Origin of the sequence: Streptomyces sp. NPDC059875, from assembly GCF_042731085.1 — a bacterium.
Lineage (GTDB): Bacteria > Actinomycetota > Actinomycetes > Streptomycetales > Streptomycetaceae > Streptomyces.
Genome location: NZ_JBHWJZ010000014.1, coordinates 99,081 through 200,230 on the forward strand (window position 1 = coordinate 99,081; position 101,150 = coordinate 200,230).

The 101,150-nt window shown below is 70.9% G+C and carries 107 protein-coding genes and 2 tRNA genes; 63 read left to right on the forward strand and 46 right to left on the reverse strand.

The features are described 5' to 3' along the window. The first annotated feature begins 181 nt into the window (after positions 1-181). On the forward strand, positions 182-886 hold the full coding sequence (locus ACFV9D_RS18985; protein WP_385147001.1) for a DUF5701 family protein: 705 nt from the start codon (positions 182-184) through the stop codon (positions 884-886). Positions 887-896: 10 nt separating this feature from the next. Here ACFV9D_RS18985 and abc-f read toward each other — a convergent pair whose 3' ends face one another. Together abc-f and ACFV9D_RS18995 are read right to left on the reverse strand one after the other, a co-directional pair. Beyond that, a complete protein-coding gene (gene abc-f / locus ACFV9D_RS18990; protein WP_385147004.1) occupies positions 897-2,525 on the reverse strand; it encodes a ribosomal protection-like ABC-F family protein in 1,629 nt (542 codons plus the stop codon). A 110-nt stretch (positions 2,526-2,635) separates the two neighbouring features. After that, on the reverse strand, positions 2,636-2,983 hold the full coding sequence (locus tag ACFV9D_RS18995; RefSeq protein WP_385147007.1) for a DoxX family protein: 348 nt from the start codon (positions 2,981-2,983) through the stop codon (positions 2,636-2,638). A 92-nt stretch (positions 2,984-3,075) separates the two neighbouring features. Between ACFV9D_RS18995 and ACFV9D_RS19000 the strand changes: the two genes are divergently transcribed. Next, complete coding sequence (locus ACFV9D_RS19000) at positions 3,076-3,519, forward strand: MarR family winged helix-turn-helix transcriptional regulator (protein ID WP_385147010.1); 444 nt, start codon at positions 3,076-3,078, stop codon at positions 3,517-3,519. A gap of 89 nt (positions 3,520-3,608) precedes the next feature. Here the strand turns inward: ACFV9D_RS19000 and ACFV9D_RS19005 are convergent, their stop codons facing one another. Beyond that, on the reverse strand, positions 3,609-4,556 hold the full coding sequence (locus ACFV9D_RS19005; protein ID WP_385147012.1) for a nucleoside hydrolase: 948 nt from the start codon (positions 4,554-4,556) through the stop codon (positions 3,609-3,611). 139 nt (positions 4,557-4,695) lie between these two features. Here ACFV9D_RS19005 and ACFV9D_RS19010 point away from each other — a divergent pair, with 139 nt between their 5' ends. Continuing rightward, on the forward strand, positions 4,696-5,628 hold the full coding sequence (locus ACFV9D_RS19010; RefSeq protein WP_385147015.1) for a DUF1648 domain-containing protein: 933 nt from the start codon (positions 4,696-4,698) through the stop codon (positions 5,626-5,628). A gap of 2 nt (positions 5,629-5,630) precedes the next feature. Beyond that, positions 5,631-5,993, forward strand: coding sequence for a GntR family transcriptional regulator (locus ACFV9D_RS19015; RefSeq protein WP_385147018.1), 363 nt, complete (start codon positions 5,631-5,633; stop codon positions 5,991-5,993). A 25-nt stretch (positions 5,994-6,018) separates the two neighbouring features. Here ACFV9D_RS19015 and ACFV9D_RS19020 read toward each other — a convergent pair whose 3' ends face one another. Further along, positions 6,019-6,978, reverse strand: coding sequence for a D-2-hydroxyacid dehydrogenase family protein (locus ACFV9D_RS19020; protein WP_385147021.1), 960 nt, complete (start codon positions 6,976-6,978; stop codon positions 6,019-6,021). 201 nt (positions 6,979-7,179) lie between these two features. On the opposite strand from ACFV9D_RS19020, the gene ACFV9D_RS19025 reads away from it, so the two are divergent. From ACFV9D_RS19025 to ACFV9D_RS19035, 3 genes are read left to right on the forward strand one after another with little or no spacing between them, the layout of a single operon-like run. Then, positions 7,180-8,670 carry an APC family permease gene (locus ACFV9D_RS19025; RefSeq protein WP_385147024.1) on the forward strand — a complete coding sequence of 497 codons (1,491 nt, stop codon included), beginning with the start codon at positions 7,180-7,182 and terminating at the stop codon, positions 8,668-8,670. Beyond that, complete coding sequence (locus ACFV9D_RS19030) at positions 8,667-9,107, forward strand: hypothetical protein (RefSeq protein WP_385147027.1); 441 nt, start codon at positions 8,667-8,669, stop codon at positions 9,105-9,107. The genes ACFV9D_RS19025 and ACFV9D_RS19030 overlap by 4 nt, the downstream gene beginning before the upstream one ends. Next, entirely contained in the window at positions 9,104-10,402 is a 1,299-nt protein-coding gene (locus ACFV9D_RS19035; RefSeq protein WP_385147029.1) for a hypothetical protein, read from the forward strand. The genes ACFV9D_RS19030 and ACFV9D_RS19035 overlap by 4 nt, the downstream gene beginning before the upstream one ends. A 3-nt stretch (positions 10,403-10,405) precedes the next feature. Here the strand turns inward: ACFV9D_RS19035 and ACFV9D_RS19040 are convergent, their stop codons facing one another. Then, a complete protein-coding gene (locus tag ACFV9D_RS19040) occupies positions 10,406-11,203 on the reverse strand; it encodes a PP2C family protein-serine/threonine phosphatase (RefSeq protein WP_385147032.1) in 798 nt (265 codons plus the stop codon). Positions 11,204-11,285: 82 nt separating this feature from the next. Between ACFV9D_RS19040 and ACFV9D_RS19045 the strand changes: the two genes are divergently transcribed. Genes ACFV9D_RS19045 through ACFV9D_RS19055 form a run of 3 tightly spaced genes read left to right on the forward strand, consistent with a single transcriptional unit; the run spans position 11,286 to position 12,816 of the window. Beyond that, the gene (locus ACFV9D_RS19045; RefSeq protein ID WP_385147035.1) at positions 11,286-11,585 is read left to right on the forward strand and encodes a hypothetical protein; all 300 of its coding nucleotides are present in this window, start codon (positions 11,286-11,288) and stop codon (positions 11,583-11,585) included. Between the two features lie 34 nt (positions 11,586-11,619). Next, on the forward strand, positions 11,620-12,237 hold the full coding sequence (locus ACFV9D_RS19050) for a helix-turn-helix domain-containing protein (protein WP_385147038.1): 618 nt from the start codon (positions 11,620-11,622) through the stop codon (positions 12,235-12,237). 12 nt (positions 12,238-12,249) lie between these two features. Next, positions 12,250-12,816: a GNAT family N-acetyltransferase gene (locus tag ACFV9D_RS19055; RefSeq protein WP_385147041.1), complete on the forward strand. Its 567-nt coding sequence runs from the start codon at positions 12,250-12,252 to the stop codon at positions 12,814-12,816. Here the strand turns inward: ACFV9D_RS19055 and ACFV9D_RS19060 are convergent. Beyond that, entirely contained in the window at positions 12,800-13,480 is a 681-nt protein-coding gene (locus ACFV9D_RS19060; protein ID WP_385147044.1) for a histone deacetylase, read from the reverse strand. The two genes, ACFV9D_RS19055 and ACFV9D_RS19060, sit on opposite strands and share 17 nt — an antisense overlap. 135 nt (positions 13,481-13,615) lie before the next feature. Here ACFV9D_RS19060 and ACFV9D_RS19065 point away from each other — a divergent pair, with 135 nt between their 5' ends. Next, positions 13,616-14,092 (forward strand): iron chaperone, encoded by a 477-nt coding sequence (locus ACFV9D_RS19065; RefSeq protein ID WP_385147047.1) that lies wholly within the window; start codon positions 13,616-13,618, stop codon positions 14,090-14,092. Here ACFV9D_RS19065 and ACFV9D_RS19070 read toward each other — a convergent pair. Continuing rightward, on the reverse strand, positions 14,073-14,561 hold the full coding sequence (locus ACFV9D_RS19070; RefSeq protein WP_385147050.1) for a hypothetical protein: 489 nt from the start codon (positions 14,559-14,561) through the stop codon (positions 14,073-14,075). The two genes, ACFV9D_RS19065 and ACFV9D_RS19070, sit on opposite strands and share 20 nt — an antisense overlap. A 211-nt stretch (positions 14,562-14,772) precedes the next feature. On the opposite strand from ACFV9D_RS19070, the gene ACFV9D_RS19075 reads away from it, so the two are divergent. Both ACFV9D_RS19075 and ACFV9D_RS19080 read left to right on the forward strand, forming a co-directional pair. After that, positions 14,773-15,390, forward strand: a complete 618-nt coding sequence (locus ACFV9D_RS19075; RefSeq protein WP_385147053.1) for a TetR/AcrR family transcriptional regulator — start codon at positions 14,773-14,775, stop codon at positions 15,388-15,390. A gap of 82 nt (positions 15,391-15,472) precedes the next feature. After that, positions 15,473-16,144: a response regulator gene (locus ACFV9D_RS19080; RefSeq protein WP_385147056.1), complete on the forward strand. Its 672-nt coding sequence runs from the start codon at positions 15,473-15,475 to the stop codon at positions 16,142-16,144. A gap of 81 nt (positions 16,145-16,225) precedes the next feature. Here ACFV9D_RS19080 and ACFV9D_RS19085 read toward each other — a convergent pair whose 3' ends face one another. Genes ACFV9D_RS19085 through ACFV9D_RS19095 form a run of 3 tightly spaced genes read right to left on the reverse strand, consistent with a single transcriptional unit; the run spans position 16,226 to position 19,671 of the window. Continuing rightward, positions 16,226-17,548 (reverse strand): sensor histidine kinase, encoded by a 1,323-nt coding sequence (locus tag ACFV9D_RS19085; RefSeq protein WP_385147059.1) that lies wholly within the window; start codon positions 17,546-17,548, stop codon positions 16,226-16,228. Further along, positions 17,541-18,899, reverse strand: a complete 1,359-nt coding sequence (locus ACFV9D_RS19090) for an FtsX-like permease family protein (RefSeq protein WP_385147062.1) — start codon at positions 18,897-18,899, stop codon at positions 17,541-17,543. Before ACFV9D_RS19090 ends, ACFV9D_RS19085 begins: the two co-directional genes overlap by 8 nt. Positions 18,900-18,930: 31 nt before the next feature. Continuing rightward, positions 18,931-19,671, reverse strand: a complete 741-nt coding sequence (locus ACFV9D_RS19095) for an ABC transporter ATP-binding protein (protein WP_385147064.1) — start codon at positions 19,669-19,671, stop codon at positions 18,931-18,933. Between the two features lie 173 nt (positions 19,672-19,844). On the opposite strand from ACFV9D_RS19095, the gene ACFV9D_RS19100 reads away from it, so the two are divergent. Together ACFV9D_RS19100 and ACFV9D_RS19105 are read left to right on the forward strand one after the other, a co-directional pair. Then, complete coding sequence (locus ACFV9D_RS19100; protein WP_385147067.1) at positions 19,845-21,062, forward strand: Shedu anti-phage system protein SduA domain-containing protein; 1,218 nt, start codon at positions 19,845-19,847, stop codon at positions 21,060-21,062. Next, entirely contained in the window at positions 21,059-21,397 is a 339-nt protein-coding gene (locus ACFV9D_RS19105) for a hypothetical protein (protein ID WP_385147069.1), read from the forward strand. The genes ACFV9D_RS19100 and ACFV9D_RS19105 overlap by 4 nt, the downstream gene beginning before the upstream one ends. A 10-nt stretch (positions 21,398-21,407) precedes the next feature. Here the strand turns inward: ACFV9D_RS19105 and ACFV9D_RS19110 are convergent, their stop codons facing one another. Next, positions 21,408-21,761 carry a DUF1801 domain-containing protein gene (locus tag ACFV9D_RS19110; protein ID WP_385147072.1) on the reverse strand — a complete coding sequence of 118 codons (354 nt, stop codon included), beginning with the start codon at positions 21,759-21,761 and terminating at the stop codon, positions 21,408-21,410. Positions 21,762-21,839: 78 nt separating this feature from the next. Beyond that, positions 21,840-22,463, reverse strand: a complete 624-nt coding sequence (locus ACFV9D_RS19115; protein WP_385147075.1) for a TetR/AcrR family transcriptional regulator — start codon at positions 22,461-22,463, stop codon at positions 21,840-21,842. A 91-nt stretch (positions 22,464-22,554) separates the two neighbouring features. Here ACFV9D_RS19115 and ACFV9D_RS19120 point away from each other — a divergent pair, with 91 nt between their 5' ends. The 6 genes from ACFV9D_RS19120 to ACFV9D_RS19145 all read left to right on the forward strand — a co-directional run bounded on the left by ACFV9D_RS19120 (position 22,555) and on the right by ACFV9D_RS19145 (position 25,698). Then, positions 22,555-22,968, forward strand: coding sequence for a nuclear transport factor 2 family protein (locus ACFV9D_RS19120; RefSeq protein WP_385147078.1), 414 nt, complete (start codon positions 22,555-22,557; stop codon positions 22,966-22,968). Positions 22,969-22,973: 5 nt separating this feature from the next. Continuing rightward, positions 22,974-23,456 carry an anthrone oxygenase family protein gene (locus ACFV9D_RS19125; protein ID WP_385147293.1) on the forward strand — a complete coding sequence of 161 codons (483 nt, stop codon included), beginning with the start codon at positions 22,974-22,976 and terminating at the stop codon, positions 23,454-23,456. Between the two features lie 195 nt (positions 23,457-23,651). Then, positions 23,652-24,482, forward strand: a complete 831-nt coding sequence (locus ACFV9D_RS19130) for a hypothetical protein (protein WP_385147081.1) — start codon at positions 23,652-23,654, stop codon at positions 24,480-24,482. 167 nt (positions 24,483-24,649) lie between these two features. Then, the gene (locus tag ACFV9D_RS19135) at positions 24,650-25,144 is read left to right on the forward strand and encodes a DUF5994 family protein (protein ID WP_385147083.1); all 495 of its coding nucleotides are present in this window, start codon (positions 24,650-24,652) and stop codon (positions 25,142-25,144) included. After that, positions 25,141-25,497, forward strand: coding sequence for a PRC-barrel domain-containing protein (locus ACFV9D_RS19140; RefSeq protein ID WP_385147086.1), 357 nt, complete (start codon positions 25,141-25,143; stop codon positions 25,495-25,497). The genes ACFV9D_RS19135 and ACFV9D_RS19140 overlap by 4 nt, the downstream gene beginning before the upstream one ends. Before the next feature lie 30 nt (positions 25,498-25,527). Continuing rightward, on the forward strand, positions 25,528-25,698 hold the full coding sequence (locus ACFV9D_RS19145) for a hypothetical protein (protein ID WP_385147089.1): 171 nt from the start codon (positions 25,528-25,530) through the stop codon (positions 25,696-25,698). 113 nt (positions 25,699-25,811) lie between these two features. Here the strand turns inward: ACFV9D_RS19145 and sigJ are convergent, their stop codons facing one another. Next, positions 25,812-26,783: an RNA polymerase sigma factor SigJ gene (gene sigJ / locus ACFV9D_RS19150; protein ID WP_385147296.1), complete on the reverse strand. Its 972-nt coding sequence runs from the start codon at positions 26,781-26,783 to the stop codon at positions 25,812-25,814. Positions 26,784-26,952: 169 nt separating this feature from the next. Between sigJ and ACFV9D_RS19155 the strand changes: the two genes are divergently transcribed. Next, entirely contained in the window at positions 26,953-27,357 is a 405-nt protein-coding gene (locus ACFV9D_RS19155) for a hypothetical protein (RefSeq protein WP_385147092.1), read from the forward strand. A 72-nt stretch (positions 27,358-27,429) separates the two neighbouring features. Here the strand turns inward: ACFV9D_RS19155 and ACFV9D_RS19160 are convergent, their stop codons facing one another. Continuing rightward, positions 27,430-27,969: a hypothetical protein gene (locus ACFV9D_RS19160; protein ID WP_385147095.1), complete on the reverse strand. Its 540-nt coding sequence runs from the start codon at positions 27,967-27,969 to the stop codon at positions 27,430-27,432. Next, the gene (locus ACFV9D_RS19165) at positions 27,966-28,112 is read right to left on the reverse strand and encodes a hypothetical protein (RefSeq protein ID WP_385147098.1); all 147 of its coding nucleotides are present in this window, start codon (positions 28,110-28,112) and stop codon (positions 27,966-27,968) included. Before ACFV9D_RS19165 ends, ACFV9D_RS19160 begins: the two co-directional genes overlap by 4 nt. Before the next feature lie 118 nt (positions 28,113-28,230). Here ACFV9D_RS19165 and ACFV9D_RS19170 point away from each other — a divergent pair, with 118 nt between their 5' ends. The 3 genes from ACFV9D_RS19170 to ACFV9D_RS19180 all read left to right on the forward strand — a co-directional run bounded on the left by ACFV9D_RS19170 (position 28,231) and on the right by ACFV9D_RS19180 (position 30,149). Next, positions 28,231-28,800, forward strand: a complete 570-nt coding sequence (locus tag ACFV9D_RS19170; RefSeq protein WP_385147100.1) for a TetR/AcrR family transcriptional regulator — start codon at positions 28,231-28,233, stop codon at positions 28,798-28,800. A gap of 78 nt (positions 28,801-28,878) precedes the next feature. Beyond that, positions 28,879-29,313 carry a hypothetical protein gene (locus ACFV9D_RS19175; RefSeq protein WP_385147103.1) on the forward strand — a complete coding sequence of 145 codons (435 nt, stop codon included), beginning with the start codon at positions 28,879-28,881 and terminating at the stop codon, positions 29,311-29,313. Positions 29,314-29,423: 110 nt separating this feature from the next. Next, positions 29,424-30,149 carry a hypothetical protein gene (locus ACFV9D_RS19180; RefSeq protein ID WP_385147106.1) on the forward strand — a complete coding sequence of 242 codons (726 nt, stop codon included), beginning with the start codon at positions 29,424-29,426 and terminating at the stop codon, positions 30,147-30,149. A 32-nt stretch (positions 30,150-30,181) separates the two neighbouring features. Here ACFV9D_RS19180 and ACFV9D_RS19185 read toward each other — a convergent pair whose 3' ends face one another. Together ACFV9D_RS19185 and ACFV9D_RS19190 are read right to left on the reverse strand one after the other, a co-directional pair. Beyond that, positions 30,182-31,690 carry an FAD-binding oxidoreductase gene (locus tag ACFV9D_RS19185; RefSeq protein WP_385147108.1) on the reverse strand — a complete coding sequence of 503 codons (1,509 nt, stop codon included), beginning with the start codon at positions 31,688-31,690 and terminating at the stop codon, positions 30,182-30,184. A gap of 278 nt (positions 31,691-31,968) precedes the next feature. After that, positions 31,969-32,793: an alpha/beta fold hydrolase gene (locus tag ACFV9D_RS19190; protein WP_385147111.1), complete on the reverse strand. Its 825-nt coding sequence runs from the start codon at positions 32,791-32,793 to the stop codon at positions 31,969-31,971. Between the two features lie 334 nt (positions 32,794-33,127). On the opposite strand from ACFV9D_RS19190, the gene ACFV9D_RS19195 reads away from it, so the two are divergent. Both ACFV9D_RS19195 and ACFV9D_RS19200 read left to right on the forward strand, forming a co-directional pair. Next, positions 33,128-33,201: transfer RNA gene (locus ACFV9D_RS19195), tRNA-Met, on the forward strand. A gap of 339 nt (positions 33,202-33,540) precedes the next feature. Next, positions 33,541-33,867, forward strand: a complete 327-nt coding sequence (locus tag ACFV9D_RS19200; RefSeq protein ID WP_385147114.1) for a carboxymuconolactone decarboxylase family protein — start codon at positions 33,541-33,543, stop codon at positions 33,865-33,867. Between the two features lie 19 nt (positions 33,868-33,886). On the opposite strand, the gene ACFV9D_RS19205 is transcribed toward ACFV9D_RS19200, so the two are convergent. Beyond that, positions 33,887-34,081, reverse strand: a complete 195-nt coding sequence (locus tag ACFV9D_RS19205; RefSeq protein ID WP_385147117.1) for a potassium channel family protein — start codon at positions 34,079-34,081, stop codon at positions 33,887-33,889. A 47-nt stretch (positions 34,082-34,128) separates the two neighbouring features. On the opposite strand from ACFV9D_RS19205, the gene ACFV9D_RS19210 reads away from it, so the two are divergent. After that, a complete protein-coding gene (locus tag ACFV9D_RS19210; protein WP_385147120.1) occupies positions 34,129-34,545 on the forward strand; it encodes a hypothetical protein in 417 nt (138 codons plus the stop codon). A gap of 153 nt (positions 34,546-34,698) precedes the next feature. Here the strand turns inward: ACFV9D_RS19210 and ACFV9D_RS19215 are convergent, their stop codons facing one another. After that, on the reverse strand, positions 34,699-35,364 hold the full coding sequence (locus ACFV9D_RS19215; RefSeq protein ID WP_385147123.1) for a M15 family metallopeptidase: 666 nt from the start codon (positions 35,362-35,364) through the stop codon (positions 34,699-34,701). 11 nt (positions 35,365-35,375) lie between these two features. Then, a complete protein-coding gene (locus ACFV9D_RS19220) occupies positions 35,376-35,924 on the reverse strand; it encodes a GNAT family N-acetyltransferase (RefSeq protein ID WP_385147299.1) in 549 nt (182 codons plus the stop codon). Positions 35,925-36,126: 202 nt separating this feature from the next. Between ACFV9D_RS19220 and ACFV9D_RS19225 the strand changes: the two genes are divergently transcribed. From ACFV9D_RS19225 to ACFV9D_RS19240, 4 genes are all read left to right on the forward strand, one after another. Beyond that, positions 36,127-36,390, forward strand: a complete 264-nt coding sequence (locus ACFV9D_RS19225; protein ID WP_385147126.1) for a hypothetical protein — start codon at positions 36,127-36,129, stop codon at positions 36,388-36,390. Between the two features lie 35 nt (positions 36,391-36,425). Then, positions 36,426-37,109: a maleylpyruvate isomerase N-terminal domain-containing protein gene (locus tag ACFV9D_RS19230; RefSeq protein WP_385147129.1), complete on the forward strand. Its 684-nt coding sequence runs from the start codon at positions 36,426-36,428 to the stop codon at positions 37,107-37,109. Between the two features lie 38 nt (positions 37,110-37,147). Continuing rightward, complete coding sequence (locus tag ACFV9D_RS19235; protein ID WP_385147132.1) at positions 37,148-37,534, forward strand: type II toxin-antitoxin system PemK/MazF family toxin; 387 nt, start codon at positions 37,148-37,150, stop codon at positions 37,532-37,534. A 267-nt stretch (positions 37,535-37,801) separates the two neighbouring features. Beyond that, positions 37,802-38,464 (forward strand): GNAT family N-acetyltransferase, encoded by a 663-nt coding sequence (locus ACFV9D_RS19240; protein WP_385147135.1) that lies wholly within the window; start codon positions 37,802-37,804, stop codon positions 38,462-38,464. 400 nt (positions 38,465-38,864) lie between these two features. Here the strand turns inward: ACFV9D_RS19240 and ACFV9D_RS19245 are convergent, their stop codons facing one another. From ACFV9D_RS19245 to ACFV9D_RS19270, 6 genes are all read right to left on the reverse strand, one after another. After that, a complete protein-coding gene (locus ACFV9D_RS19245) occupies positions 38,865-39,860 on the reverse strand; it encodes a hypothetical protein (protein ID WP_385147138.1) in 996 nt (331 codons plus the stop codon). 224 nt (positions 39,861-40,084) lie between these two features. After that, positions 40,085-44,653 (reverse strand): AAA family ATPase, encoded by a 4,569-nt coding sequence (locus ACFV9D_RS19250; protein WP_385147141.1) that lies wholly within the window; start codon positions 44,651-44,653, stop codon positions 40,085-40,087. Beyond that, complete coding sequence (locus ACFV9D_RS19255; protein WP_385147302.1) at positions 44,650-45,045, reverse strand: hypothetical protein; 396 nt, start codon at positions 45,043-45,045, stop codon at positions 44,650-44,652. The genes ACFV9D_RS19250 and ACFV9D_RS19255 overlap by 4 nt, the downstream gene beginning before the upstream one ends. 848 nt (positions 45,046-45,893) lie before the next feature. Next, positions 45,894-46,550, reverse strand: a complete 657-nt coding sequence (locus ACFV9D_RS19260; protein ID WP_385147144.1) for an excalibur calcium-binding domain-containing protein — start codon at positions 46,548-46,550, stop codon at positions 45,894-45,896. Positions 46,551-46,739: 189 nt separating this feature from the next. After that, positions 46,740-47,411 carry a nucleotidyl transferase AbiEii/AbiGii toxin family protein gene (locus ACFV9D_RS19265; protein ID WP_385147147.1) on the reverse strand — a complete coding sequence of 224 codons (672 nt, stop codon included), beginning with the start codon at positions 47,409-47,411 and terminating at the stop codon, positions 46,740-46,742. Next, positions 47,408-47,755: a transcriptional regulator gene (locus ACFV9D_RS19270; RefSeq protein WP_385147150.1), complete on the reverse strand. Its 348-nt coding sequence runs from the start codon at positions 47,753-47,755 to the stop codon at positions 47,408-47,410. The genes ACFV9D_RS19265 and ACFV9D_RS19270 overlap by 4 nt, the downstream gene beginning before the upstream one ends. Positions 47,756-48,393: 638 nt before the next feature. On the opposite strand from ACFV9D_RS19270, the gene ACFV9D_RS19275 reads away from it, so the two are divergent. After that, positions 48,394-49,701, forward strand: coding sequence for a M48 family metalloprotease (locus ACFV9D_RS19275; RefSeq protein ID WP_385147153.1), 1,308 nt, complete (start codon positions 48,394-48,396; stop codon positions 49,699-49,701). Positions 49,702-49,861: 160 nt separating this feature from the next. Here ACFV9D_RS19275 and ACFV9D_RS19280 read toward each other — a convergent pair. Further along, positions 49,862-49,932: transfer RNA gene (locus ACFV9D_RS19280), tRNA-Gly, on the reverse strand. 394 nt (positions 49,933-50,326) lie between these two features. Between ACFV9D_RS19280 and dcd the strand changes: the two genes are divergently transcribed. Together dcd and ACFV9D_RS19290 are read left to right on the forward strand one after the other, a co-directional pair. Next, positions 50,327-50,902, forward strand: a complete 576-nt coding sequence (gene dcd, locus ACFV9D_RS19285) for a dCTP deaminase (protein WP_030690788.1) — start codon at positions 50,327-50,329, stop codon at positions 50,900-50,902. Between the two features lie 5 nt (positions 50,903-50,907). Then, positions 50,908-51,405: a phosphoribosyltransferase gene (locus ACFV9D_RS19290; protein WP_385147156.1), complete on the forward strand. Its 498-nt coding sequence runs from the start codon at positions 50,908-50,910 to the stop codon at positions 51,403-51,405. A gap of 1 nt (position 51,406) precedes the next feature. On the opposite strand, the gene ACFV9D_RS19295 is transcribed toward ACFV9D_RS19290, so the two are convergent. The 7 genes from ACFV9D_RS19295 to ACFV9D_RS19325 form a co-directional block, all read right to left on the reverse strand. Then, entirely contained in the window at positions 51,407-52,048 is a 642-nt protein-coding gene (locus tag ACFV9D_RS19295) for a contact-dependent growth inhibition system immunity protein (RefSeq protein WP_385147159.1), read from the reverse strand. 12 nt (positions 52,049-52,060) lie between these two features. After that, positions 52,061-52,366, reverse strand: a complete 306-nt coding sequence (locus ACFV9D_RS19300; RefSeq protein ID WP_385147162.1) for an RNase A-like domain-containing protein — start codon at positions 52,364-52,366, stop codon at positions 52,061-52,063. A gap of 10 nt (positions 52,367-52,376) precedes the next feature. Next, positions 52,377-53,045, reverse strand: coding sequence for a hypothetical protein (locus ACFV9D_RS19305; RefSeq protein WP_385147165.1), 669 nt, complete (start codon positions 53,043-53,045; stop codon positions 52,377-52,379). A gap of 10 nt (positions 53,046-53,055) precedes the next feature. Continuing rightward, positions 53,056-54,762, reverse strand: coding sequence for an RNase A-like domain-containing protein (locus tag ACFV9D_RS19310; RefSeq protein WP_385147168.1), 1,707 nt, complete (start codon positions 54,760-54,762; stop codon positions 53,056-53,058). 1 nt (position 54,763) lies between these two features. Further along, entirely contained in the window at positions 54,764-55,063 is a 300-nt protein-coding gene (locus tag ACFV9D_RS19315) for a WXG100 family type VII secretion target (protein ID WP_385147171.1), read from the reverse strand. A 29-nt stretch (positions 55,064-55,092) separates the two neighbouring features. Continuing rightward, the gene (locus ACFV9D_RS19320) at positions 55,093-55,500 is read right to left on the reverse strand and encodes a WXG100 family type VII secretion target (protein WP_385147174.1); all 408 of its coding nucleotides are present in this window, start codon (positions 55,498-55,500) and stop codon (positions 55,093-55,095) included. Between the two features lie 154 nt (positions 55,501-55,654). After that, positions 55,655-56,503 carry a Yip1 family protein gene (locus ACFV9D_RS19325; RefSeq protein ID WP_385147177.1) on the reverse strand — a complete coding sequence of 283 codons (849 nt, stop codon included), beginning with the start codon at positions 56,501-56,503 and terminating at the stop codon, positions 55,655-55,657. 229 nt (positions 56,504-56,732) lie between these two features. On the opposite strand from ACFV9D_RS19325, the gene ACFV9D_RS19330 reads away from it, so the two are divergent. Further along, entirely contained in the window at positions 56,733-57,746 is a 1,014-nt protein-coding gene (locus ACFV9D_RS19330) for a hypothetical protein (RefSeq protein WP_385147180.1), read from the forward strand. A gap of 68 nt (positions 57,747-57,814) precedes the next feature. On the opposite strand, the gene ACFV9D_RS19335 is transcribed toward ACFV9D_RS19330, so the two are convergent. Beyond that, the gene (locus tag ACFV9D_RS19335) at positions 57,815-60,064 is read right to left on the reverse strand and encodes a (Fe-S)-binding protein (RefSeq protein WP_385147183.1); all 2,250 of its coding nucleotides are present in this window, start codon (positions 60,062-60,064) and stop codon (positions 57,815-57,817) included. A 143-nt stretch (positions 60,065-60,207) separates the two neighbouring features. Continuing rightward, positions 60,208-60,717 (reverse strand): sugar transferase, encoded by a 510-nt coding sequence (locus ACFV9D_RS19340; RefSeq protein WP_385147186.1) that lies wholly within the window; start codon positions 60,715-60,717, stop codon positions 60,208-60,210. A 248-nt stretch (positions 60,718-60,965) separates the two neighbouring features. Here ACFV9D_RS19340 and dnaK point away from each other — a divergent pair, with 248 nt between their 5' ends. Genes dnaK through ACFV9D_RS19360 form a run of 4 tightly spaced genes read left to right on the forward strand, consistent with a single transcriptional unit; the run spans position 60,966 to position 65,147 of the window. Continuing rightward, positions 60,966-62,810, forward strand: coding sequence for a molecular chaperone DnaK (gene dnaK / locus ACFV9D_RS19345; RefSeq protein WP_385147188.1), 1,845 nt, complete (start codon positions 60,966-60,968; stop codon positions 62,808-62,810). After that, positions 62,810-63,475, forward strand: coding sequence for a nucleotide exchange factor GrpE (gene grpE, locus ACFV9D_RS19350; protein WP_385147191.1), 666 nt, complete (start codon positions 62,810-62,812; stop codon positions 63,473-63,475). The genes dnaK and grpE overlap by 1 nt, the downstream gene beginning before the upstream one ends. Positions 63,476-63,505: 30 nt before the next feature. Further along, on the forward strand, positions 63,506-64,690 hold the full coding sequence (gene dnaJ, locus ACFV9D_RS19355; protein WP_385147194.1) for a molecular chaperone DnaJ: 1,185 nt from the start codon (positions 63,506-63,508) through the stop codon (positions 64,688-64,690). Between the two features lie 4 nt (positions 64,691-64,694). Continuing rightward, entirely contained in the window at positions 64,695-65,147 is a 453-nt protein-coding gene (locus ACFV9D_RS19360; protein ID WP_385147197.1) for a heat shock protein transcriptional repressor HspR, read from the forward strand. A gap of 55 nt (positions 65,148-65,202) precedes the next feature. Here ACFV9D_RS19360 and ACFV9D_RS19365 read toward each other — a convergent pair whose 3' ends face one another. Both ACFV9D_RS19365 and ACFV9D_RS19370 read right to left on the reverse strand, forming a co-directional pair. Further along, on the reverse strand, positions 65,203-65,676 hold the full coding sequence (locus ACFV9D_RS19365; RefSeq protein ID WP_385147200.1) for a hypothetical protein: 474 nt from the start codon (positions 65,674-65,676) through the stop codon (positions 65,203-65,205). Between the two features lie 2 nt (positions 65,677-65,678). Beyond that, positions 65,679-66,662, reverse strand: a complete 984-nt coding sequence (locus ACFV9D_RS19370; protein WP_385147202.1) for a helix-turn-helix transcriptional regulator — start codon at positions 66,660-66,662, stop codon at positions 65,679-65,681. A 403-nt stretch (positions 66,663-67,065) separates the two neighbouring features. Between ACFV9D_RS19370 and ACFV9D_RS19375 the strand changes: the two genes are divergently transcribed. Then, positions 67,066-67,386, forward strand: a complete 321-nt coding sequence (locus tag ACFV9D_RS19375) for a (2Fe-2S)-binding protein (protein ID WP_215068125.1) — start codon at positions 67,066-67,068, stop codon at positions 67,384-67,386. 148 nt (positions 67,387-67,534) lie between these two features. Here the strand turns inward: ACFV9D_RS19375 and ACFV9D_RS19380 are convergent, their stop codons facing one another. Continuing rightward, positions 67,535-67,948: a pyridoxamine 5'-phosphate oxidase family protein gene (locus ACFV9D_RS19380; RefSeq protein WP_385147205.1), complete on the reverse strand. Its 414-nt coding sequence runs from the start codon at positions 67,946-67,948 to the stop codon at positions 67,535-67,537. Between the two features lie 129 nt (positions 67,949-68,077). On the opposite strand from ACFV9D_RS19380, the gene clpB reads away from it, so the two are divergent. After that, positions 68,078-70,696, forward strand: coding sequence for an ATP-dependent chaperone ClpB (clpB, locus tag ACFV9D_RS19385; RefSeq protein ID WP_385147208.1), 2,619 nt, complete (start codon positions 68,078-68,080; stop codon positions 70,694-70,696). Positions 70,697-70,715: 19 nt separating this feature from the next. Here the strand turns inward: clpB and ACFV9D_RS19390 are convergent, their stop codons facing one another. After that, positions 70,716-71,171: a hypothetical protein gene (locus ACFV9D_RS19390; RefSeq protein WP_385147211.1), complete on the reverse strand. Its 456-nt coding sequence runs from the start codon at positions 71,169-71,171 to the stop codon at positions 70,716-70,718. A 106-nt stretch (positions 71,172-71,277) separates the two neighbouring features. Between ACFV9D_RS19390 and ACFV9D_RS19395 the strand changes: the two genes are divergently transcribed. Further along, complete coding sequence (locus tag ACFV9D_RS19395; protein WP_385147214.1) at positions 71,278-71,808, forward strand: YbjN domain-containing protein; 531 nt, start codon at positions 71,278-71,280, stop codon at positions 71,806-71,808. 12 nt (positions 71,809-71,820) lie between these two features. On the opposite strand, the gene ACFV9D_RS19400 is transcribed toward ACFV9D_RS19395, so the two are convergent. The 3 genes from ACFV9D_RS19400 to ACFV9D_RS19410 form a co-directional block, all read right to left on the reverse strand. Beyond that, a complete protein-coding gene (locus tag ACFV9D_RS19400) occupies positions 71,821-72,900 on the reverse strand; it encodes a hypothetical protein (RefSeq protein ID WP_385147305.1) in 1,080 nt (359 codons plus the stop codon). Between the two features lie 240 nt (positions 72,901-73,140). Then, entirely contained in the window at positions 73,141-74,952 is a 1,812-nt protein-coding gene (locus ACFV9D_RS19405; protein ID WP_385147217.1) for a C40 family peptidase, read from the reverse strand. A 100-nt stretch (positions 74,953-75,052) separates the two neighbouring features. After that, a complete protein-coding gene (locus ACFV9D_RS19410; RefSeq protein WP_385147220.1) occupies positions 75,053-76,234 on the reverse strand; it encodes a pyridoxal phosphate-dependent aminotransferase in 1,182 nt (393 codons plus the stop codon). 94 nt (positions 76,235-76,328) lie between these two features. Between ACFV9D_RS19410 and ACFV9D_RS19415 the strand changes: the two genes are divergently transcribed. From ACFV9D_RS19415 to ACFV9D_RS19500, 18 genes are all read left to right on the forward strand, one after another. After that, positions 76,329-76,520: a hypothetical protein gene (locus ACFV9D_RS19415; RefSeq protein WP_385147222.1), complete on the forward strand. Its 192-nt coding sequence runs from the start codon at positions 76,329-76,331 to the stop codon at positions 76,518-76,520. 309 nt (positions 76,521-76,829) lie between these two features. Beyond that, entirely contained in the window at positions 76,830-77,348 is a 519-nt protein-coding gene (locus ACFV9D_RS19420; protein WP_385147225.1) for a DUF2617 family protein, read from the forward strand. Between the two features lie 75 nt (positions 77,349-77,423). Continuing rightward, positions 77,424-79,259, forward strand: a complete 1,836-nt coding sequence (locus ACFV9D_RS19425) for a spermidine synthase (RefSeq protein ID WP_385147228.1) — start codon at positions 77,424-77,426, stop codon at positions 79,257-79,259. Positions 79,260-79,328: 69 nt separating this feature from the next. Further along, positions 79,329-80,183 (forward strand): SRPBCC family protein, encoded by an 855-nt coding sequence (locus ACFV9D_RS19430; protein ID WP_385147230.1) that lies wholly within the window; start codon positions 79,329-79,331, stop codon positions 80,181-80,183. Positions 80,184-80,204: 21 nt separating this feature from the next. Then, positions 80,205-80,996: an aldose 1-epimerase gene (locus ACFV9D_RS19435; RefSeq protein ID WP_385147233.1), complete on the forward strand. Its 792-nt coding sequence runs from the start codon at positions 80,205-80,207 to the stop codon at positions 80,994-80,996. Positions 80,997-81,006: 10 nt separating this feature from the next. After that, on the forward strand, positions 81,007-81,555 hold the full coding sequence (gene pyrE, locus ACFV9D_RS19440; RefSeq protein WP_385147236.1) for an orotate phosphoribosyltransferase: 549 nt from the start codon (positions 81,007-81,009) through the stop codon (positions 81,553-81,555). A gap of 211 nt (positions 81,556-81,766) precedes the next feature. After that, positions 81,767-82,789, forward strand: coding sequence for a class II fructose-bisphosphate aldolase (gene fbaA, locus ACFV9D_RS19445; protein ID WP_385147239.1), 1,023 nt, complete (start codon positions 81,767-81,769; stop codon positions 82,787-82,789). Between the two features lie 72 nt (positions 82,790-82,861). Further along, positions 82,862-84,028 carry a MalY/PatB family protein gene (locus ACFV9D_RS19450; protein WP_385147242.1) on the forward strand — a complete coding sequence of 389 codons (1,167 nt, stop codon included), beginning with the start codon at positions 82,862-82,864 and terminating at the stop codon, positions 84,026-84,028. A 109-nt stretch (positions 84,029-84,137) separates the two neighbouring features. After that, on the forward strand, positions 84,138-86,129 hold the full coding sequence (locus ACFV9D_RS19455) for an Ig-like domain repeat protein (RefSeq protein ID WP_385147245.1): 1,992 nt from the start codon (positions 84,138-84,140) through the stop codon (positions 86,127-86,129). Positions 86,130-86,208: 79 nt separating this feature from the next. Next, positions 86,209-87,699 carry a DHA2 family efflux MFS transporter permease subunit gene (locus ACFV9D_RS19460; protein ID WP_385147248.1) on the forward strand — a complete coding sequence of 497 codons (1,491 nt, stop codon included), beginning with the start codon at positions 86,209-86,211 and terminating at the stop codon, positions 87,697-87,699. A 25-nt stretch (positions 87,700-87,724) separates the two neighbouring features. After that, positions 87,725-88,138, forward strand: coding sequence for a DUF3151 domain-containing protein (locus ACFV9D_RS19465; RefSeq protein WP_385147251.1), 414 nt, complete (start codon positions 87,725-87,727; stop codon positions 88,136-88,138). Positions 88,139-88,377: 239 nt separating this feature from the next. Further along, on the forward strand, positions 88,378-89,274 hold the full coding sequence (locus ACFV9D_RS19470) for a DUF3152 domain-containing protein (protein ID WP_385147254.1): 897 nt from the start codon (positions 88,378-88,380) through the stop codon (positions 89,272-89,274). Positions 89,275-89,386: 112 nt separating this feature from the next. After that, on the forward strand, positions 89,387-90,235 hold the full coding sequence (locus ACFV9D_RS19475; protein WP_329118833.1) for a tryptophan 2,3-dioxygenase family protein: 849 nt from the start codon (positions 89,387-89,389) through the stop codon (positions 90,233-90,235). Beyond that, positions 90,228-91,433, forward strand: coding sequence for a kynureninase (gene kynU, locus ACFV9D_RS19480; protein ID WP_385147257.1), 1,206 nt, complete (start codon positions 90,228-90,230; stop codon positions 91,431-91,433). The genes ACFV9D_RS19475 and kynU overlap by 8 nt, the downstream gene beginning before the upstream one ends. Before the next feature lie 95 nt (positions 91,434-91,528). Then, positions 91,529-92,398: an alpha/beta hydrolase gene (locus ACFV9D_RS19485; protein WP_385147260.1), complete on the forward strand. Its 870-nt coding sequence runs from the start codon at positions 91,529-91,531 to the stop codon at positions 92,396-92,398. A gap of 93 nt (positions 92,399-92,491) precedes the next feature. Further along, on the forward strand, positions 92,492-93,805 hold the full coding sequence (locus ACFV9D_RS19490; RefSeq protein WP_385147308.1) for a sensor histidine kinase: 1,314 nt from the start codon (positions 92,492-92,494) through the stop codon (positions 93,803-93,805). Further along, positions 93,802-94,461, forward strand: a complete 660-nt coding sequence (locus ACFV9D_RS19495) for a response regulator transcription factor (protein WP_355113355.1) — start codon at positions 93,802-93,804, stop codon at positions 94,459-94,461. Before ACFV9D_RS19490 ends, ACFV9D_RS19495 begins: the two co-directional genes overlap by 4 nt. A gap of 31 nt (positions 94,462-94,492) precedes the next feature. Further along, positions 94,493-95,695 (forward strand): cytochrome P450, encoded by a 1,203-nt coding sequence (locus tag ACFV9D_RS19500; RefSeq protein WP_385147265.1) that lies wholly within the window; start codon positions 94,493-94,495, stop codon positions 95,693-95,695. Positions 95,696-95,749: 54 nt separating this feature from the next. Here the strand turns inward: ACFV9D_RS19500 and ACFV9D_RS19505 are convergent, their stop codons facing one another. Both ACFV9D_RS19505 and ACFV9D_RS19510 read right to left on the reverse strand, forming a co-directional pair. Beyond that, on the reverse strand, positions 95,750-97,363 hold the full coding sequence (locus tag ACFV9D_RS19505; RefSeq protein WP_385147267.1) for an ABC transporter permease: 1,614 nt from the start codon (positions 97,361-97,363) through the stop codon (positions 95,750-95,752). Beyond that, on the reverse strand, positions 97,360-98,256 hold the full coding sequence (locus tag ACFV9D_RS19510; protein ID WP_385147270.1) for an ATP-binding cassette domain-containing protein: 897 nt from the start codon (positions 98,254-98,256) through the stop codon (positions 97,360-97,362). The genes ACFV9D_RS19505 and ACFV9D_RS19510 overlap by 4 nt, the downstream gene beginning before the upstream one ends. 62 nt (positions 98,257-98,318) lie before the next feature. On the opposite strand from ACFV9D_RS19510, the gene ACFV9D_RS19515 reads away from it, so the two are divergent. Continuing rightward, positions 98,319-98,843: a GbsR/MarR family transcriptional regulator gene (locus tag ACFV9D_RS19515; RefSeq protein ID WP_385147273.1), complete on the forward strand. Its 525-nt coding sequence runs from the start codon at positions 98,319-98,321 to the stop codon at positions 98,841-98,843. A 36-nt stretch (positions 98,844-98,879) separates the two neighbouring features. On the opposite strand, the gene ACFV9D_RS19520 is transcribed toward ACFV9D_RS19515, so the two are convergent. Further along, positions 98,880-99,677 (reverse strand): diacylglycerol kinase, encoded by a 798-nt coding sequence (locus ACFV9D_RS19520; protein WP_385147276.1) that lies wholly within the window; start codon positions 99,675-99,677, stop codon positions 98,880-98,882. Positions 99,678-99,820: 143 nt separating this feature from the next. On the opposite strand from ACFV9D_RS19520, the gene ACFV9D_RS19525 reads away from it, so the two are divergent. Beyond that, entirely contained in the window at positions 99,821-101,104 is a 1,284-nt protein-coding gene (locus ACFV9D_RS19525) for an adenylosuccinate synthase (RefSeq protein ID WP_385147279.1), read from the forward strand. Positions 101,105-101,150 lie beyond the last annotated feature (46 nt).

Below are 101,150 nucleotides of genomic sequence, written 5' to 3' on the forward strand. Positions count from 1 at the left end.
AGAGACAGGGGGGGGGGCGGGGGGCGGCGGCCGGGGGGGCCCCGCGGGGCGGGGCCGCGGGGGGGGGCCGGGGGGGGGGCCGATTTGCACGTGACCGGGTCGGGGGGGGGGGTTCAACTCCCCCGCCGGCCGCCCCGTTGACCTCAGGTCCGCAGCTCCACACCGGGAACCGAGGAGTACCTTGCCCGAGACGTCGTCCTCCGCCACCACCGTGCCGCCGCTCCCGTCGCTCGCCGACCAGGCGGAACGCCTGATCGCGCTGGGGGTGCACGAGTTGGCGGGGATGCCCGCCGAAGAGCTGCGCGCCTTCGCTGCCGCCGTCGGCAGCGGAGAGGGCGGCAGCGGAGGCACCGGCACCGAAGAGGGCGGCAGCGCGGACGGCGGCACCCTGCTCGCCGTCCATCCGGACCGTGTCCCGGCCTCCGCGCTCGCACCGCTGCTCCGCCGCGACGACAAGCCCGGCTTCGTCGTCGTCGACATGCCCGACGTCGACGACTTCGCCCCCTGCGCCGTCGAACTGCCCGACGGTCCCCTCTATCTGGTCACCGGTGTCGACCGCGGTGACCACATGGCCAACTGGAGCCCGGAGGAGGCACTGCCCGCCCTCACCAAGGAGGGCCGCACCCCGCTGCTGCTCACCGAGGGCATCCACTGGGTGCTCCAGCAGCCGGCGGCCCTCGAGCGCAACCGCTGCTTCATGACCATCGGCTCCCGGCTGCGCAAGGCGAACGGGGCCTTCGACGCGCGTACCCCGGCGATCTGGATCAGCAACGGCACGGGGCGGGACGGCCGCGAGCGACGCAACGCCCCGAAGGTCGGCTGGTGCTGGTGGGGCAACCGCCACACCTGGCTGGGCTTCGGCTCCACGACCGGCCGCAGCCACTAGCCACTACCCACTAGCCACGAGCGGGTTCGACGGCGGCCGGGGCCAGTTCGAGCCGGCGGCCGCGGAACCCCTGTCGGATGCGGCGGTCGTGGGTGACGATCACCAGCGTGCCCGCGAAGTGGGCGAGTGCGGCCTCCAGTTCCTCCACGAGGCCGGGGGCCAGGTGGTTGGTCGGTTCGTCGAGGAGGAGCAGGTCGGCGGGGCGGGTGACCAGGCGGGCCAGCTCCAGTTTGCGGCGCTGGCCCGTCGACAGCTCCCGTACGGGCGTCGACAGGTCGGCGGAGCCGAAGAGCCCGAGCCGTAGCAGTTCTTCCTCCCGGTCTTCCCCGAAGGCCGTGGCGACCGTACGGGGGTCGTCCGGCAGCTCGGAGTCCTGGCGGAGCATCCCGACCCGGGGCGGGGTCGTCACCGTCCCGCCGTCCGGGGCCAGTTCGCCGGCCAGAACCTTGAGCAGCGTGGTCTTCCCGGCGCCGTTCGGGCCGGTGACCAGGAGGCGTTCGCCGGGGGCCAGGTGCAGGGAGTCCAGCCGCAGCCGGCCCTCCACCCGTACGTCGGTCAGCGCGACCGCGCCCGCCCGGCCCTCGATGTCCGCTGTGAACCGCAAGGGCTCCGGCGGCGCCGCCACCGCGTTCTCGGTGAGCCGCTGGAGCTTCTCCCGGGCGGCCCGGATACGGCTCATCGCGCCGTGCGCCCGTGACCGGGCGCGGAAGGCGCCCGCCCCGCTGAAGGCCGACGGGGCCTTGCGCGGGATGGCGGAGAAGCGGTCGATGTTCGCGTCGGCGAGGGCCGAGTACCGGGCGAGCTCCGCCCGCCACTCCTCGTACTCCCGCTCCCACCGGGCCCGTTCGGCGGCGCGGCCGGTCAGATAGCCGGCGTAGCCGTTGCCGTATCTGCGGATCGTGCGCAGCTCGCCGTTCACCTCCAGGACCGCGGTCGTGACCCGGTCGAGGAAGACCCGGTCGTGGGTGACGGCGACGACCGTCCCCCGGTGTGTGCGCAGCCGCTCCTCCAGCCAGGCGACGGCCTCGTCGTCGAGGTCGTTGGTCGGCTCGTCGAGGAGCAGCAGTTCGGGGTCGGCGGCCAGGGTCGCGGCGAGCGCGAGCCGGGAGCGCTGCCCGCCGGAGAGCGTGGAGAGCGGGCGGTCGCGGTCGAGCGGCTCGCGCTCGCCGAGCTGCCGCAGGGTCGTCTCGACCCGGCGGTCGGCGTCCTGCCCGCCGCGTGCCTCGTACGCGGCGAGGAGGGCGGCGTACTTTCCCCCTAGGGCTTCGCCCTGGGGGGACCCCCATTCGGTCGCCGGTAGTGCGGAGAGCCCCGCCTCGGCCGCGCGGATGTCCCGCTCCAGCTCTCGTACGTCGGCGAGCGCGAGGTCGACCGCGTCGCCGACGCGTGCGGTGCCGGGGAGGTCCAGGGTCTGGGCGAGGTGGCCGAGACCGCCGGGGGAGTCGACGGCGACGGTGCCGTTGTCGGGCTGCTCCAGGCCGGCGAGGAGCCGGAGGAAGGTGGACTTCCCGGAGCCGTTGTCGCCGACGACGCCGACGCGTTCGCCGGGGCGGACGGTGAGGGAGACCCGGTCGAGGACGAGCCGGTCGTCGTAGCGCTTGGTGACGTCGGTGAGTTGGACACGGAACAAGGGCGGCATCCTTCGCTGGACTTCAGTGACGCGAGACGAGACGTCTCGTTCCATTGAAAGGTAAAGGGTCGCCCACCCTTTCGCAAGACGTTTCGTCTCGTCGGTGTCTGCGGGTCGGGTCAGGCGGAGGCGAGTCGCAGCACCAGGGCGGCGGCCGCCAGCAGCGTCAGGACGACCACCGGTGCCATCGCGTAGTCCTTCGCCCGTATGTGGGTGATCGCCGCCCCCGCGAAGTAGAGCGTCACGCCGATCGCCGCGGCCGCGCCCAGCGGGGCCACCGCAAGGCCCACCAGCAGGCCGATCGCCCCCGCCGCCTTGGCCGTCGCGAGCCACGGCAGCCAGGACTCGGGCACGCCGAGCTTGGTCATGCTCCCGGTGATCTGCGGGTTGCGCGTGAAGGTCAGGAAGGCGGAGGCCGAGAGCGCGAAGGCGAGGAGTGCGGCGACGACGGCATAGGCGATGAACATAGTGAGACTCCAACGATATGTGGGGACGAATCGTTGAACAGTATCAACGATTGATCTGGTTCCACAATGGAGTCGCTGTTACGGTGAGTGGTATGGCAGCCTCACCGACCGACAGCCTCGGCTTTCTCCTCTCCTTCCGCGGCGAGCTCACCGGTGCGCGGATCCGGGCCGCCCTCGGGGTCGCCGGACTGCATCCGCGACACGCGATGACGCTGATGCAGCTCGCCCCGGGAGCGATGAGTCAGCGCGAGCTGGCCGCCGTGATGGAGGTCGACCCGAGCCAACTCGTCGCCATCCTCAATGAGTTGGAGGGGGATGGGCTCGCGGAACGGCGTCGGGATCCGGCCGACCGCCGACGGCACATCGTGGAGATCACGGAAGCGGGCGCGACGGCGCTGCAGCGCGTCGAGGAGGCGGTGAGTGCGGCGGAGCGCGAGCTCTTCGCCGATCTGTCGAAGGCCGAACAGGCCGTGCTGCGCGGCCTGTTGGACCGGGTCAGCGTGGACGCGAGCGCCCACGACTGCGCGGGGGAATAGGTCCCGGCGGGGAAGAGGTCCTGGCGGTGAGTAGGACCGTGCGAGGAGCAGGCCCGGGCTGGGAGTAGGGCCGTGCGGCGAGCCGGAGGTCAGGCCCGCTCGCCGAGCACCCGTACCGCCTCGACGATCAGGTCCCAGAAGCCGGGGACGTCGACCTCCATGCCCACGTCCGCGTTGGCCGGCCGGCCCGTCACGCCGTCCAGGTCCACGAGCGTCGCGCCCCGTGTGTACGTACCCGTCAGCTCGATCGTCACCGGCGCCCGCACCAGGCTGATCAGCGACGGGTCGATCAGATGCGCCACGGTCAGCGGGTCGTGCAGCGGCGGTGCGTCGAAGCCGTAGACCTCGCGGTAGGTGGCGGCGAAGTAGGTCAGGAGCCCGATGCAGAGCCGGGCGAGCGGGGTGCCGAGCGCCGCGATGCGGGAGATGACGTCCGGGGTCGCCCGCACCTGATGGGTGGCGTTGAGTCCGAACATCGTGATCGGCAGCCCGCTGCTGAAGACGATGTCCGCCGCCTCCGGGTCGCACAGGATGTTGAACTCCGCTGCCGGGGTGGTGTTCCCGCGCCCGGTCGACCCGCCCATCAGCACGATGCGTTCGATCCGCTGGGTCAGTTCCGGATGGGCGAGCAGCAGCGTGGCGATGTTGGTCAGCGGTCCGGTCGGGACGAGTGTCACGGGCGCGGGCTGCGCGAGGAGGGTGTCCCGGATCAGGGTGAGGGCGTCGCGCGGGTCCTGCGGGACGTCCGGTTCCCCCTCCCCGATGCCGGGCCCGTCGAGCCCCGAGCCGCCGTGGATGTTCTCGCCGACCAGCGGCGTGCCGTGCAGCGGCCGGTCCCGGCCGGCCGCGATCGGCACCCCGCGGATCCCGGCGACGGAGCACACCCGGCGGGCGTTGAGGGTGGTCTTCTCGACCGTCTGATTGCCCGCCACGGTGGTGATGGCCAGGAGGTCGACGGCTGGATGGGCGGCGGCCAGCAGGATGTTGAAGGCGTCGTCGTGACCGGGATCGCAGTCGAGGATCACGGGTACGGGCATAGGTCCACCGTCCCACACGGCCGCCCCGCCGTCACTCGCCCCGGCGCCCTTGGCGGAGCTGTGAGCAGGGCGCGCATCTCCCACTCGTAGAACGCATTGTTCTAGTAGAGTGCGAACAAGTCTTCGTCTGGGGGTTTCCATGAACCGCATCCCGACCCGCCTGCGCGCCTTCGCCGCGCTGCCGTTCCTGCTCGCGCTCGCGCTCCAACTGACCCTGCTCGGAGTGGCGGGCGACCGGCTGCCCGACCCACTCGCCACCCACTTCTCGGCGAGCGGTCGCGCCGACGGCTGGACCGGCCTGACCGCGTTCGCGCTGGTCGGCTCCGGTCTGCTGCTCGCCCTGGGCGCGGGCTGGACCCTGCTCGTACGGCGCGGCGCGCTCTGGGGCGCGTGGCTGACCGCGGGCGCCCTGGGCACGCTGCTGGTCCTGCTCGTACGGGACAACCTCGACGCGACGCAGGCGGCCGATGTCGTCTCGCCGCTCGCCGACCTCACGGTCGCGGCGGGCGTGGGTGCGATCGCGGCGCTCGTGGGGTGGGCGCTGGCCCGGCTCGTACCGGAGGACGCGCCCGCGGCCCGGGAGGAGCCGGTGGAGACGCTTCCGCTCGGGCCGAGCGAGGTCGCCGGCTGGTCACGCGGTACGGGCTCGCGTCCGATGGCCGTTCTCGGCGCGGTGCTGGCGGCGGCGGGGCCGGTGCTGCTGCTCCTGGCGCCATGGCCGGTCGGGCTCGTCCTGGGCGTCTCCGGAGTGCTCGTCCTCGGCCTGGCGCAGGTGCGCGTCACGGTCGACCGGCGCGGGCTGACCCTGCGTCCGGCGCTCGCGCCCTGGCCCCGTGTCCGGGTCCCGCTCGACGAGGTCGCGAGCGCGAGCGCCCGGGAGATCGACGCCCTGGCGGAGTTCGGTGGCTGGGGCTACCGCGTCCGTGCGCACCGTACGGGCATGGTGCTGCGCTCGGGGGAGGGTCTGGTCGTACGCCGGGAGGGCGGCCGGGAGTTCGCGGTCACCGTGTCCGACGCGCGGACGGCGGCGGCCCTGTTGAACACGCTGGCCGAGCGGCGTGGGAGGCTCTGACCATGCTGTTCCGGGTCGATCCCGCCTCCGCCGTGCCGCTCGGCGACCAGATCGCCGCGTGCGTGCGCGGGGCCCTCGCCGACGGCTCCGTGACCCCGGGCGAACGGCTCCCGGCCGCCCGGGAGCTCGCCGACTCGCTGGGCGTCAACGTCCACACCGTCCTGCGCGGCTACCAGCGCCTGCGCGAGGAGGGCCTGATCGAACTCCGCCGCGGCCGCGGCGCGGTCGTCGTCCCGGACGCCCCGACCCCGGACCGCGCCCGGCTCCTCGAGCACGTCCACGCACTCGTGACGGAGGCCCGAACCCTGGGCCTGACGGACGCCGAACTCCTCGCCCTGGTGAGCGCGAGCCAGTCCACCCCGTAGCCCTCCGGGTGGCCCCGCCTCGGGGTCACCCCAGTGTTCGTACCGGCGACCCCGCGACGTACGCCTCGATGTTCTCGACCGCCTCCCCGAAGTACCGCCCGTAGTTGCCCTCCGTCACGTACCCCACGTGAGGCAGCGCCAGGACGTTCGGCAGGGAGCGCAGTGGGTCGTCCGCCGCCAGTGGTTCGGTGGCGAAGACGTCGAGGCCGGCCCCCGCGATCCAGCCCTCCCGCAGCGCCCGCAGCAGGGCCTCGCCGTCGACGAGGCCCGCGCGGGACGTGTTGACCAGGTACGCGGACCGGCGCATCGCGCGGAGTTCGGCCTCCCCGATCAGTCCCCGGGTGCGGTCCGACAGCACCATGTGCAGCGAGACGACATCGCTGCGCTCCAGCAGTTCCCGCTTGCCGGGCGCGAGCGCGACCCCGTGCTCGGCGGCCCGTTCCTCCGTCAGGTTCGGGCTCCAGGCGAGGACGTCCATGCCGAAGGCGAGACCGACGCGGGCGACCCGGCCGCCGATCTTCCCGAGGCCCACGAGCCCCAGCGTCCGCCCGGCCAGGTCCGTCCCGACCGTCGACTGCCACGGCCCGCCGTCGCGCAGCGCCTGCGCCTCGGTGCGTACGTGCCGGGCGAGGCCCAGGATCAGCGCCCAGGTCAGCTCGGCGGGCGGCTCGGAGCTGCTGGCCGTGCCGCAGACGGTGATCCCGAGGCCGGCCGCGGCGGCCAGGTCGATCGAGGCGTTGCGCATGCCGGACGTGACGATCAGCCGCAGTCGCGGCAGCCGCTTCAGCACCTCGGCGTCCAGCGGCGTCCGCTCCCGCATGACGACGACGATCTCGCAGTCCTCGATCGCGGCGACGAGCGCGTCCCGGTCGGTCAGGTGCTCGCGCAGCACGCGTACGTCGACGCGCCCGGCGAGCGGGCTCCAGTCGGCGGAGGAGAGCGCGACGCCCTGGTAGTCGTCGAGTACGGCGCAACGCGGCTTCATGCCCGAAGGTGTCAGGCCCCCATGAGTCATGCCTCCATGATCGCGCGGCCCGCGATCGTACGACAGGGGCCCGCCGCCCGCGTCCCGGTGCTGCGGCAGCCGGGTGATGCCGTCGGCTCGGAGCGACAAACGCATCGGCCGATCACAGAATTGGGCTGATTCGTCCTGTTTCAGAGGAACGTTCAGCAGAGCGGAGAGCGCATGACGTCCATGGACCTCCCCGCCGACGTGCCCCGGCAGGTGGCTCAGCCGCCTGCCGTCCGCAGACCGGCCGCCCCCACGATGACCTGGCTGACGCTCGCCCTGATGACCACCGCGTCCGTGGCCAGCCTGCGCGCCGCCCCCACCATGGCCGTCTACGGGCTGGCCTGCGTCTTCCTCTACCTCGTCCCGGCGATCGTGTTCCTGCTGCCGACCGCCCTGGTCTCCGCCGAGCTCGCCTCCGGCTGGAGCGGCGGCGTGTACCGCTGGGTCTCCGAAGGCCTCTCCAAGCCGCTGGGCTTCCTCGCGATCTGGTGCCAGTTCGCGATGACGATCTTCTACTACCCGAGCCTGCTGGCGTTCGTCGCCTCCACCATCGCGTACGTCATCGATCCGGCGCTCGCCGCCAACGGCCTCTACACCGCCATCGTCATCATGGTCCTGTACTGGACCGGCGTCTGGGTCTCCTCGCGCGGTACGAAAGCCCTCGCGGGGCTGTCGAGTTGGGGCCTGATCATCGGCACGCTCGTCCCCGGCACCGTCCTCGTCGTCCTCGGCATGGTCTTCCTCGCCCAGGGCAACCCCTCGGCCGCGCCCATGACCACCAGTCATCTGCTGCCGCAGTGGACGGGCCTGGCCAGCCTCGTCCTGATCGTCAACAACTTCCTGTCGTACTCGGGCATGGAGATGAACGCGGTCCACGTCTCCTCGCTGAAGAACCCGGGCAAGGAGTACCCGAAGGCGATGTTCCTGGCCGTCTGCATGGTCCTGCTGATCTTCATCCTTCCCGCGCTCGCGATCAGCTGGGTCGTCCCGGCGGACAAGCTCAGCCTCACGGCCGGTGTCATGCAGGCCTTCCAGGCGTTCTTCTCGTACTTCGGTGTCGGCTGGATGACCCCGATCGCCGCCGTCATGCTGATCGCGGCCGCCCTCGGCGGCATGCTGACCTGGCTGGCCGGTCCCTCGAAGGGCCTGCTGGAGATCTCCCGCAGCGAGGGCTATCTGCCGCCGTTCCTGCAGAAGCTCAACAAGTTCGGCATCCAGCAGAACATCCTCGTCGCCCAGGGCGTCGTCACCTCGGCCATCGCCCTGATGTACGCGCTCATCCCCAACGTGTCGAGCGTCTACTGGATCTTCTCGACGATCACCACCCAGGTGTATCTGATCGTCTACCTGCTGATGTTCGTCGCCGCCGTCCGGCTGCGGAAGACCCGGCCCGACCACCCGCGCGGGTACCGGGCCCCCGCGCTCGGCCTGATCTGCACCGTCGGCCTGCTGTCCTCGCTCGCGGCGCTGGCCATCGGCTTCGTCCCGCCCTCGCAGTTCGGCAGCGGCAGCATCTGGTCGTACGTCCTGCTCATCGGCGGCGGCCTGGTCGTCCTGGGCCTGCTGATCCCCTGGCTGTTCCTGAAGTTCCGCAAGCCCAGCTGGCGTACGGCTGCCGCGTCCGACCCCACCGGCACCGGCATCGCCGAGAGGGGCGCCTCATGAGCCCCACCCGTTTCGCCGACCAGCACAAGTGGATCTACCTCGGTGCGATCGCCGTCCTCGTCGGCATGGTGATCGTCGGCCTCGTCCAGTACAGCGCCGTGAGACGCGACAGCCAGACCTCCGCCAAGGCGAACGAGCTCGCCGAGGAGCTGACGAAAGGCGGTTATCCGGTGCCCGACCAAGAGACCACCGAGCGACTGCTCGGCACGGACGGCGGCGCCGTCTGCGAAGACCCCGGCAGCGCCCTGACGAAGGCCCTCCACCGGCTCCAGCAGCTCTCCAACGGCGCCACGGGCCCCGGCTCGCGGCCCGTCATCGCCGACGGCAAGGCGGTCGCCGTCGAGCGGATCGTGCTCCAGGTGTACTGCCCCGACGAGGTCGACGACTTCGACGAGAGCGTCGACGACCTCAAGACCGACGAGACGGTGCGCCGATGAGTACCCCCGGCGCCGGCGGCGAGCTGGAGGCTCTGCGGGCCAGGGTCGCCGCCCTGGAGGCGGAGGCCGCGCGGCCGCCCGTGCGCCGCCACCGGCTGCGCTCCTTCTTCGCCGCACTGCTGATCGTCCTCGGGTGCATCCTCGCCCCGCTGGGCATCGTCGCCGCCTGGACGGCCGACGAGGTGGGCGACACCGACCGGTACGTCGCCACGGTCGCCCCGCTCGCCTCCGACCCGGACGTCCAGGCCGCCGTCGCCAACCGGGTCACCGGCGCCGTCATGGAGCACATCGACCTCAAGGATCTCCTGGAGGGCGTGGCGCCCGAGCAGCGCCCGCTCCTGGAGAAGGCCCTGGGCCGGCTCGGGAACTCCCTGGAGGGTGCGGTCCAGAGCTTCGTCCACGACAAGGCGGAGGAGATCGTCGCCTCGGACGCCTTCGAGACGGTCTGGACCGACGCCAACCGCGCGATCCACACCTCGGTCGTCCGCGCCCTCACCGGCAGCGGCGAAGGCGCGGTGGAGATCAAGAACGACACGGTGACGCTCGACCTCGCCCCGGTCATCGAACGGGTCAAGCAGCGCCTCGTCGAGTCCGGCCTCACGGTCGCCGAGAAGATCCCCGAGGTGCACACCGACTTCACGGTCCTCAAGTCCGACGACATCGGGAAGGTGAAGACCGGCTTCCGGCTGCTGCAACTCATGGGCCTCTGGCTGCCGGTCATCGCCGTCCTGCTCGCGGCGGCCGGTGTCCTGCTCTCCGCGCACCGGCGGCGCTCCCTGATCGCCGGAGCCCTCGGCTTCGCCGCCGCGGCCCTGATCCTCGGCATCGGCCTGACCGTCTTCCGTACGGTCTATCTCAACGCCCTGCCCGACACGGTCTCGCAGGCCGCCGCCGGCTCCGTCTACGACGCCATGATCCGGCTCCTGCGGATGACGATCCGGATGGTCATCGTCCTCGGTGTGGTCCTCGCCCTCGCGGCCTGGCTCTCCGGCCCCGGCCGATACGCCACGGTGGTCCGCCAGTTGTGGCACTCGGGCATCGCTGCCACGCGGGCGACGGCCGACCACGTGGGCATGCGCACGGGCCCGGTCGGCCCGTTCGTCGCCCGCCACCGGACGTGGATCACCTGGATCCTGGTGGCCGCGGCGGTCCTGACGTACATCCTCTGGAGCTACCCGACGGGGTGGGTGGTGCTCGGTCTGGCGCTCTCGCTGCTGTTCGCGCTGGCGGTGGCGGAGTTCCTGGCGGAGCCCGAGTCCGAGCCTGAGCCCGAGCCCGAACGGAAGCCCGCGTAGGGCTCACTCCCCGATCCGGACGAGGGCGAGGGTGATGTTGTCGGGCCCGCCGGCCTCGATGGCGGCCTTCCACAGCTCGAAGGCCGCCTTGCCGTCGTCGTGCACCCGCAGCAGTCCCTCGATCTCCTCGTCGGGCACCGGGTCGGTCAGCCCGTCGCTGCACACCAGATAGCGGTCGCCCGTGGCCAGGGGGAAGGCGGCGACATGGGGCTCGACGGCGTTGTACGCGTGGCTGCCGCCGAGGGTCTGGGTGACGGCCGAGGTGGTGCGGTGCCCGGGCGCGGGCGGCGGGCTGTCGTCCACGCTGATCTGGCGCAGTCCGTTCCGTGCCGCGTGGAACACCTTGCTGTCGCCGACGTTGAACGACAGCAGCGACTCCTCCAGGACGAGCGTGCCCGCGATGGTGGTCCCCATGGTGGCCAGCTCGGGGCGGCCGTCGGCGGCCGCGTAGACGGCCCGGTTGCACAGGTCCAGGGCCTCGCCGATGGTCTCCGTACCGACCAGTTCGGGTCCGAGGGCGGCGAGCCGGCGGACGACCAGCGCACTGGCCACCTCGCCGGCCGGCTGTCCGCCGAGACCGTCGGCGACGGCGACGAGGAGCGGCCGGTCGAGGGGGAACAGCATCGTCTGGGGGCTCTCGGTCACGGTCGCGCACAGCGTCCACGGCCCCACGACGAGGCTGTCCTCGTTGTGGTCGCGCAGCAGCCCCGCATGGCTCAGGGCGGTCACGGCTATGTACGGCGCCACGGCCTCCGCCTCCTCAGGCCCTCCGCAGGCCTGTCTCGCCCCCCTCGCCCCCATTGTCCCGCGCGGCCGCCCCGGCATGCGGCCCGCGGTCCCACGTCGCACTCTGGTCCTGAAGCCGAGGAAAGGACTGCCGTCGATGTACGCGAGGCTGAGCACGTACCAGGGGTCACCGGTGCCGCCGGAGGGGGATCTGGCCGCCAAGTCGGAGGCGATCGTGCAGTTGGTGGAGAACCTTCCGGGTTTCCGGGGCGCGTACTACCTCGTCGACCGCGCCACGGGGAAGGCGAGGTCGCTGACCCTGTGGGAGGACGAGGCGGCGCTGGTGGCCAGTGAGGACCGGGCGGCCGAGGTACGGGACGAGTCGGCGCAACGGGAGGGCCAGCGGGTGGTGTCGGTGGAGCGCTTCGAGGTGGCGTTCAGCAGGTTGGCACCGTAGAAGAGGATCCCATATCTGAGATACATTCTCGGATATGGGATCCCGATCCGCCTCCGAGCCCACATCCGCCTCCGCCTCCGAGTCCGCATCCGAACCGAGCGAGCTCGACGCCCGCCTGGCGGGCCGCCTCGCCGAGCTGCGGACGGAGCGCGGCTGGTCGCTGGAGGAGCTGGCGGGCCGTACGGGCGTCAGCCGCTCGACGCTGTCCCGCCTGGAGCGGGTGGAACTGAGCCCGACGGCGGTCCTGCTCGGCAAGCTGTGCGCGGTGTACGGACGGACGATGTCCCAGCTCCTCGCGGAGGTGGAGACCGAGCCGCCGCTGGTCGTGCGCGCCGGACGCCAGGCGGTGTGGCGGGACGACTCCGCGGGGTTCACGCGCCGCTCGGTGTCGCCCCCGCACCCGGGGCTGCGGGGCGAGGTCGTCGAGGGGGTGCTGCGCCCCGGGGCGGACATCGCGTACGACGGGCCTCCGGTCCCGGGCATGGAGCAGCACATCTGGGTGCTGGAGGGCGCTCTCGAGGTGACCGAGGGCGGCCGTACGCACGAGCTGGCGGCGGGGGACTGTCTGCGGTTCCGCCTCTGGGGGCGCTCGCGCTTCCGCTGCCCGGGCGCGGATCCCGTCCGCTACGCGCTTCTGATCGTCCTGCCCTGAGGAACGTACGAGATGCCCACCATCACCCACCTCTCCCCCGAGGCGTTCGGCACCGCGGTCAAGGGCCTGGCCGACGTCCTGACCGACGCCGTCGCGGACGGCGCGTCGCTGGGCTTCGTCCAGCCCTTCGACCACGAGGCGGCGGCCGCCTGGTGGCACACCCGACAGCCGGCGGTCGACGCCGGCACGCTGCGGGTCTGGGCCGCCGAGACCCCCGACGGCATCGTCGGCACGGTGAGCCTGGCCCTCGAACCGAAGCCCAACGGCCGCCACCGCGCCGAGATCGTCAAACTGATGGTCCACCGCACGGCCCGCGGCCGCGGCCTGGCGCGCCGCCTGCTGTCGACGGCCGAAGAGGCAGCCCAAGAGGCGGGCGTCACACTCCTGTTGCTCGACACGGAGAAGGACAGTACGGCCGACCGTCTCTACGCCACGACCGGCTGGACCCGCTTCGGCACGGTCCCGTCCTACGCCACCGACCCCTCGGGCGCCCTTCAGGACTGCAGCTTCTTCTACAAGGTGCTGGGCGACGGCCGTTCATGGCCGCCGCAACCGGCGGGTGTCAGTCCGGCTCGATGAGCGCCAGCACGGTCTCGGCCGTCCAGTGGCCCGCCGCTCCCGGGCAGGTCGCCAAGTAGGCGGCGATCTCCGCGGGCCCCCACGCGCCGGACTCGCTCAACCCCGCCGCCACGTGCTGGACATAGGGAGCGGACGGCTCGCGCAGCGGTACGTCGGACATGCGCCACGGGGCGGTGAAGGTGAGGACGGGAATGCCGTCGAGGCTGCCGGCGCACACCAGGGTCTCGTACCGTCCCGGTCCGATCTCGGCGCGGCCGTGCGCGAGAACCTCGGACAGGTCCAGGTCCCGACCGGGCTCCTCGTACATCTCCTGTGCGGCGATGTCGGAGAACTGGCCGACGGTGATCAGGTGGGCACGGGCGAAGGCCTCGCCCGGTGCCGCCGGATCGTAGAAGCCGCGTCCACCCGTCCACACGCTCGACTCCGTGGCGAAGTACACCGTGCCGGGGAGGACGACGGGCAGGGACTGCACGGGGGCGGATGTGTCCCGGCAGCCGGGACAGGTCCGCGCAGCTCCTGGCGGGCGCCCGCCGGCGAGGTAGTAGTTCAGCCGCGCGGCATGCATGTTGGAGCCGTAGGAGGCGTACCAGACGTGCGAGGCCGCCGACGAGGCGGCAATCCGTGGGGCGGGACGGCGGGGCGAGGACGTGTGCTCGGCGTTCACCGGTCGTGCTCGGCGTTCACTGGTCCCTGCTCTCTCCGCGCCTCCCGATCCGATCAGTTTCGGAGAAGCGGCCGTCGGCGTGCGTGCCTAGCATGAAATGGCCCCGATGAAGCCTGGCACGAGAGGAACCCTGCAATGAAGGACACGCAGACGTCCGCCAAGAGCAGCAGCTCGGCCGAGAAGTCGTACGACGGTTTCACGGACGAGGAGCGGGGCGCGATGAAGGAGCGCGCCAAGGAGCTGAAGGCGTCCGCGCGCCGCGGCTCGCGCGCTGCCAAGGGGGACGCGGAGGGCGAGGTGCTCGCGAAGATCGCCGAGATGTCGGACGCGGACCGTGCCCTCGGCGAGCGCATCCACGCCATCGTCAAGGCCGCCGCCCCGACCCTCTCGCCGAAGCTCTGGTACGGGATGCCCGCGTACGCCAAGGACGGCAAGGTCCTCGTCTTCTTCCAGAGCGCGGAGAAGTTCAAGGCGCGGTACGCCACGCTCGGCTTCAACGACGTGGCCCGCCTCGACGACGGCACGATGTGGCCGACCGCCTACGCCCTGACGGAACTGACCGCCGCCGACGAGGAGCTGATCGCCGCCCTCATCAAGAAGGCGGTGAACTGACCCCGCGATCGGGGCGCGGAGAACGGCGGGAGCGGGCCAGGCGGATGAGGAGGGTGGCCGTGATGACCGCGGGCAGGATGTGGAGGATGCCGGTGGCCTCGAAGACGAGGTCGAACGGCTCGTCCGACGGGTAGCCCCGGCGCAGGACCGGGGTGATCACGTGCGTGGTGACACCCTCGACGGCACCGAAGACCACCGCGAAGCCCACCAGCGTGGTGGCCCAGAACGTCCACCAGGCGACGTCCTGACGGGTGCCGGTCGTGGCCCTGCCGAGGGCGTACGCGGTGGCCGGCACGGCGAGCAGGATCAGGGCGATGAGGATGGAGTGGTAGCGCCCGGGCGTATCGAAGACCAGGGCTCCGCGGACGTGGTGCACCGTGGTGATCACGACCTGCGCCGCGCAGGACGCGAAGACCCATTTTTCGGTGGCCGCGTTGGTGCGACGGTCGGGGAGGGCGTGAGCGGACATGGGAGAGCTCCTAGCCGGTCCTAGCCGGAAGATCGTGAATGCGTGTTCACAGTATGCATGAACGCGTGTTCACGGTGCTGGGTTTTCGCGAGGGGGCGGCGCTCGCGCGAAGCGGCACGGTCGGTGCCGTCCTCCCCGGGCGGGATACTGTTCGTGGCTTCCGACCGCCCGGGAGTCGAGAAGCCGAGACCGTCGATCGAGGGGGCTAGCCGTGGTCTCTCGCCGCACCCCTGAGGAGACGCGGGAACTCCGCGCCTCGCTGATCGAGCACGCCCAGCGGCTCGTCGAGCGTGAAGGGCCGCAGGCGCTGACCATGCGGGCGCTCGCCACCGAGGCGGGATGCGCGGTCGGCCTGCCGTACAAGATCTTCGCCAACCGCGAGGAGCTGATCGCGGAGCTGGTGTACCTCGAACTCGGCCGCCTGCGCGCGGCGTTCGACGCCTGGGCCGCGGATGCGGGCAGCAGGACCGTCGGCGAGAACCTCACCCGGTACGCGCGCATCCTGCTCGAGACCCACGCCCCGTCGCTGACGGTCACCCAAGCGATCGACGACGCCGCGCTGAAAGCCGCGGTCGCGGCCAAGGCCCACCAGTCGGGTTTGTTGCGCTCCTTCGAGTCGACGGTGACGGACTACCTGCTCGCGGAGCAGCGGCTCGGCCGGATCGCCGCCGATGTCGACGCCCCCGCGTACGGCTTCCTCATCACCGGGGCCGTCCACAACCTCCTCGCCGCCGGGGAGTCGTACCCGAGGCCCGACCCGGCCGAGCTGGACCGGATCCTCTCCGCGATCGGCCACCATCTGGCCCCGGCGGGCGCGCCCAGGAGCTAGCGGCCCCGTTTGACGCCCCTGTTCTGGCACTCGGACGGGGTCAGGCGACCGGGCGTCCCGGACGCGGCCGATAATGAGCGGCATGATCGACAGGCGGCTGCGTGTGGTGTTGGCCGAGGACTCCGTCATTCTTCGGGAGGGGATGGTGGAGTTGCTGGGCGCCAGGGGGTGTGAGGTCGTGGCGACCGCGGGGACGGCCGACGAGCTCCTGGCCGCGGTCGAGGCGGAGCGGCCCGATGTGGCTGTGGTGGACGTCCGGATGCCGCCCACGCACACGGACGAGGGCATCCGGGCCGCGGTCGAGATCCGGCGGAGCCGCCCCGAGGTGGGCATCCTGGTGTTCTCGCAGCATGTCGAGACGGCCTGGGTCGAGCGGCTGTTGGCGGCCGGCGCGGCCGGGGTCGGGTACCTGCTGAAGGAGCGGGTGGCCCGGACGTCGGAGTTCGTGGAGGCGCTGCACCGGGTTGCCGAGGGCGGTACGGCGCTCGATCCCGAGGTGGTGGCGCGGCTCATGCGGAGCGGGCGGCCGAGCCCGGTCGATGCTCTGACGCCGCGGGAGCGCGAGGTGGTGGAGTTGATGGCGCAGGGGCATTCCAACCGTTCGATCGCCGCGCGGTTGATGGTGTCCGAGCGTGCCGTGGAGAAGTACGTGGCGGCGGTCTTCACCAAGTTCGACCTGCCGGCGTCGAGCGCCGACAACCGCCGCGTCAAGGCGGTGCTCGCCTACCTGTCCGAAGCGGGTGCCGGCTGCTGAGCCGCAATCGCAGCCGTACCGCTCGCAGCCGTACCGCTCGCAGCCGTACCGCTCGGAGCCGTACCGCTCGGCTCGTACCGCTCAGAGTCGTACGGGAAGTTCGGCGGTCATGATGGTCGGTCCGCCGGTCGGACTGGTGATCCGCAAGGTGCCGTCCACGGCCGCCAGTCGTTCGTTCAGGCCGGACAGACCGCTGCCCGCGCCGAAGGCGGCGCCGCCCTGTCCGTCGTCGCGCACGGTGAGTCGTACGCGGCCCGCCGTCGAGGTGACGTCGACTGCGGCCGTGCTTGCCGCGCTGTGCTTGGCGATGTTGGTGAGCAGTTCGGCGGCGCAGAAGTAGACGGCCCGTTCGATGGCCGGTTCGGGGCGTTCCCGCAGGTCCAGGCTGAGCGAGACGGGGACGGGAGCGGCTGCGGTGAGGGTCGGCAGCGCCTCGTCGAGACCGCCGTCGAGGGCGACCGGGTGGATGCCCCGGGTGAGCCGGCGCAGTTCGGCGATGGCGTCGTCGGTCTGGCTGCGGGCCCGGTCGAGGAGGGTGCGCAGCCGAGCGAGGTCCGGGAGGATGCCTTCTGCGAAGGCGTCCTCCGCGGAGGCGTCCTCCGCGAGGGTGTCGTCGGCCAGGGACAGTGTGATGGCGATGGCGACGAGCTGGGCCTGGGTGCCGTCGTGCAGGTCGCGTTCGAGCCGACGGAGGTTGTCCGTGTTCTCGGCGACCAGTGTGCTGCGAGCGGTTTCGAGTTGGTGCAGCCGTCGCTGCGTGCCGGCGGGGCCCAGGAGGAGCCGGGCCAGGCCCCGGTTCAGCGAGCTCAGCGCGCGGATCGCGGTGGGCGTGGTGGCGAGCAGGGCAAGGCCGAGCAGGACGGCCGCGGGATCGAGCCACCCGAAGGGGCGGTCGCCCGGTTCGAGCAGTCGGGCCCAGAGGGGGAAGCCGATCAGCCAGCCGCTGGCGAGGGGCAGCCCGAGGGCCGTGGCGAATCCGAGTACGCCGAGGGGGAGGCGCAGCAGCAGGTAGAGCAGGGTGCGCCAGGCCACCGGATCGGTCAGCACGGCTCGCCCTCGGGCGATCAGGCCGTCCACAGGAGGGAGCGGCTCGGGCGCTTCGATGTCCTCCGCGAGCAATCCGCGGACGAACCACCGGTGGAGCCTGCCGAGACCGCGTGCGCCCCGCAGGGCCGCGACCACGAACGGCAGCCCCAGCACAGTGAGGGAGAGCAGCCCGCCGGCGTACAGGACCGCGAGCGCGTAGGCGCCGCCGAGCAGGGCCAGGGGCAGACCGGCGGCGGCGAAGGCGAGGTCGCCCCGACGGACGGTGAACCACCGCGGTCCGCCGGGCAGTCCGGCGGTCGCGCCGGGCAGCCGGCCGGGCCCGCCGGCCCGGCCGGCCACGCTGCCCTGCTCAGCCACGCTGCTCTCCCACCCGTTCCGTCGCGGGCCCGGTGGTCGCCCGGGCGCCGGTGCCGAGGATGCCCGGCATGGTGAGTGCGGCCGCGCCGGCGACGATCCAGAAGCAGGTGGCCGCCGGGACGGACGGTACCGCTGAGCCGGTCATCGCCACGCTGAACGACGAGGACGCGGCGGCGGCCACGAGGCCGCCGAGCACCACGCCCACCAGGGTGGTCAGCGCGGCCTCGATGCCGAGCATGTGCAGTAGCCGGCGGCGCTCCGCGCCGACCAGGGCGAGCAGCGCGAACTCGCGGCGCCGGTCGGCGGTGAGCGCGACCAGGGTGTTGATGGTCGAGACGGCGGCGAAGCAGACCAGCATGGCGAGTTCGGCCTGGCGCAACCAGGTGTCGGTGGCTGAGGTCACCGTGGTCAGTCCCGCCTGGGCCAGTGAGGCGGACGCGTTCTCGACCGTGCTTGTCATGATCGACATGGTGCCCGAAAGACCGACCAGCATGGCCACCGGCACCACGGCGGCCGAGAGCCGGTGCGCGTACCCGCGCAGGTTGGCGTCGGCCAGCCAACCCGAGCGCCTGGCCACGGCGCGTACGGGTGCGCCCAGGACGGCGACCACACCGCCGGCCAGGAGGGGGCCGAGCAGGGCGACGGCGACCAGCAGGACCAGTGAGGCCAGCAGAGCCGCCTGGCCCGCCTTGTCCCCCGCGTCGGGCGGCTGGGTGGCGGCGAGGCGGCAGAGCAGGCCGCCGCCCACGAGTGCGGTAGCGCCGATGAGCAGGCGCAGGGGGCCGGTGCGGCCGTTCTCGGTCGAGCTCGCCGTCATGGCGGCAGACGGCGCGATCCGCGAGATCCGGCGAGCGGCGACCGCCGTCGCGGTCGTCCCCACGACCAGGGCCGCCGCCGTGGCCACCAGCATCGGTACGGGCGTCGCCGGCACGTGCACCTCGGGCGAGGCCATGCCGCGTCGGGTCAGTTCGGTGAGGAAACGACGGGCGGCGAAAGCGCCCGCCACCGACCCCGGTACGGCCACCAGCAGGACGACGGCCATGACCTGACGGCGCACCAGCCTCCGGACCTGCCGGGGCGTGGCGGCGATGGTCCGCAGCAGTGCCAGTTCCCGGTACTGCTGCCGGACGGCGAAGCCCAGTGCGTTGACCACGACGAAGAAGGCCACCAGCACGGCGATCTCGCCGAACGCGGCCGCGATCACCGTCAGGCCGGGGCCTGTCGGCGCGGTGCGTGCCTGGGCGGGGGCGGCGAGTTCGGCGGCCAGAAGCGAGCCGAACAGCGTCACCGTGGCGACGGCCAGGAAGAGCGCGGCAGCCAGGCCGAGGAACGTGGCGGGACGCTGTCGCATCTGCCCTAGTGCGAGACTCGTCACGACCGGCTCACCCGCCCAGCCGGCCGAGCCTGTCGGCGATCGTCCGCGGTGTGGGCCGGTCGAGGTCGTCGACCACCCGGCCGTCGGCCAGCAGCACCACACGGTCGGCGAACACCGCGGCCGCCGGATCGTGGGTGACCATCACACAGGTCTGCCCCTCCCGGTCCACCCCTGCGCGCAGCAGCGTCAGGATCTCGTGACCGGTGGCGCGGTCCAGGGCGCCGGTGGGTTCGTCCGCGAACAGTACCGACGGCCGGGAGACCAGGGCCCGGGCGATCGCCACCCGCTGCTGCTGGCCGCCGGACAGCTGCCCGGGCCGGTGCCGCTCGCGGCCGGCCAGGCCGACCCGGGCGAGCGCGTCGAGCACCTCGGCCCGGCCGACCCGCCGACCGGCGAGGCGGCCGGGCAGCTCCACGTTCTCGGCGACCGTCATCGCCGGCATCAGGTTGAACGCCTGGAACACGAACCCGACCTGGCTCCGGCGCAGTTGCGCGAGCCGCCGCTCGGGCAGTCGCGACACGTCCGTACCGCCCCACCAGACCGCGCCGCGAGTGGGTCGGTCCATCCCGGCGAGACAGTGCAGAAGCGTGGTCTTGCCTGAGCCCGAGGGCCCCATCACCGCGGTGAACGTCCCTGCCCCGAAGGCCAGGTTCACCCCGCGCAGCGCATGTACGGCCGCGGCGCCCCGACCGTACTCGCGGTGCAGTTCCTCCGCCCGAGCGGTGGGTTCCGTCATCAACAAGGTCATGACGCCATCCTCGGAGGCGACGGCCCGCCGATCGAGGGTGCTCCCACCCGGATCCGGGGTTCGGGTATCCGAACCCCGGCCTCTGCCCCCAGTACCCGCCCCCGGCCGGCTGAACGGTATGAACCGGTCCGAACCAGACGTCGTTGTCAGTGGCCGCTCCTAGAGTCGCCCGTATGACGACATTCCGATCCGGCTTCACGCTCTGGCAGATGGTCGGGGAAGCGCGAAAGCTCACCGAGCACCCGAGCGTGCAGGAGCGAATCGACGCGGTGCTGGCCATCATGGGGCCGGCCTTCGGCGGGACGACGTACGGCAAGGGCAGGCCGTTGGTGAACGCTTTGGAGGATGTCGCTCAAGAGGCGCTTCTCGTACAGGACTTCGCGCTCGCCCAGCGCTTCCAGCGTTTCGCCGCCTACGCCGGTGGCGAGCTGTTCCTCGAAATCCTCGAGAACTACTACGACGAGGAGGCGCGGCGGCGCAGCGAGGAAGGCATGCGCGGCATGGTCGCCATCGGCGCCGACCGCGCGGTGGCCGTCCTGGACGTCCTGTGTCGTGATCATCCCGACGCGACGGCCGCCGACGCGCGGGACCTCTTTCGCGGGATAGCCCTGTCCGCGGATCACTTGGGCCTCGGCACCGGCGAGGGCGGGATCCGGTTGCCCACCCGGGAGAGGAGGCGGCTCCAGCAGTACGGGCACATGGAGCTGGTGCTGAGGAACCTGCCGCGACCGGCCTCCGCCGAGGCCGCGGAGATGGTGGGCGACTTCCTGGCGGATGCCGACGCGGGGCTGTTGGCCCAGTTGCTGGAGCTGAAGGCCCGGCGGGCAGGCCTCGAAGCCCTGCGTACCGTCGTGGACGACCCGGGCAGCTCCGAGAGTGCTCTGCACGCGCGGTTGAAGAACCAGGAGTGGATCTTCGGCGGTGCGTACGTGGCGGAGCTCGCTCGTCGGCAGTACACCCCGGACACGATTCTCGACATCCCGCTGCTGCGCGGTGACGGGTCCCTTCACGTGGTGGAACTCAAGCGCGCCGCCATCAAGGACCTGGTCGTACGGCGAAGCGGCCACCTCATGTTGGGCGCCCCGGCGCACCACGCGGTGTCGCAGGCGCAGAACTACCTCCGCACGATGGACGAGAACCGCGAGGCCGTCCTCGCGCGCCACGGCGTCGACACCCGAAGAGCCTCCGCAACGGTCGTGATCGGCCACCCGAGGTACGTGACCGGGGACGTCACACCTCAGGAGATCGCGGAGACCCTGCGCACCTACAACACACACGCGGCGCGCATCGAAGTGATCACGTACGAAACCCTGCTGGAGTCGGCGGGCCGGATGCTGGCCCTCTCGTCGGCACGGCAGGACCCCGACGAGACGGAGGATCCCACGGCATGACCGCAGAAGAGCGTCCCGCGATCGAACAGCTGCTGGCCCGTCTGTGCGGCGGAACGATCACCGGCGAGGACTACGTCGGCTACTTCCTCAACGAGCACGGGGAGGAGCTCGTCTTCGCCCAGCGCAGGGGCGAGAAGACCGCCCGGCTCTGGCACAGCGACGCCGACTGGCAGATGTACCGCGTCGGCGACCACTCGATACGCGTCGGCGGCGGGACGCCAGGCGTGATGGACGGGGTGATCACCGTCGACGACCTGATCATCGATCGCACCGAGTCGGCGTGGCTGTCCTCCTGTCTGGCCGCCTCCCGCCACCTGCGCCGGAAACGCGGCTGACACGTTCGGGTCAGCCCCGCGCGGAGACGGCCGCCTTCATGAGCTGGAGCAGCTCGGGCTGTGCCAGGTCCTGCGGCGTGCGCACTTTGATGTGCCGGTGCACTTTGCCCCGGCCCTCCAGGAGCCCCGCCGGGTCGGGCAGGCTCGCTCCGCCCGCCACGCCGAGCGTGATGTGCGCCCTGGCCGGGGACACGGTGAAGACCAGGCCCTGGTATCCCGTTCCGGTGCCGAAACCGATGTCGTTGCCGTCGACCGTGACGACGGCGTCCGGGAACACCCGCAGGATGAGCGCACAGGTCCGGCGCCCGAGTTCGGCGATGGGGGCGTCCCTGGAGGCGAGTACGTCCTCGATGCCGTCGTTCACTCCGCCAGCGTGCCACGCCTGGGGCCCGTGCGCGGGGCGGGGCAGGTGGGGGGCAGGTGGGGGGCGGCCGGGTGCGGCCTACGGCGACGGGTTCGGGAGCCTGCCGCCCAGGACGGCGAGTGTGGCGGTCCGTAGCCATGTTGCCGCCTCTTCCACTGACATGCGGTGCGCCGCGACTTCGTCGCCCGCCGCGTGGCCGAGAGCGGTGACCGCGGCCACCAGCCAGGTGGCTGGTGGTGCGGGGTCGAACTCGCCTGACGCCTGGCCCTTCTCGATCAGCCGGGTGAGCCGGGCTGCGACGGGCTCATGCCGTGCCTGGTCGGCGGCGGCGCCGGCGCGCGTGCTGCCGAGCTGGAGGAGCACGGGGTTGCGTTCGAACAGCCTCCAGCCGATGTCCTGGAGCTGCAGCAGCGCGTCCAGGGCGGGACCGCCGTTCTCTTCCGCCTCGTCCATCGCGGCCATGGCCTGGTCCGTGATCCGGTCGGCGACGGCGTCGAGCAGCGCGTCACGGTTGCCGAAGTGTGCGTACACGGTCTGGCGGGTCACGCCGGCCGCGGCGGCGATGGCGGCCATTCCGGCGTCGGGCCGCTCGGCCAGCAGGCGGACCGCGGCGTCCAGCACCGCGACCCTGCTGCGCTCGGCGTCGGCGCGTCGGCGAGGCCGCGCCGGCGACGACGTGTCCGGGGGTTCGAAGGCAGTCAACTCTTACACCCTTGTCAGATATAGACTCCTGGCCATATCTTACAGGCGTGTAAGAGATCGATACGGAACGCCGCCCACGTATGGCAGGAGCATGGTGAACCCTCTCCACGCGAAACCTCCCGAGCAGTTCATCGCCGACTTCTTCACGACCTTCACCGACGCCGTGGTCCATGGCTCGGAAGACGCCTCCGACCTGATGTCCAGGTACTACACCCGTGACGTCGTCCAGGTCGCCGACGGCGTACCTCTCGACTGGGACCGCCTCCTCGCTCACCTCCGCCCGGTGCGCAAGAACCTCCGAGAGTTCCGCTTCGACGTGCACGAGGCGTTCGCAGACGGCGGCCGGGTGGCGACTCGCTTCACGATCCACGCCCGGATGCGCAAGGGCGGACCGGTTTCCACGCGAGTGCACATGTTCGCCGAGTTCACCCCCGACGGCCTGCTCCGACGCGCTGAGCAACTCACGCGGTCCGTCCCCGCCGCCGAAGCGGAGGCGGGGCGGTGAACGGCATGCGCATCCGGCTCGTCCAGGGCCTCGCCCTGCTGTCCACCGGCGCCCTCGCCGGCGCCTTCGGTTACGGAGCGGCCAACCTCGTCCCCACGTTCAACGCCGTACCGCTCGACATGAGGCTGTCCTTCCACGCCCAGTTGATGCAGATGAACGGCATCACGATGCAAGGCGCCATGGGCATGTCGGCGCTCAGCGCCCTCGCGCTCGCCGCCATGACGCGTGGCGCCTCGCGGTGGCTGGCCGGCGGGGCCGGGCTCCTCGCTGTCGCGTCCTTCCTGATCACCCGTCTCGGCAATGTCCCCATCAACGGCCGCATCAAGCAGTGGGCGGCTACGTCGGCACCCGCCGATCACGCGGAGATCCTGGCCCGCTGGGAGGCGTTCAACTACGCGCGCACGGGCGCCGCGTTCGCCGCCTTCGCGCTGCTGATCCTTCTCTCCCTGCGCCGAAGCCGACTCGGCTCAGGATCTACGCCTCACTGACGCCGTTGGCCAAGGACACAGAACTCACATCCACGGAGTGAACGATTACCTGTTCCCATTCCAAGGTCATCCGCGGAGTCCAGGCACACCGGGGCTTCGAAAACAGGCGCTTGAAACGCTGAGAGGGAGGCCATGCGACGGCTGACCGGTCGGCCCTCCCCGATGCCGGAGGCTTCCACGACTAGCCTCCGCATCATGCTGCGTATCGTCGACACCCGTACCGGCCGGCTCGTGGAGATTCCTTCCGTAAGCCGCCATCTGCTGAGCATCTGCGTCCACCTGCCGGTGAGTGACGCCGGGATCGGCATGAGGGACCTGCGTGCGCTCCTGGTCGGTGACGTACTGGCGCGCACAGCGGAGCTGCACGGCCTGCAGTCCCGCACGTTCCTCACCACGCCGGACCTGCCGCACGAGCAGGCCACGGCGCTTGAACGCGCCATGTCCGCTCTCGGCATCCACCCGCCCGCCACCGTCGGTGCCCACCGTCCGAACGGAAGGCTCTGTGCCGCTGCCGACGTGCATGTCTACGGGTACGGGACCGCCGCACAGGACACGGTCGGCGGGGTCCGTGTCGACGTGGGCCAGGTCGGCCCGGCATCCGGGGAGAGCGGCGTCCCGGACAGCGCCCACCTGCTGGCCCCGGGGCTCCTGGACGCCTTCGCCCCGGAGGGGACCGATCCACTGGCTGTGCGGATGCTTGTGCTCGGCCAGGCTCACCGCGCGCCGGTCACGGTCACCGGTACGGCGCTCGAAGAGGCCCGGCGGACGCTGGGGCAGTGGCGGCATTTGGTGGCCGACTGGGCGCAGGAGCCGTCCAGGCCGATCCCTGCCGATGTGCTGCGGCACGCCCATGCCGTGCTGGCCGATGATCTCGGCGTCCCCGCCGTCCTGGACACGCTGGTCACCGTGGCGACGCGCGCCGACGTACCGGCCGGTGCCAAGTTCGAGACGTTCGCCTTTCTCGACCGCGTCCTCGGACTGGACCTCGCGCGCGAGGTGGGGCACCAGCACCGGGCGACGACATGACGTCGGGCGCGTGGCGCGAGCGGCTTCCGACCAGGCAATTTCCGACGGGAACACCGTCCGGCCGATCATCGCGGGCGTGATCGCAGGCCTGCGGAGTACCGTGAGACCACGGCGGTATCTCGCCGGCCATGAGGTGTCGGCGGCCCCGCGCAGGCAGGCGGACCACCATGGCCGAATCTGACACGCCCACCCCTCCGAAGCTCCTTCCGGACGAGATCCACCGAGCGGTGAAGCCCGGTACGGCCCTGCTCCGGCTGCAGACGACGCACTCCCGCGAAGGCGTTCTCGACGGCGCGTGGTGGCCCCGCTCCAGGCGCGTCGCGACGGAGTTGCCCGACCTGATCCGGGCGCTCACCGTGCATCTCGGTCCCCTCGCGAGGGTCGGCCTGGACACCGCCGCCTGGGAGGAGGTCCCGACCCGTGTGGTCGTCGACGACCACGTGGTGCGCCTCGACTCGTTCCCCGTCGGCGACGACACCGTCCTCATCACCCGTGGCGACAACGACCACTTCGCCCTCATGGTGGTCCCGCCGGACACGACACCCGACGCCGCACGTGACGCCATGGCCCGCGCCGTCCGCGCCGACAACGTCACCCAGGCCGCCGAGATCCTCGTCGCCACGCCTCCCGAACCAGCGACTGACCGCGAGGAGTCGGCATGATCCAGATGGCGGACATCCGTGAGTGGCGAACCCACGACGTCGTGGACTCCCGGGGCCACAGGATCGGTGAGCTGGAGTCGATCTACGTCGACACCACCACCGACGAGCCGGCCATGGCCACGATCCGGGTCGGCCTGCCCACCCGCCACCGTCTGGTGTTCGTCCCCCTGGACGGTGCGACGGTGGGTCCGGGCTATGTGAGGGTCGCTCATGACAAGGCACGGGTGAAGCAGTGCCCTTCGATCGGCACCGACGACGTACTTCCCGCCGGGGACGAGGAAGCGGTCTTCCGGCACTACGAACTCCCCTACGAACCCGGGGCGAACGGCGAACGGCAGCTGGCCCGCCGCTGAGCCCCGAAACCGAACGAGGGGGCAGCCCTCATGTCGCTCTTCCTGGCCCTGATCATCATCGCGATCGTGCTGGGCATCATCGGTGCCACCGCCGACGGACTGCTCTTCCTGCTGATCATCGGCATCGTGGTGCTCGTGGCGGACCTCATCTACATCACCATGCGCATGCGCCGCTCCGCCCGTCGCCGCCCGGTCCGCTGACCCGACGTACGCGATCGTGGCCCGGGCGGTGGTGTTCCACCCAGCGAGGCAGGCGAGTTCGACGACCGCGCCGAAGCCTGCCGTGACCTGCCGTGACCTGCCGTACCGCCTGATCAGGGTCTCGGCGGCGGGCCGGCTCCGTCCGTCTCGGTCCACGGACGGAGTTTCTCCGGGTTGCGGACCGCCCAGATGCGACCGATACGGCCGCCGGTGAGGCTGAACGCCGCCACGGTCACGGTGACGCCGGCGTGCTGGGCGACCAGGCCGGGCCGGCCGTTGACCGTCCGCTCCAGGAGAGTCGGCCCAGGGGCTTTGCCGGCGATGTGGATCAGGTACTGGGCGATGCGCTCGCCGCCCTCGACCGGGCGGAGGACGGTGCCGACCAGGCCGCCGCCGTCGGCGATCATCGTGGCGTCGGGGTCGAGGAGGTCGACGAGGGCCTTGATGTCCTTGGCCTCCCAAGCCTCCTTGAAATGCCGCACCAGACCGGCCTGCCCGGTCGTCGGAACCGTAGGAGCCTGCGCGGCACGAACACGTCGACGGGCCGAGGACGCCAGCTGCCGGCAGGCCGCCGGCGTCCGGTCGACGATCTCGGCGATCTCGGCGAAGGGGTACCGGAAGACGTCGTGCAGGACGAAGGCCACGCGTTCGCCCGGCGTCATCGACTCCAGTACGACGAGGAAGGCCATGTTCACCGACTCGTCCAGGGTGATCTGGTCGGCGGGGTCGGCCGGCTCCGCCTCGCCGCCGCCCGCCCGCCCGCTGAACCACTCCGTACGGTCGGGCAGCGGCTCGGGTATCCACGCGCCGACGTAGCGCTCGCGCCGGGCCCGCGCCGAGCCGAGCACGTCCAGGCAGATGCGGCCGGCCACCGTCGTCAGCCAGGCGCCGGGCGACTCGATGGCCTCCTGCTGTTGCCGCGACAGCGCGTACCAGCGGGCGTAGGTCTCCTGGACGGCGTCCTCGGCCTCGGCCAGCGAACCGAGCAGCCGGTAGGCGACATTGATCAGCCGGCGCCGCTCGCCGACGATCACGCTCAGGCCCGGGTCGGACCGGCCGTGCCCCGGATCGGACGGGGTGCCCATGGTCGCGACCACTCCCTGGCTCCTCTCGCCCGCTTCCGCTTCGACGCTTCATCGAACACCGCAGCGGACCGTGAGGTCGGCGCTTCGCCTCACATTTCGCGGACCCACGTCGTCGAACCATCGAGACAGTACCGATCCACCGCCGCGAGGCAGAAGAGGGGGCCACGTCATGGCCGCACAGACCACGGCAGTACAGGGCAGACTGACATTCCTTCAGGTCGCGATAGCCCTGCAAACCTTGTCCCTCTTCTTCCAGGCGGTCACCGCCGGAATGCTGCTGTCCTCGTCCCATGGCGCACTGCTGCACGACGCCGGATCGCGCGTGATGTACGGGGCGTCGATGCTGTACGTGCTCGCCGCGATCCTGGCGTGGCGACCGGGCGGCGGATCACCCCGCCCCATCCTTTACGCCTCCGGATTCCTCGTACTCGCTTCGGTGCAGGTGGTGTTGGGCATCGCGCACATGCCGTCGCTCCATGTCCCTCTGGGAGTGCTGATGTTCGCCCTGAGCGCGCTGGCGCTGGCCCAGGACGTGTCCACCCGCGTGCCGAAGCGCTCGGGCCCCCGCTCGTAGCCGCCGCGCGAGCAGGCGTGCACCGACCTGCTCAAGGCCCTGGGCCGACAACCGCTCGTCACAGGCCGTCGGTCAGTACGCGGCCTGCCGCGGCAGCGGGCCGGGCTCGCGCTGCTTGCGCCGTCCGAAGGCGGTCACGCCGCGGGGCTTGAACACCGAGAGCGCGGTGGCAGTGAGCAGCACCACGAGGGCGGTGGCAGCATCGGCGATCAGTTGGATACGCATGCCTTCCAGCTCCCCGCCGTCCAGTGCGGCCCGGGCCGCCGCGTCGGCGAGGTGCCCGACCGGCTGCATGTGCACCAGCAGCAGAAGGGTCGCGACCACGGTGATCAGCAGTTTCGCGATCACCCAGTAGTGGCGCAGCAGCCCCCACACGCTGCCCAGCGACTGCACCACCCCGGTCAGCAGTGCGGCGACCCCGAACGGCACGATCACGAACCAGCCCACAAGGTCCATGGCCAGGTACGCGCCCCGCACGGTCGCGGACGAGGTGCTGGTCAGCCCGGCGATCGCGAGGGCGAGGAAGGCGGCGACCGCGCCGAGCCAGCCGACCGATGCGGTGACGTGGAGGGTGAGCGTCAGCTTGCGCAGCCGCGGCGGGAACGGTGTCACGGCGTGTGCCCCGCCATGCCGCCACCGGCCAGGTGCACGATCGCGAAGACCGCGATCAGGACGACCGCGATCGCCGCGGACACCTTCACCCAGCGCGGAGCCCCCGCGCCCTCGCCGTCGGGACGGATCGGTGAGCCGGTCACAACGCCTCCACGGATGCGGGTACGGGACACGGGAGTGCCGCACCCCAGCTTTTTGCGAGACAACGTGTCTCTATCTACGACGGAGTGTATCCCCTGTGGACGCCCGTATCCTGGGTGGGTGCCGAAGCTGTGGAACGAGACGATCGACGCGCACCGCCACGCCGTCCGTGAGGCGATCCTGGACACCACCACCAGGCTGGTGGCGGAGGGCGGGCTGCGATCGGTGACCATGTCGCAGATCGCCGCGCAGGCCGGCATCGGACGCGCCACGCTCTACAAGTACTTCTCCGACGTCGAAGCAGTCCTGCTCGCCTGGCACGAGCGCCAGGTCGCCGGCCACCTTCACCAGCTGGCGAGCATCCGCGACCGGCCCGGCACGGCGGCCGAACGGCTGGCGGCGGTACTCGAGGCGTACGCGGGCATCGCCCAGCAGCGGCACGGCGGCGAACTCGCCGCCCTCCTCCACCAGGGCGAGCACCTCACCCACGCCCAGCGGCACCTCGAAGGCATGCTCCAGCACCTGCTCGCCGAGGCCGCCCAGGCCGGTGACCTGCGCGGCGACATCCCGCCCGCCGAGCTCGCCCAGTACTGCCTCCACGCCCTGACGGCGGCGGCCGCCCTGACCTCCAAGGCCGCCGTCCGACGCCTGGTCGCCGTCACCCTCGACGGCCTGCGCCCGGTTTCCTGACCACGCCGAGATCGCCATTCGTGTGAGACAACGGGGGCTGCTGGACGGCGGGTTCCAGCCACCGGATAGGGTCCCGGCATGGTCTCGGCCCGGGCTGCATTCAGCACGACGCGGACCCGCCGCCCGGCGGGCCCGCTGCGGCTGTTGTGGCTTGCCGCCCTGCTGTTCGCCTTCCTCTACACCCACGCCGCCGGCGCCGACAGCGCCTCCGCGCACGTCACCGGCGGCGCCGTCGCAGTGCCCCACCTGGCGCCCGCGGAAGCCGACGGCGCCCGGCACGACCGCGACGAGACACCTGACGGGCGGAGCGACAGCGGACACTCCCACGCCGCCGAGGCATGCGCCTCCGGCCACCCGGAGCAGGGCTGCGATCTGTCCGGCCCGCCACTGGTCCCCCTCACGGAGCTGACTCCCGCCGTCGCCGCGATGACGCCGCAGCCCTGGTGCCGGACCCTCGCGGCCGACCTTCCTCCCAGGCCGAGTTCCCTCCGTTCAGTGGTGCAGCAGGTATAGATCCGGGCGCTCCACCCCGATCTGTCCTGACTCTCATCGCCGACCCCGGTCCGCCCTCCTGCGGTGCACCGGGTGATGAGCCACGCACGCAGCACCCAAGGAACTCGCAGATGGCCTCCACCCAATTCCTCGACGCCCGCAGTCACGAAACCGCGCCGGCCCCTCGCACCACAGGACGGGCCGCCCGGCGCAAGCAGCACTCCTCCCGCAAGCGGTCCCTGGCCGCCCGCTACCTCGGCTACGTCGGATACTTCGTCGGCGCCGGCCTCATCAGCGGCGCGGTCGTCCACCACCCGCTCGACCCCGACCGCTACACCCGCATCGCCGTCTACGGCGCTCTCGTCTTCCTCGCCGCCACCGTCCTCAACGAGTTCCTCCTCACCCGCGAGCGGCCCGGGCTCCCGCGCATGCTGGCGGTGATCGGCTCCTCGCTGCTGCTCTCGTTCGGCATCGGCATGCTCAGCGGCGGCCTCCAGCACTTCGACGACTTCCCCGCCCGCGGCGCCGTCCTCGTCCCCGCCGGCCTGGTCGTCTCCTTCGTCGCGTACGTGATCAAGGACGCCGACACGCCCTGGCACCGGATCTTCGGCCTCGTCGGCCTCGCCGTCCTGGTCGTGGCGACCCTCGCCTTCTTCGGCCTGCGCGAGGTCGCCGCCTCGATGGAAGCCGCCTCGGGCGCCGGGCACAGCCACGGAACCGCCGAGGACCCGGGAGGCGACCATGGCTCAGCCCCTGAACCGACCGCCCCCGCACCGACTGCCCCTGCCCAGGGCGTCTCTCCCGCACCGAAGCCCTCTTCGTCCGCGCCGGCCCACGACGACGGGCACGCCCACTAGGGCCTGTCCGGCGGACAGGCCCCAGCGGCTCGTCACCAACGGCGGCTGCCGACGGCCTGTGGGTGGCGGAAGAGGCCGGTGGGGTCGTAGCGGTGCTTGATCTCCGTCAGGCGGGCGTAGTTGGCGCCGTAGTAGGAGTGCCGCCAGTCGCGCAGCTCGGGGTCCGGGAAGTTGACGTAGGCCGCGTCGGTGCGCAGACGGCGGCGCAGGGTGTCGTGGAGGGCCCGGGTCCGGTCGAGGAGGGCGTGCACCTGGGTGGGCGGGGTGCCGGGTTTCCAGTGGGTGCCGATGTCGATGACGAAGGTGGCCGCCCGGTGCGGGTAGGCGGTCTCGTCGGGGCGGGGTGCGGAGTGGGCGGCGCCCATGGCGAAGAGCGTGAGGTAGCCGGTGGCCGCGGCGGGGCCGGGTCGCCAGGTGCGGGTCCACTCGGCGATGTGTCGGACGGTGTCGGGGGTCAGCCACCGGTCGGGGACGAGGGAGCGGGAGGCGTAGCAGTCCTTCGCGCCGGGGGTCTCCATGAGGTAGTCCTGGGCGGCCCAGAAGCCACGCTCCTGGATGAACGTCTTTGCCGGCCGCAACGTCAACAGGGGAGTGAGGATGCGGCGCAGCGCGTCCTCGGGGCCCAGGCGCTGCCCGAGCACCCACACCGAGGTGGTGCCGTTGCCGGCGTGCTTGAAGCCGATGCGTACGTCGAAGTCGCCCGCCGGGTCGCTGCCGAGGACGTGCTGGAGCTCGTCGACCACTGCGGGGCCGGCGGTGAGGGGGAAGGTGAGGTCGAAGACGGTGGCGCGCTGTCGGGCGACGGGTACGGCGTCGAAGACGAAGGCGGTGTTGATGCCGAAGTTGCCGCCCGCGCCGCCGCGGCACGCCCAGAACAGGTCGGGGTTCTCGTCCTCGGCGGCCCGGACCGTGGTGCCGTCGGCGAGGACGATGCGGGTCTCGACGAGCCGGTCGCAGGTCAGGCCCCACTTGCGGTCGTTGAAGCCGAGCCCGCCGCCGAGGGTGAGCCCGGCCACGCCGACGCCGGGGCAGCGTCCGCCGGGGAAGTACAGGCCGACGTCCCGGGCGGCGTACACGTCGGAGTTGGTGGCGCCGCCGCCCAGGTGCAGCCGCCGCCCCCGCGGCACCACGTCGTGCATGGGCCGGAGGCTGATGACCAGGCCGGGCGTGGTGGAGTGGCCGGCGTAGTTGTGGCCGCCGGAGCGGGGTACGAACGGCACCCGGTGGTCGGCGCACCAGCCGACCGCGGCGCGTACGTCGTCCTCGGTCGCGCAGGCGAGCACCCCGGCCGGGCGGACGTCCGCGTACCGCTGGTTGTCGACCGTGGCCTCGGCCGGATAGCCCCCGTCGCCCGGCCGGTACAGCCGAGCGGCAGGGCTCAGCTTCCGGCGCAGCTCCCGCCACGCGGCCGGTTCGGTGATCTGACCCGGAGGGAGTGGCGGGGCAGCTGCGGCCCGGTGGCCGCCGTACCCCGATGGCAGCACGGCTCCGGCGGCCGCGACCGCACCGGCGCCCAGGACGACTCGACGACTGAGCTGCACGATGCTCCCGTTCCAGCGGCGGACTGCGGGCCGGCCCCGCGTCACGTACCGCCAGGGTGAGCCACAGCAGGCCCGTCGACCGGCCCTGACACCCGCACGCGGGCATGGTTCACGCCAACGCCCTCCCGCCGACCGGCCGGACACAGACCCGGGTGCCGTACGACACCCGGATCAGGCCGTAGCTCTTCCTGGCAGGTCGACGACAAGGGCAGCCTCGGCATCCGGCTGCTCACCGACCTGCGCGCCACGGGCGGCCCTACCCCGTTCGGGCGCGTCGGTCATGAAAGTCGGCCGTTTGCTTCGATGAAGCTGATCACACGGTTCACGTAGTCGTCCGGGTGGGTGATGTGGGGGATGTGTCCGGCCCCGTCGAAGGTGTGCGTCTCCGCCTGGGGCAGCGCCCGGGAGAGGCGGGCGGTGATCGTGGCGAACCACGGCGGGCTTTCCGTGCCCTTGGTGAGCAAGGCGGGCCCGGTGTAGGCGGCGAGGCGGCCGAGGTCGAGGCTGTCGCACCCGGGGTCAGCCGCTTCGTCGGCGAACGTGGGGGCGTTGGTGAGGAACGTCTCGCGGAGCCGGTCCGGCAGCTGGTCCCAGCCGCCGGGTCCCAGAGCGGCCTCTTCCACGAACTGGCGTGCTCCGGCGAGGGTCTCGCCCGCCCGCAGGTGGGCGAGGACCGATGCGATCTTCTCTCCGGTGGCCGCCATCAGCGGCAGCAGTTCCGGGTCGTCGGACACGATGTCCATGAGCGGGGGTTCGTGGGCGACGAGGCCCCGGAAGAGCTCGGGACGCCGGGCGGCCAGGCCGAGTACGGTCGAGGCGCCGAAGGAGTTGCCCGCGACGTACGCCGGTGCGAACCCGAGGGTCTCCATCAACGCGGCCAGGTCCTCTTCGTCCTCCCGCCGATATCCCTGACCCGGCGGGCGCTCGCTCTGGCTGTGCCCCCGCCGGTCGTAGACGAGGACCCGGAATCTCAGCGCGAGGGCGTGCAGGACCGGTGCCCAGCTGTTGTGATCGCTCCAGGAGCCGTGCACCAGGACCAGCGGATCACCGTCCCCGCCCACTTCGTAGAAGAGCTCGACGTCGTTCACTTCGACCCGTGACATGCCCGGTCTCCTCATCGACGGACGGCGGCCGTTGCTGGGGCCATTGAGTCACCGCGCGCCGGGCGCGTACAACCGCCGAAGCCGTCGGTGGGCCCGACATCACGCGTCCGGCCCACCGGCGCCCCGGAGCGGATCAAGCTGTCTCAGCCCTCACACCGGCCGCCGCGTCGAGGGCGACACCAGTCGGCGGCGGCACCTGGACTGGTTCGCCGAGAAGGAGCCCGACGGGCTCTGTCCGTGGGGGAGAAGGGAGCGCCGTCCCGGCGGACGACCCCGTCGTTGCCGCAGTCCGGTCTTGGGGGTGCCGTAAGTGGCGTAGTGTTGGGCCTACCGACGCGGGGTGGAGCAGCTCGGTAGCTCGCTGGGCTCATAACCCAGAGGTCGCAGGTTCAAATCCTGTCCCCGCTACTGAAGCGACATGAGGCCCGGATCCTGTGGATCCGGGCCTCATGCGTTGCCAGGTGTCTCTTGGAGCCCTGTGCGGGTTCCTGACCAGGCAAAACGGGCGTCACCGGGAAGCCTAGGGGTTCTTGGGGCACCCGTCATTTACCGCTGCTCCCCGCCTTGTCCGGCACGGGAGTGGCACGGACTCCTGGCCGCACAGTCGTGCGCGCACGCCTCCCCGGGCGCCCGACCAGGAATGCTTCTACGGTTGAACAAGAGAGCGCGGTGCTCGTGGATGCTTCTCTGTCTCCGCCTCCACCGCCCTCATCTCGACGGTGCTTTCGCCTCAGGAGGCGATCCTGTATGTCCGTCGCATCTGAAACTCCCGTCCTGGACACTCTGGCTGCCATGACCGTCGACTCGATCGAGCGGTGCGGCCTGCCGCCCGACATGTTGATCCTCACCCGTATCGCCGCGCTCGCTGCCTCGGACGCTCCCCCCATCTCCTATGCCGCTCACATCGACCCGGCCATGCGGGCGGACGTGACCGCCGAACGGCTCCAAGACGTCCTGGTCGCCATCGCCCCCATCGTGGGCACGGCCCGCGTCATGACAGCGGCCGGCAACATAGCCGCAGCTCTCGGCATCGCCATCGCCGTCGCAGAGGCGGAAATGGAGGCTGAGGGGTAGGCAGGCCCTCGGCCGGCGGTCACGCCCCGTCGCTCGGACCTCGTGTCTCCGAACGGCCCGACTGCACCCTGCCTTGTTCGACCGCCGACACCAGGAGCCGGGCAGCGACACCGATCAGCAGCAGGTTGAGGGCCATCTGACCGGTGACCAGCAGCCTGGCCGGTTCGCTGCGTGGGCTGACGTCTCCGAAGCCGACGGTGCTGAAGACGGTCATGGGTCGGCCCGGCGCTCCTGGCCTGGCTGTTCGTGATCATGCCTGCCGTGATCACCGCCCAGGAGTCCGACAACGACGTCTCGACGGCCTATCTGCTGGCCGCCAGCCAGAGCCTCGCTCTGGGACCCCTCCTCGGCCTGTCCCAGGCCATGGTGCTCCGCAAGGTCACCAGTCGCTGGGCATGGTGGATCGGAGCGAACCTCGCCTCGTGGCTCATCGTCGACGCCGTCATCTACCTGCTGTCACGCCTCTCCGCCGACCTGGACGTCTTCTCCGGAAACGGCTCGATCATCGAGGTCTACCTGACCCTGATCGCCACGACTCCACTGACCGGCCGAGCCTTGCTTTGGGTACTGGCTCCCTCCGCCCTGACGGTGCCCACGAATCCGCCATCACCGTGGCAACCCGACCAGCGGTGCGGGGCAACGCGCACGGCGCCGCTCACGGTTCGCCGGCTCGTCTGACGCCGGCACCGACCCACCACTCACCCCAACTCCTCAGCACCCCTCCGGCCGGCACCCGCGTATGGCAAGTGGAAGAAGACGCGTAAGGCGGCCGGGCTGCCGGAGGACGTCCCGCCGTCGGTGCGCTGCCCGGGCCGGGAGGGAAGAGCTGGGTCAGCTGCGCTGCGAGTCGAGCTCCTTCGGGCCGTAGAGGGCCGCGGTCTCTCCTGTGATCAAGGCCCAGTAGCGGTCCCCGAAGGACCAGTGCCACCACTCCGTGGGGTAGTTCACCAGCCCCGCGGCCGTGAGGACGGTGCCCAGCAGCTTCCGGTTGGCGCGGGCCTCCTCGCTGATGTTCGGGGCGTGGGTGTAGCAGGCGCCCGCACTCTCCTCCGGGTCCGCGTTCATGCGCGTGCCCAGGTCCAGCTCGTGCCCGTCGGCATCGGCGAGGGTGAGGTCGACGGCCGCGCCGGCGCTGTGCGGGGCGATGTCGGGGGGCGACACGTACCTGCTCGCCGCCGAGTGGATCTGGTCGGAGGACCACCCGGGGTTGGCGGCGCGCAGCTGGCCTGCGTACTCCTCGAAGTACTCCCGCTGGAGGGAAGGAGGCCGGTACCCCTCGACGAACAGCAGCCGCAAGCCCGCCGGAAGCATCGTCTGTGCCGTGAGCAGCCGCTCCAGCACTCCTTCCCGCAGGTGGGCGAAGGCGTCCGCCGGGTCCTGCTTGCGGGTGTCGGCGAGCAGTCGGCCGCCGAGGCGGACGTCCACAAGACGTTCGCCGGACTCGATCACAGGTACGGCGGCGACCTTCGGATCCGACATCAGCACGATCTCGCTCATGGTGCCGGCCCTCATCCGGCAGGCGCGGCTGAGGGGCGCACCCCGAACCACTGCTCGGCGCCGTACTCCTCGAACCGCTCGACCTCGGTGAAGCCCAGCTTCACCGCGAGGCGCATCGCGCGGTCGTTGGCGCTCTGGGTGGAGAGCACCACGGGTTCGCCGGGACGTGCGCCGTCGAACCAGTCGAGTGCCGCCGCGCACGCCTCGAAGGCGTACCCGCGTCCCCATGCCTCCGGCAGGAACAGGTAGCCGAGCTCGGCTTCCCCGGCCTCGGGGCGGACATGCCCCTGGCGCTCGGCACCGCGGGGGTCGAGCGTGATCATGCCGATCATCGTTCCGTCGAGTTCGACCACGAAACAGCCGGGGCGTCGGCCGGGCACCTCGGGCACGGCGCGCTCAAGTTCGTCGCGAGGCCGGGCGCCACCGATGTAGGTGCCCACCTCCGGCGAGGCGAACAGCTCGACGAACGACGCGCGGTCCCGGGCCTCGGACTCGCGGAGCACGAGCCGTTCGGTCGGTATCGGGGCGGGCGGCCAGGAGAAGGATCCGGGGGGTTCGATCACGCGGGGAACCTATCGCACGCCCCGCGAGAACGATCGGCCGCGGATCTTGGCACCTGCCCGGCGATCTTTTCCAGCAGTCTGCAACCGGGACCGGTTCGACGTGCGTGTCGATGATCTGAGAAGCGAAGCGGGAAGTCGTTGTCCGTATGGCCGTCACGGGGGTTCGAATCGTTCGGCCGAGAGGATCTGGAGCCGTTCCATGCCGGATGAGATCACCCTTCGTCCCGTCACCGCCGACGATCTCGACCTGTACGAGAGGGAGTTCAGCGGACCGGACGGCTGGGGCGTCCACCAGTGGTTCGGATTCCAGCCGACGGCCGACCTGCGTCGTCGCTTCGCGGAGAACGGCCTGCTCGGTCCCGACGGCGGGCTGCGCTCCGCGGTCTGGCGCGGCGGGCAGTGGAACGACCTGGTGAACTACTCCGTGCTCCGCGCGGAGCGGACCGGCGGGACGGCGAAGTGAGCGGGGGACGGCGTATGGACGGGGTGCGGCGCGGCGTGGACCACGATCAGGTGTTCGATGCCTTCCGGCTGGAATGCGGGGCCCTCACCGATGCCGTGGCCGGGCTCTCCGATGCCGAGTGGAACCTCCCGACGCGCTGCACTCCCTGGACCGTGCGTGACCTGCTCGGGCACGTATGCGTGGTGATCGACTGGCTCCCGGCCATGCTGGACGCGCCGGCGCCCGGTGAGGCGGAGATCTCCGCGGTGGAGCACTACCGCCCGGACGACCGCTTCTCACCCCGGACCAACGGCAAGCGGATCGCCTTGGCCCAGGACCGTGCGGCGCGGCCGGCGACCGGCGCCGCCTTCGCCGAGGACTTCGCCGCGACCTGGCGGCGGGTCGACGGGCTGTGCCGGGCCCAACCGGACGGTCGGACCGTGCGGACACGCCATGGCGACGCCATGCTCCTGTCGGAGTTCCTCCTCACCCGCGTCGTGGAAGTCGCCGTCCACGGCCTCGACCTGGCCGACGCACTCGGACGCGAAGCCTGGCTCACCCCGGCGGCCGGTGATGCCGTGACGGAGCTGCTCCTCGGCCCGGAGCACGCCGCGGCGGCCGACAAGCTGGAGTGGAGCCGTCCCCACTTCCTGCGCAAGGCCACCGGCCGGGAGCCGCTGGACGAAGCGGAGGCCGCACAGGTCGAACAGCTCGGTATCCGCTGGCTCGCCCTGGGCTGACCTCGGCGCCCGCCCGTAACCTCGTATCAGGAGGACTTGTGCAACGTGGTGAAGTCTGGTGGGTCGAGTTCGACGAGCGGCGGCCGGTCGTACTGCTGTCGGGAGACGGCGCGTCCGGGATCCGGGTGATGCAGGTCGTCGCCCCGGCGGGCGTCGACATCAGCGGTCTGGGCGTCGAAGTGGCCGTGGGTGCCATGGAGGGACTGCCCTTCGAAGGTGTGCTGCGGTTCGCGTTCCCGCGTCCGGGCTTCACCCCCTGTACGTGGCTGACCACCGTGTCCCGGGACGACCTGATCGAGTCGGCGGGCGTCCTGTCCGTCGCGAAGCTCAGCGAGATCGAGGATGCCGTCCGACGCACCGAACAGGCGGAGGAGCGGACCACGGCGACGACTGCGAAGCTGTGGGAACGAGCTTCACCGAGCTGACGGATTTCCGGAAGGTAGGGGACCGGGCGGTACCGGCGGGGTCGGGAGCCCAGGAACCGAAGGCGGCCCGGCCCGAAGGTGGCCCAGTCAGCCCGGATGGAATTGGCCTGTGTGAGCGGGCAGTTGCGCATTAGCGTAGGCGTAATGACAACAAGATCTACTTCGGCCGACCGGCCCACGTCCGTGGCCTTGGCCGAGGCGCCGATGCGTCAGGCCCGTAACTCCGCCGCCCTTTGGAGCGCGACCGGCCGAAGCCGGGGGCATGAGGTGATCCGGCGCCGCGGATTCGTCGCGGTCGACGGCGACGAGCGTGCCGGCGTGCGGATCCTGATCCAGGAGTCCGACCTCGACCCGGGCGAACTGGCCGAGTTGAGCGAGCTGGTTCGCCGGGCCGCGGGCCCGGTGAACGCCGAGGATCCGTTCAACTCGACCGACCTGAGCCACCTGGGCATGCGGAGCTGGCAGATGCCGGTCATGCTGCGCCCGCCGGGGCCCGTCGGCGAACCGGTGCTCGACGTGTTCCGGGTGCGGCGGCCCGAGGACCTCCAGGCGGCCGAGCAGATCGTGATCGAGGGCTTCGAACTGGACGGATTCAAGCCCTACCGCCCCGGCGAGCTGTTCCCGACAGCGCTGATCGAGCAGCCGGGCGTGGATGTATTCGTCGCCTCGCACGACGGCGTGGCCGCGGGAGCCTGCGTCAGCGTCGTGGACGACGGCGTCGGCAGCCACTACTGGGTCGGTACGTCGCCGGCCTTCCGGTCGCGTGGCGTGGGGCGGGCCGTCATGCTCGGCTCCCTCGCCCACCTGGCGGACCTGCCGGTCACCCTCACCGCTTCGAAGCTGGGCAGGCCGCTGTACGAGTCGCTGGGTTACACCGTCGCGGCGCCCTCGACCTGGTGGGCCTCTGCTCCTGTGACACCGTCGCGGTAAAGCCCGCCGGCTCGCCAGTCCCCCGCTGGGCCCCGACCATGTGGCCAGGTCTGGACAACGACGAAGCCCCAGGTTGTTGACCTGGGGCTTCGTTCAAGAGCGGATGACGGGAATCGAACCCGCGCTATAAGCTTGGGAATCACCGGTGCTTCGGGCGTCCATATGCCGCCTGACCTGGCGTTATGGCATCCGGGCGGCCTGATGTGGCGGTCGTTCGGCGCTTCTGTCGACCGTCGTTCGCCGCTCTTCCGGGCACGGATAGGGCACGGGCGGCGACGTCGCGTACACCGCCGTGCTGGTCTTTCCTGCGTCCCCTGCCCGCAGCGGTCGCCGGCATCGCCGAGGGTCGGCCGGCCGCGGAGTCCGCCCGGACGCAGGCAGGACAGACGTCGGCCGTCGGTCAGACGAGAATCGCCCGGATCGGCATGGCGATGTACAAGGCCAACAGGCCGAAGCAGGCCACCACGAGTTGCAGGCTGCCATCGGAGAACGTGCCCGACAAGTACGGCAGGGCGGCTAGCAGAATGCCCGTGACGGCAGTGGCGTGCATGGTCTGTGCGACCGGGGACCACGCCAGCTCCTGGAGGCTGTCGGCCTCCGCGCCCACGGATATCGGGAGCATGCACGCCAGTACGAACAGCAGGGCGAACGCCGCGCCGGCCGCCCCGTACGGCGTGAGACCCCACTCGCGGTCCAGGTGGCGCTCGAGTGGTTCGCCCTCTGCCACGATGCCGCCCAACTCCGTCGCGGTGGGTGCCCAGAGCACCTCGACCCGGCTGCCCGGCTTCGGTTTGCCCTCGGTGGAGGCACCCTGCGAGCTGACCTGGCTGCCATCGGGCAGGGCCAGGAGCAGTGTGGCGTGGTAGCCCGTCACCATGTCCTCGTCGTCGCGCATCTCTGTGACGTCGACGACCCCCGAAACCGTGGCTGTCGAGTACGCGACTCCGGCGTGGACCAGTGAGCGGATGTGCTGCGACGCGTGCGATTCGCCGAGCGCGCTCAGCGCCACGAAGGAGACCAGGACCAGCAGCCAGACGGCGGCCTGCCGAAGGTACACCCAGGGCACGCTCTCGTACCCGTACGCCGTCATTCGCCGCAGAACACCGGGCCGCTGCCGACGTACGCTGTCGGCGCCCTTCTTCAGGGACACGGCCCGTGCGCCCGACTTCTCCGCGTGGAACCAGTGAGCCGGGAACCAGAAGTAGTTGTCGTCGGACCACCAGAGCCAGAGCGCGACGACCCGCAGCCAGACCAGGGCGACCACGACCCAGGCCATGGCCACGAGCCCGGGTGCGGGCAGCACGACGCCGGCCGGCAGCCCCGACACCCACAGGCCCAGCAGCGCTGCCGCAACGTAGGCGAGCATGCCCGATATGCGCACGAACCAGGTCAGCACGTTATCCCCCCGTTGGTTGATGGTGGCCGAGTATCGCAGTCTCGAAAGGACCCCAGGAATCGTTGCGTGATCGCCCAGTGAATGAGGGGGCCCGTGACGACGCGGCCCGTAGAGGTAGTTGAGGGCGCCCCCCTGTCCGCACCAAAGGGCGTCCCGAGGTGATCTCGAAGATCCCAGGACGGAGCGGGGACGGCTGTGGGACGGGCGTGTGCGCGCGGTCGGGACTACCGGCAGGGCGGCTGGTAGGGGCGGTCCGGCAGGTACTGCTTCCACTGCTGGGCGTTGATGGGGTCGCCGGCCGATGCACAGAGGTCGTCGATGTCCCGTTCCGGGTGGGTATCCCACAGTTCGATACCGGCGGACGCCCTGACGAGGGCCAGGAATTCGCCGTCCGGGCTGAACCGGAGCGCATAGACGTCGCCTGAGTTCGACGGAGGCAGGTAGTACTGCCTCTCGGGGGCCTTCGGGTCGGTCACGTCCCAGATCTCGGGGCGCCTGTCGAACTCGTCCAAGGGGTTCTGCCCCAGCAGGGCGAGGTGGGTTCCGTCGGGGCTGAAGGCGACCGGGCTGACGTAGCGGCCCACGCGCAGGCGGGAGAGCTCGTTGGTGAGCCGGTTCCCCTCGAAGCGCCACAGCCTCAGCGTGCCCGCGCCGTCGGACATCGCAAGCAGCTTGCCGTCCGGCCGGAACGCGACGTTCAGCGAGCCGGTTCCGCCTGGAACGGGGCGGGCCCATCGTTGCTCGGGGTACGCCGGGTCGGTGAGGTCCCAGCCCTCCAGCTCGTCGTCGGCCGCGGGTTGGGGGGCGTCGGGGTCGGCGAAGGGGGAGTCGGTGAGGAGGAGCGTCTCGCCGTCCGGGGAGAAGTCCAGATGCGTGGTCGTCGCCTCGATCCGGGCGATCTGCCGCGGACGCCTGGGGTTCGCGATGTCGTAGATCCTGACGGCCGGTGCCTTGTGGTTCGCGTCCCTCCAGCCGTTCATGTCGGACACGGCCAGGACGGGGGCGGTGGGGCTGAAGGCGATGGCCTGCACACCGTTGTCCAGGTCCTCGATGGTGGACAGCGGTGCGCTTCTCGGGGGCGCCGCGGTGTCGCGCAGCCGCACACCGACGTACTCCGGCTTCTTGCCGTTCTTGTCGGCCTTCTCCCCCTGGAACACCTCCACATCGGCGAGGAGGCGCCCGTCGGGGCTGAGGGCGATGTCCGAGCCCGTGAACATGCTGGGGGAGCGGGTCGTGGCCCGGAGTACGGCCGAGTCCGGCAGCTCCGTCACGTCCCACAGGTAGTTCACGCCGACTCCCTGAAGAGCGATCAGTGATTTCTCGCCGACCTTCCGGTAGTCGAACTGGGCCCCGGTTCCGGGCGTCGAGGGAAGGAAGGACTGGGCGCCCAGCTGGGCGGAGTTGTCGAGGTACGAGACGTGCACACCCCGTTCAGTGGCCTGGAGCAATCTGCGGGGCATTCCGGGATCAAACATGACCATTCCCGCATCGCCGTAACCGTCACCGCCCCCCGTCGCCCCGGGCAGGATCGCACCGGGAACGACGCTCCTCGCGTAGATCCACGTGTGCCAGGTGCTGCCGCAGGCCCCGACGGCGTACTCGCGGATCGGGCTGAACGCCACGGACGTCATGCCCTCGCTGCAGAGGACGGCCGAGTCGTCCGCCGGGCCGCCCTTCGGTCCCATGCGCTGGGGCTCGGCCGGCACGTCCAGCCGCCACAGCGCCAGATCGGTGCGGGTCTTCTTCGTGACCGGTGCCGCGAGTATCCGTCCGGCGGGGTTGAAGGCCACCCGGTGCAGCGGCCTGGGGTTGGCCAGGGTGGTGCGCTCGTACTTCTCCCCCTGGAGGACGGTGACGGGTTTGGGGCGCCGGGGGTCGGCCGTGTTCCAGAGCTGGATCCGGCCGTCCAGGCTCATACTGGCGAGCAGATCACGTCGGGGGGACACCGCAAGGGAGTCGACCCGGGTGGAATGTGCTCGGAGCGTGGGCAGCGGCCTGGGCGCGGTCCGGTCGCCGATGTCCCAGACGCGGATCTCACCGGTCGTCAGGCCGCCGTACAGGGTCCTGCCGTCCGGGCTGAGGGCGAGAGCGTGGACGGCGTGGTCCAGCTGGGGTGCGGCGGTCTGCCTCGGGTGCCGGGGATTCGACAGGTCCCATACGCGCACCCATGCGGTCTTCGGCCGGTGTTCGTCGTAGGTGACCGCGGTGAGGGTACGGCCGTCCCGGCTCACAGTGGCCGGGCCGATGACTCCCGCTGCGACCCGGGTGGAGCCGCCCGGGAAGCGCAACTCGATCGCGTCGCCGACGGATATCGCGAGTATGCGCCCGTCGCCGCTGTAGGCGAGGTCGTAGGCGGGCTCCTCCGCGTTGATCACACCCGGGGTGGTGCGGCTGTTGAGAAGGGCGCCGCGCCCCGCTTCGTGGTCGATCCGGTACGAGAGCAGGCTGAGCTGTTTGGCCAGGCCGGGCTGTTGGGAGCGCAGCCCCTCGGCCTCGGCGGAGAGATACCGGGCGAGGTCGCGGTCGGAGGCCCGCTCGGCCTGGCGCTGGAACACGTATGAACCGAACAGACCGGTCCCGGCGAGCAGGACCAGCGCCGTGAGGATCGCCACCGTTGTCCAGAGCCGGCGGACACTCCGGCGTTCCCGCCGCTTGGAGGAGTCGAGGAACTCGGCGAGCACGGAGTCCGGTTCGACCGCGCTCGCCGGCGAGGACGCGGCGCGTTCCCGTACGGCGGCCAGCCGGTTCCCCCGGTACAGCAGCGAGGAATCCCGTCCGGCCCGCTCCCAGGCAGCGGCGTCGGCGGCGAGTTGCTGACGGGCGCGCAGCCAGTCGCGGTCCGCGTCGATCCACTCCCGCAGCCGGGGCCAGGTGCGCAGCAGCGCCTCATGGCTGATCCGGACGGTGGCGCGGTCGAGGGTGAGTAGCCGGGCCCGGGTGAACCGGTCGATCGCCTCCTGGGCGGCGCTGGTGTCGGGCAGGCCGTACAGGAGCTCGGACCGGTCCACGGGCTGGGCGGTGTCGGGCAGTCCGTGCAGCAGCTCCGAACGGTCCACGGGGTCGGCGGTGTCGGCTGAGCCCTCCCCGACGCGGACGAGCCGGGGCAGCATGAGCCGGACGGCTTCGCGGCCCGCCGAGTCGAGCGCCTCGTACGTCTCCTCCGCGGTGGTCTTGATGGCCTCCTCGATGCCGCCGGTGGCACGGTACTGGGCGACGGTGAGCCGTGATCCGGTGCGGCGCGTCCATGTCGCCCACAGGACGTGGGAGAGCAGGGGCAGCGCCCCGGCCGCGGGCTGCCCGTCGGTGGTCGCGCCGAACTCGTGCAGGATCACATCGGCGAGCCCGCCATCGAGCCCGAGACCGGCGGCTGCCGCCGGTCCCTCGATGGCGGCGCGGAGTTCGTCGGTGGTCATCGGCTCGACGAGGAGCTGGGTGTCGCGCAGCGCGGTGAGCAGTTCGGGATGCGCTGCGGCCTGTCCGTAGAAGTCCGCCCGGAGCGCGAGCACCACCAGGGTGCCCGGCCGCCCTTCGTCCGACGGCCGGGTGAGCGCGGTCAACGCGCGTAGGAACGCGGTGCGTTCCGCCGCGGTGCAGAGCGTGAAGACCTCCTCCAGTTGGTCGACGAGTACGATCAGCCGCTGCTCCGGCCGGTCCGCCGCCAGCCGTTCGCCCAGCTCGGCCGCCCGGCCGGGATCCTCGCGCAGGAGGTCGACGGTCTCAGCCGCCGCGCCGAGCCGCGTGGCCAGCCGCTGCAGCGGGCTCCTGCCGGGGGTGAGCCGCAGAGGCAGCCAGGAGGTGGACCCGAGCAGCCCCCGCTCGCGCAGCCGGGCCGTGAGCCCGGCGTTGAGCAGCGACGACTTCCCCGAGCCGGAGGGGCCGACCAGGACCAGCGGGCCGGGCTCGTCGGCACCGGCGACCGTCTCCAGGCTGTCGAGCAGCCGCTCGGTCATCCGGTCGCGCCCGAAGAACACGTCGGCGTCGTCCACCCCAAAGGCGTCCAGGCCCGGATACGGGCAGCGCCCCTGAGCCGGTTCCGTCTCGTCGGGGGGCTCGGGCTGTGCCGCCACCGCCGGATTCGGCGCGATGACGAGTTGTCCCGAACGGTCTCCCGCCTGGCGCCGGGGGAGTGGCCCCTGCCGGTCGCTCATCACCCGGAACACCCCGTCGAACACCGCGTCCAGGGTCAGCTGGGGCAGTCCGCGAGGCTCGCCCTCGGTCAGCAGCTCGATGACCGCTCCGGTGAACGTGGTGTGCTTCGTGTCCGGGGGTGCGAGGGCCAGCTGTTCCGCGGACCCCATGAGGTACATCCCGTGCACGGGCGCCATCGCGAACGAGTGGGCGGACGATCCGCTGCTGAGCGACGCACGCCCCGAGAAACAGCAGTCGAGCACGACGACGACGGACGAGGCCCGGCTGGCGCCGAGCGCCTGCCGCAGCGAGGAGAACGAGAGCGCCTGGTGCTCCGCCATGCCGGGGGTCAGCCGGTCGGTGCTGCCGGCCGCCAGGTACAGCTCCCCCTCGGGACCGAGCAGACCGTGCCCGATGAACCACACGAGCAGCACGCTGTCCGCCTGCTGGGCTTCCTCGGTGACGGCCCGTGCCATGGTCTGCGCGTCGGCCGGGTCGAGCAGCGGGCGCAGGTTTTCGTCCCGTACCCCACACCGCTCGATCAGGACCTTTCTCAGATCCTGGAAGGAGGTGGCGACCGAGGGGACTGAGGACAGCAGCGGACCCTCGTGGTGGGCGGTGGCGATCAACAGGACCCGTACGCCCGGGCCCGACAGATCCGTCACGGCAGCTCCCGAGGCTCGGACCCGTCCTCCCGCCGATCCACCAGGTCGATGACGTCGGCCACCTGCTGCCGCAGCGTGTCCGCGTCGAGTTCGGCCACCCGTTTCGCGGTCAGCTCGACCGAACCGCGATCCGGAACAGTCACCTTGATGTGCACGTCTCCCCGGCGGGTCCGGAGCCAGGCGACGAGACCGGTGGCGAACGCCGTCGCCGCCCCGGCCGGCCCGAGAGCCACCGTCAACGCCTCGAGCACCGGCCCCAGCGTGCCGGCCTCCGGAGGCCGCTCCCTGCCGTCGACCCTGCCGCGTAACTCCTCTACGTCGGCCAGCCACTCGTGGAGAGACCGAAGGCGGTCGCCCCCGTCTGGCCCTTCCGCGATCACTGCAATGTCCATTGCTCCCCCGTCGTCACCGACACGCAAGGCACGCACGCTGTCACTGCTGCGGGTGAGGCTAGCGAGGTCCCTCCCGGCTGACCAGAGGCCCCGGGGCGTCTCGGCCGCTTCAGGGCAGGTGTCGAGGAAGGTCCGGCCTTCTTCGTCTCCTGGTAATGGGCCGGGCCGGTGGCCTGCAGCGATCACCGCTGCACGTCGCTGACCCGGCCTTTCCTGATCGCTGGCGATGGGGTGCGACGGTCCTGATCGGGTGTCTTGCGGGCTGTGTGGCTTCGCGGCCTCGGCGGGTGCGGCGGTGGAGGATCTCGTCGAAGGTGGCGCGGGCGCCGGTGGGGTCGATGTAGTGCACGGCCAGGAGGCAGGGGAGCGATGACGGCGCCGACGAGGTCGTTCTGGACCTCGGACCAGGTGTGGTCGCCGCCGCAGGTGGGTGAGCCATGGAGGAAGCGGGAAGCGCGCTGACCAGGGAGGCCAATCTGATGCCCCGTTACGGTACTTATGGCACGCGAATGGCACGCGAGCGCTGAGAGGTCTAGACAATACAAAAGCCCCAGCTCGCTGACCTGGGGCTTTGCTATGGAGCGGATGACGGGAATCGAACCCGCGCTATAAGCTTGGGAATCTGTGCGCGCCAAGCATCGAAAAGGGGTTCTGACCTGCTGATATCGGCAGCGTTGAGGGTTGCGGTTGCGGCGCCCACGCACCTGGATTGACCGCTGTTCATCGCTCTGAAGGGCACGGTTGGGGCACGGGCGCGACAGATGAAACCCCGCCGGCCGCCGTTGGACCGCAGCCGCCGTTCGCGGGTGGGTACGCCGCGCAGGAGGTCCGCGCCGAGAACGTGTGCGTCATGGTGGATATGGTTCGCACGCCACTCCGTCCCCGTCTCGGTCGAGGTGCGGAGCGTATCCGGGCTCGCCCTTGAGGAGAGATGCGGCGCCTGCGGCTCGTGCCTCGTCGCAGTCCTCGTAGTAGGGAGTGGGGGGCAGCTCCGGCCCGGTCACCTCGTGGACGTCAGCGCCGACGATCGTGCCGCCGCGAACCGTGTAGGTGCCTTCGTAGATCCTCAGCGAGCCGTCGGCCTGCGCGGCCTCCAGCCTTACGGAGACGGTGTCGCCGGTTGTGCCGAGGATGTGAACCGTGTCGTGGGCGGTAGCGGCGAACCCATCGGCGAAGGCCGAGTAGGAGCCCGAGAGGTTCTTGCCCCCGAGGTCCCAGGCCCGTCGGTAGTCCTGCGCGTTGATGGCAGCGAAATACGCGCGGACGACGGCTGACGCGTCGGCGGTCGTCGGCGGATTCGTCGGCCGTGGAGACACGGGCTCCGGGCTCGTCGGGTCGGGCGCCGGCGCTGTGGGCGGTGGCGGTGGCGTCGCCGGTTCAGTCACGGTCTCGGTCACCGTGGTGGCGTTGCGCGCGGGCGTCGACTCGCCGCCCTCACAGCCACTCATGCCCAGCAGTGCGGTCAGCAGCAGCGAAAGCGCCCCCACATGAATGCGGCGGTTCATGGCGTCACCTCACGACACGAGGCTTCCACCTTCAGACTGCGCTGCCGCTGTCGGGACAGCAACGCGTGCGGACACGACACGAGTCGAAGGAGAATCGCTCGGCGCACGCCAAGTGCCCGTCGCATCCGGCTCGGGCACGCCGGCTGCCGCGGGACGCGCCGCTTCCTCGGCGTGTTCGGTGCCAGGCGATCAGTCGTCGGGCGGGCCTTCCGCTTCCTGAAGTCTCTCGGCGATGTCATCGGCCCACTCCTGAGCCCACTGGCGCAGCTCAATGGTCTGGTGGTCGTCGAGTCCGTACGCGGCGAATTCGGTGTCGTCGATCCAGTCCGCCCCGGCGAGCCGCGCCTGAAGATCAGAGAGGTCGAAACTGTCGCGGGCGTGGCGGCGGCCGAGCTCTTCGAGCTCGGCGTGACTCCAGCGGTCAGCGGCCGCCCGGACGTCGATCAGGTCACGTGCCAGGCCCCGGTCCGCCAGCGCGCGGACCTTCGTGCCGACCACGTCCTCCAGCGAGAGCACCAGGCCATGCTCGGTCTTCACAGGCGGACGCCAGAGTGCTTCCTTGAGGACATCGACCTCGCACTCCTCGCCGGTGGTGGTGTCGGTGACGATCAGCCGCGCGGACAGCGGGTCGGTTTCCAACCCCCGTACCTGCCAGCCGCGTTGTTCCAGCCCGGCGCGCACGGTGGCGGCGATCTTCTCCATCGGCTCCGGGTTCTCGGTGGCGACATCGAGGTCCTTGCTGAGCCGGTTGACGAGTCCGTGCGCCTGGACGGCGTAGCCGCCCGTGAGCACGAGCGGATAGACGTCGCCCACGGCGAGGACGTCCGCGAGGAGCCGCCGGTGCAGTTCCGTGAGATTCACGCAGCAGCCTGGGCGTCGGGGGTCAGTTCGTTGAAGGCGTTCTCCCAGACGTCACGGATGTCCCGGCTGATCAACGTGCGCAAGACAGGCCACATAGCGGTGAGAAGCTCCTGGTTCAGGTACTGGACCAGGTCGTCGTGCTGTCCCTCGGCCAGGACGATCCGGTAACAGCTCATCCGCAATCGGGGCCGGTCGAGATCGAACCGGGACAGGCCGGACCACGCGAGGTGCAGCGGAAGGTCGATGTGCCCGTGGGCGGGGCCGGCGAGCTCCGAGAGCTCGCCAGGAAGCCGCCGGGCGAATCTGGTGCGGCGGAGCTCGGGGACGCTGGGCGTGGCTGCCATGCCTTGATTATTCCGCAGGAGGGGGAGGCGGTCGGGTGATTCCGGTCCAGGGAGCCCCCGGCTCATAGCCTTTACCGGGCTGCAGCGGTGGTAATGGCGGCTTAGGCGCAGATCAGAGGGCTCGTGCGGGACCTCGGGCGAGACAATGCGGGGTTCGTGCCCTTCGCGTGCCCCATCTCGCGGGACCGAAGGGCGTGCGGGCAGCGAGACTCGTCTGCCAACAAGAAAGCCCCGGGTCTCTGACCTGGGGCTTTGCTATGGAGCGGATGACGGGAATCGAACCCGCGCTATATGCTTGGGAATCACCCGGCACTTGACCTTCTGCGCAGCGTCTGACCTGCGAAAACGTGCGGCGATGGCCTCGTCCTGGCTGCTCCGTCTGACCCCTTGGTGACCGCTGTTTACCGCCCCTACTGGCACGTTGTGGCACGCCCCCGAGGTCGGAGGAGGCGTCGATGCTGTAGGCATCGCGGGACCGGCGTACAGCAGAGCGGGTAAGGGGGCCGGGTCGATCCGGCGGGCTAAGCCCCCAGGAACTCGGTTTCGGGTCGGGGAACCACCCGGCCGGCCCGCGCCCACGAGCCGGATATCCTCCCTGCCGCAGGTCCTGGGGAGGGGCCGCAGTGTGGGGAGGAAACATGGATTCCAGCGCTGACGTGCGGGCGGGGACCGCTTTGGCCTCCAGAGAGTGCCCCGAGTGCTCGGCCTTGCTGCCTGTGGACGGCAAGTACGTGCAATGGTGTGCCTCCTGCGACTGGAACGTGGATCCGGGGGCTCCTGATCCAGAGCCCGGACGGATCGCGGCGGCGCGGCATCGGCTCGCGCATCGGTACGGGCAGGAGCTGGCCAGTGAGATGGAGGGGGCCGGGGTCGCACGGCCTGGGCGTGACGCCGCTGCTGTTCTCGCGCTGACGCTCTCGATGTTCGTCCATGGGCTCACCGTCTTCCTCGCAGTCGCCGGAGTCATGCTCGTTGTGCTCGGGTGGGATACCGGTGCTCTGCCTGTCGTGGGTGTGCTGCTCCTCGCGGTCGCGGCAGTGCTGCGACCGCGGTTCGGGCGCTTGCCCAAGGACGCGTTGACGATGAACCGCGCCGACGCGCCGAAGCTGTTCGCAATGATCGACGAGGTCGGCGCTGTGGCTGGAACGACCGGGGTGGACACCGTGGTCGTCGATGCCAGTGCCAACGCCGCGGTCACCACGTACGGTCTGCGCAGGCGGCGTGTGCTGTACCTGGGGCTTGGGCTTTGGGAAATGCTCAATCCGCAGGAACGCGCGGCTTTGCTGGGTCACGAGCTCGGGCACTTCGCCCACGGCGACATCCGCCACGGAGCAGTCACCAGCGGTGCACTGCGCTCGCTGCACCTGTGGCTCTACTTCCTGGCACCGTCCGAGCCGGAGGGGCTGATGGACCGATTCGTGAACGCCACGACCTTCCTGCCCCGATGCCTGGTTCTGGGGGCGGTGACCGTACTGGACCTCCTGACGTTGCGAGCGTCGCAGCGGGCCGAATACCTGGCCGATGTGAGTGCGGCACGAGCAGGGTCAACCGAGGCCGCCGTCGCTTTGATGGACCGGCTGCTGCTGTGCCGGTCGGCCGAAGCAGAGCTGCGACGGGAGGCGGTGGCTGCTCAGATGCGAGGCGGAGCGGCTGGCCGGGAAGCCAGGGCGCTCGCCGAGCAGGACCTGTGGGGGCGGATGGCCGAGCGAATGGGGGCGGTACCAGCGCACGAATACGAGCGATTGCGGAGGGTTTCCGCCCGCCGTGGCCACAGCGTGGACGACACTCATCCGCCGACACATCTGCGGCGGCGGTGCGTGGCCGCGAGCGGGTCCCACCCAGCAGGGGTGGTCTGCGGAGACGAGCGCCTGGCGGCGGTAGCGGACGAACTGACGCCCGCCCGGAGCGCGCTGGCACGGATGGTCATCCGCGACTACGCCGGCTGAGGAGCCGTCGCGCCTCCCCGGCCGTTTCCACCACGCCCCGCGAGAGCAGGTCCAGGTTCTGGTGCGCACCTCGGATGGTGGCGGTGTGAAGGTAGCGCGACACCTGAATTGCCCTGGATAAAACGAAGGCCCAGGTCGTTGACCTGGGCCTTCGTTCAAGAGCGGATGACGGGAATCGAACCCGCGCTATAAGCTTGGGAAGCTCATGTTCTACCATTAAACTACATCCGCGCAGCGGGCCGATGATCGGTACCGCAGACTCGGACACTGTACCCCATGCCGAAGTCGAGGCGTACCTCCCCGTGACGGAGTGCCGCCTGGAGTGCTGTCCCGTTGATCCCCTAATGTGGCTGTCTCGTCCACCACTTGTCGGGGAAGGGACTTGATGGGTTCGATGGAGCGCACCGTCGTCCGTTGTGCCGAAGGGCACGTGTTCACTACCGCTTCGTTCCCGTTGCAGCAGCTCGGGGCCGGGCGGATCGGGCCGGGGCGGCTCATTCGGTGTCCACGGTGTGCGCGGTTGCGGCATGCGGTGCCCGTGGAGCTTGAGCGGCGCTGACTGGTGTCCGGGGCGCGGAGTCTTCCCGATTGGGGCAGGTCCGCGCCCTCTGCGTATCGTGGGGGCGTGCTTCTCTCAGACAAGGACATCCGGGCCGAGATCGATGCCGGACGGGTGCGTATCGACCCGTACGACGAATCCATGGTGCAGCCCTCGAGCATCGACGTGAGGCTTGACCGCTTCTTCCGGGTGTTCGAGAACCACCGGTACCCCCACATCGACCCCGCCGTCGAGCAGCTCGACCTGACGCGCGAGGTCGAGCCCGAGGGGGACGAGGCGTTCATCCTGCACCCCGGCGAGTTCGTGCTCGCCTCGACCTACGAGGTCATCACGCTGCCGGACGACATCGCGTCGAGGCTCGAAGGGAAGAGCTCCCTCGGGCGGCTCGGGCTCGTCACGCACTCCACCGCCGGGTTCATCGACCCCGGCTTCTCCGGGCACGTGACGCTGGAGCTGTCGAACCTCGCCACCCTGCCGATCAAGCTGTGGCCGGGGATGAAGATCGGGCAGCTGTGCATGTTCCGGCTGAGCTCGCCCGCCGAGTTCCCGTACGGCAGTGAGCGGTACGGCTCGCGCTACCAGGGACAGCGGGGGCCGACGGCCTCCCGTTCGTACATGAACTTCCATCGGACCCAGGTGTGACAGCAATGAGTGACGTACGGGAGAACCTCACCTACGAGGGCTTCGGGCGCGCGATCCGCGAGCTCGCACAGACCATCGCGGACGACGGCTACGAGCCCGACATCGTTCTTTCCATCGCTCGCGGCGGCGTCTTCGTCGCCGGCGGTCTGGCCTATGCCCTCGACTGCAAGAACATCCACCTCGTGAACGTCGAGTTCTACACCGGCGTCGGGACCACGCTCGAGATGCCCGTCATGCTCTCGCCCGTCCCGAACGCCATCGACTTCAGCGACAAGAAGGTGCTCATCGCCGACGACGTCGCCGACACCGGCAAGACGCTCAAGCTCGTCCACGACTTCTGCGTCGACCACGTCGCCGAGGTCCGCTCCGCCGTCATCTACGAGAAGTCGCACTCCCTCGTGAAGTGCGAGTACGTGTGGAAGAAGACCGACGAGTGGATCAACTTCCCGTGGTCCGTCGAACCGCCCGTCGTGAAGCGCGAGGGCCAGGTCCTCGACGCCTGAGTCAGGGGTGGCGTAGCTGCTCGGCCAGCACCACCAGCCAGCCGCCGGGGGCGTACGGAGCCGGCGGGTCGACCTCCATGCCGAGTTCCTCCAGGGCGAGCGCGTAGTCCGGCTCGTCCAGCGGGAGGGTGAGCAGGTCGTGGAGCTCGCCCGTCAGCTGGGCGACCAGCCCGCTGTCGGTCGTGTCCAGATAGTCCTGGACCGCGGCGTCGTGGTCCTCGAACTCGTCCGGCATGTCCTGCGAGAACCAGCCGCCGAGGAACTGGGCGAGCTCGGGGAAGCGGGCGTGCCACTCCCACCGGGTCTGCGGCGTGGCGGGCGGCGGGGCCTGACCCGTCTCGACGCTCTCCTTCAGCCGGTCCGCGAGGCTGACCAGCCACGCCTGGATCTCCGGGTCGGGCAGGCCGACGTCCGGTACGGGGTAGTACTCGCCGAGGCGCAGCCGGAGCCGGCCCGGCGGGTTGTCGGCGTACTCACGCAGCTGCTGCTCGGCGACCGGGATCGCCCAGGGACGGGTGCGCCAGGTGTGCCGCAGGTACGCGGCCAGCGGCTCCTTGTCATCGGCGCTGCGACCCAGGTGGGCGCGGATGACATGGTCGAGCTCGCCGTACTTCCGGTCGTGTTCGCGCGGGGTCAGGGGCAAGGGACACAGCCTCTAGAGGTAGATCGGGAAGGTGGCGTGCACGGTGAAGCCGTGCGGGTTGTCGGCGCTGCGCCGGAGGATCACCCGGGCGGCGCGCACGTCGACCGGTTCACGGCCGGCGAGCATCATCGCCTGGCGCAGCACCCGCCCGACCGGCTCGGGCCGGGAGGGCCAGGCGGCCTCGATGGTGAGCCGCTGCCGGGTCGACTGGGCGAGCCAGCGGTGGATGGCCTGCTCGTTGGCGGTCACGACCTGCTGAGTGGCCCACTGGGCGGTCTCCCGGTCGGGATAAGTGGCGGAAACGTTGGGGCTCGGCACGGAACTGACCTCAGTGCTCTTCGTCGAAATGGGCGTGAACGGCCTGGAGAATCGCCTGCAGTACCGGTCGTGAAGCCCAGGGGGCCGTCTCGGCGAGTCCGGCGACCGGCGCGGACGGAGCGGCCGGCGCGGGGAAGAGGAGGAGCGCCTCCTGCAGTTCCGCCGCGAGCGCGGACATCGCCGCCCGGCAGCCGTGGGGATGCTCGCTCGCGACTCCGGCGCGGACCCCTTCGTCGAAGTCCTCGTACTCGCCCGAATCGACCCACCACCAGAACTGGCGGATTCTGCCGAACTTCAGCTCGGCCTCCCAGGCGGCCATCGGAAGCCGGTCGAAATCCGGGATCGGCTCCCGGTCCTGGAGGCGGAGCATCCCCGACAGGAGCCGGAGGAACTCGGGTGCGGGCAGGTCCCCCGCGGCCTCGGCGAGCTGCTCGGCGAATCCCGCCGACAGCGTCGCCGGGTCCACCTCCACCACCTGGTCCGAGACGAGGTCGAGCAGCGCCGCGACGGTGGCGAGGGGCATGGCCCATTCGGCCTGTGGCGTGTCCCTGATCGTCCGGCAGAACCGGGTCAGTTCGTCCTCGAGCGTTCTGGAGGGGTCCCGGCGGCAGGCGACGGCCAGCTCGAGGAGCCTGGAGATCGCGCCGTTGTTGAACACCGCTCCGGTGTGTGTGGTCACGCTGTGCATGCTAGGGGGCCTCCGGCATGGAGGTCAGAACGATGAAGGGGGGGTCGACGTGCTCACCGACCCACTTGAGCGTCACCTTGACGCTGTGCACGTCCTGCGCCTGGGCGGTGAGACCGTGCGCGTCGTAGTCGGCCCTGCTGAGTGAGCGCCCGGTGACCTCGTTGAACGCAAGGCTGTAACTGGGTTTCGAGTTGGGGTTGTAGGTGTTGGGGTCCTTCTGTTTGTCGATCCACCTCTCGATCAGCTCCGCGTGGCGTATGTCGTCCAGCACTGTCTGGGTGAGGCGCTGGGCGGAGGCGTGGTCGGTGAAGGTGGAGATGGCCCTCGGGGCCACGGTCCCGTCGGGGCGCACGGTCTGCTGGTCACGCAGGCGCTGGGCCAGCTGCTCGTCCGTCTTGCCCACGTGCTTGTCGACCGGGTGGCTTCCCTCGATCCCCTCCTGGGCGGCCAGGTCGATGGGGAAGAAGTGGTTGTTCGGGTCCTCGTTCGGGACGCTGTAGGTGTGCTCCGGCTTGAAGTCGTGGAGCGCCCGGGCGCCGAAGGACTGGGCTCGCGCGTCCTCGGCGTGGAAACTCGGGGCGCTCATGAACGCCTCGTCCAGGGCGGGCATCAGGTCGTCGAACTGCCGGGTGAGGCCGTCCACCGTTCGCTCGTAGCGGTTGACGATGGCGTTCATGGCGCTGGTGTCGATGTTCAGCGGGATGCTGAGGCCGACGGTGGCCGCCCCCTTCGCGATGCCCTTGATGAGCCCCTTGACGTCCTTGAAGTCGATACCGTCCTTCAGGTCGATGTCGAGGAGGGCCTTCTTGACCGCGTCCAGGTACTCGTCGTAGACCTGCGCGTTCAGTTCGACCGCGGCCTCGCCGAACTCCCGCAGCAGGTTGCTGATCTTCTGGCTGGTGTCGGACAGCACCGCGAACACCGGGTTGGTGGCGCCGGCCGAAGAGCTCGCCGTGTCGTGCTTCCACTCGTAGCCCACCGTGCTCTTGCCCCAGGCGGTCGTGCCCCACAGCGAGCTCATGAACGTCCGCATCGCGTCGTGCCACTCGCTGTTGGCCTGGTTGGTGATGGGGGCCAGGTGGCCGGTCAGGTTGCCCTGGGCGATGAAGAGCGAACGGTTCGCGTGGCCCCAAGCACCGGAGAGGGAGTTCAGGTGGTGCTGGTCGGGGAAGGGGTAGACGTCCGGGACCCGGCCCATGCGGTAGACCTTTTTGATCGCGGCCCGCATGGCGTCCATGATCGCATCCGGCACCCACTCCAGGATGCGGACCCAGATCCGGTCGCCGCCGTCGTCGTCGCCCCACTTCAGGTCGATGATGCGCGGGTAGACGGGAGCCTTGTCGATCACCTGCGGCGGCGGCATGGTGGTGGCCTGCTTGTTGCCGCTCGGGTCCGAAGCGGCGTCCGCCTTGACGTAGTTGTTGGCCGTGGTGGTGAAACCGACGGCCGCGCCGCCGATGCTGACCACGCTCCTCGCCCATACCTCGAGGAAGCGGTTGCCGACTTTCATGTACGCGGCGGAGAACGCTTGGGCCGACGTGCCGTAGCCACCCGCGTCCTGGTACTCCCCGAGCTCGTTGATGAGTGTGGTCGGGGCCTTGTGCAGGTCCGTCTGCTCCTTGGCGAACAGGCCGGACACCCGGAACAGGTCCGAGGGCTTGACGTCGATGGTGCCGTTCTGCGGCGAGGGGGAGGGAGGGGTGCCCATCTCAGCCCGCCCCCCATCCGCGCAGCACGGCGCGATGGGCCGCGGCGTAGTTCGCGTGGCCCGTGGTCACGACCTCGTGCAGCCACGCCTGGGCGGCCTGGAGGTCCTGCATCTGCTTGTCCCACTGGTCGAGTTCCTCGACGAAGGCCTCTCGGGCCTCGCCCCGCCAGGTCAGGACGACCTTCTCCGTGCGCCCGTACAGCGTCTCCAGGCGCTGGTTGAGCTGCCGGAGTATGTCTTCCAGTTCGCCTGCGGCCTCGCGCAGTGTGCTGAAGCTGACGCCTATGTAGTCGTCGGCCATGCTTGTTTGCCCCCGTGTGTGAGTCGACGTCAGATGTCGAGTATTCGGCTGGTGGGCGTCGTGGTTCCCTCGGACAGCGCCTCGGCCTCGCGGGTCACGTCGACCTTCGACTCCGCCGACCGCATCCGGCGGAGGGTGTCCAGTTCCTGCTGGGTGAATCCGTCGCGGCTCATCCGCAGGGCCTCCTCCAGGACGCGCAGGATCTCCCTGATACGGACCGCGTCCTCGGCCACGCCCCGGTGCAGCGATCGATAGCCCCGGGCCGCGTCGCTCTTCCAGCCCGCCTCGATGCGGTCGACGACCGCGTCCATGCGCCGGACCTGGCCGTTCAGGTGTTCCTGCATCGCGTCGAGGTCTCCGGCGAGTCTGGTCAGATCGCTGTCCGAGACGTCGAGATCGGCTTTGCTCACCGCGCCGCCCTCCCCCTGAGGTTCCATCAACTTGCCTCCTGGAAGCTTCAGTCGACCCTAACAACGTGGCACGCGCATGCGAGGTCCGGGATCAGCGCGCCGGACGTGACCCCCGTTACGTCGGGGCGTACGGGAAGGGCCCCGCCGTCGCCCGGCGGGGCCCTCTCTCGTCCGCACGTCGTTACAGCATGCCCAGCTTGATCAGCGACAGCAGCGCGACCAGCTGGATCGCCGACGCGCCCAGCGCCTTCGGCCACGGCAGGTCGTGCGAGCGGCTCACCATCGTCGTGAACAGCGCGGCCGCCGCCAGCCAGGTGATCCAGCCGATGACCTGCACCAGGCCGTTCTCGCCGCCCAGGAAGAGCGCGAAGACCAGGCGGGGCGCGTCCGTGATCGACATGATCAGCATCGACAGGCCCACGGTCGGCTGCCAGGTGCCGTCGCCGCCGAGCTGGCGGGCCAGCGTGTGCGTGACCGCGCCCAGGATGAAACCGCCGATGACGAAGCCGACGCCCGTCATCAGGACGTACGGGATCGCCGTCGACAGCGTCGCGTTGATCGCCTCGTCGCGCGCCTTGTCGAAGCCGAAGATCGCCAGCAGCCCGTAGAGGAAGGTGACGATCAGCGCAGGGCCCCAGACGGCGTGGTCCCGCATCTGCAGGAACGTCGGCGCCGGGCGCAGCACGATGCCGCTCAGCAGGGCCTTCCAGGGCAGCCGCGGGCCCGTGGGGGCGGGGGCGGCGCCGGCCTGGTAGGTGGCGCCGGCGCCGTAGGGGTCCTCGTTCACGCTGAACATCTGCGTGTGCCCAGGGGTATTCGCCGCGTAGTGCTGCTGCTGTTGCTGCTGCGCCGCGTGCGGGTCCCCGAAGTACTCCGGCTCCCCGTACCCGCCGCCACCCTGCGGGGCCTGCTGAGGCCACTGCTGCTGCGGGTGGGGCGGCGGGGCCGCGTTGTACCCGTACGGCGCCTGCTGCGGTTGTTGTTGCGGGGGGCGGTTGTCCCGGCCGCGTCCGTTCCTGAATCCAGCCACGTAGTCGAACGTACCCGTTTCCGCTGTGAGGGCGCTCATTTGGGCCCGTGCTGCCACTGAGCTGTGACATCCCCTAGGGGGCCTCAGGGGGCTCTGCGGGCCTTTACAAGGTCGGTGCTCAGCTCTGTGGCCTTCGTTACAAGTCCGATGGTCTACGCAAACATCCCATCCGTAGCTTCGTGGATGTCGCAGGACGAACCGCACGAAAACGACACACGAGGGACTTCTCATGCGCGCCACCCGTCGCACCATCCGTACCGCCGCCATCGCCACCGGCACCATCGCCGCCCTGGCCCTCCCGGCCGCGGGCGCCTTCGCCGCCGACAACCCGGCCCCGGCCCCCGCGCCGAACGACCAGCAGGTCGCCACCCAGGACCAGGGGACGGACGCGCAGGGCGCCGACCAGGAGCACGGCACGGACGATCAGGGTGTGAAGCCGGATCAGGCCGACCAGGAGCAGCAGAAGCAGATCGACCCGCCGGTCGAGCGCACCTTCGTCACGTCCTTCAAGCTCGCCGACGGCTCGGTCGCCAAGGTCTACCAGACGGGCACGGACGAGTACGCCGCCGAGATCTGGGCGGGCGGCACGCTGATCGACACCCTCACCACCACGGGCAGCCCCGCTTACGGGCAGAACAACGGCCTGCACGTCGTCCTGCAGCCCGATGGCACCGTCACCTCCTGGGTTGAGGGCGCGCCCAAGCCGAACCCGAAGCCCACCCCCAAGCCGACCCCCAAGCCGACCCCCAAGCCCACCCCGCAGCCCGACCGGAAGACGCGGGCCGACGCGCGCGTCACCATGGCCGACGGCAACATCGCCACGTTCTACAAGAAGGGGCACCGCGTCGAGCTGTTCACGCCGGACGGCCACCGCATCGCCACCCTCGACGCGAAGAACCCCGCCGCCGGCCACAAGGGCTGGACGTACAAGACCGTCCGTGCCGGCAAGGGCTTCTACAAGTTCGTGGTCATCGACACCCCGAAGCAGGGCGGCAACAGCTGGGTCTACGACTTCCACGGCAAGCTGATCGAGAAGTACACCGCGCAGAAGGCCGAGCCGGCGAAGAAGACCGCGTCCCAGAGCGTCACCGTCGTGCCCAAGGGCGGGGTCAGGGCCGGTGCCGAGAACGTCGCCGACTCCTCCCACGAGGCCGCCCTGATCGGCGCGGGCGGCGGTCTGGCCGCCGTCGGGGCCGCCGGGCTCGGGTTCGCGCTGTACCACCGCCGCTCGCAGGAGGGCTGACCGCGGACGACGGAGAGGGCCGCCCCGCAGTTCGCGGGGCGGCCCTCTCGTGGCTCGTGCGTACGGAACTACTCGGCCGGTACGGCCTCCGACACGGACTCCGGCTCCGGCTTCGCCTTCACCGAGTCGAGGAGCAGCTGCGCCACGTCCACGACCTGGACGGACTCCTTCGCCTTGCCCTCGTTCTTCTTGCCGTTGACCGAGTCGGTCAGCATGACGAGGCAGAACGGGCAGGCGGTGGAGACGATGTCCGGGTTGAGGGACAGGGCCTCGTCGACGCGCTCGTTGTTGATGCGCTTGCCGATCCGCTCCTCCATCCACATCCGCGCGCCACCGGCGCCGCAGCAGAAGCCGCGCTCCTTGTGGCGGTGCATCTCCTGCTGGCGCAGGCCGGGCACGGCCGACATGATCTCGCGCGGGGGCGTGTAGACCTTGTTGTGGCGGCCCAGGTAGCAGGGGTCGTGGTACGTGATCAGACCGTCGACCGGCGTCACCGGGATCAGCTTGCCCTCGTCGATGAGGTGCTGGAGCAGCTGCGTGTGGTGGATGACCTCGAACTCGCCGCCCAGCTGCGGGTACTCGTTCGCGATCGTGTTGAAGCAGTGCGGGCAGGTCGCGACGATCTTCTTCGCCGACTTCGGCTTCTTCGTCGACTCGTCCTCGTCGTCCTCGCCGAACGCCATGTTCAGCATCGCGACGTTCTCCTGGCCGAGCTGCTGGAACAGCGGCTCGTTGCCCAGGCGGCGGGGCGAGTCACCCGTGCACTTCTCCTCGCCGCCCATGATCGCGAACTTGACGCCCGCCATGTGCAGCAGCTCGGCGAAGGCCTTGGTGGTCTTCTTGGCCCGGTCCTCCAGGGCGCCGGCGCAGCCGACCCAGTACAGGTAGTCGACCTCGGTGAGGTCCTCGACGTCCTTGCCGACGATCGGGACCTCGAAGTCGACCTCCTTGGTCCACTCGACGCGCTGCTTCTTGGCCAGACCCCAGGGGTTGCCCTTCTTCTCCAGGTTCTTGAGCATCGTGCCGGCCTCCGAGGGGAAGGCGGACTCGATCATCACCTGGTAGCGGCGCATGTCGACGATGTGGTCGATGTGCTCGATGTCGACCGGGCACTGCTCGACGCACGCGCCGCAGGTGGTGCAGGACCACAGGACGTCCGGGTCGATGACGCCGTTCTCCTCGGCGGTGCCGATCAGCGGGCGCTCGGCCTCGGCGAGGGCGGAGGCGGGGACATCGGCCAGCTGCTCCGCCGAAGCCTTCTCGTTGCCCTCCATGTCCTTGCCGCCGCCGGCCAGCAGGTACGGCGCCTTGGCGTGCGCGTGGTCGCGCAGCGACATGATCAGGAGCTTCGGGGAGAGCGGCTTGCCCGTGTTCCAGGCGGGGCACTGCGACTGGCAGCGGCCGCACTCGGTGCAGGTGGAGAAGTCGAGGATGCCCTTCCAGGAGAACTGCTCGACCTGGGAGACGCCGAAGACGGCGTCCTCGGCCGGGTCCTCCCAGTCGATCTCCTTGCCGGCGGTCGTCATCGGCTGGAGCGCGCCGAGGGCGGTGGAGCCGTCGGAGTTCCGCTTGAACCAGATGTTCGGGAAGCCGAGGAAGCGGTGCCAGGCGACACCCATGTTGGTGTTCAGCGAGACCGTGATCATCCAGGTGAAGGACGTGACGATCTTGAGCGCCGCGAAGAAGTAGGTGAGGTGCTGGATCGTGCTCAGGTCCAGCCCGTCGAGGAGCGCGATCAGCGGGTACGAGGCGAAGAAGCCGGGCTCCCAGCTCGTCACGTGGTGCTGGACGCCTTCGAGGGCGCGCAGCGTCATGATGCAGGCGCCGACGATCAGGATGACGGCCTCGACGAAGTACGCCTGGCCGGTCTTGGAACCCGCGAAGCGGGACTTGCGGCCCGCGCCGCCCGGCCGGTTCAGCTGCCGGATCACGATCAGCGTCACGATGCCGACGACGGTCATCAGGCCGAGGAACTCGGTGAAGACCTCGTACGGCAGCCAGTCGCCGATGATCGGGATCAGCCAGTCGGCCTGGAAGAGCTGGCCGAAGGCGTTGACGATCGTGAGCAGCAGCGCGAAGAAGCCGATCGCCACGAACCAGTGCGCGAAGCCGACGATGCCCCAGCGGTTCATCCGGGTGTGGCCGAGGAACTCCTTGGCCAGCGTGAGGGTGCGCTGTGTGGGGTCGCCGGTGCGCGTGCCCGCGGGCACGGGCTGGCCGAGCTTCACGAAGCGGTAGATCTGCGCGATGGCGCGGCCGAACAGCGCGACGGCCACCACCGTGATGGCGATCGACACGATGATCGCGGCGAGTTGCATGAGGGGCTCCTCGGGCGGGCCTGCGAGGCGGAGTGCCGACACTGCCGAGTGTGGCACTACTAAGCGGTAACTTATTCAGTCCGTGCTGAGATTACCGCCTCTCAGTGCCGCGCTGTAGCGGCGCTTGCGGTGATCTGTGTCGCTCAGGCAAGCCTTGCCGGATGCTTCGCCGGGGGCCGTGCCGCGCGACGCCTGTGGACTGCTGGAAGCGTACGCGCCAGGATCGCCAGATCCATCCCCAGCCAGTGATGGTCCACATAGTGGAGATCGAGCAGCTCGCGCTCCTCCCACGGCAGCTCCGAGCGGCCGCTGATCTGCCACAGCCCGGTCATCCCCGGCCGCACGGAGAGCCGGCGGCGTGCCTCGCCCGTGCACTCCCGGTGTCCGGGGGTCAGGGGGCACGGGCCGACCAGTGACATCTCTCCCCGTACGACATGGAGCAGGAGCGGCAGCCCGGCCAGCGGGCTCTTCGTGCGGAACGTCAGCATCGTGAAGGGGTGTCCGCCCCGGCCCGCGACCGTCCGGCGGCGCATGACCCCGCCGGCGCCGGCCGTGGCGAGCGCGAGGGAGAGGGCGACGGCCGTGATCAGCGGGGACAGGACGGTCAGCAGGACGAGTCCGCCGAAGAGGTCGAGTGCGCGCTTGGCCGTCATTCCCCACACCCTTTCGAGGGACATTCATGGGATATTCGTGGGATACGCCCGCTATGCCCGACAGGGGCACCCCGGACTCTCTCACGCGGAGGGGTGTCGGGCCCGGGAATGACGCGCCATCGGCGGCCCTTTGAGCGGATCGCAGGGTGAAGAGTTGAGTCGCCTACGCTCAGCTCTGTTGACGGGTCGGGGGCCGTCGTGCATCCTTGAGTCAGTTCCACTCAAGTCAGTCAGCTGGAGGAATTGAAATGGCACGTGCGGTCGGCATCGACCTGGGCACGACTAACTCCGTCGTCAGCGTTCTCGAAGGCGGCGAGCCCACCGTCATCACCAACGCCGAGGGCGCCAGGACCACGCCGTCCGTCGTCGCCTTCGCGAAGAACGGCGAGGTGCTCGTCGGCGAGGTGGCCAAGCGTCAGGCGGTCACCAACGTCGACAGGACCATCCGGTCGGTCAAGCGCCACATGGGCACCGACTGGAAGATCGACATCGACGGCAAGAGCTTCAACCCGCAGCAGATGAGCGCCTTCATCCTGCAGAAGCTGAAGCGCGACGCCGAGGCGTACCTGGGCGAGAAGGTCGTGGACGCGGTCATCACCGTTCCCGCGTACTTCAACGACTCCGAGCGTCAGGCCACCAAGGAGGCCGGTGAGATCGCGGGCCTCAACGTCCTGCGCATCGTCAACGAGCCGACCGCGGCCGCCCTGGCCTACGGTCTGGACAAGGACGACCAGACGATCCTCGTCTTCGACCTCGGTGGCGGCACCTTCGACGTGTCCCTCCTGGAGATCGGCGACGGCGTCGTCGAGGTGAAGGCCACCAACGGTGACAACCACCTCGGTGGTGACGACTGGGACCAGCGCGTCGTCGACTACCTGGTGAAGCAGTTCGCCAACGGTCACGGCGTCGACCTGGCCAAGGACAAGATGGCTCTCCAGCGTCTCCGCGAGGCCGCGGAGAAGGCGAAGATCGAGCTGTCGTCCTCCACCGAGACGTCGATCAACCTGCCGTACATCACGGCCTCCGCCGAGGGTCCGCTGCACCTGGAGGAGAAGCTCACCCGAGCTCAGTTCCAGCAGCTGACCGCCGACCTTCTGGACCGGTGCAAGACGCCGTTCCACAACGTCATCAAGGACGCGGGCATCAACCTGTCCGAGATCGACCACGTCGTTCTCGTCGGTGGCTCCACCCGTATGCCGGCCGTCGCCGAGCTCGTCAAGGAGCTGACCGGTGGCCAGGAGGCCAACAAGGGTGTGAACCCGGACGAGGTCGTCGCCATCGGCGCCGCCCTCCAGGCCGGTGTCCTCAAGGGTGAGGTCAAGGACGTCCTGCTCCTCGACGTGACCCCGCTGTCGCTTGGTATCGAGACCAAGGGCGGCATCATGACCAAGCTCATCGAGCGCAACACCACGATCCCGACCAAGCGGTCCGAGATCTTCACGACGGCCGAGGACAACCAGCCGTCGGTGCAGATCCAGGTCTACCAGGGCGAGCGCGAGATCGCGGCGTACAACAAGAAGCTCGGCATGTTCGAGCTGACCGGTCTGCCGCCGGCCCCGCGTGGTGTCCCGCAGATCGAGGTCGCGTTCGACATCGACGCCAACGGCATCATGCACGTCACGGCCAAGGACCTCGGCACGGGCAAGGAGCAGAAGATGACCGTCACCGGTGGCTCCTCGCTGCCGAAGGACGAGGTCAACCGGATGCGCGAAGAGGCCGAGAAGTACGCGGACGAGGACCACGCCCGTCGCGAGGCCGCCGAGTCCCGTAACCAGGGCGAGCAGCTCGTCTACCAGACCGAGAAGTTCCTCAAGGACAACGAGGACAAGGTTCCGGGCGACGTGAAGACGGAGGTGGAGGAGGCGCTCACCGAGCTGAAGGAGAAGCTCAAGGGCGACGACACCGCCGAGATCCGTACCGCCACCGAGAAGGTCGCGGCCGTCTCCCAGAAGCTCGGCCAGGCCATGTACGCCGACGCGCAGGCCGCGCAGGCCGCCGGCGGCGACGCCCCGCAGGGCGAGGCCAAGGCCGATGACGACGTGGTCGACGCCGAGATCGTCGACGACGAGCCCAAGAAGGGCGGCGCTGTCTGATGACGGAGGAGACCCCGGGCTTCGAGGAGAAGCCCGACGTCCCCTCCGGCGCCACCCCTGACGACGCCGCCGACGCCGCCGAGGCCCCCTCCACAGAGGAGGGCTCGGCGGCCCCGGCCGGGGACGCAAGCAGCAAGAGCTCGGCCGAGACCGCCGGTCTCACCGCCCAGCTGGACCAGGTCCGCAGCGCGCTCTCCGAGCGCACCGGGGACCTCCAGAGGCTCCAGGCCGAGTACCAGAACTACCGCCGTCGGGTGGAGCGGGACCGGGTCACCGTCAAGGAGATCGCGGTCGCGGGCCTCCTGACGGAGCTGCTGCCCGTGCTCGACGACATCGGTCGGGCCCGGGACCACGGCGAGCTCGTGGGCGGCTTCAAGTCGGTGGCCGAGTCGTTGGAGACGGTGGCCGCCAAGATGGGGCTGCAGCAGTTCGGCAAGGAGGGCGAGCCCTTCGACCCGACGATCCACGAGGCCCTGATGCACTCGTACGCGCCGGACGTCACCGAGACGACCTGCGTGGCGATCCTGCAGCCGGGGTACCGGATCGGCGAGCGGACCATCCGGCCCGCGCGCGTCGCGGTGGCCGAGCCCCAGCCCGGGGCGACGCCGGCCGCGAAGGACGAGAAGTCGGCAGACGAGGAGAGCGGTGGCCCCGAGGAGGGCTAGCGCGAAGATCGTCCGAGAGGAGGGACGTCGATGAGCACGAAGGACTTCGTCGAGAAGGACTACTACAAGGTTCTCGGCGTCCCCAAGGACGCCACCGACGCCGAGATCAAGAAGGCGTACCGGAAGCTCGCCCGCGAGAACCACCCGGACGCCAACAAGGGTGACGCCAAGGCCGAGGCGCGCTTCAAGGAGATCTCCGAGGCGAACGACGTCCTCGGCGACCCCAAGAAGCGCAAGGAGTACGACGACGCCCGCGCGCTCTTCGGCAACGGCGGCTTCCGCGCCGGAGGCCCGGGCGGCGGCAACTTCAACTTCGACCTGGGCGACCTCTTCGGCGGCGCCCAGGGTCCCGGCGCGGGCGGGGCGGGCGGCTTCGGCGGCGGCCTCGGCGACGTCTTCGGCGGACTGTTCAACCGCGGCGCGGGCGGCGGCGCGGGTACGCGTACGCAGCCCCGCCGCGGTCAGGACATCGAGTCCGAGGTGACGCTCAGCTTCACCGAGGCCGTGGACGGCGCCACCGTGCCGCTGCGGATGTCCTCCCAGGCGCCCTGCAAGGCCTGTTCGGGCACCGGCGACAAGAACGGCACGCCCCGCGTGTGCCCGACCTGCGTCGGCACCGGCCAGGTCTCGCGCGGCGGCAGCGGCTCGTTCTCGCTCACCGACCCGTGCGTGGACTGCAAGGGCCGCGGCCTGATCGCCGAGACCCCCTGCGAGGTCTGCAAGGGCAGCGGGCGGGCCAAGTCCTCCCGCACCATGCAGGTCCGCATCCCCGCCGGGGTCTCCGACGGCCAGCGGATCCGGCTGCGGGGCAAGGGCGCGCCGGGCGAGCGCGGCGGCCAGAGCGGCGACCTGTACGTCGTCGTCCATGTCGACGCCCACCCGGTGTTCGGCCGCAAGGACGACAACCTGACCGTCACCGTGCCCGTCACCTTCGACGAGGCGGCGCTCGGCGGCGAGATCAAGGTGCCGACCCTGGGCGGCCCGGCGGTCACGCTGAAGCTGCCCGCCGGCACCCCCAACGGCCGGACCATGCGCGCCCGCGGCAAGGGCGCGGTCCGCAAGGACGGTACGCGCGGCGACCTGCTGGTGACGGTGGAGGTCGCGGTGCCCAAGGAGCTCGACGACAAGGCCCGCGAGGCCCTCGAGACCTACCGTCAGGCGACGGCGGGCGAGGACATCAGGGCAGAGTTGTTCCAGGCCGCGAAGGGAGCTTGACCCGATGGACAGCCGACCGGGACGCAGCCGCAATCCGTACGAACTGACCGACGAGAGCCCTGTGTACGTCATCTCGGTGGCGGCCCAGCTCTCGGGTCTGCATCCGCAGACGCTCCGGCAGTACGACCGCCTCGGTCTGGTCTCGCCCGACCGCACGGCGGGGCGGGGCCGGCGCTACTCGGCCCGTGACATCGAACTGCTCCGTACGGTGCAGGCGTTGTCGCAGGACGAGGGCATCAACCTGGCGGGCATCAAGCGCATCATCGAGCTGGAGAACCAGGTCGCGGCGTTGCAGCAGCGCGTCGCCGAGCTGTCGGCGGCCGTCGAGGGCGCCGCGTCGGCGATGCGCCAGCGGGAGGCCCAGGTGCACGCCTCGTACCGGCGCGATCTGGTGCCGTATCAGGACGTCCAGCAGGCGAGCGCGCTGGTGGTCTGGCGGCCCAAGCGCCCCGAGTAGCTGTTCTCGTACGACGAAGCCCCCTCCGCTTCCCGCGGAGGGGGCTTTTTCGGCTCTACGGGATCAGTTCGGCGGCGATGTTCGCCGCCGTGTCCCACCAGGGCGCGGCGCCGGTGCCGAAGGCGGCGGCCAGGGTGTGGCCGACCGCGATGTCCTGGGGCTCCGGCTCCACGCCTGCCGCCCAGTCGGCGTCGACGGCGCCGTCCCCGGCGGACTCCAGGGTGCCGAGGGGGCGTCCGTCGCGGAGCAGCCGGCTCTCGATGTACGAGCAGGGCACCAGCCGGTAGCGCACGCCGGCGACCACCGCGTCGACCCGGTACGAGCGCCGCAGGAGCCGCCCGCGCCCGGGGCGGATGCGCGCGGGCGCCCCGTCGACGGTCAGGGTGAGCCGGTCGGCGGCGCGGGTGCCGATGGGGACGAGCGGGTCGGGTTCGTCGCCCGCCGCCCGTACGAGCTCCATGGTGGGCATCTCGTACCCGGAGACCCGCAGGGTCCCTGCGGGGCCGTCCAGGTCGATCTGTACGTACACGATCAGTGGTCCTGCTCCAGGATTCCGGACTGGGCGATGAGATAGCCGAGTTGGGCTCGGCTGCCGCTGCCGAGGGCGGCGGCGAGCTTGGCGATGTGGGCGCGGCAGGTACGGACGTTCATGCCGAGCCGGCGGGCGATGGCCTCGTCGACGTGGCCCTCGACGAGGAGTTTGGCGATGGAGCGCTGGACGCCGCCGATGCCGTCCACGGAGGGGCTGTACGGGATCTCCTCCTCCCACGGCACGCCGTGGAGCCAGAACTGGTCGAAGACGCCGACCAGGTACTGGACGAGGCCTTCGTGGCGCAGTTCGAGGGCCACCCGCCGGTCGCTGCGCGCCGGGACGAAGGCGATCTTGCGGTCGACGATGATCAGCCGGTCGATGATCTCCTCGAGCGTGCGCACCTCGAGCCCGTACGGGGCGATCCGCTCCACGTATCCCATGGTCGCGGAGTGGTGCCGGGCGGTGTGCTGGTAGAGCGTGCGCATCCGGATGCCGCGGTCGAGCAAGGGCTCGACGCGTCGCAGCCCGGCCTGCACCACCTCGGGCTTGCGGCCGCTGCCCGGCTGGATGGTGAGCAGCTCCTCGGTGCACTCGTTGATGACCCGGTCGAGCGTGGCGTTGATGAGACTGAGGCCCTCGAGGACGGTGATCGCCTGGGTGGCGTGCGGGTCGGGGGCGTTGATCGTCATGAATGGCTCGAACGTGTCCGCGAGCGAGATCGCCAGCTGTCGGCGCTGTTGGATCTCCCGCTCGATGGGGTGTATGAGCTTGTTCAACGCGATGGACGGCGGGATCGGCCGCAGCCACTGGGAATCGTCCGGATCGGGGTGCAGCAGCGCCAGTTCGATCAGGCAGGGGACCGATTCCACCTCCGCGCGGGAGATCCTGCCGGCCCGGAGTGCGGTCGCGTAGAGGCGCCTGCCCGCATCGCACAGCTCGCCCGGACCGTGCCCAGTGTCCCCATCACCCTGTTTCGGCTCCATTTGCACCCCCCTCAGGGTCCTGAATTACAGGAACATGATGCCTGGCACCGCTGGTGGAAGGGTTCGGAGTGAGCCATCGTCTTATTCGCGGGGGAGGAGGTAATGATCAAAAGAGGTGGAGATCGGCCATGACCAGGATGGTTCGTGCACTTGGCGCCATAGCTTTCGCTGCTGCGGCTGCTCTCGGCGCTCTCGCCCTGAACGGCGAGCCGACATGGGACACGCCGCCGGCGAACAACGTTGTCGCGTCTCCGGGTGAGCCCACGTGGGACTCCGCTCCGACTGTCGCGGGCGAGCCCACGTGGGACTTCGCTCCGGCGGCCGCGGGTGAGCCCACGTGGGACTCCGGCACGACCGGCGAGCGTGAGCCGACATGGGACTCTGCCCCGGCGGGCGCGGTCGCATGACCGTGCCGCCGGACGACCGGGTCTTCCGGCGAGAGATGGCCTCGGCCTATCGATCCGGGTGGCATTTCATCGATCTCGTCACGGCCATCCCCCACCGTGGTGATTCGTTGATGGTCACCCTCTTCGGAGAACCGATCGTCGTCGCTCGTGAGCAGGACGAGGACGTTCGCGCCTACCGGTGTCTGCGCCGGCCCCGCGGAGCCCCGCAGCCCGTTCGCTGTGCCATCCGGTACGGCATGATTTTCGTCAATCTCGACCAGCGGGACCACCAGCTGCTCGAGCCCGAGACCACCACCGCCACCCCCCGCAGTGCCTGAGCGGTTCCCCCGTCGTTGTAGATCGCTCAGGTGCTTCCCCCACACAGCGGCGCCATCGCGGACCTGAAACGCGATGGCGCCGCTGTGCTGTGCGCGTACGGAAGTGGGTGGGGGCGTGAGCGCCAGGGCCTGTCCGGCGGATCAGGCCCTAGGCCCGGCCCATGGCCCGCGTCAGCGCGATCTCGATGACCACCCGGTCCGGGTTCGGCGCCGGGACCCGGCCGTAGCGCGTCGCGTAGCGGTCCACCGCGTCCGCGACGACCTCCGCCTCCGTGCGGATGCGCGCCACGCCCTCCAACGTCGCCCAGCGCCCCTTGTCCACCTGGCAGACCGCGACGCGCGCGCCCTCCGGGCCCGCCGCCAGGACGTTGGCGACCTTGTGGCTGTGCTTGTTGGTGATGACCCGGGCGATGCCGTTCTCGCCGCCCTCGGGGTCGTACGTCACGCCCACCGCCACCACGTGCGGAGTGCCGTCCGGGCGGGGGGTCGTCAGGGTGGACATGTGGTACTCGCGCCAGAAGCTGAGATACGAGTCGTCCGGGTTCCTCGGGTCAGTCGCCATGCCCGGAACCTACCCGTGGCACGGGCGTGCGCGACACCTTGAGCGGAATGGACTCAACTTTGTGTACGCTGGACGAGTCATAGAAGTCGTCATGGCCTTGCCGCACGCACGAGAGAGGAGACAGCGCACGTGGACGCCGAGCTGACCAACAGGAGCCGAGACGCGATCAACGCGGCCACCAGCCGCGCCGTGTCCGAGGGGCACCCCGATCTGACCCCCGCCCATCTTCTGCTCGCGCTGCTCGCGGGTCAGGACAACGAGAACATCATCGACCTGCTCGCCGCCGTCGAGGCCGACCAGGCCGCGGTACGGTCCGGTGCGGAGCGGCTGCTTGCCGCCCAGCCCAGCGTGACCGGCTCCACGGTCGCGCCGCCGCAGCCCAACCGCGAGCTGCTCGCCGTGATCGCCGAGGCCGCCAAGCAGGCCAAGGAGCTCGGGGACGAGTACCTCTCGACCGAGCACCTGCTCATCGGGCTCGCGGCGAAGGGCGGACAGGCCGGCGAGGTGCTGGCCCAGCAGGGGGCGAGCGCCGCGCGGCTGCTCGACGCGTTCGAGAAGGCAAGGGGAGGACGCCGGGTGACCACACCCGACCCGGAGGGTCAGTACAAGGCGCTGGAGAAGTTCGGCACGGACTTCACGGCCGCCGCGCGGGAAGGAAAGCTGGACCCCGTCATCGGGCGCGACCAGGAGATCCGGCGCGTCGTCCAGGTGCTCTCCCGCCGCACCAAGAACAACCCCGTCCTCATCGGCGAGCCCGGCGTCGGTAAGACCGCCGTCGTCGAGGGCCTCGCCCAGCGGATCGTGAAGGGCGACGTCCCCGAGTCGCTCCGCAACAAGCGCCTGGTCTCGCTCGACCTCGGCGCGATGGTCGCGGGCGCCAAGTACCGCGGCGAGTTCGAGGAGCGCCTGAAGACCGTCCTGTCCGAGATCAAGGCGAGCGACGGTCAGATCATCACCTTCATCGACGAGCTGCACACCGTCGTCGGCGCGGGCGCCGGCGGCGACTCCGCCATGGACGCCGGCAACATGCTGAAGCCGATGCTGGCCCGCGGCGAGCTGCGCATGGTCGGCGCGACGACCCTCGACGAGTACCGCGAGCGGATCGAGAAGGACCCCGCCCTGGAGCGCCGCTTCCAGCAGGTCCTGGTCGCCGAGCCGAGCGTCGAGGACACGATCGCGATCCTGCGCGGACTCAAGGGGCGGTACGAGGCCCACCACAAGGTCCAGATCGCCGACTCCGCGCTGGTGGCCGCGTCCGCCCTCTCCGACCGGTACATCACCTCCCGCTTCCTCCCCGACAAGGCCATCGACCTCGTCGACGAGGCCGCTTCCCGGCTCCGGATGGAGATCGACTCCTCCCCCGTCGAGATCGACGAGCTCCAGCGCTCCGTGGACCGGCTGCGCATGGAGGAGCTCGCGCTCAAGAACGAGACCGACCAGGCCAGCAAGCAGCGCCTGGAGAAGCTGCGCCGCGACCTCGCCGACCGCGAGGAGGAGCTGCGCGGCCTGACCGCCCGCTGGGAGAAGGAGAAGCAGTCCCTCAACCGCGTCGGCGAGCTCAAGGAGCAGCTCGACGAGCTGCGCGGCCGCGCCGAGCGTGCCCAGCGCGACGGCGACTTCGACACCGCCTCCCAGCTGCTCTACGGCGAGATCCCGGCCCTGGAGCGGGAGCTGGCGGAGGCGTCCGAGGCCGAGCAGGAGGTCTCGAAGGACACCATGGTCAAGGAGGAGGTCGGCCCCGACGACATCGCTGACGTGGTCGGCGCCTGGACCGGCATCCCCGCCGGCCGCCTCCTGGAGGGCGAGACGCAGAAGCTGCTGCGCATGGAGGACGAGCTCGGCCGCCGTCTGATCGGCCAGACCGAGGCCGTACGGGCCGTCTCCGACGCCGTGCGCCGTACGCGCGCCGGGATCGCCGACCCCGACCGTCCCACCGGCTCCTTCCTCTTCCTCGGCCCGACCGGTGTCGGCAAGACCGAGCTGGCGAAGGCGCTCGCGGACTTCCTCTTCGACGACGAGCGGGCCATGGTCCGCATCGACATGTCGGAGTACAGCGAGAAGCACTCCGTCGCCCGGCTCGTCGGCGCGCCTCCCGGCTACGTCGGCTACGAGGAGGGCGGCCAGCTCACGGAGGCGGTGCGCCGCCGCCCGTACAGCGTGGTGCTGCTCGACGAGGTGGAGAAGGCCCACCCGGAGGTCTTCGACATCCTGCTCCAGGTCCTCGACGACGGCCGGCTGACCGACGGCCAGGGCCGGACGGTGGACTTCCGCAACACCATCCTGATCCTGACGTCCAACCTGGGCAGCCAGTACCTGGTCGACCCCCTGATCGGCGAGGAGGAGAAGAAGCAGCGGGTCCTGGAGGTGGTGCGGGCCTCCTTCAAGCCGGAGTTCCTCAACCGGCTCGACGACCTGGTGGTCTTCTCCGCCCTCGACAAGACCGAGCTGGGGCGGATCGCCCAGCTCCAGATCGACCGGCTCGCCAAGCGGCTGGCGGACCGCCGCCTCACTCTGGAGGTCACCCCCGAGGCCGTGGCCTGGCTCGCCGACGAGGGCATGGACCCGGCGTACGGCGCCCGGCCGCTGCGCCGCCTGATCCAGACGGCGATCGGCGACCGGCTGGCGAAGGAGATCCTCGCGGGCGAGGTCCGCGACGGCGACACGGTCCGGGTGGACCGTCCCCAAGCTCTTAATGAGCTGGGGGAGACCCCACCCGAGGACGGCCTGATCGTGGGCGCGGCGCAGTAGCGCGTTCGCTCGCGTCCGCTCACACCGTGAACGGCATGACGTGTACGAGGGCGGTGCCCCCGTCCTCGTACGTCACCTTCACGTTCACCGCCGCCGGGCCCCCGGGGTCCGGCGGCATCTCCTGGACGTCCACGCACAGGTCCGTGTGGCAGTACGAGCGGATCTCCCCGCCCGGATAGGTGCCGGCCAGCCAGCCCGCGACCTCGGCGCGCGGCATCCGGAACTCCGCCTTCACCTGGGTGTCCAGCCAGCTGCTGACCGTGCAGTGCGGGTCCTGCGCGCTCTTCGGCATGGTCGCGTGCGCCCAGTCCATGGCCTCGGCGCAGTCCATCGGCTTCGGCTTGCCCATCTCGTCCCAGGCCATCGCGCCCCAGACCAGCAGGGCGATCGGGCCCCCGCAGATGAACGAAACGAGCGCCGAGACCCAGATCCACGTCGACGGTCGAGGCCGTACCGGCCGCACTTTGTCCCCCATAGGCACCAGATCTTGTCAGCCCGCAGCGGATCGCGGGAGGTGGGGCTTGCGCCGTACCGCCCGGCATGGGAGAGGATGGCGGCAACCGTACGAAGGGATATTCACGGTGAGCATCGACCCGTCCTCGATTCCGAATTTCGGGGGCCAGCCCCAGCCTCAGGCCGCAGGACCGGCGGGCCCCGTCGTCCCCGACCAGGACCTGGTCAAGCAGCTCCTGGACCAGATGGAGCTGAAGTACGTCGTCGACGACGAGGGTGACCTCGCGGCGCCGTGGGAGGAATTCCGCACGTACTTCATGTTCCGCGGAGAGGAGGACCAGCGTGTCTTCTCGGTGCGGACGTTCTACGACCGCCCGCACTCCGCCGACGACCGCGCCAGGGTTCTCGACGCGATCGACGACTGGAACCGCCGCACCCTGTGGCCCAAGGTGTACACGCACCTGCACGAGGAGGAGGACGGCTCCGCCACCCTCCGCCTCATCGGTGAGGCCCAGATGCTGATCGGCACCGGCGTCGCGCTGGAGCACTTCGTGTCCTCCACCGTCAGCTGGGTCCGCGCTTCCATCGAGTTCGACAAGTGGCTCGTGGAGCAGTTCGGCCTGGAGTCCCCCGAGGACAAGGAGCCCGAGGGCGAGTAGTCCCTCGGGCCTTCACAGGGCCATGCGCGCGAGTGTCAGCGCGTACACCCCGTAGCTGAACGACAGCCCGGCCAGGGCCGTGATCACCACGATCGCGGCTCTCGGCCGGGCTTTCGTCAGTGCGTGGGCCAGGGGGAAGAGCAGCGGGAACGCGGGCAGCAGGAAACGCGGCTTCGACTCGAAGAAGCCGGATCCGCAGACCGTGATGACCACCAGCACGCCCGTGTAGACCAGGATCGGCAGCGGCGGCCGCTCCACCAGCGCGAGCAGGGCGAACAGCAGCACCCCCGCGCCCGTGATCAGCAGCGCCATCGCGAAGCCGAACTGGGTCGGCCCCCGCAGCATGCCCCGGACGAAGGCCAGTGCCCCGACCCCGAAGTCGAAGCGCGAGGTCCAGCCGTCCTGGACGGCGAAGTAGCCGCCGAGCAGGTCGCCGCGCCGGGCACCGACCCAGAGCAGGTACGAGAGCCAGCCGGCCGGAGCCAGTACGGCCCCGGCCCACAGCCGCCCCGCCATCCGCCCACGCCCGCGCCACAGCTCGTACCCCGCCACCACGAGCACCGCCGCGGCGATCGCGACCCCGCTGGGGCGGGAGAGGCCGGCCAGGGCGGCCAGCGTGCCCGCCCACAGCGGGCGCCGGGTGAGCAGCGCGTACAGCGACCAGGCGGCGAGGGCCGTCATCAGCGGCTCGGTGTACGCCATGGTCAGCACGATCGAGTGCGGCAGCAGGCCCCAGAGCAGCACCAGGACGACGGCGGTGGGTCGTCCGTACAGCCGTTCGCCGATCAGAAAGATGCCCCAGGCCGCGGCGCCGGCCGACAGCCAGGACAGCAGCAGGCCGGCCGTACCGCCGGTCACCGGCAGGACGGTGGTGACGGCCCGGACGAGCCCCGGGTAGAGCGGGAAGAAGGCCAGGTCGGACTGGACGACGCCGTCGGGCCAGTGGAGGGTGTGGCCGTAGCCGTGCGCGGCGATCCGGATGTACCACTCGGAGTCCCAGGACTTCGCGAGCAGCGCCCGCGGCGAGCGTCCGGTGTGCCAGGCCCAGCCCGCGAGGACGAGCATCCCGGTCAGCCGCGCGGCGGCGAACATCCCGAGCGCGGGGGCGGCGCGGTGCAGTGAGACCCACCGGCGGGGGACGCTCCGCACAAGGGCGGGCGAGGCCGGGCGGTCGAGAGTCTCGGCGGACAGGGTGCACCTCCGTGCGCACGGGAATCAGGTCGGACCGACAAGTCGATCTACCCGACAATCGGCGCGGCACGGAGGGGGCGCGCGAGCGAGGTGGGCCCAGCCGGGTGAAAGTTTCCCCGGCCGGGCGTGGACCCGCTGCCGTCAGAAGCGACGTACGACCCGCAGCGAGTTGGTGTACACGTCGCCCTTGTCGTCGTCGGAGACCCACCTCTTGCCGTTGAGGATCGACTTGGCTCCCAGATCGGCCATGGTCGGCCCGTTCGGCGTCTTGCGGCTGGAGACGAAGCGCAGACCGCCGTGCTGGTCGGGGCCGATGTAGATGCCGGTGTGGTCGACCACACCGTCGTAGGTCTCGGGGTCGTCGGGATCGGCGTTCGTGGCGTCGAAGAAGACCACGTCGCCGATCCGCAGCGTGTCGAGTGCGGGGGGCGTGCCCGTGCCCTGGGCCACGACCACGCCGGGGCCTTGGGCGGACTGGCTCTTCGAGGTGCGGGGCAGGTTCCGGCCGTCGTAGTTCTTGTAGAGGACCATCGGGATGCCCATGTGGTGCCCGTAGACCATCCGGACGAAGCCCGAACAGTCGAGATTGGGCTTGTCCTTCATCCCCTCGTCCGGGGTCGCGCTCTCGCCGCTCGCGGGGAAGGTCCAGGGAAGCCCCAGGTAGTCGTGGAAGTCGCCGCCGATGGAGCGCAGCCCGGCGCCGTCGGCTTCGCTGTACTCGGCCTCGCCCAGCACCTGAGCGCCCTGGAGCGCGGGGTCGGTCACGGCGGGGGCGAAGGGCCGGAACATCGAGGCGTACGCCAGGGCGTCGGGGGAGGTGTCGCCCGCCCAGGCACGGATCTGCTGTTCCAGGGAGGGGGTCCAGGTGCCGTCGAAGGGTGCCGCGAGCAGCCGTACCCAGGTGTCGTGGCAGACCACCGGCGGGTCGACCCACTCGGCCGAGGTGACCTCGAAGTCGTAGACCCGCGCTTCCAGCGGCACCGTGGCGCCGCTGGAGGCCAGCGCCCGGACTCCGAGGGTGCCCGAGTCGAAGACCTTGGCCGGGTCCTTCTCGGGGTCGCGCACGCTGTGGTGCCAGGTTCCCGTGGGCTCCGCCGTGCCCAGGCCCTGCCAGGCGCGGGCGCGCAGCAGGGCGCCGGTCTTCTCCACCCGGACCCACCAGTGGTCGAAGGCCTGGAATCCGGTGCCCACCGTGACGGCCGGGCTCAACGTGCTCGCGCGGTCCTCCAGTTCCTTCTCCAGGACGAGCTGGACCTCGCCGGCGGGAGTGACGGACAGCCGGGCCCGGTAGTGGTTGTTGACGTCCTTGGCCCCGAAGGTGACGGCGAGCGACACCGGCGCCCCGGTCGGGACCTTGCTGAAGGAAAGGCGCGCGCGGGCGCTGACGTCACCGACGGCCTTGTCGGGGAGCAGCGCGTGGCGGCTGAGGTCGGTCGTGGCGAGCTGGATGACGGCGCGGCCGGCCTCCAGGTAGTAGTCCGCCTTCTCTCCGTTGACGGTGTACCACTTGCCGCCCGCGGGAGAGGGGCCCCAGCCGGTGCTGCCGGCGGACAGGGTCCGCGCGAAGTCGTCGGCGAATGCTTTCTTCTGCTCGGTGAACCAGCGCTTGGGTCCGCGCAGCGTGACCGTCTTCGCGCCGGCGGTGAGGGTGGCGAGTACTCCCCGGTCGTCCGACACCTCCAGGCCTCCTGGGGTGCCGGCGAGCGTACGGGTGGTCAGCGCCCCGGCCGGGTGGGCGCCGAAGTGCCACGGGTCGCAGGGGTCGGTCACCATCGGGAGGCGCCCGCCGGGGACCTCCGGCACGGCCGTCGTGGCCGTCGCCATCGCTGTGGCCGCCGCCGTCGGCGTGGCCGCGAAGGCGGACGGCGCGAGCGGCAGCGCGCTGCCCGCCGCCACCCCGGTCAGGGCGGTGAGAGCCGATCTGCGGCTCAGTGAGAACTTCGGTGACGACATGGTGGGTACCCCCCGTGGCAGGACAGGCGCTGATGCGAGGGGGACCTTACAAGTGCGGTGCTCGCCGGCGCCGACCGGCCCGGTCGGAGGTTTCCCGTCCTCAGGGAGCGAGCTGCCGGAGGCGCTCCACCGCCTCCTCCAGGACGTGGCGCTGCTTGCAGAACGCGAAACGTACGAAGGGTTCGCCCGCCTTGCGGTGGTCGTAGAAGACCGCGTTGGGGATGGCGACGACGCCGGCGCGCTCGGGGAGGGCGCGGCAGAACGCGAAGCCGTCGGACTCGCCGAGCGGGCGGATGTCGGTGGTGACGAAGTACGTGCCGGCCGGGCGGTAGACCTCGAAGCCGGCCCGGGCGAGGCCGTCGCTCAGCAGGTCGCGCTTGGCGAGCAGATCGGCGCGCAGGTCGTCGAAGTACGTGTCGGGCAGGCGCAGCGCCTCGGCGACGGCGTACTGGAACGGGCCCGAGGAGACGTACGTCAGGAACTGCTTGGCGGACCGGACGGCGGTGGTCAGCGCGGGGGTCGCGGTGATCCAGCCGACCTTCCAGCCGGTGAAGGAGAAGGTCTTGCCGGCCGATCCGATGGTGACCGTGCGCTCGCGCATCCCCGGCAGGCTCGCGATCGGCAGGTGCTCGGCGTCGTCGAAGACCAGGTGCTCGTACACCTCGTCGGTGACGACGAGCAGATCGCGTGCGACGGCGAGCTCCGCGACGGCGGTGAGTTCGGCGCGGGTGAGGACGGTGCCGGTGGGGTTGTGCGGGGTGTTGAGGAGGATGAGCCGCGTCCGGTCGGTGACGGCGGCCCGCAGCTCGTCCAGGTCGAGGACGTAGCGTCCCTCGTGCGGGTGGAGGGTGACCGGGACACGGGTGCCGCCCGCCATCGCGATGCAGGCGGCGTAGGAGTCGTAGTACGGCTCCAGGGCGATCACCTCGTCGCCCGGTTCGAGGAGGGCGAGGAGCGAGGCGGCGATGGCCTCCGTCGCGCCGGCGGTGACCAGGACCTCGGTGTCGGGGTCGTAGGCGAGGTCGTACCGCTTCAGCTGGTGCTCGGCGATGGCCGTGCGCAGCTCGGGGACGCCGGGCCCCGGCGGGTACTGGTTGCCGCGTCCGTCACGCAGGGCGCGGACCGCCGCTTCCCGGATCTGCTCCGGGCCGTCGGTGTCGGGGAAGCCCTGCCCGAGGTTGATCGCCCCGGTCCGGACGGCCAGCGCGGACATCTCGGCGAAGATCGTCGTCCCGAACTCGGCGAGCCGGCGGTTGAGCAGCGGTCGTGTCATGCCCGCCATCCTGCGGGGAAGCTCTGGACTTCCTCAAGTGCGCTTTGGGCCGGAGCCGGGAGGGGCATCCCCCTGTCACACAAGACCTACGGGGGTGACACGGATGGAAGTACTGATCATCGGATTCATCGTTCTCATCGTGGTGATCGGCCTGGTTTCCGGCCGGAGCGGTGGGCGTCGCGGTGGCAGGGGCGGTCGGGGCGGCTGGTCGAGCGGTGGTGGCGGCGGCTGCGGCGGTGGCAGCAGCTGCGGCGGTGGCGGCGGCTGCGGTGGTGGCGGCGGCGGAGGCGACTGACACGGGGCAGTCGACTCCGCGATCACCAGGTGCCCGGCCGGTCCAACGTCCGCCGGGCACCTTCGTGTTGGAGCCCCCGATCGATTCCGATTGAACAATTGAACTGTGGGGTCCCCGAAGGGGATGGAAACCAATGCAAGTTGGGTAAAAACGCTGCGAGTCGCTCGAAGTCCATGATTCCCTCGCTGTTGATAAGAGACAGCCCTCGGACCGTGTGTGGACCCGAGCCGGCGATCCCCCACTCCCGTTGAACCCTTTCTCCGGGGCGCCCCCGGCCCACCCGTCAAACCGTGTTTGCGGAGCCGACCCATGCTCACGACCCTGAAGACCACCTACACCGACACGCGTGCGGCCGACCTGGCCTGGGCACTGGGGCGCGAGCCGCTGCCCGCCCTCGCCGTGCTCGACCTCGAACTGACCGGTGCCAAGCTGCAGTTGCGGCTTCTCGGCGCCTCCCATCAGGTGCTTCTGGAGGAAGAGGAGCGCAGCTGCTCGGAGACCGTCGCCTGCATGCCCGGCAGCAGTACGCCGCTGCCGCTGGGCGTCTCCAAGCGCTTCGGCGCATGGGAGTACGAATTCGCCGCGCGCGTCGAAACGTTGTCCCACGGCTCGTTCGCGGGCCGCGCGCAGGAGTTGCTCGCGCTCGTCGCCGACCATCCCAACGGCCTTGCGGGGACGTTCCCCGGCTCCCCGCACGCCTTCACGGCGATGCTGGCGCAGCGCCACGAGGGCCAGGTGCGGTGGCGCACCTGGCATGCGTACCCGCAGGAAGGGCAGTTGGTGGTCACGAGGACGCGCATCGGCGTTCGTATGCCTGCAACGATGTAACGCGCCGCCCCAGAGCCTCAGGTGCACTCGTGTGGGTGACAAGCGGCGACAGTTGTGTGACGTAGCGTTACGAACATGATCGATTCGCCCGTGACCATGCCACCCAAGAGGGTGACGCGGCTGCCCGAGCGGCCCAGCGCGGTGCGGTATCCGGTCCTCGCAGTGGTCTTCGTCTGTGCCGCGTGCGGACTCGTCTACGAGCTCGAACTGGTCGCGCTCGCCTCGTACTTGATCGGCGACTCGGTCACCCAGGCCTCCGTCGTGCTGTCCGTGATGGTCTTCGCGATGGGCGTCGGTTCGCTGCTCGCCAAGCGGTTGCGCTGCCGTGCCGCCGTCGGCTTCGGCCTGGTCGAGGGCGGGCTCGCGCTGATCGGCGGCTGTTCCGCCCTCGTGATGTACGCCGCGTTCGCGTGGCTCGGCGAGGCGCGGTACGTCCTGGTGGGGTTCTCGCTCGCCATCGGGGTGCTCATCGGGGCGGAGATTCCGCTCCTGATGTCGCTGATCCAGCGGGCGGAGTCGGCGCGCGCCGCCGGCGCGCGGGAGAAGGAAGGCGCCCCGGACCCCGCCGGGACCGATGCCGGGACGTATCCCGCCGGTAGGGACTCTGCCGGTACGGACCCTGCCGGGACGGATCCCGCCGGGACGGTCGCCGACCTGTTCGCCGCCGACTACGTCGGCGCGCTGGTCGGCGGACTCGCCTTCCCGTTCCTGCTGCTGCCCTGGCTCGGGCAGCTCACCGGCGCGCTCGTCACCGGCGCGGTGAACGCGGTGGCGGGCGGCGGCCTGGTGCTCTGGCTGTTCCGGCGCGACCTGACCACCCGCTCCCGCGCGCTGCTGATCGCCACGAACGTGACGGTGCTCGCCGTCCTCGCCACCGCCACCGTCCTCGTCGACGACTTCGAGCGGGCGGCGCGGCGCGCGGTGTACGGCGACAGCGTGCGGGTCGCCGTCCAGACCGACCTGCAGGAGGTCGTGGTGACGGGGGAGCGCGGCGGACCGCCGGACCTGTTCGTCGACGGGCGGCTGCGGGTCGGCGGACAGGACGAGTACCGCTACCACGAATCGCTGGTGCACCCGGCGATGAACGGGCCCCACGCACGGGTGCTGATCATCGGCGGCGGTGACGGCCTCGCGGCGCGCGAGGTGCTGCGCTACCCCGGCGTCCGCTCGGTCACCGTGGTCGAACTCGACCCCGGAGTCGTCCGACTCGCCCGGACCAACCCCGATCTGGCCACGCTCAACGACCACGCCTATCGGGATCCGCGCGTACGGGTGGCCTTCGCGGACGCGTTCCGCTGGCTGCGCGGGGCGGCGGAAGGCGGGCGGTACGACGTGGTGATCTCGGACCTGCCCGATCCGGGGATCTCCGCCAGCACCAAGCTGTACTCGGAGGAGTTCTACGGGCTCGCGTCCCGGATCCTCGCCGACGGCGGACGTCTCGTCGTCCACGCGGGCTCGGTCTCGGCCCGCCCCCGCACCTTCTGGACGGTGGACTCCACCCTGCGCGCGGCCGGTTTCGCGACCCGGCCCTACAGCGCGCGGGGTCGGGGGGCGAGCCTCGCCGCGGGGCCCGACCGGGCCGAGCGGGCGGACCGTTCCGGCGACGCGGACGCGGACGGGGGCGCGGACGGGGGCGCGCAAGCGGGCGCGGGCGCAGGGAGGGGTGCGGGTGCGGACGCCGGGACGGGTGCGGGTGCGGGTGCGGACGCCGGGACGGGGGACTGGGGGTACCTCCTGGCGGTCGCGGGCAGCTACCCGCCCGACCTGGGCCTCGCTCCCGACGCGCCCCGGCTGCGGTCCCTCACCGCGGACGGTCTGGCGTCGGGGGCACGTGCCGCGGAGCTGACCCGCGACGCCGAGGGGGCCGGACCGCCGCCGTCGACTCTCGTGCACCCGCGCTACGGCGGCTGAGTGCCGCCGGGAAGCGCACCCTGGACAAACAGGCGACGCCGACGCCCGGTCTGAGTAGGCTCGGCTTCCATGGAGCATGAGGTGTTCGTTCCGGTACCGGCCGACGTTCTGCGCGAGACGCTGACGGACCCCGCGCGGGTGGCGCGCTGCGTTCCCGGTCTCCAGCAGGACGCCGACGCGGAGGCGGGCCCGCTGTCGGGCCGGTTGAAGATCCGCGCCGGCGGCAACACGATCACCTACCGGGGCGCGCTGCGCCTGGTCGAACGGGACGGCGTCGTCGCCGTCGAGGGCAAGGGCAGCGAGGTGCGCGGCAAGGGCTCCGCGGAGCTGTCCCTGGCGATCACGCTCACCCCGGTGGCGGACGGGACGACGCTCACCTTCACCGGCACCGTGAAGCAGGCCGGCCGCCTCGCGGACCTCTCCGAGGAGACCCGGGAGTCGGCGGCCGTGCGGCTGATCGAGAAGTTCGTCGCGGGCCTGGCCGCCGTCGCGGAGCTGGAGAAGGCCGTCGACGAGGACGAGGACGCGGGCACGGACGCCGACGCCGACGCGGATGCGGACGACGAGGCCGACAGCGACAGCGACGGGGTCGACGACGGCGTCGAGGAACCCCACCGCCCGACGGTCTTCGAGACGCCGGTCCCGCCGCCGTCCCTCGACCCCTTCGTGAGCGGGGACTTCGAGGACGCGCCGGTCGAGTACCCGGCCGAGCCGCCCGCCGCCGAGGCCGCCCACGCCCGGCGGACCATGATCGGGCGGAGCGCCGAGGAGGTCGACCACGCCCCGCCGCGCGGGCGGTACGCGCCCGTCCCGGCGCCCGAGTCGGCCACCGCGGGCGCCACCCTGCGCTGGATCGCCCCCGCCGCCGCGCTCGCGCTCGCCTCCGCGGTCGTCGTCGGCCGGGCGCTGCGCCGCCGGCGCTGATCCCCGTCTACTGTCGGAGCCGTGAGCGAGCTGACACGACTGACGGCGGGCGACGCCGAGTTGACCATCAACCCCGACAACGGCTGCCGGATCGAGAGCCTGCGGATCGGCGGAACGGAACTGCTGCGCCAAGGCGAGCGGTACGGGTGCTTCCCGATGGTGCCGTGGTGCGGGCGCACGGCGCACGGGCGCTTCCAGGACGGCGCGACGAGCCACCAGCTCCCGCTCAACTCGCCCCCGCACGCCGTCCACGGCACCGGCCGCGACACGGCGTGGAGGACCGCTCGCGCCGGTGAGCGCGAGGCGGCCTTCACCTACGAGCTCGGGGACCCCTGGCCGTACGCCGGTCGGGTCACGCAGCTCTTCGAGCTGACCGAGGACGGGCTGACGCTCACCCTCGGCGTGGAGACGACCGGCGACTCCTTCCCCGCCCAGGCCGGCTGGCACCCGTGGTTCAACCGGAAGCTCGGGGAGGACGGCAAGGACGTCCGTATCGACTTCACGGCCGACTGGCAGGAGGAGCGCGGCGCCGACCATCTCCCCACCGGGCGCCGGATCGGCCCCACCCCGGGCCCCTGGGACGACTGCTTCGGCATGCCCGACGGCGTGGACGTCACCCTCACCTGGCCGGAGCGGCTGGAGCTGAAGGTGACCAGCCGCGCGGAGTGGGTGGTGATCTACGACGAGCAGGAGGCGGCGGTGTGCGTGGAGCCGCAGTCCGGTCCGCCGAACGGGCTCAACACCCACCCGCGGTACGTGACCCCGATCGAGCCGCTGGAGATCGCGGCCACATGGGCCTGGCGGCGGCTTTAAGCTCATGAGCATGACTGACGTACGCGCTGACCTGCTCCAGCAGATCAAGGACAAGGCCGTGGTGCACGGCAAGGTGACCCTCTCCTCGGGTCTTGAGGCCGACTACTACGTCGATCTGCGCCGGATCACGCTGGACGGCGCCGCCTCCCCGCTGGTCGGTCAGGTCATGCTCGATCTGACCGCCGACCTCGAGTTCGACGCCGTGGGCGGCCTGACGCTCGGCGCCGACCCGGTCGCGACGGCGATGCTGCACGCCTCCGCCACGCAGGGGAAGCGCCTGGACGCCTTCGTGGTCCGCAAGGCCGCCAAGGCGCACGGGATGCAGCGCCAGGTCGAGGGCCCGGACATCAAGGGCCGCCGTGTCCTGATCGTCGAGGACACCTCCACCACCGGTGGCTCTCCGCTGACCGCCGTCGAGGCGGCGCGGGCGGCCGGCGCCGAGGTCGTCGCGGTCGCCACGATCGTGGACCGCGCGACGGGCGCGGGCGAGAAGATCAGCACCACGGCGGGCGTGCCGTACCTGTACGCGTACGCGCTGGACGAGCTGGGTCTCGCCTGACCGAGGCGAAGTCGTGACTTAGGTCCTTGGGGCCGTTCGGCGGCGCCTCTGACCTGGGGCTTTGGCAGGGGGCGGAGTGTTTCACGTGAAACACTCCGCCCCTTCGTCATGGTGTCCACGGAAGAGTCTGGAAAGATGGGCCCCGACGATGACGTCGCCCCAGGTCAGGGTCAAGTAACGCACCCACCCGCACATCACAAGGAGCGGACGAATGCCCATCGCAACCCCCGAGGTCTACAACGAGATGCTCGACCGGGCGAAGGCAGGCAAGTTCGCCTACCCGGCCATCAACGTGACCTCGTCCCAGACCCTGCACGCTGCGCTGCGCGGCTTCGCGGAGGCCGAGAGCGACGGCATCATCCAGATTTCGACCGGTGGCGCCGAGTTCCTGGGCGGCCAGTACAACAAGGACATGGTCACGGGCGCGGTCGCCCTGGCCGAGTTCGCGCACATCGTCGCCGCCAAGTACGACATCACGGTCGCCCTGCACACCGACCACTGCCCGAAGGACAAGCTGGACGGCTACGTCCGCCCGCTGCTCGACATCTCCGCCGAGCGCGTCAAGGCCGGTCAGAACCCGCTGTTCCAGTCCCACATGTGGGACGGCTCGGCCGAGACCCTCGCGGACAACCTGGCCATCGGCCAGGAGCTGCTCGCCAAGGCCGTCGCCGCCAAGATCATCCTCGAGGTCGAGATCACCCCGACCGGTGGCGAGGAGGACGGCGTCACCCACGAGATCAACGACGAGCTGTACACCACCGTCGAGGACGCGATCCGCACCGCCGAGGCCCTGGGCCTGGGCGAGAAGGGCCGCTACCTGCTGGCCGCCTCCTTCGGCAACGTGCACGGCGTCTACAAGCCGGGCAACGTCGTGCTCCGCCCCGAGCTGCTCAAGGACCTGCAGGCGGGCGTCGCCGAGAAGTACGGCAAGGTCTCCCCGTTCGACTTCGTCTTCCACGGCGGCTCCGGCTCCACGGCCGAGGAGATCGCCACCGCGCTGGAGAACGGCGTCGTGAAGATGAACCTCGACACCGACACCCAGTACGCCTTCACGCGTCCGGTGGCGGACCACATGTTCAAGAACTACGACGGTGTCCTGAAGGTCGACGGCGAGGTCGGCAAGAAGTCCACCTACGACCCGCGCACCTGGGGCAAGCTGGCCGAGGCCGGCATGGCCCGCCGCGTGACCGAGGCGTGTGCCGCGCTGCGCTCGACCGGCACGAAGCTGAAGTAAGCGCCCATGCCACTGAGGGGCCCGGCACCACTGCGGTGGTGCCGGGCCTCTTCGTCTTTCCAGGAGGCCTGAGTGACGACGTACGACTTCGACCGGGAGATCGACCGCCGGGGCACGTGGTCGGTCCAGTGGGACGGGATCGCGGACCGCTTCGGCGTCGGCGAGCTGCTCCCCTTCACGATCTCCGACATGGACTTCGCCTCCCCACCGGAGGTGCTCAGCGCGCTGCGCGAGCGGGTCGAGCACGGGGTGTTCGGCTACACCGACTGGCGGCTCGGCGAGTTCCGGGAGGCGGTACGCCACTGGTACGCGACCCGCTACGACACCCCGCTCGACGTCTCCACGCTGGTGTACTCCCCGTCCGTGCTGAACCAGCTCTCGCAGCTGCTCCAGATGTGGACGCAGCCCGGTGACGGCGTCGTCGTGCACACCCCGACGTACGACGGCTTCCGCAAGGCCGTCACCGGACTCGGGCGCGAGCTGCGCGGCGTACCGGTGGGGGACACCGAGGCGCTGGAGGCGGAGCTGGCGCGGCCGGACAGCCGGATGCTGCTGCTCTGCTCGCCGCACAACCCGACCGGCCGGGTCTGGCGGGAGGACGAGCTGACGGAGTTCGCGCGCCTGGCCGAGCGGCACGGTGTCGCGATCGTCAGCGACGAGATCCACGCGGACCTGGTGGCGGACGGCCGGCGCCATCTGCCCTTCAGCCGGTTCGTCGAGGCGGGGCGCGGCCGGCGGTGGGCGCTGATCACCTCGGGCACCAAGGCCTTCAATTTTCCGGCCCTGAGCGGCTCGTACGGGATCATCGGCGACCCCGACGAGCGGGGGGCGTTCGTCCGCCGCATGGAGACCGGTGAGGGGCTCGCCTCGCCGGCCGTGCTCTCGCTGACCGCCCACATCGCCGCGTACCGGCAGGGCGGTCCCTGGCTGGACGAGCTGCGGGCCTATGTGGCGGGCACCATGCGGCTGCTGGAGGCGCGGCTCGCGGAGGGACTGCCGGGCGTGACCTGGACGCCCCCGCAGGCGGGCTATCTGGCGTGGATCGACCTGCGGCCGCTCGGCATCGACGAGAGCGCGCTCCAGCGGGAGCTGGTGGAGGTCGAGAAGGTCGCGATCATGCCGGGCGGGGTGTACGGGTCGCCGGGCTTCGTCCGGCTGAACGTCGGCTGCCCGCGGAAGAAGGCGGAGCGCGGGGTGGAGGCGCTGGTGAGGGCGGCGACGAGGCTGCGGACACGGTGAGGAACCGTGGAGCGGATACCGGGGAGCGCGGTGTCGGCGCGATGATCTAATCTGCGCTCACCGGCCGCTGGAGCAACGCGGCCGGAGACCATTGGGGGGTCACATCATCGTGCGCAAGCGCACTCTCTCGGCCGCGACGTCGCTCGCGGTCCTCTTCAGCTCCGCGGCACTGGTCGCGGGTACGGCAGGCCAGGCGGCCGCCGACAGCAGCAAGGTTCTTCCGGTGTCGTCCGTGGGCGACATGGTGGTGGACGGCGTCCACCAGAAGATCTTCATCAGCGACCCGTACCTCGGGACGGTCGTCGCGACCGACTACGCCGGTACGGTCCTGGCCACGGTCACCGGCCTGCCGGGCGTCACCGGTCTGGCGCTCTCCGGGGACGCGGGGAGCCTGTACGCCGCGGTTCCGGGCGCCGACGCCGTCGTCTCCCTGGAGACGCAGACGGTCACCGAGACCGCCCGGTACGCGATCGGCGAGGGCACCGACCCGCAGCACCTCGCGCTCGCGGGCGGCAAGATCTGGTTCGGCTACGGCAACGGCGACCACGGAGACATCGGCTCGCTCGACGTCTCCGGCGCCGAGCCCGTGGTGACCCTGGCGCAGGACGCTGAGACGAACTACTCGGGCGCCCCGAGGCTCGTCGCCTCGCCGACGGACCCGAACAGCATCGCCGCCGCGTCGTCCTACTACCACCGGTTCAAGGTGGGCACGTACGACGTGGCCGCGGGCACGGCGAGCCGCACCGCGCGGACCGCCGACAGCGTGAGCAATCGCAGCATGATCAACGATCTCGCGTACACCCCGGACGGCAGCCGTCTCATCACGGCCGGCGCCGGAAACCAGCACTTCGTGTGGCAGGCCGCGGACCTCACCGAGGTCGGCGCCTACGCCAGCGACCACCACGGCGCGGCCGTTGCCGTCGCACCCGACGGCACGGTCGCCGCGGGCTCCGACTCGTCGTACGGCAAGGACGTCTTCGTCTACCGGCCCGGCGAGACCACCTCCGTGCGGCAGTACGACTTCCCCGGCACGGGCACTTCCAGCGGCGGGGACAACCTCGCCGACGGCGGTCTCGCCTGGGAGCCGGGCGGCAGCCGCCTCTTCGCGGTCACCACCGCCTATGGGGCGAACGCCCGCCTGCACGTCCTGGACACGCCGACCATGTCCGCGCCGGCCGTCACGGTCAAGGTCCCCGCGACCGCGCCCGTGCTCAAGCCGCTCACCGTCTCCGGTACGGTCACGGCGTCCCTGCCCCTCCCGGCCGGCACGCCGCTCACCGTCACGCGGTACGACGTCGAGGCCCCGCAGGGCAAGGCGCTCGGGACCAAGGCGCTCGGAGCGAACGGGGCCTTCTCGTTCACGGACACGCCGACCGCGGGCGGTGGCGTGACCTACAAGGTCGAGTACGCCGGCGACGCCACGCACAACGGCGCCGCCGCGAAGGCCCAGGTCGAGGTCGTGCGGAACAAGACCGCGCTGACGCTGGACCGCAACGGGCTCAACGTCAACTTCAACACCCCTGTCTGGTACACGGCCACGCTCGGCCCGACGTACAAGAACCGCGTGGTGGAGATCTGGGCCGACCCGATCGGCCCGGAGCCCAAGCGGCTGCTCCGGCGCGGCACGGTCAACCCGGAGGGCAAGCTGGCGGCGCAGCTCAAGATGACCCGCGACACCTGGGTGTCCGTGACGTTCGCCGGTGATACCCGCTCCGCCCCGGCCGAGGCCCGCTCGGCCGTGTACACGCGGGCGGGGCTGGTGACCACACTGTCGCGCCACTACACGTCGACGAAGATCGGCTCCACCTGGTACCAGACCTACCACCAGACGACCGACCCGATGATCTCCGCGTGGCACAACTCCTACCCGGGCCGCAAGACCCGGCTGGACCTCCAGATCTGGTACGGCGGTGCCTGGCGTCACGTTGCCTCGGACTACTTCCAGCTGAACGCCAACGGCATGGCGTACGTGACGGTGGACGGCGACGGGGCGGCCGGCTACCGGTTCCGCGTCCGCTCCTCGTACCTCGACGGCTCGTCCGGAGACAACGTGAACACCACGAACTACGGCCCCTGGAAGTACTTCAACTTCACCCGCTGAGGCGCTCCGGAAGCGACTTGTCGAGCCCCGTCCGCCGTTCCGGCGGGCGGGGCTCCGTGGTTCGCGGGACCATGCAGGCATGGACATCCGGCTGAGCTCCGGCACAGGGCGGTGGATCGTCTTCACCACCGTCCTCGGGTCCGGGATGGCGCTGCTGGACTCCACCGTCGTCAATGTCGCCCTGCCCCACATCGGCGAGGACCTCGACGCCGACATGGCCGTGCTCCAGTGGACGGTCAACGCCTACATGCTCACGCTCGCCGGTCTGATCCTGCTCGGCGGGGCGCTGGGCGACCGCTACGGGCGGCGGCGGGTGTTCGTGGTCGGTGTGGTGTGGTTCGCCGTCGCGTCGCTGCTGTGCGGGCTCGCGCCGAACGCCGGCGTGCTGATCGCCGCCCGCGCCCTCCAGGGCATCGGCGGCGCGCTGCTGACCCCCGGCTCCCTCGCGCTGATCCAGGCGAGCTTCCACCCGGACGACCGGGCGAAGGCCGTCGGGCTGTGGTCCGGGTTCGGTGGGGTCGGCGCGGCGATCGGGCCGTTCGTCGGCGGGTGGCTGGTCGACGGGCCCGGCTGGCGGTGGGTGTTCCTCCTGAACGTGCCGCTCGCCGCGCTGTGCGTGCCCGTGGCGCTGCGGCACGTGCCCGAGTCGCGGGACGAGTCGGCGCACGGCCGTTTCGACGTCCTCGGCGCCGTTCTCGGGGCGGCGGGGCTCGGCCTCGTCACGTACGCGCTGATCGCCGAGGCATGGTGGCCGGGGGCGCTCGGTCTCGTGGTCGCGGCGGCGTTCGTCCTCGTGGAGCGGCGACGGGGCGAGACCGCGATGGTGCCGCCGTCGGTCTTCGCGTCCCGGCTGTTCACCGCGGTCAACCTGGTGACGTTGTGCGTGTACGCGGCGCTCGGCGGCTTCTTCTTCCTGGCCGCGCTCCAGCTCCAGGTGGTGTCGGGCTACTCGGCGCTCGCCGCGGGGACGGCGCTGCTGCCGACCACCGTGCTGATGCTGCTGCTCTCGGCGAAGGCGGGGGAGCTGGGCGAGAAGATCGGCCCGCGGATCCCGCTGACCGTGGGCCCGCTGCTGTGCGCCGCCGGGATGGTCCTGATGCTGCGGGTGGGCGAGGACGCCTCGTACGTACAGGACGTGCTGCCGGCGATGGTGGTGCTCGGCATCGGTCTGACGGTCCTGGTGGCCCCGCTGACGGCGACCGTCCTGGCCTCGGTGGACGTGGCCCGGGCCGGTCTGGCGAGCGGGATCAACAACGCGGCGGCCCGGGCGGCGGGGCTCCTCGCGGTCGCGGCGCTGCCGGCGCTGGCGGGGATGGGGCCCGAGGCGTACCGCTCGGCGGAGGAGTTCGGGGAGACGTTCCGGCGGGCGATGCCGATGTGCGCGGGGCTCATGGTGGCGGGCGCGGTCCTGGCCTGGGCGATGGTCCGGGTGCCGGTCGGGGAGGCCGACTGCCACCCCGAGTGCAAGGTCCACTGCGGAGTGACGTCACCGCCGCTGGACCCGGGTGAGCGCTCGGCCCGGGGCGGCGACGCGGGTGCGGCGGACCGGGCGGACCGGGGCGATCGGTGAGGGAGTGCTGAGGCAGACTGGCCCCATGGCCATCCACGAGAACCTGCTGGGGGGACCGCCCCCCACCCACCTGCCCGACGATCCCGAGCCGCGCGAGCTGCTCGCGCAGGGCACGGCGCCGGCGGACGTCGCCGCGAAGTACCCGACCTCCTCGCTGGCCTGGGCCCAGCTCGCCGACGAGGCGTACGAGGGCGGCCGCGTCATCGAGTCGTACGCGTACGCCCGTACCGGATACCACCGCGGCCTGGACGCCCTGCGCCGCAGCGGCTGGAAGGGACACGGCCCGGTCCCGTGGGAACACGAGCCGAACCGCGGCTTCCTGCGGGCGCTGCACGCGCTGGCGAGGGCCGCCGGCGAGATCGGCGAGAAGGACGAGTACGAGCGCTGCTCGACGTTCCTGCGCGACTCCTCCGAGACGGCGGCCGAGACGCTCGGCTGACACGCGGCCGAGACGCCCGGCTGACGCCCGGGGCGCCCCGGGCGCACGGCGTCCTGCTCCGCGGTTGACGCTCGGTTCCCCCTGTCCGAAGGGGCAGGGGGAAACCGGACATAGTCCCGAGTTCGTTCGAAGGCGTTCGAAGCGGCGGTTACGATCCTCCGGACCGTTGTACCGAGCCGCCGGCGCCAGAGGCCCCACCCTCTTCCCCCACTCCGGCCGACGCAGGGGAGAAGTCTGTCTTGGGCAAGCGTGCCGCCGCACCCGCAGGCCGAGGACGCGCACAGAGCCGTCGGCGGGGCCGGGGTCGCTCCCAGCGCCGCCCCAAAAGTCCCATAAGACGTCTCGTCCTGCCGACGCTCGCGCTGGTCGCGCTCTCTCTCGGCGGCGGCGCCGCCCTCGCCCACTACAACAGCGGCCAGGACGCCGATCCCGCCGACACCGCCGCCCCCACGGTCGACCGGACCACCCTGCCGCCCCCTCCGCCGGCCACGACGCCCACGCCGAAGCCGAAGCCGAAGCAGACCACCCCCAAGCCGAAGCCGACGCCCACGCCCAAGAAGACGACGGTGCCGGCCTCCGGAGCCGGTACCTTCACCACGGCCCAGTCCTCCGGCGAGGCCTTCGGCACCGGCGGCACCCTGCGCCGCTACCGCGTCCAGGTCGAGGACGGCATCGACCTCTCCGCCCGCGAGGCGGCCGCCGAGATCCAGCAGATCCTGGCCCACCCGCGCGGCTGGGCCGCGCACGGACGTGGCCGGTTCCAGCTGGTCTCCGAGAACGCCGACTTCGTCATCCGGATCGCCACCCCGAAGACCGCGGACAAGCTCTGCCTCGCGCAGGGCCTCAACACCCGAGGCGAGCTGAACTGCGAGACCACCCAGGGTGTCGTGGTGAACCTCAAGCGCTGGATGCTGGGCTCCCCGACGTTCACCGGCACGCCCGCCGAGTACCGGCATCTGATCATCAACCACGAGGTCGGACACGAGATCGGCATCCGGATGCACATGAGCTGCCCGGGGCCGGGCAAGCTCGCACCGGTGATGATGCAGCAGATCAAGGGCCTCAACGGTTGTCGTTCGAACGCATTTCCGTATGACGAAGACGGTAGCTACATCGAGGGTCCGATCGTGCCATGATGCGCATGGGGCCGCGCGCGACGAAGCGGGCGGACCCGAGGGGACCGGGGCTCCACTTGCCACACGGAAGGAGCGGACCGCTACCCGGTAGTTGCGTATCGAGGAGACAGCGATGTCCACCTTCCCCGATGCCTCCGGAGCCGGTTCGGTCGCAGACCCGAACCTCGACTTCGCGGGCACGACGCCGTACGAGGACTACGTACAGGCGGACGTACTCACCCACCTCCAGCACCTCCGCTCCGACGATCCGGGCGAGATGGTCTTCCTGGTCACCACCCAGGTCATGGAGCTGTGGTTCACCGTCATCGTCCACGAGTGGGAGACCGCGGGCCGCGCGCTGCGCGAGGACCGCATCCCGGTGGCGATGGACGCGCTCAAGCGCTCCGTGCGCGAGCTGGAGGCGCTGAACCAGTCCTGGCGGCCGCTCGCCCAGCTCACCCCCGCACAGTTCAACTCCTACCGCGCCGCCCTCGGCGAGGGCTCCGGCTTCCAGTCGGCGATGTACCGGCGGATGGAGTTCCTGCTCGGCGAGAAGTCCGCGTCGATGCTGGTGCCGCACCGCGGCGCGCCCCGCGTCCACGCGGAGCTGGAGAAGGCGATCCAGGAGCCGAGCCTGTACGACGAGGTGCTCAGGCTCCTCGCCCGGCGCGGCCTGCCCGTGCCGGAGGCCGTGCTCGGTCGCGACCTGGCGAAGAAGTACGAGCCGTCGCCCGAGATCGAGCAGATCTGGGCCGGGATCTACGCCGACACCGATCAGAACGCCGAACTCGTCCGGCTGGGCGAGGCGTTGAGCGATGTCGCCGAGCTGATCTGGCGCTGGCGCAACGACCACCTCGTCGCCACCCGGCGGGCCATGGGCTCCAAGACGGGCACCGGCGGCTCCGCGGGCGTGGCCTGGCTGGAGAAGCGGGCGCAGAAGAACGTGTTCCCCGAGCTGTGGACGGCGCGCAGCCATGTCTGAGTCCTTGCGCGAGAACGCGCTGCGCAGGGACGCGGAGGACCCGCTGGCCAAGCTGCGCGAGAAGTTCGCCCTCGACGACGAGACCGTCTACCTCGACGGGAACTCGCTGGGTGCCCTGCCCGCGCACGTGCCCGCCCGGATGGCCGACGTCATCACCCGCGAGTGGGGGCGGCTGCGCATCCGCTCCTGGGACGAGAGCGGCTGGTGGACCGCGCCCGAGCGGATCGGCGACCGGATCGCCCCGCTCGTCGGCGCCGCCCCCGGACAGATCGTGGTCGGCGACTCGACCAGCGTGAACGTCTTCAAGGCGGTCGTGGCGGCCACCCGGCTGAGCACGGACGACCGGGACGAGATCCTCGTCGACGCGACGACCTTTCCCACGGACGGGTACATCGCGGAGTCGGCGGCGCGCATGACCGGGCGCCGGATCGTGCCGGTCGCGCCCGCCGAGATGGCGGCCGCCGCGGGGCCGCGCACGGCCCTCGCCCTCGTCAACCACGTCGACTACCGCACCGGCCGGCTGCACGACCTGCCCGGCATCACCGCCGCGCTGCACGCGGCGGGTGCGCTCGCCGTCTGGGACCTGTGCCACAGCGCGGGCGCCCTGCCGGTCGGTCTGGACGCGCACGAGGTCGACCTGGCCGTCGGCTGTACGTACAAGTACCTCAACGGCGGCCCCGGTTCGCCCGCGTACCTGTACGTCGCCGAGCGCCACCAGGCGGCCTTCGACTCGCCGCTGCCCGGCTGGAACTCGCACGCCGACCCCTTCGGGATGACCCCCGGTTACGAGGCGGCGGCGGGCGCGCTCCGGGGCCGGGTCGGTACCCCCGACATCCTGTCGATGCTGGCGCTCGAAGCGGCACTGGACGTCTGGGACGGCGTCGACATCGAGGACGTGCGGGCCAAGTCGCTCGCCCTGACGGACTTCTTCCTGGAGTGCGTACGGGAGTACGTTCCGGCCGGCCGGGTCGGGTCGCTCACGCCGGAGCCGCACGGGGAGCGCGGTAGCCAGACCGCCCTGAGCTGCGCGGACGCGCCTGCCGTCATGGCGGAGTTGATCCGGCGCGGGGTGGTGGGCGATCTGCGCCGCCCGGACGTGCTCCGCTTCGGCTTCACGCCGCTGTACGTCGGCTTCGCGGACGCGGAGCGGGCCGCGCGGGTCCTCGCGGAGGTCCTGACCGACGTTTCGGGCTCGTAGGTCCGATGATCGCTTGATCTGTGGGGGGCGTCAGTCCTGGTACGGTCCCCGCAGGTCAGGCCAATTCGGCCGCGTCCCCGAGAGGTTGGAACAGAATGCCGGACCCCGCCGCGCGCGACGCCGCCGAAGAAGCATCGGCCTTCTCGCACCCGGCCGTCGCCCCTGATGTGTCCGCCGCGTACGGCGAACACCCCGACCAGGTCGTCGACTTCTACGCGCCGCGCGACGGCCGGCAGCGGGCCCCGCTCGTCGTGGCACTGCACGGCGGTGCCTGGCGGGCGCCGTACGACCGGCAGCACCTGACTCCTTTCGTGGACTTTCTGGCCCGCCGGGGTTTCGCCGTCGCCAACGTCGAGTACCGACGTGGCAGCGCCATCCCCCGGCAGGGCGGGACCGCGCCCGTCGCGGGGCGCTGGCCCGAGACCCTCGACGACGTGGCCGCGGCGCTGGACGCCGTACCGCGGCTGGCCGCCGAGCATCTGCCGCAGGCCGATCCGCGCCGGATCGTGCTCACCGGCCACTCCGCGGGCGGTCATCTCGCCCTCTGGGCCGCCGCCCGACACGTACTGCCCCCCGACGCACCCTGGCGGCTGCCCGCCCCGCCCGAGCTGCGCGGGGTGGTGGCGCTGGCCCCCATCGCGCACTTCGACCGGGCGGTGGAGCTCGGGGTGTGCGGCGGCGCCGTGACCCAGTTCCTGGGCGGCGAGGGCGAGTTCGACGTACGGGCACGGCACGCGGACCCCGCGCTGCTGCTGCCGACCGGGATCGCCACCGCGGTCGTCCAGGGCAGGGACGACATCGTCGTCCCGCAGGCGGTGGCCGACGCCTATGTGGAGGCGGCGGCGAAGGCGGGGGAGACGGTCGGCTTCACCCTCCTCCAGGACGTCGGCCACTTCCCCCTGATCGACCCGGCGGCGGACGCGTGCGCGGTGGTCGCGGAGGAGATCGCCCAGCTCGCGTTCTGAGCGGGCCCCGGCGCGTACGGCCGCGTAGTACTTGGGACGGATGCGGGAGGATCCATATTCATGGTGACGACCGCGTCCGCCCGTCCCCGTACCTTGGCTGATGTGACCGACACCCGTGAAACGAGCCGCAGCCCCGAGTTCCGCCTGGCCCAGGGCGCGCTCGGCGGGCTGCGCCAGGACCTCTTCCACAACGCCTTCGAGTACCGCCCCCTGCCGCCGATGGCGGTCGACGGCGTGCTGACCCGGCGGCTGCCGGAGCGAATACGCAACAAGGCCCGCTGGACCCCGCACGCGATCGTGGTCGGCTTCGCCTTCTTCCTCTTCGCGGTGGGGACGACCGTCGCGTCCGGCAACGGCCTGTTCGTCCTCGCGTTCGCGGGGCTGCCCGCGGTCGTCGTGCTGCTGACCCTGGTCCGCCCGGTCCTCGCCTTCTGGGCGTCGCTGGCCATGACGCCCTTCGTCACCGCCCTCGGCTCGTACGGGGACGACTGGCCGTGGGGCCCGACCTCGGGCACGGCGCACGTGGTGGTCATGACGGTGGTGGCCGCCCGCACCCGGCCCCGTACCGCCGCCTGGATGTGGGCGGTCTCCGCCGCGTACGCCTTCCTCGCCACCGGCCTTCTCGCCCGGGGCACCGGCCCCGACGCCTTCGCGGTCCTCTTCCCCTCCGCGCTCGCGCTGCTCGTCGTGACCGTCCTGCAGGTCCGCCGCGAGGCCGAGAAGACCGTCACCGCCCAGCAGACGGTGACCGCCGTGGAACGCTCCAAGCGGACGTTGCTCGAGGAGCGCACGACCATCGCCCGTGAGCTGCACGACGTCGTCGCCCACCACATGTCCGTGGTCGCCATCCAGGCGGAGGCGGCCCCCTACCGGGTCGAGAACCCGCCGCCGGAGCTGGAGCAGGCCTTCGTCACCATCCGCGAGAACGCGGTGGCGGCCCTGACCGAGCTGCGCCGTGTCCTCGGGGTCGTACGGGCGGAGGACTACGAGGCCCCCGACGCCCCGCAGCCGACCCTCGCCGATCTGGAGGGGCTGGTCGCGAACGTCCGCGAGGCCGGGCTCGACGTCGAGAAGACGGTGACGGGAGCGGTGCGGGAGCTGCCGCAGGGCGTGGAGCTCTCGGCGTACCGGATCATCCAGGAGGCGCTGAGCAACGTGCTGCGGCACGCGCCGGGCGCCGGGGCGAAGGTCGAGGTCAGCTACGTCCTCGGCGGACTCGGCCTGCGGATCGTCAACGGCCCGGCGCGAGGCCTCGTGAAACCCTCGCAGGGCGCCGGCCACGGCATCACGGGGATGCGCGAGCGGGTGACGATGCTGAACGGCGAGATGACGGCCGAGTCGACCGAGGACGGCGGCTACGAGGTCACGGCGTTCATCCCCGTGACGCGTGAGGAGACGGACCAGTGATCCGGGTACTGATCGTCGACGACCAGATGATGGTCCGCGAAGGCTTCTCGGTGCTGCTCGGCGCGATGCCGGACATCGAGGTCGTCGGAGAGGCCGTCAACGGCCGCGAGGCGATCGCCCAGGTGGCGGCCCTGCGCCCGGACGTCGTCCTGATGGACATCCGGATGCCGGAGCTGAACGGCATCGAGGCGACGCGGGAGATCGTCGCGGCGGATGCGGACGCGAAGGTGCTGGTCCTGACGACCTTCGACCTCGACGAGTACGTGTACCAGGCGCTGCGCGCCGGCGCCTCGGGCTTCCTGCTGAAGGACGCGTCGGCGCGGCAGCTGGCCGAGGGCGTACGGGTGGTGGCGGCCGGCGAGGCGCTGCTCGCGCCGACCGTGACGAAGCGGCTGATCACCGAGTTCGCCAAGGCGGCCGAGTCGCCGAGGCCGCCGGCGCTGGCGCAGATCGGGGACCTGACCGAGCGGGAGACCGAGGTGCTCGTGCTGATCGCGCAGGGCCTGTCGAACGCGGAGATCGCCGACCATCTGGTGGTGGCCGAGTCGACGATCAAGACGCATGTGAGCCGGATCCTGGTGAAACTGGGGCTGCGGGACCGGACGCAGGCGGCGGTCTTCGCGTACGAGGCGAGGCTGGTGCAGGTCGGCGGGTAGCGCGGTGCGGGTCGCCGGGTAGCGTCCGGTCATGGACGTTCCCTTCGCACCCTGGTCCCCCGCGTTCGTCGCGGACCCGTACCCGGCCTACGCCGAGCTGCGCGCCGCCGGCCGCGCCCACTGGTACGCGCCGACCCGGCAGTGGTTGATCCCGCACTACGAGGACGTGTCGGCGCTGCTGCGGGACCGGCGGCTCGGCCGGACGTACACGCACCGGTTCACGCACGAGGAGTTCGGCCGTACGGCTCCTCCCGAGGCGCACGAGCCCTTCCACACCCTGAACGACCACGGCCTGCTCGATCTGGAGGCGGGTGACCACACCCGGATCCGGCGGCTGGTGTCCAAGGCGTTCACGCCGAGGACGGTGGAGAACCTGGCGCCGACGGTGCGGCGGCTGGCGGCGGAGCTCGTCGACGGACTGGTCGAGCGCGGCGGCGGCGACCTCCTCGCCGACGTCGCCGAGCCGCTGCCGGTGGCGGTGATCGCGGAGATGCTGGGGATTCCGGAGTCGGACGAGGAGCGGGGGATGCTGCGGCCGTGGTCGGCCGACATCTGCGGGATGTTCGAGTTGAACCCCTCGGAGGAGACGGCGCGGCGGGCGGTGCGGGCGTCGCTGGACTTCTCGGCGTATCTGCGGGAGCTGATCGAGCGACGGCGGAAGGAACCGGGGGAGGATCTGATCTCGGGCCTGGTGGGGGTGGAGGAGCTCACGGAGCAGGAGATGATCTCCACGTGCGTGCTGCTCCTGAACGCGGGGCACGAGGCGACGGTGAACACGACCGTGAACGGCTGGTGGACGCTGCTGCGGCACCCGGAGCAGCTGGCGGCGCTGCGGGCCGACCCGGACGGAATGTTGTCCACAGCTGTGGAAGAAATCCTGCGGTACGACACCCCGCTGCAGATGTTCGAGCGCTGGGTCCTCGACGACATCGAGGTCGGTGACGTCACGATCCCGCGCGGCTCGGAGGTCGCCCTGCTCTTCGGCTCGGCCAACCGCGACCCGGTCCGCTTCGCCCGCCCGGACGACCTGGACCTCACCCGCACGGAGAACCCCCACATCACCTTCGGCGCAGGCATCCACTACTGCCTGGGCGCCCCCTTGGCCCGCCTCGAACTGACGGCGCTCTTCGACGAGTTGCTCCGGAGGACTCCGAGGTTGCGCCTCGCGGCGGAGCCGCGCTGGAAGCCGGGTTACGTGATCAGGGGCGTCCACGAGCTGATGGTGGAGGTCTGACGCGCGCGACGGGAAGGGCCCCCGTTCCCGGGGGCCCTTCCCGTCGAGCCGGCGTCAGGACGTCGTGAGGTCCCGGCGGCGCAGGCGCCAGAGGCCGGTCGTCACGAAGGCCGCCGCGAGGGCCGCGAGGACCAGGACCGGGCCCCACGCCATCTCGCTCCCCGGCAGCTTCGGCAGGTGGCCGAAGGGCGACAGGTTCAGGACCGACTGCGGGAGGTCCAGCGCCGGGCCGATCCAGCCGAGCGCCAGGCACAGACCCGCCACGCCCCACCCCGCCACCGCCGCCTTGGGGAACGCGCCCCACAGCAGCACCGCGAGCCCCGCCAGGGTCCAGATCGCGGGGAGCTGGGCCAGTGAGGCCCCCAGGATCGGGCCGAGGTCCTTGCCGTACGAGACGTACAGACCGAGACCGCTCAGCAGCATGATCAGCGCCGCGCCGCCGAAGGCGATCAGCAGGTGCCCGGCCGCCCAGCGCACCCGCCCCACCGCGTTCGCCAGGATCGGTTCGGCCCGCTGCGAGGTCTCCTCGCCGTTCAGGCGCAGCACCGACCCGACCGCGTAGAGCGCCCCGATCATCCCGAAGAGGCTCACCATCGTCGCGAGGAAGGCGTTGCTCAGACCGGTCCGACCGCCCATGCGCTCGAAGATCTCCCGGGCCTGCTCGTTGTCGCCGACGATGTCCGCCGCGCCCTCGACCATCCCGCCGAAGACGATCCCGCCGAGCAGGAAGCCGATCGACCAGCCGAGCACGCTGCCCCGCTGCAGCCGCCAGGCGAGCGCGCCCGCCGTCCCGAGTCGCCCCGCCGCCGGGCCCGGCCGGGTCGGCAGGAAGCTCATGCCCACGTCGCGTCGGCCGGCCAGTTCGTACGCCACCGCCGCCTGGACGAGCACGGCCCCGGCGATCAGCAGCAGCACCCACCAGCGCTCACCCCCGAACGCGCGGACGTTCTCGGCCCAGCCGATCGGCGAGAGCCAGGTCAGGACGGAGCTGCCTCCCCCTAGGACGCCGTCCTGGGAGGTACCCCCAGCCGTCCCCGCGTCCCCCGCCGCCCGCAGCACGAACGCGAGCCCCAGCACCGCCGCCGTCAGACCCTTCGCCAGCCGTGCGCTCTCCGTCAGCTGCGCGACGATCGCCGCCATCGTGGCGAAGAGCATGCCCGTCCCGCCGACCGCGAGCCCGAGGGCGAGCGCCCCGCCGGGCCCCTGACCGGCGAGGCCGGCCGTGATGAGGAGCGCGACGGCCGCGTTGGCGACGAGCGCCGTGAGCAGGGCGGCGGTCAGTGGCGCCCGACGACCCACGACGGCGGAGGAGAGCATCTCCTGACGCCCGGTCTCCTCCTCTTCCCTGGTGTGCCGTACGACGATGATCAGGCTCATCACGGCGGCGAGCACGGCGGCGAAGGTGCCGAACCGCCAGGCCACGAGCCCGCCGAGGGAGTCGCTGAACACCGGCCCGTACAGCGAGCGCATCGAGCTGTTGGCGGTCATCGACGCGGCCAGCTCGGCGCGCTGCGCCTGGGTCCCGTACAGGCCCTCCAGGGAGCCGACACCGCTGGCGACCATGCCGCCGGTGACCACGGCCCAGAGGGGCAGCATCAGCCGGTCGCGGCGCAGCGCGAGCCGCGCCAGGGACCCGGTCCCGGTCAGATGCACGGCGAGCGTACTCATCGCGCGGTCACCTCCTCCGCGTAATGGCGCAGGAAGAGCTCCTCCAGGGTGGGCGGGGTGCTGGTCAGGGACCGCACGCCCGTCTCGGTCAGCGAGCGCAGCACCGCGTCGAGCTTGTCGGTGTCGACCTGGAGCCTGACCTTGTGGCCCTGGACGGCGAGGTCGTGGACGCCGGGCAGGTGCGCGAGCCCGTTGGGCGGGCCGGCGAGTTCGGCGGTGACGCTGGTACGGGTGAGGTGGCGCAGGTCCGCGAGCGAACCGCTCTCCACCGTCTGCCCCTTGCGGATGATGCTGACCCGGTCGCAGAGGGTCTCGACCTCGCTGAGGATGTGCGAGGACAGCAGGATCGTGCGACCGCGCTCACGCGCCTCGGCGACGCAGCTCTGGAAGATCTCCTCCATCAGCGGGTCGAGGCCGCTGGTGGGTTCGTCGAGGATGAGCAGGTCGACGTCGGAGGCGAAGGCGGCGACCAGGGCGACCTTCTGGCGGTTGCCCTTGGAGTACGTCCGCCCCTTCTTCGTCGGGTCGAGCTCGAACCGCTCGATCAGGTCGGCCCGCCGGGCCTTGTCGAGGCCGCCGCGGAGCCGGCCGTAGAGGTCGATGACCTCACCGCCGGAGAGGTTGCGCCAGAGCGTCACATCACCTGGCACGTACGCGATTCGGCGGTGCAGCTCGACGGCGTCGTTCCACGGGTCGCGGCCGAGGAGCTGGGCGGCGCCGGAGTCGGCCCGCAGCAGCCCGAGGAGGACCCGGATGGTGGTGGACTTCCCGGCGCCGTTGGGGCCGAGGAAGCCGTGGACCTCACCGGTCTCGACGGTGAGGTCGAGGCCGTCCAGCGCGTGCGTCCGCCCGAAGGACTTGTGCAGTCCGGCGATGGTGATTGCCTTCGTCATGCTTCAGAACGTACGCTACTTTCACAAAGTTGTGAAGTTAAGGAAGCGTATAAAGTTGGGGGATGAGCGAGATGACGACGACCAGCGCGGGCGACGATGAAGCCGTGTCCCGTTTCGTGGAGCGCTTCGCCGCCGAACTGGCCGAGGCCGGCATGCAGCGGATGGCGGCGCGCGTCTTCGCGGCGCTGCTCGCCTCCGAATCGGCGTCCATGACCTCCGCCGAACTCGCCGACCGACTGCAGATCAGCCCGGCCGCCGTCTCCGGAGCCGTCCGCTACCTCAACCAGGTCGGCATGGTCAGCCGCGAACGCGACCCCGGCTCACGCCGCGACCGCTACGTCCTCCACAACGAGGTCTGGTACGAGACGCTCACCCGCCGCGACCAGATCCTGACCCGCTGGGAGAAGGTGCTCCGCGACGGCTCGGAAACCCTCGGCCCGACCACGGCGGCGGGCCGCCGGACCGCGGAGACGGCGGAGTTCTTCGAGTTCCTCCAGAAGGAGATGCTGGGCCTCCTGGACCGCTGGCGCGAGCACAAGGCGGCCCAGCGGGTCCAGCAGACCGAGCAGACCGAGCAGACCCAGTAAGACCCGGGAGGCCGAGCAGGCCCGGCAGGCCGCCTCCTAGTCCTTCGGAAGCGTCAGCCCCCACGCCCCTTCCCGCACCGTCCACGTCCTGCGGCGGACCGGACCCGAGACCACCGTGTCCGCGCGGTAGCGGAAGTCCGGGCCCGAGACCGTCAGGGTGCGGGCGTCCGTGTGGAAGGCGGGGGCGGAGGCGGGGTGGACGGTGACTTCCGCCACTCCGGCCACGGAGCGGACGCGCACCCCCTCCACCGGGGCGCTCACGTCGCTGAGCAGGACGCCGTCCGCCTCCACCCGGAGGCGGTGGGTGCGGGTCGCGAGCGGGGGCGGGGCCGGGCGGACCAGGGTGCGGACCAGGGAACGGCAGGTGTCCCAGACCGTCGGCTGGCCGACCGTCCCGCCGCGCACCGCCGGGATGCTCAGGTCGCCGAGCACCACCCCGTCGCTGTCGTCCACCAGCAGGTCCAGGCGGCGTACGGCCCCGTCGAGCACCGCCCGCGCCGCCGTCACCGCGCTCTGCGGCACGCCGAGCGCGTGCGCCACTTCCAGGGAGCCCGGCGCGCCGATCGGGATGAGGGAGAGCGCCCCGTCCGCGAGCTCACGCTCGCGGTGCAGCAGCGTCACCGTCCGTAGCAGCGCACGGTCGTCCCCGACCAGCACGGGGCGACGGGAGCCCCGCCGCGCAAGGGCCCGGGAGAATTCCTCCGGGCTGTCCGGGAGGCAGATCTTCGCTTCTGCTCCCGCACACAACACATCTTTCGCGATCCGTACGGACTCGCCGTCACTTCGGCGGGCGACCGGGTCGATGACCACCAGCAGCTGGTCGTGAGCCGACACCTCGGTCCTTCCTCGGGTAGCATCTTTGTGCAAGAGCCCCTTGCGCTATTGCGCCAGGGGCTTCGTCTATTCCGGGGCACACCGGTGAGGCGGCGTCGGCCCCCTGACCTTGGACATGCCCCGCCCGGAAGGGGTGTACGCCTGTGCCCGCACTTGTGCTGCTCGGTGCTCAGTGGGGTGACGAGGGCAAGGGAAAGGCCACCGACCTCCTCGGTGGATCCGTTGACTATGTAGTGCGTTACCAGGGCGGCAACAACGCCGGCCACACCGTCGTCGTCGGCGACCAGAAGTACGCGCTGCATCTTCTCCCTTCCGGAATCCTCTCCCCGGGGTGCACCCCGGTGATCGGAAACGGTGTCGTCGTCGACCCCGCGGTCCTGCTCTCCGAGCTGAGCGGACTGAACGAGCGAGGCGTCGACACGTCCAAGCTCCTGATCAGCGGCAACGCGCATCTGATCACCCCGTACAACGTCACCCTCGACAAGGTGACGGAACGGTTCCTCGGGAAGCGCAAGATCGGCACGACGGGTCGCGGCATCGGCCCGACCTACGCCGACAAGATCAACCGCGTCGGTATCCGGGTCCAGGACCTGTACGACGAGTCGATCCTCACCCAGAAGGTCGAGGCGGCGCTCGAGGGCAAGAACCAGCTCCTCGCCAAGCTGTACAACCGCCGCGCCATCGACGCCGCGCAGATCGTCGAGGAGATGCTCCAGTACGCGGAGCAGATCAAGCCGTTCGTCGCCGACACCACCCTGATCCTGAACCAGGCGCTGGACGACGACAAGGTCGTGCTCTTCGAGGGCGGCCAGGGCACGCTCCTGGACGTCGACCACGGCACGTACCCCTTCGTCACCTCCTCGAACCCGACCGCGGGTGGCGCCTGCACCGGCGCCGGCGTGGGCCCGACGAAGATCAGCCGGGTCATCGGCATCCTCAAGGCGTACACGACCCGTGTCGGCGCCGGCCCGTTCCCGACGGAGCTCTTCGACGAGGACGGCGAGGCGCTGCGCCGCATCGGCGGCGAGCGCGGTGTCACCACCGGCCGTGACCGTCGCTGCGGCTGGTTCGACGCGGTCATCGCCCGCTACGCGACCCGCGTCAACGGCCTGACCGACTTCTTCCTCACCAAGCTCGACGTGCTGACGGGCTGGGAGCAGATCCCGGTCTGCGTCGCGTACGAGATCGACGGCAAGCGCGTCGAGGAGCTGCCGTACTCGCAGACCGACTTCCACCACGCGAAGCCGGTCTACGAGATGCTGCCGGGCTGGTCCGAGGACATCACCAAGGCCAAGACCTTCGCGGACCTGCCGAAGAACGCGCAGGCGTACGTGAAGGCGCTGGAGGAGATGTCGGGCGCCCCGATCTCCGCGATCGGCGTCGGCCCGGGCCGCACCGAGACGATCGAGATCAACTCGTTCCTGTAAGCGGTAAGCGGTAAGCGGTAAGAGGGCCCGCACCCCGGTTTCCGGG

What these genes read in the sequence shown, in the direction of transcription:
- abc-f (WP_385147004.1), bottom strand. Translation starts at nt 2,525, where the DNA reads ATGCCGCCCTTGTTCCGTGTCCAACTCACCGACGTCACCAAGCGCTAC.
- ACFV9D_RS18995 (WP_385147007.1), bottom strand. Translation starts at nt 2,983, where the DNA reads ATGTTCATCGCCTATGCCGTCGTCGCCGCACTCCTCGCCTTCGCGCTC.
- ACFV9D_RS19000 (WP_385147010.1), top strand. Translation starts at nt 3,076, where the DNA reads ATGGCAGCCTCACCGACCGACAGCCTCGGCTTTCTCCTCTCCTTCCGC.
- ACFV9D_RS19005 (WP_385147012.1), bottom strand. Translation starts at nt 4,556, where the DNA reads ATGCCCGTACCCGTGATCCTCGACTGCGATCCCGGTCACGACGACGCC.
- ACFV9D_RS19010 (WP_385147015.1), top strand. Translation starts at nt 4,696, where the DNA reads ATGAACCGCATCCCGACCCGCCTGCGCGCCTTCGCCGCGCTGCCGTTC.
- ACFV9D_RS19015 (WP_385147018.1), top strand. Translation starts at nt 5,631, where the DNA reads ATGCTGTTCCGGGTCGATCCCGCCTCCGCCGTGCCGCTCGGCGACCAG.
- ACFV9D_RS19020 (WP_385147021.1), bottom strand. Translation starts at nt 6,978, where the DNA reads ATGAAGCCGCGTTGCGCCGTACTCGACGACTACCAGGGCGTCGCGCTC.
- ACFV9D_RS19025 (WP_385147024.1), top strand. Translation starts at nt 7,180, where the DNA reads ATGACGTCCATGGACCTCCCCGCCGACGTGCCCCGGCAGGTGGCTCAG.
- ACFV9D_RS19030 (WP_385147027.1), top strand. Translation starts at nt 8,667, where the DNA reads ATGAGCCCCACCCGTTTCGCCGACCAGCACAAGTGGATCTACCTCGGT.
- ACFV9D_RS19035 (WP_385147029.1), top strand. Translation starts at nt 9,104, where the DNA reads ATGAGTACCCCCGGCGCCGGCGGCGAGCTGGAGGCTCTGCGGGCCAGG.
- ACFV9D_RS19040 (WP_385147032.1), bottom strand. Translation starts at nt 11,203, where the DNA reads ATGGGGGCGAGGGGGGCGAGACAGGCCTGCGGAGGGCCTGAGGAGGCG.
- ACFV9D_RS19045 (WP_385147035.1), top strand. Translation starts at nt 11,286, where the DNA reads ATGTACGCGAGGCTGAGCACGTACCAGGGGTCACCGGTGCCGCCGGAG.
- ACFV9D_RS19050 (WP_385147038.1), top strand. Translation starts at nt 11,620, where the DNA reads ATGGGATCCCGATCCGCCTCCGAGCCCACATCCGCCTCCGCCTCCGAG.
- ACFV9D_RS19055 (WP_385147041.1), top strand. Translation starts at nt 12,250, where the DNA reads ATGCCCACCATCACCCACCTCTCCCCCGAGGCGTTCGGCACCGCGGTC.
- ACFV9D_RS19065 (WP_385147047.1), top strand. Translation starts at nt 13,616, where the DNA reads ATGAAGGACACGCAGACGTCCGCCAAGAGCAGCAGCTCGGCCGAGAAG.
- ACFV9D_RS19070 (WP_385147050.1), bottom strand. Translation starts at nt 14,561, where the DNA reads ATGTCCGCTCACGCCCTCCCCGACCGTCGCACCAACGCGGCCACCGAA.
- ACFV9D_RS19080 (WP_385147056.1), top strand. Translation starts at nt 15,473, where the DNA reads ATGATCGACAGGCGGCTGCGTGTGGTGTTGGCCGAGGACTCCGTCATT.
- ACFV9D_RS19090 (WP_385147062.1), bottom strand. Translation starts at nt 18,899, where the DNA reads ATGCGACAGCGTCCCGCCACGTTCCTCGGCCTGGCTGCCGCGCTCTTC.
- ACFV9D_RS19095 (WP_385147064.1), bottom strand. Translation starts at nt 19,671, where the DNA reads ATGACCTTGTTGATGACGGAACCCACCGCTCGGGCGGAGGAACTGCAC.
- ACFV9D_RS19100 (WP_385147067.1), top strand. Translation starts at nt 19,845, where the DNA reads ATGACGACATTCCGATCCGGCTTCACGCTCTGGCAGATGGTCGGGGAA.
- ACFV9D_RS19105 (WP_385147069.1), top strand. Translation starts at nt 21,059, where the DNA reads ATGACCGCAGAAGAGCGTCCCGCGATCGAACAGCTGCTGGCCCGTCTG.
- ACFV9D_RS19120 (WP_385147078.1), top strand. Translation starts at nt 22,555, where the DNA reads ATGGTGAACCCTCTCCACGCGAAACCTCCCGAGCAGTTCATCGCCGAC.
- ACFV9D_RS19125 (WP_385147293.1), top strand. Translation starts at nt 22,974, where the DNA reads ATGCGCATCCGGCTCGTCCAGGGCCTCGCCCTGCTGTCCACCGGCGCC.
- ACFV9D_RS19130 (WP_385147081.1), top strand. Translation starts at nt 23,652, where the DNA reads ATGCTGCGTATCGTCGACACCCGTACCGGCCGGCTCGTGGAGATTCCT.
- ACFV9D_RS19135 (WP_385147083.1), top strand. Translation starts at nt 24,650, where the DNA reads ATGGCCGAATCTGACACGCCCACCCCTCCGAAGCTCCTTCCGGACGAG.
- ACFV9D_RS19140 (WP_385147086.1), top strand. Translation starts at nt 25,141, where the DNA reads ATGATCCAGATGGCGGACATCCGTGAGTGGCGAACCCACGACGTCGTG.
- ACFV9D_RS19145 (WP_385147089.1), top strand. Translation starts at nt 25,528, where the DNA reads ATGTCGCTCTTCCTGGCCCTGATCATCATCGCGATCGTGCTGGGCATC.
- sigJ (WP_385147296.1), bottom strand. Translation starts at nt 26,783, where the DNA reads ATGGGCACCCCGTCCGATCCGGGGCACGGCCGGTCCGACCCGGGCCTG.
- ACFV9D_RS19155 (WP_385147092.1), top strand. Translation starts at nt 26,953, where the DNA reads ATGGCCGCACAGACCACGGCAGTACAGGGCAGACTGACATTCCTTCAG.
- ACFV9D_RS19175 (WP_385147103.1), top strand. Translation starts at nt 28,879, where the DNA reads ATGGTCTCGGCCCGGGCTGCATTCAGCACGACGCGGACCCGCCGCCCG.
- ACFV9D_RS19180 (WP_385147106.1), top strand. Translation starts at nt 29,424, where the DNA reads ATGGCCTCCACCCAATTCCTCGACGCCCGCAGTCACGAAACCGCGCCG.
- ACFV9D_RS19190 (WP_385147111.1), bottom strand. Translation starts at nt 32,793, where the DNA reads ATGTCACGGGTCGAAGTGAACGACGTCGAGCTCTTCTACGAAGTGGGC.
- ACFV9D_RS19200 (WP_385147114.1), top strand. Translation starts at nt 33,541, where the DNA reads ATGTCCGTCGCATCTGAAACTCCCGTCCTGGACACTCTGGCTGCCATG.
- ACFV9D_RS19205 (WP_385147117.1), bottom strand. Translation starts at nt 34,081, where the DNA reads ATGACCGTCTTCAGCACCGTCGGCTTCGGAGACGTCAGCCCACGCAGC.
- ACFV9D_RS19215 (WP_385147123.1), bottom strand. Translation starts at nt 35,364, where the DNA reads ATGAGCGAGATCGTGCTGATGTCGGATCCGAAGGTCGCCGCCGTACCT.
- ACFV9D_RS19225 (WP_385147126.1), top strand. Translation starts at nt 36,127, where the DNA reads ATGCCGGATGAGATCACCCTTCGTCCCGTCACCGCCGACGATCTCGAC.
- ACFV9D_RS19255 (WP_385147302.1), bottom strand. Translation starts at nt 45,045, where the DNA reads ATGGACATTGCAGTGATCGCGGAAGGGCCAGACGGGGGCGACCGCCTT.
- ACFV9D_RS19260 (WP_385147144.1), bottom strand. Translation starts at nt 46,550, where the DNA reads ATGAACCGCCGCATTCATGTGGGGGCGCTTTCGCTGCTGCTGACCGCA.
- ACFV9D_RS19270 (WP_385147150.1), bottom strand. Translation starts at nt 47,755, where the DNA reads ATGGCAGCCACGCCCAGCGTCCCCGAGCTCCGCCGCACCAGATTCGCC.
- ACFV9D_RS19275 (WP_385147153.1), top strand. Translation starts at nt 48,394, where the DNA reads ATGGATTCCAGCGCTGACGTGCGGGCGGGGACCGCTTTGGCCTCCAGA.
- ACFV9D_RS19290 (WP_385147156.1), top strand. Translation starts at nt 50,908, where the DNA reads ATGAGTGACGTACGGGAGAACCTCACCTACGAGGGCTTCGGGCGCGCG.
- ACFV9D_RS19310 (WP_385147168.1), bottom strand. Translation starts at nt 54,762, where the DNA reads ATGGGCACCCCTCCCTCCCCCTCGCCGCAGAACGGCACCATCGACGTC.
- ACFV9D_RS19315 (WP_385147171.1), bottom strand. Translation starts at nt 55,063, where the DNA reads ATGGCCGACGACTACATAGGCGTCAGCTTCAGCACACTGCGCGAGGCC.
- ACFV9D_RS19320 (WP_385147174.1), bottom strand. Translation starts at nt 55,500, where the DNA reads ATGGAACCTCAGGGGGAGGGCGGCGCGGTGAGCAAAGCCGATCTCGAC.
- ACFV9D_RS19330 (WP_385147180.1), top strand. Translation starts at nt 56,733, where the DNA reads ATGCGCGCCACCCGTCGCACCATCCGTACCGCCGCCATCGCCACCGGC.
- ACFV9D_RS19335 (WP_385147183.1), bottom strand. Translation starts at nt 60,064, where the DNA reads ATGCAACTCGCCGCGATCATCGTGTCGATCGCCATCACGGTGGTGGCC.
- ACFV9D_RS19340 (WP_385147186.1), bottom strand. Translation starts at nt 60,717, where the DNA reads ATGACGGCCAAGCGCGCACTCGACCTCTTCGGCGGACTCGTCCTGCTG.
- dnaK (WP_385147188.1), top strand. Translation starts at nt 60,966, where the DNA reads ATGGCACGTGCGGTCGGCATCGACCTGGGCACGACTAACTCCGTCGTC.
- grpE (WP_385147191.1), top strand. Translation starts at nt 62,810, where the DNA reads ATGACGGAGGAGACCCCGGGCTTCGAGGAGAAGCCCGACGTCCCCTCC.
- dnaJ (WP_385147194.1), top strand. Translation starts at nt 63,506, where the DNA reads ATGAGCACGAAGGACTTCGTCGAGAAGGACTACTACAAGGTTCTCGGC.
- ACFV9D_RS19360 (WP_385147197.1), top strand. Translation starts at nt 64,695, where the DNA reads ATGGACAGCCGACCGGGACGCAGCCGCAATCCGTACGAACTGACCGAC.
- ACFV9D_RS19370 (WP_385147202.1), bottom strand. Translation starts at nt 66,662, where the DNA reads ATGGAGCCGAAACAGGGTGATGGGGACACTGGGCACGGTCCGGGCGAG.
- ACFV9D_RS19375 (WP_215068125.1), top strand. Translation starts at nt 67,066, where the DNA reads ATGACCGTGCCGCCGGACGACCGGGTCTTCCGGCGAGAGATGGCCTCG.
- ACFV9D_RS19380 (WP_385147205.1), bottom strand. Translation starts at nt 67,948, where the DNA reads ATGGCGACTGACCCGAGGAACCCGGACGACTCGTATCTCAGCTTCTGG.
- ACFV9D_RS19390 (WP_385147211.1), bottom strand. Translation starts at nt 71,171, where the DNA reads ATGGGGGACAAAGTGCGGCCGGTACGGCCTCGACCGTCGACGTGGATC.
- ACFV9D_RS19400 (WP_385147305.1), bottom strand. Translation starts at nt 72,900, where the DNA reads ATGTTCGCCGCCGCGCGGCTGACCGGGATGCTCGTCCTCGCGGGCTGG.
- ACFV9D_RS19405 (WP_385147217.1), bottom strand. Translation starts at nt 74,952, where the DNA reads ATGTCGTCACCGAAGTTCTCACTGAGCCGCAGATCGGCTCTCACCGCC.
- ACFV9D_RS19410 (WP_385147220.1), bottom strand. Translation starts at nt 76,234, where the DNA reads ATGGCGGGCATGACACGACCGCTGCTCAACCGCCGGCTCGCCGAGTTC.
- ACFV9D_RS19415 (WP_385147222.1), top strand. Translation starts at nt 76,329, where the DNA reads ATGGAAGTACTGATCATCGGATTCATCGTTCTCATCGTGGTGATCGGC.
- ACFV9D_RS19420 (WP_385147225.1), top strand. Translation starts at nt 76,830, where the DNA reads ATGCTCACGACCCTGAAGACCACCTACACCGACACGCGTGCGGCCGAC.
- ACFV9D_RS19425 (WP_385147228.1), top strand. Translation starts at nt 77,424, where the DNA reads ATGATCGATTCGCCCGTGACCATGCCACCCAAGAGGGTGACGCGGCTG.
- ACFV9D_RS19430 (WP_385147230.1), top strand. Translation starts at nt 79,329, where the DNA reads ATGGAGCATGAGGTGTTCGTTCCGGTACCGGCCGACGTTCTGCGCGAG.
- pyrE (WP_385147236.1), top strand. Translation starts at nt 81,007, where the DNA reads ATGACTGACGTACGCGCTGACCTGCTCCAGCAGATCAAGGACAAGGCC.
- fbaA (WP_385147239.1), top strand. Translation starts at nt 81,767, where the DNA reads ATGCCCATCGCAACCCCCGAGGTCTACAACGAGATGCTCGACCGGGCG.
- ACFV9D_RS19460 (WP_385147248.1), top strand. Translation starts at nt 86,209, where the DNA reads ATGGACATCCGGCTGAGCTCCGGCACAGGGCGGTGGATCGTCTTCACC.
- ACFV9D_RS19465 (WP_385147251.1), top strand. Translation starts at nt 87,725, where the DNA reads ATGGCCATCCACGAGAACCTGCTGGGGGGACCGCCCCCCACCCACCTG.
- ACFV9D_RS19475 (WP_329118833.1), top strand. Translation starts at nt 89,387, where the DNA reads ATGTCCACCTTCCCCGATGCCTCCGGAGCCGGTTCGGTCGCAGACCCG.
- kynU (WP_385147257.1), top strand. Translation starts at nt 90,228, where the DNA reads ATGTCTGAGTCCTTGCGCGAGAACGCGCTGCGCAGGGACGCGGAGGAC.
- ACFV9D_RS19485 (WP_385147260.1), top strand. Translation starts at nt 91,529, where the DNA reads ATGCCGGACCCCGCCGCGCGCGACGCCGCCGAAGAAGCATCGGCCTTC.
- ACFV9D_RS19500 (WP_385147265.1), top strand. Translation starts at nt 94,493, where the DNA reads ATGGACGTTCCCTTCGCACCCTGGTCCCCCGCGTTCGTCGCGGACCCG.
- ACFV9D_RS19505 (WP_385147267.1), bottom strand. Translation starts at nt 97,363, where the DNA reads ATGAGTACGCTCGCCGTGCATCTGACCGGGACCGGGTCCCTGGCGCGG.
- ACFV9D_RS19510 (WP_385147270.1), bottom strand. Translation starts at nt 98,256, where the DNA reads ATGACGAAGGCAATCACCATCGCCGGACTGCACAAGTCCTTCGGGCGG.
- ACFV9D_RS19515 (WP_385147273.1), top strand. Translation starts at nt 98,319, where the DNA reads ATGAGCGAGATGACGACGACCAGCGCGGGCGACGATGAAGCCGTGTCC.